98 protein-coding genes and 7 pseudogenes (2 of these 105 only partly in view) are annotated in these 115343 nt (G+C 62.8%); 40 read left to right on the plus strand and 65 right to left on the minus strand.

Going from position 1 to position 115343, the window contains the following annotated elements; translation table 11 throughout:
• Both V1273_RS19090 and V1273_RS19095 read right to left on the minus strand, forming a co-directional pair.
• A protein-coding gene (locus V1273_RS19090; RefSeq protein ID WP_334410553.1) for an efflux RND transporter permease subunit crosses the window boundary here: on the minus strand, positions 1-2524 show its 5' portion. 605 nt of this gene lie to the left of the window's left edge; 2524 of the gene's 3129 nt are visible here — the first part of the coding sequence; its start codon is at positions 2522-2524; its stop codon lies off the left edge, out of view.
• A gap of 3 nt (positions 2525-2527) precedes the next feature.
• Positions 2528-3658, minus strand: coding sequence for an efflux RND transporter periplasmic adaptor subunit (locus V1273_RS19095; RefSeq protein WP_334410554.1), 1131 nt, complete (start codon positions 3656-3658; stop codon positions 2528-2530).
• A 157-nt stretch (positions 3659-3815) separates the two neighbouring features.
• Here V1273_RS19095 and xth point away from each other — a divergent pair, with 157 nt between their 5' ends.
• Positions 3816-4607: an exodeoxyribonuclease III gene (gene xth, locus V1273_RS19100; RefSeq protein ID WP_334362861.1), complete on the plus strand. Its 792-nt coding sequence runs from the start codon at positions 3816-3818 to the stop codon at positions 4605-4607.
• Positions 4608-4750: 143 nt separating this feature from the next.
• Here xth and V1273_RS19105 read toward each other — a convergent pair whose 3' ends face one another.
• Together V1273_RS19105 and ilvD are read right to left on the minus strand one after the other, a co-directional pair.
• A complete protein-coding gene (locus V1273_RS19105) occupies positions 4751-5602 on the minus strand; it encodes a tetratricopeptide repeat protein (RefSeq protein WP_334362862.1) in 852 nt (283 codons plus the stop codon).
• A complete protein-coding gene (gene ilvD, locus V1273_RS19110) occupies positions 5589-7313 on the minus strand; it encodes a dihydroxy-acid dehydratase (RefSeq protein WP_334410556.1) in 1725 nt (574 codons plus the stop codon). The genes V1273_RS19105 and ilvD overlap by 14 nt, the downstream gene beginning before the upstream one ends.
• Before the next feature lie 819 nt (positions 7314-8132).
• Here ilvD and V1273_RS19115 point away from each other — a divergent pair.
• Positions 8133-9089, plus strand: a complete 957-nt coding sequence (locus tag V1273_RS19115; protein WP_334410557.1) for a calcium-binding protein — start codon at positions 8133-8135, stop codon at positions 9087-9089.
• 163 nt (positions 9090-9252) lie between these two features.
• On the opposite strand, the gene V1273_RS19120 is transcribed toward V1273_RS19115, so the two are convergent.
• The 14 genes and pseudogenes from V1273_RS19120 to eno form a co-directional block, all read right to left on the minus strand.
• Positions 9253-9417 carry a hypothetical protein gene (locus V1273_RS19120; RefSeq protein WP_334382113.1) on the minus strand — a complete coding sequence of 55 codons (165 nt, stop codon included), beginning with the start codon at positions 9415-9417 and terminating at the stop codon, positions 9253-9255.
• Between the two features lie 59 nt (positions 9418-9476).
• Positions 9477-10445: a tripartite tricarboxylate transporter substrate binding protein BugD gene (locus V1273_RS19125; protein WP_334410558.1), complete on the minus strand. Its 969-nt coding sequence runs from the start codon at positions 10443-10445 to the stop codon at positions 9477-9479.
• 33 nt (positions 10446-10478) lie between these two features.
• Entirely contained in the window at positions 10479-11720 is a 1242-nt protein-coding gene (locus tag V1273_RS19130; protein WP_334410560.1) for a threonine synthase, read from the minus strand.
• Positions 11721-11846: 126 nt separating this feature from the next.
• On the minus strand, positions 11847-13265 hold the full coding sequence (lpdA, locus tag V1273_RS19135) for a dihydrolipoyl dehydrogenase (RefSeq protein ID WP_334410561.1): 1419 nt from the start codon (positions 13263-13265) through the stop codon (positions 11847-11849).
• 76 nt (positions 13266-13341) lie between these two features.
• On the minus strand, positions 13342-13659 hold the full coding sequence (locus V1273_RS19140; protein WP_334412240.1) for a PH domain-containing protein: 318 nt from the start codon (positions 13657-13659) through the stop codon (positions 13342-13344).
• Complete coding sequence (locus V1273_RS19145) at positions 13640-13888, minus strand: hypothetical protein (RefSeq protein WP_334410562.1); 249 nt, start codon at positions 13886-13888, stop codon at positions 13640-13642. Before V1273_RS19145 ends, V1273_RS19140 begins: the two co-directional genes overlap by 20 nt.
• Before the next feature lie 67 nt (positions 13889-13955).
• Positions 13956-15330: pseudogene (locus tag V1273_RS19150) on the minus strand (pyruvate dehydrogenase complex dihydrolipoamide acetyltransferase).
• Between the two features lie 2 nt (positions 15331-15332).
• Entirely contained in the window at positions 15333-15638 is a 306-nt protein-coding gene (locus tag V1273_RS19155) for a DUF5076 domain-containing protein (protein ID WP_028345892.1), read from the minus strand.
• Positions 15639-15642: 4 nt separating this feature from the next.
• Complete coding sequence (locus V1273_RS19160; protein WP_334410563.1) at positions 15643-17043, minus strand: pyruvate dehydrogenase complex E1 component subunit beta; 1401 nt, start codon at positions 17041-17043, stop codon at positions 15643-15645.
• Positions 17044-17148: 105 nt separating this feature from the next.
• Positions 17149-18171 (minus strand): pyruvate dehydrogenase (acetyl-transferring) E1 component subunit alpha, encoded by a 1023-nt coding sequence (gene pdhA, locus V1273_RS19165; protein ID WP_334362874.1) that lies wholly within the window; start codon positions 18169-18171, stop codon positions 17149-17151.
• 214 nt (positions 18172-18385) lie between these two features.
• Complete coding sequence (locus tag V1273_RS19170; protein WP_057843085.1) at positions 18386-18703, minus strand: FtsB family cell division protein; 318 nt, start codon at positions 18701-18703, stop codon at positions 18386-18388.
• Positions 18704-18863: 160 nt separating this feature from the next.
• The gene (locus V1273_RS19175; RefSeq protein ID WP_334362875.1) at positions 18864-19421 is read right to left on the minus strand and encodes an NADPH-dependent FMN reductase; all 558 of its coding nucleotides are present in this window, start codon (positions 19419-19421) and stop codon (positions 18864-18866) included.
• Between the two features lie 151 nt (positions 19422-19572).
• Positions 19573-20709, minus strand: coding sequence for a zinc-binding dehydrogenase (locus V1273_RS19180; RefSeq protein WP_334410564.1), 1137 nt, complete (start codon positions 20707-20709; stop codon positions 19573-19575).
• Positions 20710-20757: 48 nt separating this feature from the next.
• A complete protein-coding gene (eno, locus tag V1273_RS19185) occupies positions 20758-22041 on the minus strand; it encodes a phosphopyruvate hydratase (protein ID WP_334362877.1) in 1284 nt (427 codons plus the stop codon).
• Between the two features lie 178 nt (positions 22042-22219).
• Here eno and V1273_RS19190 point away from each other — a divergent pair, with 178 nt between their 5' ends.
• From V1273_RS19190 to V1273_RS19220, 7 genes and pseudogenes are all read left to right on the plus strand, one after another.
• Positions 22220-23206: a Vgb family protein gene (locus V1273_RS19190; protein ID WP_334410565.1), complete on the plus strand. Its 987-nt coding sequence runs from the start codon at positions 22220-22222 to the stop codon at positions 23204-23206.
• On the plus strand, positions 23203-23574 hold the full coding sequence (locus V1273_RS19195; RefSeq protein ID WP_334362879.1) for a c-type cytochrome: 372 nt from the start codon (positions 23203-23205) through the stop codon (positions 23572-23574). Before V1273_RS19190 ends, V1273_RS19195 begins: the two co-directional genes overlap by 4 nt.
• Positions 23575-23630: 56 nt before the next feature.
• Positions 23631-24095 carry a preQ(1) synthase gene (gene queF / locus V1273_RS19200; RefSeq protein WP_334362880.1) on the plus strand — a complete coding sequence of 155 codons (465 nt, stop codon included), beginning with the start codon at positions 23631-23633 and terminating at the stop codon, positions 24093-24095.
• Between the two features lie 241 nt (positions 24096-24336).
• Positions 24337-25218: an FkbM family methyltransferase gene (locus V1273_RS19205; protein WP_334362881.1), complete on the plus strand. Its 882-nt coding sequence runs from the start codon at positions 24337-24339 to the stop codon at positions 25216-25218.
• A 47-nt stretch (positions 25219-25265) separates the two neighbouring features.
• Positions 25266-25484 (plus strand): annotated as a pseudogene (locus V1273_RS19210) (preQ(1) synthase); the annotation flags it as partial.
• Between the two features lie 162 nt (positions 25485-25646).
• Positions 25647-27233: a tetratricopeptide repeat protein gene (locus V1273_RS19215; protein WP_334410566.1), complete on the plus strand. Its 1587-nt coding sequence runs from the start codon at positions 25647-25649 to the stop codon at positions 27231-27233.
• A 19-nt stretch (positions 27234-27252) separates the two neighbouring features.
• Positions 27253-27813: a hypothetical protein gene (locus V1273_RS19220; RefSeq protein ID WP_334410567.1), complete on the plus strand. Its 561-nt coding sequence runs from the start codon at positions 27253-27255 to the stop codon at positions 27811-27813.
• A gap of 27 nt (positions 27814-27840) precedes the next feature.
• Here V1273_RS19220 and V1273_RS19225 read toward each other — a convergent pair whose 3' ends face one another.
• From V1273_RS19225 to secG, 7 genes are all read right to left on the minus strand, one after another.
• The gene (locus V1273_RS19225) at positions 27841-28791 is read right to left on the minus strand and encodes an ABC transporter substrate-binding protein (protein ID WP_334412241.1); all 951 of its coding nucleotides are present in this window, start codon (positions 28789-28791) and stop codon (positions 27841-27843) included.
• Between the two features lie 134 nt (positions 28792-28925).
• On the minus strand, positions 28926-30692 hold the full coding sequence (locus V1273_RS19230) for an adenylate/guanylate cyclase domain-containing protein (RefSeq protein ID WP_334410568.1): 1767 nt from the start codon (positions 30690-30692) through the stop codon (positions 28926-28928).
• Between the two features lie 255 nt (positions 30693-30947).
• Complete coding sequence (locus V1273_RS19235; protein WP_334384226.1) at positions 30948-32123, minus strand: MFS transporter; 1176 nt, start codon at positions 32121-32123, stop codon at positions 30948-30950.
• A 14-nt stretch (positions 32124-32137) separates the two neighbouring features.
• Positions 32138-33004, minus strand: a complete 867-nt coding sequence (gene kdsA, locus V1273_RS19240) for a 3-deoxy-8-phosphooctulonate synthase (RefSeq protein WP_442893750.1) — start codon at positions 33002-33004, stop codon at positions 32138-32140.
• A 78-nt stretch (positions 33005-33082) separates the two neighbouring features.
• Entirely contained in the window at positions 33083-33409 is a 327-nt protein-coding gene (locus tag V1273_RS19245; protein ID WP_334362888.1) for an NIPSNAP family protein, read from the minus strand.
• Positions 33410-33608: 199 nt separating this feature from the next.
• Positions 33609-35240 (minus strand): CTP synthase, encoded by a 1632-nt coding sequence (locus V1273_RS19250; protein WP_065747222.1) that lies wholly within the window; start codon positions 35238-35240, stop codon positions 33609-33611.
• 167 nt (positions 35241-35407) lie between these two features.
• Entirely contained in the window at positions 35408-35785 is a 378-nt protein-coding gene (secG, locus tag V1273_RS19255) for a preprotein translocase subunit SecG (RefSeq protein WP_334382096.1), read from the minus strand.
• Positions 35786-36012: 227 nt separating this feature from the next.
• On the opposite strand from secG, the gene V1273_RS19260 reads away from it, so the two are divergent.
• Entirely contained in the window at positions 36013-36579 is a 567-nt protein-coding gene (locus V1273_RS19260; RefSeq protein WP_334362889.1) for a helix-turn-helix domain-containing protein, read from the plus strand.
• Between the two features lie 2 nt (positions 36580-36581).
• On the plus strand, positions 36582-37115 hold the full coding sequence (locus tag V1273_RS19265) for a GNAT family N-acetyltransferase (protein WP_334410570.1): 534 nt from the start codon (positions 36582-36584) through the stop codon (positions 37113-37115).
• Between the two features lie 61 nt (positions 37116-37176).
• Here V1273_RS19265 and tpiA read toward each other — a convergent pair whose 3' ends face one another.
• The gene (tpiA, locus tag V1273_RS19270; RefSeq protein ID WP_334410572.1) at positions 37177-37929 is read right to left on the minus strand and encodes a triose-phosphate isomerase; all 753 of its coding nucleotides are present in this window, start codon (positions 37927-37929) and stop codon (positions 37177-37179) included.
• A 252-nt stretch (positions 37930-38181) separates the two neighbouring features.
• Here tpiA and V1273_RS19275 point away from each other — a divergent pair, with 252 nt between their 5' ends.
• The 5 genes from V1273_RS19275 to V1273_RS19295 all read left to right on the plus strand — a co-directional run bounded on the left by V1273_RS19275 (position 38182) and on the right by V1273_RS19295 (position 42959).
• The gene (locus V1273_RS19275; protein ID WP_334410574.1) at positions 38182-40083 is read left to right on the plus strand and encodes a peptidylprolyl isomerase; all 1902 of its coding nucleotides are present in this window, start codon (positions 38182-38184) and stop codon (positions 40081-40083) included.
• Positions 40084-40238: 155 nt separating this feature from the next.
• Positions 40239-41252 carry an anthranilate phosphoribosyltransferase gene (gene trpD / locus V1273_RS19280; RefSeq protein WP_334362894.1) on the plus strand — a complete coding sequence of 338 codons (1014 nt, stop codon included), beginning with the start codon at positions 40239-40241 and terminating at the stop codon, positions 41250-41252.
• A gap of 18 nt (positions 41253-41270) precedes the next feature.
• On the plus strand, positions 41271-42092 hold the full coding sequence (trpC, locus tag V1273_RS19285) for an indole-3-glycerol phosphate synthase TrpC (RefSeq protein ID WP_334410575.1): 822 nt from the start codon (positions 41271-41273) through the stop codon (positions 42090-42092).
• Positions 42093-42095: 3 nt separating this feature from the next.
• Positions 42096-42596 (plus strand): cyclic pyranopterin monophosphate synthase MoaC, encoded by a 501-nt coding sequence (gene moaC / locus V1273_RS19290; RefSeq protein WP_334410576.1) that lies wholly within the window; start codon positions 42096-42098, stop codon positions 42594-42596.
• Between the two features lie 108 nt (positions 42597-42704).
• A complete protein-coding gene (locus tag V1273_RS19295) occupies positions 42705-42959 on the plus strand; it encodes a hypothetical protein (RefSeq protein ID WP_334362898.1) in 255 nt (84 codons plus the stop codon).
• A 61-nt stretch (positions 42960-43020) separates the two neighbouring features.
• On the opposite strand, the gene V1273_RS19300 is transcribed toward V1273_RS19295, so the two are convergent.
• A complete protein-coding gene (locus V1273_RS19300) occupies positions 43021-43614 on the minus strand; it encodes a CGNR zinc finger domain-containing protein (protein ID WP_334410577.1) in 594 nt (197 codons plus the stop codon).
• A 113-nt stretch (positions 43615-43727) separates the two neighbouring features.
• On the opposite strand from V1273_RS19300, the gene V1273_RS19305 reads away from it, so the two are divergent.
• From V1273_RS19305 to V1273_RS19315, 3 genes are all read left to right on the plus strand, one after another.
• On the plus strand, positions 43728-45152 hold the full coding sequence (locus V1273_RS19305; RefSeq protein WP_334410578.1) for an amidase: 1425 nt from the start codon (positions 43728-43730) through the stop codon (positions 45150-45152).
• The gene (locus tag V1273_RS19310; protein ID WP_334410579.1) at positions 45149-46432 is read left to right on the plus strand and encodes an MFS transporter; all 1284 of its coding nucleotides are present in this window, start codon (positions 45149-45151) and stop codon (positions 46430-46432) included. The genes V1273_RS19305 and V1273_RS19310 overlap by 4 nt, the downstream gene beginning before the upstream one ends.
• A 118-nt stretch (positions 46433-46550) precedes the next feature.
• Positions 46551-49277: a bifunctional diguanylate cyclase/phosphodiesterase gene (locus V1273_RS19315; protein WP_334410580.1), complete on the plus strand. Its 2727-nt coding sequence runs from the start codon at positions 46551-46553 to the stop codon at positions 49275-49277.
• Positions 49278-50306: 1029 nt separating this feature from the next.
• On the opposite strand, the gene V1273_RS19320 is transcribed toward V1273_RS19315, so the two are convergent.
• From V1273_RS19320 to V1273_RS19335, 4 genes are all read right to left on the minus strand, one after another.
• A complete protein-coding gene (locus tag V1273_RS19320; RefSeq protein WP_334382093.1) occupies positions 50307-50894 on the minus strand; it encodes a GDSL-type esterase/lipase family protein in 588 nt (195 codons plus the stop codon).
• Between the two features lie 1091 nt (positions 50895-51985).
• Positions 51986-53104 (minus strand): hypothetical protein, encoded by a 1119-nt coding sequence (locus V1273_RS19325; protein ID WP_334410581.1) that lies wholly within the window; start codon positions 53102-53104, stop codon positions 51986-51988.
• A 313-nt stretch (positions 53105-53417) separates the two neighbouring features.
• Complete coding sequence (locus V1273_RS19330) at positions 53418-54752, minus strand: S41 family peptidase (protein ID WP_334362907.1); 1335 nt, start codon at positions 54750-54752, stop codon at positions 53418-53420.
• 197 nt (positions 54753-54949) lie between these two features.
• On the minus strand, positions 54950-55255 hold the full coding sequence (locus V1273_RS19335) for a hypothetical protein (protein WP_334362908.1): 306 nt from the start codon (positions 55253-55255) through the stop codon (positions 54950-54952).
• 143 nt (positions 55256-55398) lie between these two features.
• On the opposite strand from V1273_RS19335, the gene V1273_RS19340 reads away from it, so the two are divergent.
• From V1273_RS19340 to V1273_RS19360, 5 genes and pseudogenes are all read left to right on the plus strand, one after another.
• Positions 55399-56025 carry an HAD-IA family hydrolase gene (locus tag V1273_RS19340; RefSeq protein WP_334382089.1) on the plus strand — a complete coding sequence of 209 codons (627 nt, stop codon included), beginning with the start codon at positions 55399-55401 and terminating at the stop codon, positions 56023-56025.
• Positions 56026-56038: 13 nt separating this feature from the next.
• A complete protein-coding gene (locus V1273_RS19345; RefSeq protein WP_334410583.1) occupies positions 56039-57250 on the plus strand; it encodes a molybdopterin molybdotransferase MoeA in 1212 nt (403 codons plus the stop codon).
• Between the two features lie 211 nt (positions 57251-57461).
• Positions 57462-58164 (plus strand): annotated as a pseudogene (lexA, locus tag V1273_RS19350) (transcriptional repressor LexA).
• Between the two features lie 228 nt (positions 58165-58392).
• A complete protein-coding gene (locus V1273_RS19355) occupies positions 58393-58815 on the plus strand; it encodes a hypothetical protein (protein WP_334362915.1) in 423 nt (140 codons plus the stop codon).
• Positions 58816-58901: 86 nt separating this feature from the next.
• On the plus strand, positions 58902-59129 hold the full coding sequence (locus tag V1273_RS19360) for a hypothetical protein (RefSeq protein WP_028345854.1): 228 nt from the start codon (positions 58902-58904) through the stop codon (positions 59127-59129).
• A gap of 7 nt (positions 59130-59136) precedes the next feature.
• Here the strand turns inward: V1273_RS19360 and V1273_RS19365 are convergent.
• Positions 59137-61435, minus strand: a pseudogene (locus V1273_RS19365) (ComEC/Rec2 family competence protein).
• A 73-nt stretch (positions 61436-61508) separates the two neighbouring features.
• Between V1273_RS19365 and V1273_RS19370 the strand changes: the two are divergent.
• The 5 genes from V1273_RS19370 (at position 61509) to V1273_RS19390 (ending at position 66433) form a co-directional block, all read left to right on the plus strand.
• Positions 61509-61805, plus strand: a complete 297-nt coding sequence (locus tag V1273_RS19370; RefSeq protein ID WP_334410584.1) for a hypothetical protein — start codon at positions 61509-61511, stop codon at positions 61803-61805.
• A gap of 293 nt (positions 61806-62098) precedes the next feature.
• Positions 62099-62281 carry a hypothetical protein gene (locus V1273_RS19375; protein WP_065729174.1) on the plus strand — a complete coding sequence of 61 codons (183 nt, stop codon included), beginning with the start codon at positions 62099-62101 and terminating at the stop codon, positions 62279-62281.
• A gap of 115 nt (positions 62282-62396) precedes the next feature.
• Positions 62397-63827 (plus strand): type I glutamate--ammonia ligase, encoded by a 1431-nt coding sequence (glnA, locus tag V1273_RS19380; protein WP_334362917.1) that lies wholly within the window; start codon positions 62397-62399, stop codon positions 63825-63827.
• A 251-nt stretch (positions 63828-64078) separates the two neighbouring features.
• Positions 64079-65224 (plus strand): fructose-1,6-bisphosphatase, encoded by a 1146-nt coding sequence (locus V1273_RS19385; protein ID WP_334410586.1) that lies wholly within the window; start codon positions 64079-64081, stop codon positions 65222-65224.
• 21 nt (positions 65225-65245) lie between these two features.
• The gene (locus tag V1273_RS19390; protein WP_334362919.1) at positions 65246-66433 is read left to right on the plus strand and encodes a 6-phosphofructokinase; all 1188 of its coding nucleotides are present in this window, start codon (positions 65246-65248) and stop codon (positions 66431-66433) included.
• Between the two features lie 10 nt (positions 66434-66443).
• Here the strand turns inward: V1273_RS19390 and V1273_RS19395 are convergent, their stop codons facing one another.
• Together V1273_RS19395 and V1273_RS19400 are read right to left on the minus strand one after the other, a co-directional pair.
• The gene (locus V1273_RS19395) at positions 66444-66836 is read right to left on the minus strand and encodes a YybH family protein (RefSeq protein ID WP_334410587.1); all 393 of its coding nucleotides are present in this window, start codon (positions 66834-66836) and stop codon (positions 66444-66446) included.
• A gap of 7 nt (positions 66837-66843) precedes the next feature.
• On the minus strand, positions 66844-68526 hold the full coding sequence (locus V1273_RS19400; RefSeq protein ID WP_334410588.1) for a glutamine--tRNA ligase/YqeY domain fusion protein: 1683 nt from the start codon (positions 68524-68526) through the stop codon (positions 66844-66846).
• A 140-nt stretch (positions 68527-68666) separates the two neighbouring features.
• Here V1273_RS19400 and gltX point away from each other — a divergent pair, with 140 nt between their 5' ends.
• Together gltX and gltA are read left to right on the plus strand one after the other, a co-directional pair.
• Positions 68667-70091, plus strand: coding sequence for a glutamate--tRNA ligase (gene gltX / locus V1273_RS19405; protein WP_334410589.1), 1425 nt, complete (start codon positions 68667-68669; stop codon positions 70089-70091).
• 160 nt (positions 70092-70251) lie between these two features.
• On the plus strand, positions 70252-71556 hold the full coding sequence (gene gltA, locus V1273_RS19410; RefSeq protein WP_334362925.1) for a citrate synthase: 1305 nt from the start codon (positions 70252-70254) through the stop codon (positions 71554-71556).
• 154 nt (positions 71557-71710) lie between these two features.
• Here gltA and lpxB read toward each other — a convergent pair whose 3' ends face one another.
• From lpxB to V1273_RS19495, 17 genes are all read right to left on the minus strand, one after another.
• Complete coding sequence (gene lpxB / locus V1273_RS19415) at positions 71711-72874, minus strand: lipid-A-disaccharide synthase (RefSeq protein ID WP_334412242.1); 1164 nt, start codon at positions 72872-72874, stop codon at positions 71711-71713.
• Between the two features lie 23 nt (positions 72875-72897).
• Positions 72898-73755, minus strand: a complete 858-nt coding sequence (locus V1273_RS19420) for an LpxI family protein (RefSeq protein ID WP_334410590.1) — start codon at positions 73753-73755, stop codon at positions 72898-72900.
• Between the two features lie 19 nt (positions 73756-73774).
• Positions 73775-74578, minus strand: coding sequence for an acyl-ACP--UDP-N-acetylglucosamine O-acyltransferase (lpxA, locus tag V1273_RS19425; protein ID WP_334410591.1), 804 nt, complete (start codon positions 74576-74578; stop codon positions 73775-73777).
• Between the two features lie 175 nt (positions 74579-74753).
• Complete coding sequence (locus tag V1273_RS19430; RefSeq protein ID WP_334362929.1) at positions 74754-75107, minus strand: hypothetical protein; 354 nt, start codon at positions 75105-75107, stop codon at positions 74754-74756.
• A gap of 258 nt (positions 75108-75365) precedes the next feature.
• Positions 75366-76001, minus strand: a complete 636-nt coding sequence (locus V1273_RS19435) for a histidine phosphatase family protein (protein ID WP_334362931.1) — start codon at positions 75999-76001, stop codon at positions 75366-75368.
• Positions 76002-76147: 146 nt separating this feature from the next.
• Complete coding sequence (gene fabZ, locus V1273_RS19440; protein WP_028345839.1) at positions 76148-76606, minus strand: 3-hydroxyacyl-ACP dehydratase FabZ; 459 nt, start codon at positions 76604-76606, stop codon at positions 76148-76150.
• On the minus strand, positions 76606-77673 hold the full coding sequence (gene lpxD, locus V1273_RS19445) for a UDP-3-O-(3-hydroxymyristoyl)glucosamine N-acyltransferase (RefSeq protein ID WP_334410592.1): 1068 nt from the start codon (positions 77671-77673) through the stop codon (positions 76606-76608). The genes fabZ and lpxD overlap by 1 nt, the downstream gene beginning before the upstream one ends.
• Before the next feature lie 127 nt (positions 77674-77800).
• Positions 77801-80335, minus strand: a complete 2535-nt coding sequence (gene bamA / locus V1273_RS19450) for an outer membrane protein assembly factor BamA (protein WP_334368915.1) — start codon at positions 80333-80335, stop codon at positions 77801-77803.
• A 173-nt stretch (positions 80336-80508) separates the two neighbouring features.
• The gene (gene rseP, locus V1273_RS19455) at positions 80509-81684 is read right to left on the minus strand and encodes an RIP metalloprotease RseP (RefSeq protein ID WP_334410593.1); all 1176 of its coding nucleotides are present in this window, start codon (positions 81682-81684) and stop codon (positions 80509-80511) included.
• A gap of 43 nt (positions 81685-81727) precedes the next feature.
• On the minus strand, positions 81728-82951 hold the full coding sequence (gene dxr / locus V1273_RS19460) for a 1-deoxy-D-xylulose-5-phosphate reductoisomerase (RefSeq protein WP_065747375.1): 1224 nt from the start codon (positions 82949-82951) through the stop codon (positions 81728-81730).
• 4 nt (positions 82952-82955) lie between these two features.
• Positions 82956-83804, minus strand: a complete 849-nt coding sequence (locus V1273_RS19465) for a phosphatidate cytidylyltransferase (protein ID WP_334410594.1) — start codon at positions 83802-83804, stop codon at positions 82956-82958.
• Positions 83801-84556, minus strand: coding sequence for an isoprenyl transferase (locus V1273_RS19470; protein WP_334362939.1), 756 nt, complete (start codon positions 84554-84556; stop codon positions 83801-83803). The genes V1273_RS19465 and V1273_RS19470 overlap by 4 nt, the downstream gene beginning before the upstream one ends.
• A 42-nt stretch (positions 84557-84598) precedes the next feature.
• Entirely contained in the window at positions 84599-85162 is a 564-nt protein-coding gene (gene frr / locus V1273_RS19475) for a ribosome recycling factor (protein ID WP_028345832.1), read from the minus strand.
• Between the two features lie 70 nt (positions 85163-85232).
• Positions 85233-85949, minus strand: coding sequence for a UMP kinase (pyrH, locus tag V1273_RS19480; RefSeq protein WP_334410595.1), 717 nt, complete (start codon positions 85947-85949; stop codon positions 85233-85235).
• A 70-nt stretch (positions 85950-86019) separates the two neighbouring features.
• Complete coding sequence (gene tsf / locus V1273_RS19485; protein ID WP_334382072.1) at positions 86020-86946, minus strand: translation elongation factor Ts; 927 nt, start codon at positions 86944-86946, stop codon at positions 86020-86022.
• Between the two features lie 133 nt (positions 86947-87079).
• Complete coding sequence (locus V1273_RS19490) at positions 87080-88078, minus strand: 30S ribosomal protein S2 (protein WP_057843031.1); 999 nt, start codon at positions 88076-88078, stop codon at positions 87080-87082.
• Positions 88079-88300: 222 nt separating this feature from the next.
• On the minus strand, positions 88301-90727 hold the full coding sequence (locus tag V1273_RS19495) for a caspase family protein (RefSeq protein ID WP_334410596.1): 2427 nt from the start codon (positions 90725-90727) through the stop codon (positions 88301-88303).
• A 264-nt stretch (positions 90728-90991) separates the two neighbouring features.
• On the opposite strand from V1273_RS19495, the gene V1273_RS19500 reads away from it, so the two are divergent.
• Positions 90992-91459 (plus strand): aminoacyl-tRNA deacylase, encoded by a 468-nt coding sequence (locus tag V1273_RS19500; protein ID WP_028345827.1) that lies wholly within the window; start codon positions 90992-90994, stop codon positions 91457-91459.
• A gap of 74 nt (positions 91460-91533) precedes the next feature.
• On the opposite strand, the gene V1273_RS19505 is transcribed toward V1273_RS19500, so the two are convergent.
• The 5 genes and pseudogenes from V1273_RS19505 to V1273_RS19530 form a co-directional block, all read right to left on the minus strand.
• Positions 91534-91953, minus strand: coding sequence for a CBS domain-containing protein (locus V1273_RS19505; protein ID WP_334362945.1), 420 nt, complete (start codon positions 91951-91953; stop codon positions 91534-91536).
• A gap of 191 nt (positions 91954-92144) precedes the next feature.
• Positions 92145-93662 (minus strand): aldehyde dehydrogenase, encoded by a 1518-nt coding sequence (gene adh / locus V1273_RS19510; protein ID WP_334410597.1) that lies wholly within the window; start codon positions 93660-93662, stop codon positions 92145-92147.
• A gap of 137 nt (positions 93663-93799) precedes the next feature.
• A pseudogene (locus tag V1273_RS19520) lies at positions 93800-94760 on the minus strand (helix-turn-helix domain-containing protein).
• A gap of 189 nt (positions 94761-94949) precedes the next feature.
• On the minus strand, positions 94950-98459 hold the full coding sequence (gene dnaE / locus V1273_RS19525) for a DNA polymerase III subunit alpha (RefSeq protein WP_334410598.1): 3510 nt from the start codon (positions 98457-98459) through the stop codon (positions 94950-94952).
• Between the two features lie 467 nt (positions 98460-98926).
• The gene (locus tag V1273_RS19530; RefSeq protein ID WP_334362950.1) at positions 98927-99673 is read right to left on the minus strand and encodes an outer membrane protein; all 747 of its coding nucleotides are present in this window, start codon (positions 99671-99673) and stop codon (positions 98927-98929) included.
• A 300-nt stretch (positions 99674-99973) separates the two neighbouring features.
• On the opposite strand from V1273_RS19530, the gene V1273_RS19535 reads away from it, so the two are divergent.
• The 4 genes from V1273_RS19535 (at position 99974) to V1273_RS19550 (ending at position 101308) form a co-directional block, all read left to right on the plus strand.
• Positions 99974-100267 carry a DUF3551 domain-containing protein gene (locus V1273_RS19535; RefSeq protein WP_334362951.1) on the plus strand — a complete coding sequence of 98 codons (294 nt, stop codon included), beginning with the start codon at positions 99974-99976 and terminating at the stop codon, positions 100265-100267.
• Between the two features lie 135 nt (positions 100268-100402).
• Positions 100403-100663, plus strand: a complete 261-nt coding sequence (locus V1273_RS19540; RefSeq protein ID WP_334362952.1) for a DUF3551 domain-containing protein — start codon at positions 100403-100405, stop codon at positions 100661-100663.
• Positions 100663-100920: a DUF3551 domain-containing protein gene (locus V1273_RS19545; RefSeq protein ID WP_334362953.1), complete on the plus strand. Its 258-nt coding sequence runs from the start codon at positions 100663-100665 to the stop codon at positions 100918-100920. The genes V1273_RS19540 and V1273_RS19545 overlap by 1 nt, the downstream gene beginning before the upstream one ends.
• 124 nt (positions 100921-101044) lie before the next feature.
• Positions 101045-101308: a DUF3551 domain-containing protein gene (locus tag V1273_RS19550; protein WP_334362955.1), complete on the plus strand. Its 264-nt coding sequence runs from the start codon at positions 101045-101047 to the stop codon at positions 101306-101308.
• Positions 101309-101316: 8 nt separating this feature from the next.
• On the opposite strand, the gene V1273_RS19555 is transcribed toward V1273_RS19550, so the two are convergent.
• The 9 genes and pseudogenes from V1273_RS19555 to V1273_RS19595 form a co-directional block, all read right to left on the minus strand.
• Positions 101317-102015 (minus strand): ABC transporter ATP-binding protein, encoded by a 699-nt coding sequence (locus tag V1273_RS19555; protein WP_334362956.1) that lies wholly within the window; start codon positions 102013-102015, stop codon positions 101317-101319.
• A 7-nt stretch (positions 102016-102022) separates the two neighbouring features.
• The gene (locus tag V1273_RS19560) at positions 102023-103303 is read right to left on the minus strand and encodes a lipoprotein-releasing ABC transporter permease subunit (protein ID WP_334362958.1); all 1281 of its coding nucleotides are present in this window, start codon (positions 103301-103303) and stop codon (positions 102023-102025) included.
• A 69-nt stretch (positions 103304-103372) separates the two neighbouring features.
• Complete coding sequence (gene proS / locus V1273_RS19565) at positions 103373-104692, minus strand: proline--tRNA ligase (RefSeq protein WP_334362959.1); 1320 nt, start codon at positions 104690-104692, stop codon at positions 103373-103375.
• Positions 104693-104783: 91 nt separating this feature from the next.
• Positions 104784-105346 (minus strand): annotated as a pseudogene (locus tag V1273_RS19570) (IS110 family transposase); the annotation flags it as partial.
• Positions 105347-105532: 186 nt separating this feature from the next.
• A complete protein-coding gene (locus tag V1273_RS19575) occupies positions 105533-106039 on the minus strand; it encodes a copper chaperone PCu(A)C (RefSeq protein ID WP_334362960.1) in 507 nt (168 codons plus the stop codon).
• A gap of 111 nt (positions 106040-106150) precedes the next feature.
• The gene (locus V1273_RS19580) at positions 106151-106657 is read right to left on the minus strand and encodes a TlpA family protein disulfide reductase (RefSeq protein WP_334382069.1); all 507 of its coding nucleotides are present in this window, start codon (positions 106655-106657) and stop codon (positions 106151-106153) included.
• Positions 106654-107868 (minus strand): sialidase family protein, encoded by a 1215-nt coding sequence (locus tag V1273_RS19585; RefSeq protein ID WP_334410599.1) that lies wholly within the window; start codon positions 107866-107868, stop codon positions 106654-106656. Before V1273_RS19585 ends, V1273_RS19580 begins: the two co-directional genes overlap by 4 nt.
• A gap of 26 nt (positions 107869-107894) precedes the next feature.
• Positions 107895-110276: a TonB-dependent receptor family protein gene (locus V1273_RS19590; protein WP_334410600.1), complete on the minus strand. Its 2382-nt coding sequence runs from the start codon at positions 110274-110276 to the stop codon at positions 107895-107897.
• A gap of 93 nt (positions 110277-110369) precedes the next feature.
• Positions 110370-110741 (minus strand): DUF2946 domain-containing protein, encoded by a 372-nt coding sequence (locus V1273_RS19595; protein ID WP_334382066.1) that lies wholly within the window; start codon positions 110739-110741, stop codon positions 110370-110372.
• A 462-nt stretch (positions 110742-111203) separates the two neighbouring features.
• Here V1273_RS19595 and V1273_RS19600 point away from each other — a divergent pair, with 462 nt between their 5' ends.
• The 4 genes and pseudogenes from V1273_RS19600 to V1273_RS19615 all read left to right on the plus strand — a co-directional run.
• A complete protein-coding gene (locus V1273_RS19600) occupies positions 111204-111623 on the plus strand; it encodes a globin (protein ID WP_334382065.1) in 420 nt (139 codons plus the stop codon).
• Between the two features lie 158 nt (positions 111624-111781).
• Positions 111782-112801 (plus strand): sugar ABC transporter substrate-binding protein, encoded by a 1020-nt coding sequence (locus V1273_RS19605; protein WP_334362966.1) that lies wholly within the window; start codon positions 111782-111784, stop codon positions 112799-112801.
• Between the two features lie 6 nt (positions 112802-112807).
• Positions 112808-114310 (plus strand): sugar ABC transporter ATP-binding protein, encoded by a 1503-nt coding sequence (locus V1273_RS19610; RefSeq protein WP_334382064.1) that lies wholly within the window; start codon positions 112808-112810, stop codon positions 114308-114310.
• 10 nt (positions 114311-114320) lie between these two features.
• Positions 114321-115343, plus strand: a pseudogene (locus V1273_RS19615) (ABC transporter permease); it runs 16 nt beyond the window's last position.

Below are 115343 nucleotides of genomic sequence, written 5' to 3' on the forward strand. Positions count from 1 at the left end.
CGGTGGCGATCGTCGCCGGCAGATTCGAAGCCTGCTCCAGCTTGGTAATCTCGTCGACCGCGTAGCCCAGCGAATAGCCCGGCGCGAGGTTGAAGGAGATCGTCACCGCCGGCTGCTGCGCCTGGTGGTTGATCTGCAGCGGACCGACGGTCGGAACCAGTTTTGCCACCGCCGACAGCGGGATGGTCTGGTTGTTCTGGGTCTTCATGTAGAGCTTGGAGAGATCGGACGGATCGATCCTGAACTGCGGCTGCACCTCCAGGATGATCTGGTAGTCGTTCGACGGCATGTAGATGGTGCCGATCTGACGCGAGCCATAGGCGTTGTAGAGCTGGTTGCGAACCTGATCGACGGTGACGCCGTAGACGGCAGCCTTTTCGCGGTCGATATCGACCGTCATCTGCGGGTTCTTGATGTAGAGGTCGGTGGTGACGTCGAGCAGGCCCGGCAGCTTCTCGATCTTCTCGCGCATTTCCGGCGCAAGCCGGTACAGCGAGTCGGTGTCGCCGCTCTGCATCACATACTGATACTGGCTCTTCGAGATCCGGCCGCCGATGTTGAGGTTCTGGATCGGCTGGAAGAACGCCTGCATGCCCGGAACCTGCCGCGCCTTGCCGCGCAGCCGCCCGATGATCGTGTTGAGGTTGTCGCGCTCCTTTTTCGGCTTCAGGGCGATGAACAGGCGTCCATAATTCGCCGTCGGATTGGGGCCGCCCGAGCCGACGGTGGAGTTGATGTAGTCGATCGCCGGATCGGATCTCAGCACGTCGACCAGCGCCTGCTGCCGCTCCTTCATCGCATCGAAGGAAGTATCGGTGGCGGCTTCGGTCACGCCGATCAGGAAGCCGGTGTCCTCCTGCGGGAAGAAGCCCTTGGGCACGATCATGTAGAGGTAGACGGTGCCGCCAAGCGTCGCCAGCGTCACCATCAGCATCATGAATTTGCGGGCCAGCACCCAGTCGAGCGTCCATTCATAGGCGCGCAGCCAGGATTCGAACATCCTCTCGAAGATGCGAAGCACGATGTTCGGCCGCTTGGTCGCGTCATGCGCCCGCAGCACGCGCGCGCACAGCATCGGGGTCAGCGTCAGCGACACGAATCCGGACACCAGGATGGCGACCGATACCGTCACCGCAAATTCGCGGAACACGCGGCCGACGATGCCGCCCATCAGGAGCACCGGAATGAACACCGCGATCAGCGAAAAGGTGATCGAAATGATGGTAAAGCCGATCTCGCGGGCGCCCTTCAGCGCCGCCTCGAACGGCCGCATGCCGTGCTCGATGTGGCGGACGATGTTTTCCAGCATGACGATGGCGTCGTCGACCACGAAGCCGACCGACAGCGTCATCGCCAGCAGCGTCATGTTGTTGATGGAATAGTCGAGCGCGTACATCACCGCGCAGGTGCCGAACAGCGAAATCGGCACCGCCAGCGCCGGAATGAAGGTCGCGGACGCCGAGCGCAGGAACAGGAAGATCACCAGGATCACCAGCCCGATCGCGATCAAAAGCGTTTCCTCGACGTCGGCCACCGCCTGGCGGATCGAGATCGAACGGTCCATCAGCACGTTGATCGAGACCGATGGCGGAATCTGCGCCCGCAGCACCGGCAGTTTGGCCAGGATGGAGTCGACCACCGCCACCGTGTTGGCGTCCGGCTGCTTCTGGATGCCGAGCACGATGGAACGGTCGCCGTTCAGCCAGCTCGCGATCCGCTCGTTCTCGACGCTGTCGTAGATCCGCGCCACCTCGTCGAGCTTGACCGGGGAGCCGTTGCGCCAGGCCACCACGATCTGGCGATAGTCCATCGCCTTATCCATCTGGCCCGAGGCCTGCAGGGCTACGTCCTGCTTCGGTCCGTTCAGCGTACCGACCGGGGTCGAGGAATTGGCGGCCGAAACTGCATTGCGAATGTCCTCGAGCGACAGCCCGCGCGCCGCGGCGGCCTCCGGATCGGCCTGAACGCGGATGGCGAATTTCTGGGCACCGTAGACGCTGACCTGGGCGACGCCTGGAATCTGCGACAGGGTTTGGCCGATCGTGATCTCGCCATACTCGTTGACCGCCGACAGCGGCAGCGTCGACGAGCCGAGCACCACGAACAGCACCGGGAAATCGGCCGGATTCACTTTGCGGAAACTCGGCGGAATGATCATCTCGCGCGGCAACCGGCGCTGCGCGATCGTCAGCGCGGTCTGTACGTCCAGCGCGGCGGCATCAATGTTGCGGTTGAGGTCGAACTGGATGGTGATGGTGCTGGTGCCCTGCGACGAGTTCGACGACATCGACGAGATGCCGGCGATCGTCGAGAGCTGGCGCTCGATGACGCCCGCAACCGAGGACGCCATGGTGTCCGCGCTCGCGCCCGGCAGGGTTGCGGTCACGGCGATAGTCGGGAAGTCGACCCGCGGCAGCGCCGAGACCGGCAATAAGCGAAAGCCGAAGATCCCGAACGCGATGATCGACGCCGTGATCAGCGTCGTCATGACCGGCCGGCGGATGCAGAGTTCGGACAGGGTCATCGGCTACGCCCCGGCCTTTTTGGCCCGCGGCTCGACCCGCGTTCCGTCAGACAGCAATAATTGCCCGTCGACCACCACGTTCTCGTCGCCGGCGAGCCCCTCCGAAATCACCGACGAGCCCTGCGACGTCCGGTCGACCGTGACCGGTTGGACCTTGGCGACCCCGTCCTTGACCACAAAGACGAAATTGCCGCTCTGGCTGCGCTGCACGGCGACCGTCGGCACCACGATTGCGTCTTCGCTGCGAATGACGAGCTTGGTGGCGACCAGCGTGCCCGGCCACAACGTCTCATTCTCATTGGCCATAATGCCGCGCACGGTGACCATACCGGTGGTCGCGTCCACGGTGTTTTCGACCATCGCGACCTTGCCGGTCTCTGAACGCCGATGGCCCGGGATCATCGCGGTGACGGTGGAGATCCCTTTCGCCATCGATTCCCGCAGATCGACCAGCACGCGCTGCGGTACCGCGAATGTCACATAGACCGGCGCCATCTGGTTGATGACCGCAAGCGGGGTGGTATCGGCGGGACGCACGAAATTGCCGACCTTCACGTTGGCCGCGCTGATCCGGCCCGAGAAAGGCGCGCGGATCATGGTGTAGCTTTTCTGGACCTTCAGGTTGTCCAGCGCAGCCTGATTGGCCTTGATGGTACCGGTCAGGATATCGGACTGTGTCCTGGCGTTGTCGACGTTGACCTGCGTGGTCGCGCCCTTGGCGACCAGATCGTTGAAGCGGCGGAGGTCACGCTGCGCGCCCTCGAGCTGCGCCTGGTCCCTGGCGAGCACGCCCTCGGCCTGTTCGATCTGGGCGTCGATCTGGCGGCTATCGAGCGTGAACAGCAAGTCGCCCTGGTTGACCTTGGCGCCATCCTCGAAATGCACCGCGACGATGGTGGTTTCCAGCCGCGATTTCAGCGCGACGCTGGAGATCGGCGTCACCGTCCCATTGGCGTCGACATCGACCGGGACGGATTTGCGCTCCGCCTTCGCCATTTCGACCGAAACCGTCCGCGGCCGCTGCGGGGCTTGAGCGCTGCTGCTGCCGCCCATCCATGAGGAGCGGGTAATGAAGCCGGCCGCGGTAGCAATGGCAATGGCGCCGGTAACAAGTATCAAGGTACGCTTTTTCATATTTTTCACGCTCGCCGGTCCCACAACGGACGGGACGGTTTACTCCTGCCCCTTGACGGCGATGTTCGCGCCTTATTCTTAAACGGTTATCACAGCCCGGCTGCACATGGTATGCCACTGCAGCAGAAATTGTGTAGTTACGATCCGGACAGAATTCATGCGTGTTGCAACCTGGAACGTCAATTCGATCCGGCAGCGGCTCGAGCCTCTCATGACGTGGCTGAAAGACTGCTCGCCGGACGTCGTCTGCCTGCAGGAAACCAAGTGCGTTGACGATGCGTTCCCGCGGCTGGAGATCGAGTCGCTTGGCTATAACGTCGTCACCCACGGCCAGAAGACCTTCAACGGTGTCGCCCTGCTGTCGAAACTGCCGTTCGACGAGACCAAATCGGGCCTGGCCGGCGACGACGAGGACGCCCATGCCAGATTCCTCGAAGGCGTGGTGACGCTGAAGACCGGCGTGATGCGGATAGCCTGCCTCTATCTGCCCAACGGAAACCCACCGGATACGGACAAATACCCCTATAAACTCAAATGGATGTCGCGGCTTCTTGAGTACTCGAAAGAGCGGCTTAAGGCGGAAGAGCCGCTGGTGCTCGCAGGCGACTTCAACGTCATTCCGGCTGCCGCCGACGTCTATAACCCCGCCGCCTGGGGTAACGACGCGCTGTTCCGCCCGCAAACCCGCGAGGCCTTCCAGTCCCTGCTCGGCCTCGGCCTGACCGATGCGCTGCGCGCTGTGACCGACGAACCGGGCCTCTACACCTTCTGGGACTACCAGGCGGGGGCCTGGCAGAAGAACTGGGGCCTTCGAATCGACCACCTCCTGCTGTCGCCGCAGGCCAGCGACCGCCTGACCGACGTCGGCGTCGACAGCTACGTCCGCGCCTGGGAGAAACCGTCCGACCACGTGCCGGTTTGGGCGGATTTCGATCTGGAGAAGGCTTGAGCGACAGAATCGTAGGTTGGGCAAAGCGACTTGTCCGCTCGCAGAGCGAGGCGGAAGCGTGCCCACCATTTCCATCTGTGATTTCGGAGAGACGGTGGGCACGGCGCTAACGCGCCTTTTGCCCACCATACGACAGCGCGGCGTCAGTCTCGCTTGCCCTGCACCCAGTGCTCGAGCATTTGCAACGCCGTGGCGCGGTCGTCGTCGGAGGCCTTGGCGAAGGCGCGGTTGTAGCTTTCGCGGATCCAGGTCTCGTCGGGGGCAGCGTTGTCCCGCGCCAGCGTCAGCCACATCAATCCGCGGGCGGCTTGCCGCGGCAGCCGGTCGCCGTTGAACAGCATCTGGCCGAGCATGGCCTGCGCCTGATGCTGGCCCTTCTGGGCGGCCAGACCAAGCCAGCGCGCCCCATAGCGGAAATCGTCGCGCGAGGCGTCCGGGGTCTTCAGGTAAAGCCGCGCCAGATCGTATTGCGCGTCGGCATTGCCGAAATAGGACGCGGCATAGGAGAACATCTCCCGGGCGCGATCGGTGTCCGCCTTGATCTTGGAGTTCGGGATGCCGTTGAGATAGTAGCGCCCCAACGCCACGAAGGCGTTAGCCACGATCGCAGCCTGCGGCGCCGACGGGCTATCCTCGGCATGCGCGTTGGCGATGCGGCTGAAATATTCGAAGGCGCGCAGGTCGTCCTGCACCACGCCATCGCCGTCGGCATACATCCGGCCGAGCTTCCACTGCGCGACGGGATGGCCACCCTCGGCGGCGTATTGCAGCGAAGTCAACGAAGGCGCGTTAACCGCAGTCGCCGCGGCGGTAGCTGTCGCGGACGGAGCCTTCTTCAGCGCCTGCGCCGTGACGGCCTGCGCGGCCGCGGGCTGGTTCATTATGGGGAGCGCGGCGTCCGGCTTCACCGGTGCGCCATCAAATGCGAATCCAGGAGCAGCCACTGGTGCGGCCCCCAACATCAACGCAAGAATGATACGCCTAGATGTCCGCATAACACTGTTTCTCGTGCGCACCGCCAGGATGGGTCACAGCCCCATCCACCGCCGGCCCAACCTGTTGGGCATATTTCCACAGCGCACCCGACGTATGGTTAGTCTGTCGAGGCAGCCATTTGGTTTTACGTTCGGTGAGTTCGGCGTCGGTCAATTTTACGTTAAGAGTTCCGGCCTCGGCGTCGATCTCGATAATGTCACCATTCTGCAACAGGGCGATCGGGCCGCCCACGGCCGCCTCCGGTCCGACATGGCCGATGCAGAAGCCACGGGTGGCGCCAGAGAACCGGCCGTCGGTGATCAGGGCGACCTTGCCGCCCATCCCCTGCCCGGTCAGCGCCGCGGTCGTCGAGAGCATCTCCCGCATGCCGGGACCGCCGCGCGGCCCCTCGTAGCGGATCACGATGACCTCGCCCTCTTTGTAGGTCTTTTTCTGGACTGACTCGAAGGCGTCTTCCTCGCGGTCGAAGCAACGGGCAGGACCAGTAAATTTCAACTTCGACATGCCCGCGACCTTCACGATCGCACCCTCCGGCGCGAGATTACCCTTCAACCCGACAACGCCTCCCGTGACGGTGATCGGGTTGTCGGCGGACCGCACCACATCCTGGTGCGGATTCCATTTCACGCTCTTGAGGTTTTCGGCGATCGTACGGCCCGTGACGGTAATGCAATCTCCGTGCAGGTGGCCATTGTCGAGCAGCGTCTTCATCAGAAGCGGAATGCCGCCAACCTCGAACATGTCTTTGGCAACATAACGGCCCCCTGGCTTCAAATCCGCGACATAAGGAGTCTTTTTGAAGATTTCGGCGACGTCGAATAAGTCAAATTTTATCCCACACTCATGCGCGATCGCCGGCAGGTGCAGCGCAGCATTGGTCGACCCGCCGGAGGCCGCAACGACGGCGGCGGCGTTTTCCAGCGAACGGCGGGTGACGATGTCGCGCGGGCGGATGTTGGCTGCGATCAGCTCCAGAATCTTCTCGCCGGCGGCGGTGCAAAACGCGTCGCGAATCTCGTAAGGCGCCGGCGCGCCGGCCGAATAGGGCAACGCCAGGCCAATCGCCTCTGACACGGTCGCCATGGTGTTGGCAGTGAATTGCGCGCCGCACGCCCCGGCCGAGGGGCAAGCCACCCGCTCGATTTCGTCGAGATCAGCATCCGACATGTCACCGACCGAGTGTCGGCCTACCGCTTCGAACATGTCCTGCACCGTGACTTGCTGGCCGCGGAAATTGCCCGGCAGAATCGAGCCGCCATAGATGAAGATCGAGGGCACGTTGAGCCTGACCATCGCCATCATCATGCCCGGCAGCGACTTGTCGCAGCCGGCGAGCCCGACGAGGGCGTCATAGGCGTGGCCGCGGACGGTCAGCTCGACCGAGTCGGCGATGCATTCCCTGGACGGCAGGGACGAGCGCATGCCGTCGTGGCCCATGGCGATGCCATCGGTCACGGTGATGGTGCAGAATTCGCGCGGGGTGCCGCCGGCGGCCGCGACGCCCTTCTTGACCGCCTGCGCCTGGCGCATCAGCGAGATATTGCAGGGTGCGGCTTCATTCCAGCAGGACGCGACGCCGACGAAAGGCTGGTGGATCTGCTGGGTGGTCAGCCCCATCGCGTAGAGATAGGACCGATGAGGGGCACGCTCCGGCCCCTCCGTCACGTGACGGCTCGGCAACCTCTTCTTGATGTCGGTCTTGGCGTCCATCAGCGGAACCTGTTCTCCCAGCCATCTCCCTGTCGGTCTCGGGAGCAATTTCCCGTCGCCTTTGCCCGCTGTGGCCAATCAGCTATGAAAGAAATGGTTTCATGGAGGGGTGTGGCCAAAAAGCGGCGCAAGCAAGAGGCAGGCGGGACGGTTAACCAAATCTTCCCCTGATGTTGCAGTTACGCAACAATCGTGGCCCGCCGGCAACCATTATTCGGGCTTATCAAATCGCGTGCCCGTCGAAGAACCTCGTTCCGGGAGACCGCGCTTCAACCGATCACAACCTGAGGGCGACGGCGAAATGCCGCGCGACCAGCCTCGCCGCGAATCGGACAGTGCAACCCGAACGACATGCACGGCGCCAATCTTCGATTGCCGCCATTGCGCATACCGAAAGTTACATCCCGTGCCATGCCGGGCGTTCGAAAGGATCGCGTCATTTTTGTGCGGCCGGCACTCTTTGCGCCAGTTTTCGTCACGCAATGATGTGGCCCGCGACATGCGTACCGTCGGCGCTTGTCGTTCATATGCAAGAGAGAACAATGCGGTACGCGATTTGTCGCATACGCTTTGATCGCCGGCTGGAATTGAGGCGCTGGCCCAAGGATCGGCGCACGAACGCCTTTCGCGTCACCATATTGCCCCTGCACAGCGCAAATCCGCCGCGCACACGTCCAGCCACGGGCCCGTTTTGCTGTTTCTTCTTCGATGCGGGTGAAGGATCCTGCCTCACGTCCTTCCCGCGCGCATCACGCGAGGCTTTCCCAAAGTCCGTGGTCGTTTCTAGTCCGTGAGGCCTCTGAGTAAGAGGTTCGACTAATGGCACGCTTCAATCTGAACAGGTTCTTCGACGACGGCCGTCTCGATGATTTTTTAGCCCGATTTACGGGCGGCAGCGCCGACCATGATCATCTGAACGGCACAACGGGCAACAACGTCTTGTACTCCGGTGCCAAGGCGGACTCGGTCGCCGGCATGGCCGGTAACGACACGCTCAACGCCGGCTCCGGCGACGACAAGGTGTGGGGTGGCTCGGGCAACGACAATCTCTCGGGCGGCTCCGGCGGCGATCTCCTGGTCGGCGGCTTCGGTTCCGACCGGATGGATGGCGGATCGGGCAATGACACGTTGCTCAGCCGGTCGGACGCCGGCGAGATGGTCGCGGCCCAGGACGGCACCACCCAGATCTTCGCTGAGGAAACCGCGGCGTTCAAGGCGGTCAACGACACCCTCACCGGCGGCAGGGGCGGCGACACCTTCCGCTTCGAAGGCATGGTGAACGCCAAGGACGAGATCGTCGCCAAGCATGTCAACGACGACGGCACCATCGACTGGGTTGGCGTCACCGGCGAGAACGGCGCCACGCATGATCACTGGGTCGACGGCTTCGGCAACGACGTGATCCGCGACTTCAACCGCGCCCAGGGCGACAAGATCGAAATCTCGGCGCACACCGCCGAGGTCAAGTCAATCGAGCACAAGGACAGCAACGGCGACGGCAGGAACGACTATAGTGTGATCACCGTCATCAGCCAGCAAGGTAATGCCGGCGCGCATGACGAGGATCTGCTCGGCACCATCACCGTCTACGGCAACCTGGTGAAGCAGAGCGACATCAACGTTACCCAAACCGTGTATGGCGCCTACGAGAAGGTCGGCGAACTCGGCGGCGCGCACTTCGATATCGAAGACGATGGCGTGCTGGCCGGTGGCGGCACCGACGGCGGCCACCACAACGAAATGACGGCGATGGCCAACATGGCCACCTACGCGTAAGCAGCGATCAAGGAACAAGGGTCGCCTCCAGACCCTTGTTCTGCAGCGTCCGGCGCCGATTAAGTCGGAGCCGGGCGCTGGACTGCGTCGATCCATGGACGGCTTAGCCGCTGCAGTCCGAAGAGATCGGACAAATCAGCACACTTACCAACGCATTTTCGCACTATTTCTTTCCCGGCGCGACCGGCGGAAGGTCAGCATCGCTGGTCACCTCTTTGGTCCCGCCCAATTCACCGCCGGTGAGAATGAATGCCGCAGCAGCCAAAGCGATGACTCCGCCGAGAATGAGTCCGATTGTGCCCTTGGTTCGGTTGTCGTTGTCAGCCATCGTGCGCTCCGTATAAGAGCGTTAAACGTCCGCACTCCCCGTAGGTTCCCTGCCCGAAGCTAATCCACCTTGACGTTGGCAGCCTTGATCATCGGCCACCATTTTGCGATTTCGGCCTTTTGCCAGGCGCCGAGCGCTTCGGGCGTGAGCTTGTCTTTGGGCGGCATTTGCAGGCCGAGGTTTTCAAGCTGCTTGCGCACCGCCGGATCGTTCAACGCCTCCACCGCCGCCGCATTCAGCTTAGAGATGACGTCCTTCGGCGTATCCTTGGGCACCCAGAGGCCGGACCATAGCGTCATGTGGAAGCCGGGCAGCCCCGCCTCGTCCACGGTCGGGATGTCGGAGGCGGATTCCACGCGCTTGCTATCGGTGATGGCATAGGCGCGGATGTTGCCGGCCCGCACCTGCCCGATCGAGTTCGAGGTCTGGTCGACGATCATGTCGATCTGGCCGGCGACGAGATCATTCATCGCGGGGCCGGTGCCGCGATACGGCACATATTGCAGCTTGATGCCGGTAACGTTCTCGAAATAGACCCCGGCGATATGGCTGCCGGAGCCGGCGCCCGCCGTGCCCGCGGTCGCCGGCGTCGGCTGCGCCTTCAGCCACGCCACAAATTCCTTCAGTGAGGTTGCGGGCACCGCCTTCTTGCTGACGATGATCATCGGATTGCTCGGCAGTAGCGCGACCGGTTCGAGGTCGGTGACGAGGTCGTAGCCGAGCTTGTAGATCGCGCCATTGGCGACGTGGGTGCCGAGGTGGCCGAAGCTGATCGTGTAGCCATCAGGCGGCGAACGCACCGCGCGGCCGACGCCGACCGAACCGGCCGCTCCCGTCACGTTCTCGACCAGGACCTGCTCGCCGAGCGTGACCTTCATGCGCTCGGCGAGAATCCGCGCCATCGCATCCGACGGACCGCCGGCGGAGAACGGCACGATGATGGTGAGGGGACGCGAAGGAAAGTTTTGCGCTGCCGCAACACCACCGAACGCCAACACTGCAATCGCGGCCAGAATGATCTTTCGCATCTCATGCTCCCATCACATTCCGCCGCATGACGGTCAGAGATTGGCGTAGTCGATCGGCTGGTGGCGATCGAGCGTTCGCGTGACCGGCGGCAGCGGATATTTAAGCCCTGTCGCGCAATTGAACAGCATGACGCGGTCGTTCTTCGTCACGCGGCCGTCGGCAAGGCTTTGCTGATAGGCAGCATACGTCGCCGCCCCTTCCGGACACAACAGCAGGCCCTCCTCACGCGCGACTTCGTTGAGCGCAGCAGAAATCTTCTCATCCGGGACCGCGATCGCAAATCCCTTGCTCTCGCGGACCGCGCGCAGGATCAGAAAATCTCCGACCGCCTGCGGCACACGGATGCCCGAGGCAATGGTGTGGGCATCCTCCCAGCGCGGGGCGTGCTCGGTACCGTTCTCGAAGGCGCGCACCATCGGCGCGCAGCCGGACGCCTGTACCGCGACCATCCGCGGCCGCTTGGCGCCGATGAAGCCGATGGCTTCCAGTTCGGCAAACGCCTTCCACATGCCGATCAGGCCGGTGCCGCCGCCGGTCGGGTAGAAGATCACGTCGGGCATCTCCCAGCCGAGCTGTTCGGCGAGTTCGAGGCCCATCGTCTTCTTGCCTTCGATCCGGTAAGGCTCCTTCAGCGTCGAGGTATCGAACCAGCCGGCCTTTGCCTTCCCCTCACCGACGATCTTGCCGCAATCGTCGATCAGACCGTTGACGCGATAGACGGTGGCGCCCTGCAGCTCGATCTCGCTGATGTTCACCTCCGGCGTGTCGGCGGGGCAGAAGATCGTCGTCTTGATGCCGCAGGACGTCGCGTAGGCCGCGAGCGCCGCGCCCGCATTGCCGTTGGTCGGCATCGCCATGTGCTTGATACCGAGCGCCTTGCCCATCGACACCGCCATGACAAGGCCGCGGGCCTTGAACGAGCCGGTCGGCAGACGCCCTTCGTCCTTGACGATGATCTCGCCGCCGCCGAGTTTTTTCGCAAGCTTCGGCAGCCGGATCAGTGGCGTCGTCACTTCGCCGAGGCTGACGATGTCCGTGACCTTACGCACCGGCAGCAGCTCGCGATAGCGCCACATGTCGGCCGGGCGCTGCGCGAGGGCTTCCTTGGTCAGCGCCTTCTTCACGCCAGCGAGGTCGTAGCGCACCAGTAGCGGCTTGCCGGCCTTGGAGAGGTTGTGGATCTGGTCGGCCTCGTACCGATCGCCTTCCATCGCGCATTCGAGATGGGTCACAAACGTCGGGCGTTCAATGGTCAGGTTGTCGTTGTCTTTCACGCTTCGTTTCTTTCTTATTGAGCAATCTCGTTGTCCGTCATTGCGAGGAGCTCTTGCGACGAAGCAATCCATAGCGCCGCAAGCGGATAGATGGATTGCTTCGCTTCGCTCGCAATGACGGCGGCATCAGATATTCAGCACGCGGCCGTAGGCATCCAGCACGGCCTCCTTCATCATCTCGGACAGCGTCGGATGCGGGAATATGGTGTGCATCAACTCCTCCTCCGTAGTCTCCAGGTTCATGGCGACCACGTAACCCTGGATCAACTCGGTCACCTCCGCGCCGATCATGTGGGCGCCGAGCAATTGCCCCGTTCTCTTGTCGAAGATCACCTTGACCAGACCCTGATCCTCACCGAGCGCAATCGCCTTGCCGTTGCCGACGAACGGGAAACGGCCGACGCGGATTTCGCGGCCGCCCTCTTTCGCCTTCGCCTCGGTCAGCCCCACGGAAGCAATCTGCGGGTGACAATAGGTGCAGCCGGGAATGAGGTTCTTGTCCATAGCGTGCGGGTGCAGGCCCTTGATGGCCTCGATGCAGACGACGCCTTCGTGCTCGGCCTTGTGGGCGAGCATCGGCGGACCTGCGACGTCGCCAATGGCATAGATGCCGGGGACATTGGTCTTGCCGTAGCCGTCGATCACGACGACGCCGCGGTCGGTCTTGACGCCGAGTTTTTCGAGGCCGAGCCCTTCGACATTGCCGACCACGCCGACCGCCGAGATCACCCGCTCGAACTCGACCGTCTGCGGCTTCTTGCCGTCGTCGATGGTGGCGACCACGCTGTCGGCCTTCTTCTCGAGCTTCGTGACTTTGGTGTTTGAGAGAATCTTGATGCCCTGCTTCTCGAACCGCTTGCGCGCAAGACCGGCGATCTCGGCGTCCTCGACCGGGAGGATCTGCGGCAACACCTCGACCACGGTGACGTCAGCACCCATGGTGTGGAAGAACGAGGCGAACTCGATGCCGATCGCGCCGGAGCCGACCACCAGCAGCGATTTCGGCATCCGATCCGGGACCATCGCCTCGAAATAGGTCCAGACCAGTTTCTTGTCGGGCTCGAGCCCCGGCAGCACGCGCGGCCGCGCGCCAGTGGCGATGATGATGTGCTTGGCCTGATAAGCCCCCTCGCCCAACGCGCCCTTTGGCGCCTCGACCTGCGACTTCTTCACCGTGACCTTGCCGGGCGCGTCGATCGACGCATCGCCCCAGATCACCGTCACCTTGTTCTTCTTCATCAGGAAGCCGACGCCGTCATTCAGCCGCTTCGAGACGCCGCGCGAGCGCTGCACCACCGCCTTCGGATCGAACGATATTTTCTCCGCGGAGAGGCCGTAATCCTTGGCGTGCTGCATGTAGTGAAAGATCTCGGCTGATCGCAGAAGCGCCTTGGTCGGGATGCAGCCCCAGTTCAGGCAGATGCCCCCGAGATAGGACTTTTCGACGATCGCGGTCTTGAAGCCGAGCTGGGCTGCGCGGATCGCGGTGACGTAGCCGCCGGGACCGGAGCCGATGATGATGACGTCGAAGGATGTGTCGGCCATGTTGGTCGGTCTCTGCCTGGATCGTTAGAAAACATCGTTTGGTGGGAGGTCTGGCGCAGGGGGTCTCGGCTTTGTTCTAATCGCTCTTCGCGTCAACCAGCTTCCGGATTGTCTCAAAGGCTTGGTCGGGATCGGAGATATCGCGCACAATGACGCCGCTCGCCGAAACATTACCGAAACCCAGCGACACGAACGGATTCGAATTTCGTGTCGACCCGGTCGCAAGGGTTGCGAGGTAAATTGACCCGAGATCGTAGCTGCGCTGAAGGACGCCCTTGCGCAAGGTGGTCTCCTTTACGTCGCGAAACTTGATCACCTTCTTGTTGATGGTGAGAAAACCTTCATCGAATTCGAGCCGGTCGGAATAGAAGCGGTTATTCAGCCCGACTGTAATTCAGCTTCTTGCCGAAATAGGCAACGATCGGAATAACAAAGAATGCAATCGCGCCTATGGCGTAGGACGCATCCCTCGTATTCGGAAAAATGCCGATCGCCGCGCCCATGCCACCGAAGAAGACGCCGCACCACACCGTGAAAAATAGCTGCAACGGAAGCTGGGTCAACAGCGTAATCCAGCCGATGAACACCGGCTTGGCCGACAGCTTGACTTCGCCTGGCGACATCGGCTTTCCCTTGGTCCTGAAGTCGGCGGATTTCGCTCGATGCAAAAGATTGGTGTCTGCAGCTCCCTTACACCATCATCATGACGGGGTTTTCGATCAACTGCTTGAAGGCACCGATCAGCTCAGCGCCGAGCGCGCCGTCGATCGCGCGGTGATCGCAGGAGAGCGTCACGCTCATCATCTGCGCGATCTCGATCTTGCCGGCGCGCACCACGGGACGCTCCTCGCTGGTGCCGACCGCGAGGATCGTTGCATGCGGCGGATTGATCACGGCGGTGAAGTGGTTGATGCCGTACATGCCGAGGTTGGATACCGCCGTGGTGCCGCCCTGGTATTCTTCCGGCTTCAGCTTGCGCGCCCGCGCACGCGCGGCAAAGTCTTTCATTTCGGACGAAATCGTGGAGAGTGTCTTGGTCTCGGCTTTGCGGATGATCGGCGTGATCAGGCCGCCGGGCATGGCCACGGCCACGCCGATGTCGGAGTGCTTGTGCTTGAGCATGCCGCTTTCGGTCCAGCTCACGTTGCAATTCGGGATCCGCTGCAGCGCAATCGCCATCGCCTTGATGACGAAGTCGTTGACCGAGAGCTTGTAGAGCGGCTTCTTTTCCTTGTCCTTGGGGGCTGCGGCGTTGATCTCCTCGCGCGCGACCAGAAGCTTGCCGATGTCGCAGTCCATCGTCAGATAGAAATGCGGCACGGTCTGCACCGAAGCGGTGAGCCGTTGCGCGATGGTGCGGCGCATGCCGTCATGCGGCACGATCTCGTAGGAGCCTTCCTCGAACAGCGCCAAAATCTGCTTGTCGGACATCCCGGGCGCAAACGCGCCCATAGGCGCGATGCTCGGACCCGCCGCAGGCGCGGCGGCCGGGGCTTTCAGGCCCTTGCCGGATTTCGCATCCTCGACGTCGCGGGCGACGACGCGGCCATGCGGGCCCGAGCCGTTGATGCGCGAAAGATCAATGCCCGCATCCTTGGCAAGACGGCGCGCGAGCGGCGACGAGAAGATGCGGCCTTGGCCGTTACCCTTGGCAGGCACCGCCGCCTGAGGGGCAGGCGCGGGAGCGGCTGCGGGAGCAGGTGTTGGCGCCGGTGCCGCGGCAGCAGGCTTCGGAGCTTCCTTGGGCGCTTCTTTGGGTGCCTCCTTGGGCGCTTCAGCAGCCTTCGGCGCGGGTGTGGCGCCTGCCGCCTTCACATCCTCGCCGTCGCCGGCCAACACCGCGATCACATCGTTGACGGGGACGTCCTGCGTACCCCTCCGGCACCAGAATCTTGGCAATCGTGCCCTCGTCGACCGCCTCGACTTCCATCGTCGCCTTGTCGGTCTCGATCTCGGCGATCACGTCGCCGGACTTGACCTTGTCGCCCTCTTTCTTGAGCCACTTGGCAAGGTTGCCCTTTTCCATCGTGGGCGACAGCGCGGGCATCAAAATGTTGATCGGCATCGTCAGTGACCCTGTTGCGACCGGGGCGTGGTGGAGCCCATGTCGGTCGGCCGGTTGATTTCGGCTTCGAACATCTCGACGATGCGCGCAAGCGCCTCGTCCTCGGTGTAGCCGCTCTCGCGCGCATAGGCGCGAGCGGCGTGGCGGGCGATATCGACCAGCAAGAGGCCCCACATGTCAGGCTCCTCGAAGGCGCGCTGGAACGCGATCGAGAGCCCACCATCGACGACGAAGGCGCGCAGGACTTCAACGGCATCCTCGCGGCCGATCACGTCGGGCGGCAGCGGCTGTTCGTTAGGACCGGCCATGAGCTTACCGATAAGAAACGGCTTTGGCGGCCGCGACCACCTCGGCCACGGAAGGCAATGCGAGCTTTTCGAGGTTCGCGGCATAAGGCATCGGCACGTCCTTGCCGGATACGCGCGCGACCGGCGCATCGAGATAGTCGAAGGCTTGTTCCATGATGCGGGCGGCAACCTCGGCGCCGACGCCGGACTGCTGCCAGCCCTCTTCCACCGTCACCGCACGGCCGGTCTTCTTTACCGAGTTGACGATCGTCTCGGTGTCCATCGGGCGCAGCGTGCGCAGGTCGATCACCTCGGCCTCGATGCCTTCCTTCGCGAGCTCGTCGGCGGCTTTCAGCGCGTAGGTCATGCCATTCGACCACGAGATCAGCGTTACGTCCTTGCCCGAGCGAACAATACGCGCCTTGCCGATCGGGATCACGTAGTCGTCGAGTTTTGGCACTTCGCCGGTGTGGCCGTACAAGACTTCGTTTTCGAGGAAGATGACGGGGTTGGGATCGCGGATCGCGGCCTTGAGCAGCCCCTTGTAGTCGGCCGCCGAGAACGGCGCGATCACCTTCAGCCCGGGAATTTGCGAGTACCAGGCCGAGTAGTCCTGGCTATGCTGGGCGGCGACGCGGGCGGCGGCGCCGTTCGGGCCGCGGAAGACGATCGAGCAGCCCATCTGGCCCCCCGACATGTACAGCGTCTTGGCCGCGGAGTTGATGATCTGGTCGATCGCCTGCATGGCGAAATTGAACGTCATGAATTCGACGACCGGCTTCAGCCCCGACATCGCAGCACCCACGCCGACGCCGGCAAAGCCATGCTCGGTGATCGGGGTATCGATCACGCGCCGCGCGCCAAACTCTTGCAGCAGGCCCTGGGTCACCTTGTAGGCGCCCTGATATTCCGCGACCTCTTCGCCCATGATGAACACGTCGGGGTCGCGCCGCATCTCTTCCGCCATCGCATCTCGCAGCGCCTCACGAATGGTCTGGGTGATCATCTCGGTGCCGGCGGGGACTTCCGGATCGGGCTCGGCGACCGCGGCCGGCGGCGCGGCAGGTGCCTTCTCGGCCTTGGGCTGCGGCGCTTCCGCTTTGGCTTCAGCGGGGGGCGCGGACTCCGCAGCCTTCGCCGCAGGCGCCGGCGCGCTGGCCTTGCCGAGATCGGCGGCGCTCTCGCCGTCGGCCAGAATGGTCGCGATCGGCGTGTTGACGGCGACGTCGGCGGTGCCTTCCGGGATCAATATCTTGCCGAGCGTGCCCTCATCGGTCGCCTCGACTTCCATCGTCGCCTTGTCGGTCTCGATCTCGGCGATGACATCGCCCGACTTGATCGTCTCGCCTTCCTTCTTCAGCCACTTCGCCAAGTTGCCCTTCTCCATGGTGGGCGACAGCGCAGGCATCAGCACTTGAATGGGCATAGCGGCTCCCGAAAAATCACTCTTTAGATCGTTTGAGCATAATCGTTTCGGAAAACCGGTTTCCACTTTTCCGGATCATGCTCTAGTTCTGCGCGTGGTTTGAATTCAGCGGTAGACGTCGGTCCAGAGCTCGGACGGATCGGGCTCGGGATCGCGCTGGGCGAAATCGGCGGATGCGTTGACGATCTCGCGAACCTCGGCGTCGATCGCCTTCAACTCCTGCTCGCTGACCTTGGCGGCCAGCAGGCGGTTGCGCACCTGCTCGATCGGGTCCTGGTCGGTGCGGATTTTTTCGACCTCTTCGCGGGTCCGGTATTTCGCAGGGTCGGACATCGAGTGGCCGCGGTAGCGGTAGGTCTGCATTTCCAGGATGAACGGCCCCTTGCCAGCGCGGCACCAGGCCACCGCCTCGTCGCCGGCGGCCTTCACGGCGCGGACGTCCATGCCGTCGACCTGCTGGCCCGGAATGTTGAAGGAGGCGCCGCGCTTGGAAAAATCGGTCAGGGCGGAGGAGCGCGTCACCGACGTGCCCATGGCGTAGCGGTTGTTCTCGATCACATAGATCACCGGGAGCTTCCACAGCTCCGCCATATTAAAACTCTCGTAGACCTGGCCCTGGTTGGACGCGCCGTCGCCGAAATAGGCGACGCTGACGAAATCATTGCCGCGATAACGATTGGCGAAAGCAAGGCCGGTCCCGAGCGAAACCTGGGCGCCGACGATGCCGTGGCCGCCGTAGAAATTCTTCTCCATGCTGAACATGTGCATGGAGCCGCCTTTGCCCTTGGAGTAGCCGCCGCGGCGGCCGGTGAGTTCGGCCATGACGCCGTTGGCGTCCATCCCGCAGGCCAGCATGTGGCCGTGGTCACGGTATCCGGTTATGACCTGATCGCCCTTCTTCAGGGCCATCTGCATTCCGACTACCACAGCTTCCTGGCCGATATAGAGATGGCAGAAGCCGCCGATCGCACCCATGCCGTAGAGCTGGCCGGCCTTTTCCTCGAAGCGGCGGATCAAGAGCATGTCCCGCAGCGCGGCCAGTTCCTGCGCCTTGGTGAATTCCGGTGGGGACCCGTTTGCCTTCTCCTGCCCTGATTCTTTCGCGACGCTTTTCTTGGGTGCAGCCATGGCAATTCCGGGTGAAAGAGAGACGGATCAGCCCTCTCTATCCCAACTCAAACCGCCGTGAAAGGATTGCGTGCGCTGGAGAAAATATTGCTATACCGCAGTGCAATGTGGCCTGCGACATTTTCGAAATTGATTTCGCGATTTTTTGAAATTTGCGGACTGACACGCCGGCATCGTCCCCATGACGGCCGTGTTCGTCACATCGGTTTGAAAATCAGTTCGGCTTGACGATCCGGATCAGATCGCGCGGATTGGCGTAGTCGAGCTGGAAGCGCGCGCGCTCATCCAGCATGTCGGGATCGACCCGGTCGGACCGCAGCAGCGATACTCGCTGCTCGCCCTCTGCCCGCTCCCGCTTCAGCCGCGCCAATTCCGAAGTCAGGGCAATGATTTCCTGATCGAGCTCCTGGCGCGCGTTCAAGCCGTATTTGCCGGTGTAAGCGTTGACGCCGAAATAGCCGACCATCATCGCCGCCACCGTATAGAGGGCGAGCCCGGTCAGGATGGATTTCAATCGGGTGCGGGAGACCATGCCGTGAAGATGCGACGGCTGGGTTAATGGAATGCTAAGGCGGCGAGCACGAATGTCACCGCCGTCATTGCGAGGAGCGAAAGCGACGAAGCAATCCACCTATCCGCTATGCTGCACTATGGATTGCTTCGCTGCGCTCGCAATGACGGGGAAGGAGCTGTTACCCGTTCTGCTTCTCGACGAATGCCGCAAACGCGTTGATGTATTGCTGCAACACCTTCTGCACCGCTTCCTTCACGAGCTCGCCCTTCTCGTTAAAAGCGTCGCCGATGCCGTTGAGGTAGATTTCGGGCTGGCCGAGGATCGGGCCGGAAATGCCGGGCAGGATGTTCTGTAAATGCTTGGCGGCGCTGACGCCGCCGAGCGCGCCGGGCGAGTTGCTGACGATGCCGGTCGGCTTGCCGAGGAACGAGCTCTTGCCATAGGGGCGCGACCCGACGTCGATCGCGTTCTTCAACACGCCCGGGATCGAGCGGTTATATTCGGGCGTCACGAACAGCACGCCGTTCGACTTCTGCAGCTTTTCGCGAAACGCCAGCCAGTCAGCCGGCGGTGCTGCTTCCAGATCCTGGTTGAAGAAGGAAATTTCATGCAGCGTGGTGACGTCCAGCTTGAGCGAAGCCGGCGCCAGCTTGGCGAGCGCATTGGCGACCTTGAGCGAAAAGCTCTCCTTGCGGAGAGAACCGACGATCGTGACGATGGTGTAATAGGTGGCCATTGAATTCCCCTTTTGAAGCGAAAGCGCCAGCGCTCCCTTACGCCAGATCAGCGGAAAGATGCAAGTGCATCAACTTATCTTTACGGCTGCCTCGGCATGCAAAAACAGGCCGCCTGAAAGGCAGCCTGTTCGCGGCGATAGAAGCGCGCGCTCATCCCTTGTTCGGATTGATCAGGAATTTCTCGCCGGTGGAGCGCTTGTTGTAGATGGCGATGTTGGAAAGCTGCAGCGTCTCCTGCAGCGACACTACCTGCGTGTAGTGGCTGGCAAAGGTGGTCTTGAGCTCGGACGCGACACGCTGGCGCAGCCGGCCGATTTCGGCGGGGCCGATCTTTTGCAGGAACGGCGTCAAGAGCCAGCCGCCGACGCCCCAGGTCAGGCCGAATGTACGGCTGAGCTCGGTCGGACGGTTATCGAGGCTGCCGTAGATATAGACCTGCTTGTACACGTTCGAGCCGTAGCGGCTGTATTCCTTGGCGGTCTTGTTGGCCGCGATTTCCATGCAGGTGAGAATCTGGCTTGCCAGCTTCCCGCCGCCGATCGCATCGAACGCAATGGTGGCGCCGGTTTCCGCCAGCGCGTTGGTCAGGTCGTCCATGAACGTGTCTGCGGTGGAATCGACGACATATTTGGCGCCGATGTTGTGCAGGATGTCGGCCTGCTCCTTGCTGCGGACGATATTGACGAGGCCGATGCCGTCCTTGATGCAGATCTTGTTGAGCATCTGCCCGAGATTGGAGGCAGCCGCGGTGTGCACCAGCGCCTTGTGGTTCTCGCGCCGCATCGTCTCGGTCATCCCGAGCGCGGTCAAGGGATTGACGAACCATGATGCACCGTCGGCCGGCGTTGTGCCTGACGGCAGCTCCATGACGTCCCTGACCTTGATGGTGCGATACTGCGTGTACATCGCGCCGCCGATCATCGAGACCGCCTTGCCCATCAGCGCTTTCGCGGCGTCCGAAGACCCGGTCCTGATCACCACGCCGGCACCTTCATTGCCGACGGGGAGCGACTGGTCGAGCCGCGCCGCCATCATCCGCATCGCGGCTTCCGGCATCTTCGCGGTGATGACAGGCGCGTCCGCGCTGCCGGATTCCTCGGCGGTCGACATGTCGGCCGGACCGATCAAGAGCCCGAGATCGGAGGGATTGATCGGGGTCGCCTCGACACGGACCACGACTTCGTCGTCGGCCGGCTCGGGCGTCGGGACATCGACCAGCGACAGTTCGAGTTCGCCACTCTTCTTGAGCAGCGAACGCAGTTGAAGCCCGCTCTTGCCGTCGCTCATCGCCATCCCTCCCCCTGGTGTTCCGTCCTATCTGGTTGCGCCGATGCGTTATGCCAAGGCCTTCAGCGCCGATTTGCCGGCATATTTTGCCTGATTGCCGAGTTGCTGCTCGATGCGCAGGAGCTGGTTGTACTTGGCGGTGCGATCGGAGCGCGCCAATGATCCGGTTTTGATCTGGCCGCAATTGGTGGCGACCGCGAGATCGGCGATGGTGGAATCTTCCGTCTCGCCGGAACGGTGCGACATCACGGAAGTGTAGCCGTATTTGTGCGCCAGCTCGACGGCGGCGAGCGTCTCCGTCAGTGTGCCGATCTGGTTGACCTTGATCAGGATCGAATTGGCGCGGCCGTTCTTGATGCCGTCGGCAAGGCGGGTGACGTTGGTGACGAACAGGTCGTCGCCGACGAGCTGGCACTTCTTGCCGATCAGGTCGGTCAATTCCTTCCAGCCGTCCATGTCATCCTCTGACATGCCGTCCTCGATCGTGACGATCGGATAACGCGAGACGAGATCGGCGAGATATTTTGCCTGCTCGGAACGCGAGCGGGTCTTGTTCTCGCCGCCGTAGACGTAACTGCCGTCCTTGAAGAACTCGGTGGCCGCGCAGTCGAGGCCGAGCATCACATCGCTGCCCGCCTTGTAGCCGGCCTTGCCGATCGCGCTCACCACGAACTCGAGGGCTGCGTCCGCCGACGGCAGGTTCGGCGCAAAGCCGCCCTCGTCACCGACATTGGTGTTATGGCCGGCCTTCTTCAGTTCGCTGCGCAGCGTATGGAAGATTTCCGAGCCGCAGCGCAGTGCCTCGGCGAAGCTCGCGGCGCCCACGGGAAGGATCATGAATTCCTGGAAATCGATTGGGTTGTCGGCGTGCGCGCCGCCATTGATGATGTTCATCATCGGCACCGGCAGCGTCCGCGCCGAGGTGCCGCCGACGTAACGATAGAGCGGCATGTCGAAGGATTCGGCCGCTGCCTTGGCGCAGGCCAGCGAGACGCCGAGGATGGCATTGGCGCCGAGCCGGCTCTTGTTCGGCGTGCCGTCGAGATCGATCATGATCTGATCGATGTGGACCTGGTCCTCGACGGCCTGATCGCTCAGCGCCTCGAAGATTTCGCCGTTAACGGCTTCCACCGCCTTTTGCACGCCCTTGCCGAGATAGCGCTGCTTGTCGCCGTCTCGCAGTTCGACCGCCTCATGGGCTCCGGTGGACGCACCGGAGGGAACAGCCGCGCGGCCGATCGAGCCGTCTTCCAGCACCACATCGACTTCAACGGTGGGATTGCCACGGCTATCGAGAATTTCACGGCCAATGATGTCGACGATGGCGGTCATGTCTTAAACTTTCCTGGGAATGGGTGGTCCGGTTTCGGGGGCGGTCTTACACGGGGAGCAAGCAAATGTGAACGCTTGAGGAATGGCCTTTTCCGGACGGCACCGCCTGGTCAGGATAAACTGCTCCAGAGTTGATATCGGCGTCCAAACCTTCACGTTCACAAGCAGGGGTAACGCAATGAACCGCCGTCAGTTTCTTAAAAGCACCACTGCTGGAATTTTCGCTGCCCCCGCCCTTCTGCGCGCGGCTGCCGCGCAGGAAGGCCCGTTCCCGGTCAAATATTATCCGATCGACGCCGGCGTCGGCCTGCACGACGTCACGCCCGCGCGCGATGGCGCGATCTGGTTCACCGGTCAGCGCAATGGAACGTTGGGGCGATTAGACCCACGGGACGGCGCCTTCAAATTAATCAATCTCGGCAAGGGCGCATCGCCGCATGGCGTCGTGATCGGCCCCGACGGCGCGCCGTGGGTGACCGAGGGCGGACAGAACGCGATTGCGCGCGTCGACCCGGACGACCACAAGGTGACGCTGTTCCGTCTGCCCGAAAAGGAGGCCTACGCCAACCTCAACACCGGTGTGTTCGACAAGAGCGGCATCTACTGGTTCACCGGCCAGTCCGGCATCTATGGCCGGCTCGATCCGAAATCGGGCGAAATGACCGTGTTCAAGGCGCCGCGCGGCGTCGGTCCTTACGGGATCACGGTCACCCCGAAGGGCGAGATCTGGTACGCCTCACTCGCCGGCAATCACATTGCAAAGATCGATCTGGCGAGCGGCCAGGCGACCATCGTCGAACCGTCAACGCCAAAGCAGGGCGCGCGGCGGGTGTGGTCGGACTCCAAGAGCCGGATCTGGGTCAGCGAATGGAACAGCGGCCAAGTGTCGGTGCACGATCCCGCCGACGGCTCCTGGAAGGCCTGGAAGCTGCCCGGGAGCAATCCGCGGGCGTATGCCGTCTATGTCGACGACAAGGACAAGGTCTGGCTCACCGATTTCGGCGCCAATGCCATCGTGCGCTTCGATCCCGTAACGGAAAAATTCAACGCCTTCCCGAGCGACAAATCGGGTGCGAATGTGCGCCAGCTCGACGGCCGGCCCGGCGAGACCTGGGGCGCTGAATCCGGCAATGGCCGGGTGGTCGTGATACAGACGGCCCCGTGAGGCGCTTCGTCGTCCTGTCGCTGTTACCCCTTCTCCTGCCCGCTCCCGCCACCGCGGAAGACGGCGCGCGGGCGTTCGCGCCCTGCCGCGCCTGCCATAGCCTCGATCCCGCGGAGCGCGGCCTGCCCGGTCCCAACCTGTCGGGTGTGATCAGACGCCCTGTCGGCAGCGACGCCGGATTCGACTATTCGCCGGTGCTGCGCAAGGCGCGCGACGATGGATTGCGCTGGGACGTGAAGCGGCTGGAAGCCTTCCTCGCCGATCCCGCCGCAATGTTTCCGGGATTGTGGATGTCGATGCGCGGGATCGAGGACGCCGCCGAACGGCAGGCGCTGGTGCGGTTTCTTGGCGACCCAGCCTCGCGCTGACGGTTGACGATCACCCCTGCAGCGTTCATGTCAGCGCTCGCAACAGGACGATCATGATGGCCAAGAAATCATTGCCCACATCATTGCAGCTCGGCCGCGCCGTGGAATGGCCTGATAGCCCGGAAAAGGCGCAGCTCGACCGCGTGCCCAATCCGCAAGCCGGCACCAATTATCTGGTTCGCTTCACCGCACCGGAGTTCACTTCGATCTGCCCGGTGACGGGTCAGCCGGATTTCGCGCATCTTGTGATCGACTATGTGCCGGGACAATGGCTGCTGGAATCCAAATCGCTAAAGCTCTATGTCGCGAGCTTTCGCAATCACGGCGCCTTCCACGAGGATTGCACGGTCATGATCGGCAAGCGGATCACGGCCGAGATCAAGCCGAGATGGCTGCGCATTGGCGGCTACTGGTATCCGCGCGGCGGCATCCCAATCGACGTGTTCTGGCAGACGGGCAAGCTGCCCAAGGATGTGTGGGTGCCCGATCAGGGCGTCGCGCCCTATCGCGGGCGGGGGTAGGCACGCCAAGCGTCCGGGCATGGCTTGAACGCCTTCCGCTGCGCGCGCGGAATTTTCAGAAGACGCTTCTAGTGAGGCTCAATTGAGAAATAAACGGCCGCGACAATGATGATTGCATACATCGCAGGCGCAGAAAATTCACGGCTGAGAAAAAAACTCTCGAACGATTGACGCCACAGATTAGTCAACTGCCAGCCACAGATCGTCCGCATGTTCGCGACATCACGTTCGCGAGGCCGCCATGATTGCTCGGAAGACCGCCCGCTTCCTCCTGAAATATGCATCGAGCGATCCGCTCAGGCTTGCCGATATCGTACAGCGCCGCGCGATCGAGCAGTTCAGAACGCCGCCGACGGGCCTCGTGACCACGCGCTTCAATGGCGTGCATTACGAGATCGACATGTCATTGCATCGGCTGATGAAGAAGTACTTTTTCCATACCCACGAAATGTTTCTCGAACGCATCTTCAAGCGCTACCTGGCTCCTGGCAATATCTTCGTCGATATCGGCGCCAATTGCGGCTACTGGTCGGCCTATAGCTTGTCGCTCGTGGGCCAGAGCGGCGAGGTGCACGCCTTCGAGCCGGTGCCGCAATATTTCACCTTTGTCCGACGGCTCGCGGAGCTCAATCCCGGTTATCGGATCGTCGCCAATCAGGTTGCCTGCGGCGCGCGGCTTGGCGCCCTCACGATGGCCGTCGTCGCGCCACGCGTGGAGAATTTCGACAATTACGATATCAACATCGGGTCGAGTTCACTTGCTACCGGCTTCCTCGAACACGCCAGCGAGCTCACGGAAAATATGACCGTTGAGGTTATCGCCCTCGATAGTTATGTACGCGAGTGGAAAATCGATCTCGATCGCGTCAGCCTTATCAAGATCGACGTCGAAGGTTTCGAGGCTGAGGTCTTCGACGGCATGCAAGGCGTGCTGGCAAAGAGCGGTCGCAAAGTGCCGATCCTGTGCGAAGTCCTCACCGATCTGAATCGCCCCGAGCCGCTGGACGGCAGACGGATCATTGAACGCCTTGAGGATTGTGGCTACCGCTGCCTCGATGCCACGAATTTGCGACCGATCGATCGTAATGCGCTTGGTTTTGAAGAGAACATTCTCTGCCTCTGACACTCAACTATCTTTCATCAAACTTGCATCAATCCGAATTTGGCTGCGTCGCGAGCTTTCGCAATCACGGCGCCTTCCACGAGGATTGCACGGTTATGATCGGCAAGCGGATCACGGCCGAGATCAAGCCGAAATGGCTTCGCATCGGCGGCTACTGGTATCCGCGCGGCGGCATCCCGATCGACGTGTTCTGGCAGACGGGCAAACTGCCGAAGGACGTGTGGGTGCCCGACCAGGGCGTCGCGCCCTATCGCGGGCGCGGCTAAGCGCCAACCAGAAGGTGGATGCGCAGCTGACCTCCGAGAACGTTTGAGCTCAAGGGGCCGAAAGGTCAGTTGCGCTGCCACGATCCACATATCCATTCAAGCGCAGGCGCAAAAGTCGTATAGTGCATCTATTCTCTATTCTTTTTCAAAGGGAGGAAGGCCATGCGGAAGTCTCTCCTCGGGTTTACGGTCGCAGCTCTCACCCTATCGACATCCCAGCCATCTTTCGCGCAACAAGATGTCGATCAGCAGCTCGGCCAAGTGCACTTTAAAATCTCTTGCAATGAAGTGGCGCAGCGACGCTTCGATCGCGCGATGCGCTATCAGCACTCCTTTTGGTACGTCAACGCCAAAGAGATCTTTGACGAAGTGATCGAGGCCGACCCCAAATGTGCCATGGCATATTGGGGCATCGCGCTCACGCTGATGGATAACCCGCACAACGCAATCCCGCGGCCGAATCTCGCGCCCGGCCTTGCCGCCATCACCAAGGCCAAGGAAATCGGGGCCAACACCGAGCGCGAACGCGACTACATCGATGCGCTTATGGTGATGTACGCGGATTACGACAAAGTGCCTCATGCCCAGCGCATGCGCGCCTTCCGGGATGCCCAGGCGAAACTCGCAGCGAAATACCCAGACGACGACGAGGCTCAGATCGCCTATGCGATCACGCTCAACACGTCGGCGGACATGAACGACAAGACTTACACACAGCAGAGCAAGGGCGCCTCAATTCTCGAGCCGATCTCCGTTCGGCTGCCGCAGCATCCGGGAGTGACGCACTACCTGATCCATCTCTACGATTATCCGGCGACCGCGCACAAAGGTCTCGATGCCGCCAACCGCTACGCCAAGATCGCGCCGGCCGCGCCGCACGCCCAGCACATGCCGTCGCACATTTACACCCGCGTCGGCTACTGGAAGGAATCGATTGCTTCCAACATCGCGTCCGTACAGGCAGCCAAGGCCGAGAAGTCGGTCGGCAACTATCTGCACGCCCAGGATTACATGGTTTACGCACACCTTCAACTTGCCCAAGACCAGCAGGCGCGCGTTGTCATGGACGACATGGCAAGAGAGACCAACTTCAAGGCCACGGTCGCGGCAGCCGACTACGCGCTGGCGGCTTCACCGGCCCGTTATGCGATCGAGCGCGGTGACTGGGAAGCCGCCTCACAACTAACTGTCAGGCCGAGCGGCTCACACTTCGCGACAGCGACCTCGCACTTCGCCCGCGCTCTCGGCGCCGCCCGCTCTGGCAAGCCTGAGGCTGCCAAGGCCGACGTCGAAAAACTTGCTGAATTGCGCGACAAGTTGCGCGACGCCAAGGATATCTATTGGCCGGAAATCGTCGACATTCAGCGTCAGGTCGCGGTTGCCTGGGTGCTTCACGCGGAGGGCAAATACGATGAGGCGTTTAAGGCCATGAGCGCTGCAGCGGACGCCGAGGACAAGACCGAGAAGCACGCGATCACGCCGGGCCCGCTGGCACCGGCGCGCGAGCTCTACGGCTTCATGCTGCTCGATCGCGGCATGGCCAAGGAGGCGCTTGCGGCGTTCGAGGCCACCAAGGCCAAGGAGCCGAACCGTCTCCAAGGCTATGCAGGCGCCGCCAAGGCCGCCGACACGCTCGGTGACAAGGCCGCGGCACGAGACAACTATCAGCAACTCGTGACGCTGACGGCGAATGCCGACACGGAACGGCCGGAAGTCGCGGCGGCGAAGAAACATCTCGCCAGCAACTAGTCCAACCAACGGTGGTGCGATGAGGCGGGTAGGTCGTGTCGCCATTATAGCAGCGTCGCTGGGAGTTGTGCTGGCGGCGCTGCTGGCATGGTCTGGTCTGCCACAGAACGCGGCCGCAACTGCGACCGCGCCGGTATGGACCGAGATGGCCTGGCCCTTCCCAAGCGATCCCTTCGGGAAGGGAAAGGCGTTCCGCTGTAAGGCGGCGGATTGCGGCGCAGAGGTGAACATCTATCTGCGTGCCAAGATCGGCTTTTGCAATTGCACGACCGGGATAGCCGATGACGACGACGTTGATCGCATGGGAGATCTTACGCTCGTCGGCGAAGCCTCGCCGCTCGGCACCAGCCGTCCGATCAGAATTGCGTGGATGGACGGCCGCAGCCGCGCTTACACGCTCAACGCTCGCAATCCGCTTGGCAAGACGGCGATCTCGGTCGTTTTCAGGGAACGCTGCGACATGATCGCCGCGACTGCCGTGCTCGGCCACGACCGGCCAGCAGCTATCGAGCCGAGCGTGATCGAATTTCTCAATGGTAGCACTGTGATGCGCTGGGCCGAGATCACGCTGGGCCTCTGATCTGACCTCGCAGTGGGAACGGATCTCTCACTCAATCACCTCATCAGCACCGCTGACGAATGAAGGCGAGAACTCCCGCCCCAATAGCTTCGCCGCCTTCATGTTGATGATGAACTCCACCTTGGTGACAAGCTGTACCGGAAGGTCGGAGGGCTTCTCGCCTTTCAGGATCCGCCCGGCATACATGCCCGCGCGTCGATGCGATTGCGCAAAGTCTCCCCCATAGCTCATCAAGCCGCCTGCCATGGGGAAGTCCCGGGACTGAGTAATTGCCGGCACGCGATATTTCATTGCGAGTTCGGCCAACTGTCTGCTGCGGAATGCAAAATAGGGGTCCGATGTAAAGACGAGCCCGCCCGCTTCCTCGGCCGCGCCAGAGAAAATCGGTTCGAATTCCTTCTCGGTACTTGCGTTCACCACCTGCAGAAGGATCCCCAAGGTTTCGGCGGCCGAACGCAGCTTCCGCAATTGTGAATTGGCGGTTGGGCTCGTAGGATTGGCGACCACCGTCAGTTTTGCCGCGACTGGCAGCACTTCATGCATCAGCTCAAGCCGTTTCGGCGACACGTCGACGCTCAGGCTCGAAACCCCCGTGATATTGCCGCCCGGCCGCGACAGGCTGTCCACGACACCCAACTGAACGGGGTCGCCACCCATCTCAAAGACGATTGCATTGTTGGAGGCAGCAGCTTTCACAGCGAGTGCCACCTGCGCGCCGCCGGGCGCGACGACAATGTCGACATTGCGCGCAACGAGGTTGGCAGCCAGGGCAGGCAATCGGGTGTACTGCCCTTGGGCCCACTGATAGTCGATGGCGACATTGCGGCCTTCGACAAAGCCAGCTTCACGAAGTCCTTCATGGAAAGCTTTCAGCCGGCTGGCAAACAGCTCGGGAGATTCCGCGCAGAGATAGCCGATGACCGGCATCGTTGCCTTCTGCGCATGTAGCGGGGTCGTCCAAGCGGCGGCGCCCGCCATCAACGCAAGCAAGTCTCGTCGCCTGACGCATCTGCCGGACGTCATTGCGTTGAACTTGGCGCTCGTCATGCTTTCACCGATTGGCCGTGTTTCGGACGCCGCCCCCAGCATATCCCGTGAAGTTGACCTAGTCCCTAACGGATTACGCCAGACCCCTGCGGCTTGATGTCGGCCACGGTGTCGAAGGAAATTCCGAATACCGGAATAGCTTCGTCAAATCCCTTGATTTGGCGGTCGCCAAGTCGCTCCAGGGGACGCTTGCCCCTAACGCGTTCGGCGACTTCAGCGTCTATCAGGATTTCCCGGTCTGCCGCCGATGCGCATAGACGTGCCGCCAGGTTCACCACACTGCCGATGGCGGTGTAATCGAACCGGTCCGCGTATCCGATCCGTCCAACGGTCGCTGCCCCGCTGGCAAGACCGATCCCGAAGCCAACCTGGTAGCCTCGGGATCGCCAGCCGGCGATGAGTCGCTGCACGCTCTTCTGCATCTCTACGGCCAGATCGACAGCCCTTAGTGCCGGTTCTTCAACGGGCACGGGAGCGTTCACGAGAACCATAAGGCCGTCTCCCGAGAAACTGATGAGTGTCGCCGCAAATTGCGTAATGGCTTTGCCAAGGACCTCATAGTACTCCGACAGCACGTTCATGACTTCCTCTGGTGCAAGTGCTGCGGAAAATGCGGTGAAGCCTCGCAAGTCGCAAAATATGACGACGACTTCAGCGCGGCGCCCGTCCAATACACTGTCGTCGCCCGCTCGATCGACGAGGTCGGCCACCTGCGGTGCGAGGAATCGCTTGAGCTTCGCTATCCGCTCCTGGTGCTCCTGCCCCAGCGCCAACTCGGCAGCCATCTTGTTAAAACTGTTTGCAAGACGCTGAAACTCGTCGCCGGTCTCGATGGAAATGCGGTGGTCGAAAGAGCCGGCCCCGATCCTCTCAGTCCCTTCCTCGAGAACCCTTATTGGTTCGGTCATCCGGTGCGCCAGTGCGTAGGCAAGCAACGCGGCAAATATCGTACCCGCGGCGAGAAGCGTCGCGGTCCGCCATAAGGCTGCATAGATGGGCGCGTAGGCTTCAGACAGCGGCTGTTCGACTATTACTGTCCAATCGGGGCCCGCAACGGGAGCAGCGACGGCGGCAATCTCACGGCCTTCCGCATCTCGGCTCGTCGCAAAGCCTGCCCCCGCCGGGCCGATTGCGTCGCGTATGATACGGAACGGCCTGGAGGTCGCTTCCTCCGCCCCACGGAGGACAAGACTGATGTCGGGATGCGCAATGAGCCGACCCGGTCGGTCCAGGACGAAGGCAAAGCCACTCTTTCCCACTTTTATCGCTGAAATCACATCCCAGATCAGCTTGAGATTGACTTCCGCGACAACCGCGCCGACCGATGGGCGGTTGCCAACCACCGCAACCGTCAGGTGCGGTTCAGAGCCTCGATGGTAGCTTACATCGCTGAACCAGACTTGTGCCGAGCGGGCGCCAACTACCGCAGGATCAGCGGATCGGTCCGCGCGGCTTTCAATTCGATTGAGCCCGATCCGTGAGACATAGAGGCGTTCGAGGCCCTTGTGATCGATGAGCGCCAGATCGACGATGGCAGGAGCTTGCCGAAGCAAGCGCAACGCCTCGGTCCGCCGACGTTCGTCTGGCTCGTCGCTCCAGGGAACCTGGACAAACCAGCCGAGCTGGTTTGTGATGCCGAAGATGAAGTCATGGATTTCGGCCGCGGCAGACGTTGCTTGAACGCCGAGCAACTGATCAAGCCTCGCTCGCTGGTCGCGATAGCCAAACCAGGCTTCGATAATACCGTTAACCGCGAGCGGAATCGCGACGGCCATAAACAGCACAAGCAAGTACTTCTGGAAAAGGCCGCGAAAACGTTCTCGGACAATCATCGCTGGTACCAATACAAAAGAAAGTCAAAAACTGCATTGCTTCGGCGGTCCACCGGCAATCTTTATCACAGACTCCCAAGCATACAGCCGCTCCGAAGGATATGGCGGCGAGCGAGTCCCGTTTTCTTACATTTTAAGGTCGTCCCGAGGTCGAAATCCCGGCCCTGCGTCGACATCCGGACCGGTTACGACAAGAAGGCTATGTCACGGCGGTCTATCTTATCGAGCGCATCGTCGGATTGTTTTAGACCGGCGCTACTTCGCCGCCGCATCCGCCGGCCGCGTCTGGCGCAGCAGTTTGGCACAGACAAAGCCGAGCGCGATCATCACGGCCGCCGCCGCGAGCAAGGCTGGGACCTTCCCGGCATGCTGGATGCCGAAACCGTAAGCGATCGGGCCGACGGTCTGCCCCATGAAGAAAAAGAACGCGTGCAACGACAGTGCAGTCGCGCGCGCCTCCGCCGACAATTCGCTGGCAAATACCTGCAGACTGCCGTGGATCATGTAGAAACCCCAGCCCATGAAGATCAGGCTGAGCGTTTGCAACTTCCATTCCGGACCCATCGCCACTGCTATGAGCTGGACACCGACCAGCGTGCCTCCTCCGATCATCATCCCGTTGACACCGATCTTCGGCAGAAGCCGCGACACTGTCATGGTGTAGAACAGGCCGCCGACCGCAAAGCCCGCGATAACGATGCCCGCGATCGACAACGAGGTTTGTCCGAGGTCGAACAAGAAAGAGGCAATGAACGGAAACAAGCCGAGCACGCAGCAGCCTTCGATAAAGACGGCCGCGTAGCAGATGCGCGCGTTCGGGTTGGTGAAAATCGTGCGATAGCCCTGTTTGAGGGCTGACAGGCTGGTCCGGGGCGGATGTGTCAGCGCCGCGCCGCGGAATCCGATCGCAACCACGATCGAGGCCAGCACGACGATCCCACCGAGCACAGCCAGCACGCCGCGCCAGCCGAGGAAATCGCCGATCAGGCCGGACACCGTAGCGCCCAGAAGATTGCCGGTCATGGCGCCAGCCAGCGTACGCCCAATCGCGACCTGACGCTTCTCGGCACCAACGAGATCGCTGGTCAGCCCCAGCGCGATCGGAAACACGCCGCCCGAACCGATGCCGGCCAGAATTCGGCTCGCAAACAATAGCGGGAACGAGGTCGCCATCGCGCCGAGAATGTTGGCGAAGCCGAGCAATGCCAGGCAGACGATCATCAGCCTCGCCTTGCCGAAAATGTCGGCAAAGGCGCCAAGCACCGGCTGGATCACGGCAAAGGTGAAGGCGAAGGCGGCGGCGAAACTCGCGGCTGTGGCGATGCTGACCGAAAAATCCTCGGCCACATGCGGCAACACCGGATCGAGCGCGCGGGCAGACAGGGCTGCCGAAAAGGTCGCGAGCGCAATGATGTTGAGCGCCGGCGGCATGGCGCTGGCGGCGGTCACGACGGGGCGTTCTTGGCCAGCGCGTCAAAACCCATCAGCGTCTTCACCAAGGATTCGAACTCGCGCAGCGGCACCATGTTGGGTCCATCCGACGGCGCGCGGTCCGGATCAGGATGGGTCTCGATGAACACACCGGCGACGCCGACGGCGACCGCGGCGCGCGCCAGCACCGGAACGAATTCGCGCTGGCCGCCAGACGAGGTGCCCTTCCCGCCCGGTTGCTGCACCGAATGGGTGGCGTCGAAAATGACGGGCGCACCCGTCGTCTGCGCCATGATCGGCAGCGCACGCATGTCGGAGACCAGCGTGTTGTAGCCGAACGACGCGCCGCGTTCGGTAACCAGCACGTTCGGATTGCCGCCGCCGGTGATCTTGGTGACGACGTTGGTCATCTCCCACGGCGCGAGGAACTGGCCTTTCTTGACGTTGACGACCTTGCCGGTCGCGGCCGCCGCAAGCAGCAGATCGGTCTGCCGGCACAGGAAGGCCGGGATCTGCAGCACATCGACTGCCTCTGCCGCCTCGGCGCATTGGGCGGTCTCGTGCACGTCGGTCAGCACGGGTAAACCGAGCGAGGAGCGTATCTCGGCGAAGATCGGCAAGGCCTGCGCCAAGCCAATTCCGCGCGCGGCCGAGCCCGACGTTCGATTGGCCTTATCGAAGGAGGTCTTGTAGACGAGGCCTATGCCGAGCCGGCCTGCGATCTCCTTCAGCGCAGTCGCCACTTCGAGGGCGTGCGCACGGCTTTCGAGCTGGCATGGTCCGGCAATGATCGAAATCGGCAGATCATTGCCGAATCTGACCGGACCGACCGAGACGACCGGGGCTGCGTTGGGTTTCGCGTTCAAGGGATTTTCCTTCATAACTGGCGCGGACCATGCCGGTCCGCGCTTTCAGGATCAACCCCGTTTAACCCCCGAATATAAGGGTTGCGCCCGCGACTATTTTACCGCGGAGAACGCCGTCGGCACCAAGAGCTGGCTGACGATGTTGTCGATGATCTGGCCGTCCTCCTCGCTTCTAGCGCGGCCGGCGATCCAGTCGGGATCAGACTGGAATGCGGTCCATTTCTTCTCGCGTTCGGCGAGCGAGTCCCAGGCGATGAAATAGGTCAGCTCCTGATTGGAGGTGCCGATCAGCGTGGTGTAGAAGCCGGCCTGCTTGATGCCGTGCTTGTCCCACAGCTTCAGCGTCAGCGTATCAAAACGCTTCATCAGCGCCGGCAGGCGGCCCGGCAGACAGCGATAGACGCGCATTTCCATGATCATCGGCTTTGCTCCCAAGGTTATTGTTCTTGCGGTAACGGGAGCGGTTTGTCGCAATAATTGACGCATTCGTCAAAGGCGGGGGCATAGCCGTAGGGTGGGCAAAGCGCAGCGTGCCCACCATTCACGGGGGATTATTGCGGATAGATGGTGGGCACGGCGCAATTGCGCCTTTGCCAACCCTACGATTCCGCAAGCAGGTCTAGACCAGCCGGCTCTGCACCACCGCGGCCTGAATGAACGATGCAAATAGCGGATGGGGCTCAAAAGGCCGCGACTTCAGCTCGGGGTGGAATTGCACGCCGATGAACCAGGGATGGTCCTCGTATTCGACGATCTCCGGCAGCACGCCGTCGGGCGAAAGGCCTGAGAAGCGCAGGCCGTGCTGTTCGAGTCGGTCCTTGTACGCGGTGTTGACCTCGTAGCGGTGGCGGTGGCGTTCGGAAATCTCGGTGGCGCCTCCATAGACGGCCGAGACGCGGCTGCCGCGCTTGAGCGTCGCGGGGTAAGCGCCGAGCCGCATGGTGCCGCCGAGATCGCCGGACTGCGAGCGCTTCTCCAACTCGTTGCCACGCAGCCATTCCGTCATCAGTCCGACCAGCGGCTCCTTGGTCGGGCCGAACTCGGTGGAGTTGGCTTCCTCGATGCCGACGAGATTGCGGGCGGCTTCGATCACCGCCATCTGCATGCCGAAGCAGATGCCGAAATACGGAACGTCGCGAACACGGGCGAACTGCGCCGCGCGGATCTTGCCCTCGGCGCCGCGCTGGCCGAAGCCGCCGGGCACCAGAATGCCGTTGACATGTTCGAGGAACGGCGCGGGATCTTCGTTCTCGAACACCTCGCTCTCGATCCAGTCGAGATTGACCTTCACCTTGTTGGCGATGCCGCCATGGGAGAGCGCCTCGATCAGCGATTTGTAAGCGTCCTTCATGCCGGTGTACTTGCCGACAATGGCAATCGTCACAGCGCCTTCCGGGTTACGGACGCGCTCGTTGATGACGTTCCAGCTTTGCAGCGCCGGCGGAATTTTTGGCGTGATGCCGAAGGCGGCCAGCACCTCGTCGTCGAGACCTGCGGCGTGATAGGCCTCGGGGACGGCATAGATGTTGTCGACGTCCCTCGCCTCGATGACGGCGCTTTCGCGCACGTTACAGAACAGGCCGAGCTTGCGTCGCTCTTCCTTCGGGATTTCACGGTCGGTGCGGCACAACAGGATATCGGGCTGGATGCCGATCGAGCGCAGCTCCTTCACGGAGTGCTGCGTCGGTTTTGTCTTCAGCTCGCCGGCGCTCGGAATGTAGGGCAGCAACGTCAAATGAATGTAGACGGCGTGATCGCGCGGCAGCTCGTTCTTGAGCTGACGGATCGCCTCGAAGAACGGCAAGCCCTCGATGTCGCCGACGGTGCCGCCGATCTCGACCAGCACGAAGTCGTACTCATCATTGCCGGAGAGAACGAATTCCTTGATCGCGTTGGTGACGTGCGGGACGACCTGGATGGTCGCGCCGAGATAATCGCCGCGGCGTTCCTTGGTGATGATGTCCTGGTAGATGCGCCCGGTGGTGATGTTGTCGGCCTTGGTCGCCGGACGCCCGGTGAAGCGCTCGTAATGGCCGAGATCGAGATCGGTCTCGGCGCCGTCATCGGTCACGAACACTTCGCCGTGCTGATACGGCGACATCGTTCCGGGATCGAGGTTGAGATAAGGGTCGAGTTTGCGGAGACGGACCTTGTACCCGCGAGCCTGCAGCAGGGCACCGAGTGCCGCCGAAGCCAGACCCTTTCCGAGCGAAGAAACCACGCCGCCGGTGATGAATATGTACCGCGCCATGGGATTCTACCTTTAAGGCCACAGCCCCGATTCTCCAAAACGAATCGCATGCACGGGCAAACATTTTGCCGGCCTGTGGGTGACGTGAATTTTAAAGCGATTTCAGAGCATTGATGGGAAATTCTGATGCAGGCCGGTAGAGGGCCGCCCTGCATGGCCACCCTGCTTTATTGCGAACGCGGCGCCTGCGGACCCGACTGGCCCTGCTGCTCATCCACCTTCTTAAGCGTATCGAGCACGCCGCCGGAGGTCGGCGGAGCGACCGGCGTCGCGCCACCCGGCTGGGACTGCGTCGTCGGTGTACCGAGGATCGACGCGGGCTTGCGATCAACGCCCGCGAGCCAGGCCAGCGTCATGCTGGTCACGAAGAAAAGGCCCGCCAGGACTGCCGTGGTGCGAGTCAGCAGGTTGGCGGTGCCACGACTCGACATGAAGCCGGCGCCGCCGCCCATGCCGAGGCCGCCGCCTTCGGATTTCTGCAGCAGCACCGCGCCGATCAGCACGGCGACGATCATGAGGTGAACGACGATAATGACGGTCTGCATCTCAAAACCTTCCGTCACAAGCGAAGAGCGCCGGGCTTCGGCTGCACCAAGAGCTTGCGGGTTTTCCTGAAGTTGCGCGGTGTTACACGATCGGACGGGGCATTGTCACCCCCAACCGCCGCCGTGGAGATAATTGCCGCAGGCGCCACGGCAAGGCTGCCCACGCCTCCCGCCCGATGATCGCATCCGGCACTTGAGATCGCGACAATTTCTCTTATAATAGACAAATGGATACTTTAGCAGACGATCTCAGCGCCCGGCTCGCCCACCGCCTGCGGCTCGAACGCGACAGCCGCGGCTGGTCGCTGGCAGATCTCGCCGAACGCTCCGGCGTATCAAAAGCCACCATCAGCAAGATCGAGCGCGCCGAAGTCAGCCCGACCGCGGTGGTGCTGGTTCGGCTCGCCAGCGCCTTCGATCTCACCCTCGCCGGCCTGATGCTGCGCGCCGAAGGCCAGGGCGGGCGTCTTTCGCGCGCCGCCGAGCAACCGGTGTGGCGCGATCCCGAGACCGGCTATTTGCGCCGGCAGGTGTTCAACCGGCCCGATCACCCCATCGAGGTCGTCAAGGTCGAGATGCCGCCGAAGCAGCGCGTGACGCTGCCCGCGTCGTCCTACGCCCACATCCGCCAGGTCCTCTGGGTGTTGTCGGGCGCGCTCGTGCTCATCGATGGCGGTGAACGCCACGAACTCGGGCCCGGCGACTGCCTCGGATTCGGTCCGCCGGCGGAAGTGACGTTCGCCAACGAAACGACATCTCCTTGCGTCTATGTCGTAGCGCTAGCCCGGAGCTGAGGATGTCGCCGATCAGGATCGAAGCGCTGACGTCCTCGCCCGTCGTCTGGACCGCGTTGAGCGAAATGCTGATGGAGACCGTCGCGCATGGTGGCTCGGTCAGCTTCATGCACCCTCTGCCCTTGGCGGCAGCAGAAGCGTTCTGGCGCGACTCGCTTGCATCTGCCGGCCGCGGCGAGCGCATCGTGCTCGGCGCGTTTGATGGCGATGACCTGATCGGCACTGTTACGCTGCTGCTCAATCTGCCGCCGAACCAGCCGCATCGCGCCGAGATCGCAAAGATGATGACGCGTGTCAGTCACCGCCACCGCGGGATCGCCACAGCGCTGCTGCGCGAGGCCGAGCGGTTGGCGATCGCGCGCGGGCGCTGGTTGCTGGTGCTCGACACCGCCGAGGACGAAGGCGCGGCCGGACTATATGAGCGGATGGGATTCAAGCTAACCGGGGTCATTCCGGACTACGCGCTCAAACCCTATGGCGGGCTGACGGGCACGCTGATCTACTGGAAGCGGTTGCAGGAAGGCGTGCCCGCCTGAGACTTTTTGAATAGACGCATTTTCTTGACGCGAACCGGTCCCCACTTCGCTTGAAAACGCTCTAACACGCCTCCGCAATCGCCAGAAAGTCCACAGCTTTCAGGCTGGCGCCACCAACCAATGCGCCGTTCACATCGGCGACCGCCATCAGTTCCGCTGCATTGGAAGGTTTGACCGATCCGCCATAGAGAATCCGGATCTTGCTGCCTTCGGCCTCAAATCGGCTGATGAGAACATCGCGGATAAAGCGATGAACTTGTTCGACATCTTTTGGTGTCGGCGTCAGACCGGTGCCGATCGCCCAGACCGGCTCATAGGCCACCACCAGATTGGCTGATGTCGCGCCGTCCGGCAGCGAACCGGCGAGTTGCCCGCCGCAGACATCCAGCGTCTGGCCGGCATCGCGTTGCTTCTGGGTCTCGCCGATGCAGACGATCGCCACCAGGCCCGCCCGCCATGCTGCTTCAGCCTTCTGCCGCACCAACGCGTCGGTCTCGCCATGATCGGCACGCCGCTCCGAATGCCCGACGATGATGGCACTGGCGCCGGCATCCGCCAGCATCTCCGCCGAGAGATCGCCGGTATGGGCGCCCGAGGCCTTGGCGTGGCAATCCTGCGCCCCGACGGCGAGTTTTGAACCGAGCGCCCTGTCGGCAAAGCCGCCGATCAGGGTGGCCGGAGGGCAGACCAGCAGGTCGGCCTTGCCGGCCAACGCTCCTGCACCGGCGATCATGGCTTCGAATTCACCCAAGGAAGATTTCAGGCCGTTCATTTTCCAGTTGCCGGCGATCAGCGGCCGGATGGCATCGGTCATGTCGATTGTCCCGCAAATGTCAGCGTTCTAGATGCGCTAGCAGAGCCACGCCGCCAGTTCCAGATACCGGTCGGGCGATCCCCGGGCCATTAACCGCTTCAAATAGCCCGCATGGGCGAGGTTGCGAGGGGGGCGCGGCCACTTTATGATGCGTTTTCAACTCGGTGACGCCTTGTTGCGGAATTCGGTCCCGGATCGAATTCCCTTGGGCACGACCCGGTTCCCCCTCTCCTTTAAAAACAAGTTGGACCCATGCTTCGAGGAATTCGGAAAGCCTCATCAAACTGGCTCGGCAAGGTTGTCATGGCCGTCGTGATGGGCGTTTTGATTGTCAGTTTCGCAGTTTGGGGTATTGCCGACATCTTCAAGGGATTTGGCCAGTCGTCGCTCGCCACGATTGGCAAGACCGAGATTTCGACGGAGCAATTCCGCCAGATCTACACGGAAAAGCTGCAGCAGCTCGGCCGCAATTTCGGCCGTCCGCTGACCCCTGAACAGGCCCGCGCCTTCGGGCTCGATCGGCAGGTGTTGCAACAGACCATCGCCGAAGCCGCGCTGGATGAGGAAGCCCGGCGCATGGGGCTTGCCCAGTCGCAGGACGAAGCCATGCGGCAGATCTACAGCGATCCGAATTTTGCGGGATTGGGCGGCAAATTCGATCCCGCTCGCTTCCAGGCCACGATCCGGCAGTTCGGCTATACCGAGCAACGCTATCTGGCGGAACGCCGGCGGATCGGGCTGCGGCGCCAGATCGTCGGCGCCGTCTCGGCCGGGGCGGAGCCGCCGAAGGTCCTGATCGAGGCGCTCGCCCGCTTCCAGAACGAGCAGCGCTCGATGGAATACGTCAAGCTCGACGCGGCGCAGGCCGGCACGATCGATCCGCCTTCGCCCGAAGCGCTGGCAGCCTATTTCGAGGAACGCAAAACCCAATTCCGCGCACCCGAGTACCGCAAACTGTCCTTTGTCATGATCAGCCCCGAAGAGATCGGCAAGTGGACCGAGGTCTCCGACGAGGATGCGAAGAAGGCCTTCGAGCAGCGCCGCGACCAGCTCGGGACGCCGGAAAAGCGCGAAGTGTCGCAGATGTTTTTTCCGAACGAAGGCGAAGCGCAGGCCGCGCGCAGCCGCATCACGTCCGGAACATCGTTCGACGAGGTCGCCAAGGAGCGCAACCTCAATCTGGCCGACGTCGATCTCGGCATGATCGCAAAGAACGCGATCATCGATCCGGCTATTGCGGATACCGCGTTCTCGCTGCAGTCAGGCGAAGTCAGCCAGCCGGTGCAGGGCCGGTTCGGCGTGGCGCTGGTCAAGGTCGGCAAGATCGAGCCGGGTGTGACGCCGACCTATGAAAGCGTCGCTGCGCAGGTGAAGAAGGAAATCGCGACCGAACGCGCGCGCGCCAAGGTCAACGAAATCCAGAACAAGATGGAAGACGAACGCAGCGGCGGCGCCAATGTGGTCGAGGCTTCGCAGAAGCTCGGCCTCACCCCCGTCACGATCGAGGCCGTCGATCGCTCCGTCCGCACGCCCGACGGCCAGCCGGTGGCGAATATTCCGCGCGGCCTCGACGTGGTTTCGCAGGCCTTCAACAGCGATATCGGCGTCGACAACGAACCGATCCAGTTTGCCGGCGGCTATGTCTGGTACGACGTGCTCGGCATTACGCCCTCGCGTGAGCGGTCGCTCGACGAGGTGCGGAGCCAGGTCGAGGCAAAATGGCGCGAAGACCAGATTTCGAGCAAGTTGCGCGCGAAGGCAACCGAGATGGTGCAGAAGGTCGAGCAAGGCAGCACGCTCGCCGCCGAAGCGGCTGCCGCCGGAGTGGGGGTCGAGACTGCCACCGGTTTCCGCCGCGACGCCTCGCTTTCAGGCGTGGCGTCCGCCGCCATCACGGCCGCATTCCGGACGCCCAAGGACGGCGTCACGCAGACGCCGGGCACCGGTGGCAGCGAGTGGATCGTGTTGCGCGTGACCGACGTGACGGTGCCGCCGGTCGACATGGCCTCCGATGAGCTGAAGAAGTTGAAGGAGACGTTGCAGCGCGGCCTGACCGACGAGCAGATCGCGCAGTACGTGACCAAGATCGAATCCCAGATTGGCACCTCCATCAACGCGGCCGCCTTCGCGCAGGTGACGGGCGCGAACAATTGAGCATAATAACTCACCTCATCCTGAGGAGCGGCCACCTGGCCGCGTCTCGAAGGATGAGAGCCGGCCTCATGGTTCTCCGAGCGATGCGAAGCATCGTCCGGAGACGGCGCAAGAACGCCGCCTCACCATGAGGTCTCGATTTTGAAAGCCAAACGATGGACGACCTCAAATCTATCATCGGAAAAGTAGCCACCGGCGCGACGCTGTCGCGTGACGAGGCAGCCTCCGCCTTCGATGCCATGATGTCCGGCGAGGCCACGCCCTCGCAGATGGGCGGGCTATTGATGGCGCTCAGGGTTCGCGGCGAAACCGTCGACGAGATCACCGGCGCGGTGGCGGCGATGCGTAGCAAGATGCTGCGAGTGAAGGCGCCTGCGGACGCGGTCGACGTGGTCGGCACCGGCGGCGACGGCTCCGGTTCGGTCAACGTCTCGACCTGCGCGGCCTTCATCGTCGCAGGCGCCGGCGTGCCCGTCGCCAAGCATGGCAACCGCGCGCTGTCGTCGCGTTCGGGGGCTGCCGACGTGCTGGCCTCCCTCGGCGTCAAGATCGACCTCACGCCCGACCAGGTCGGCCGCTGTGTGCAGGAGGCCGGCATCGGCTTCATGTTCGCGCCCGCGCATCACCCCGCGATGAAGAATGTCGGCCCAACCCGCGTCGAGCTCGCCACCCGCACGATCTTCAATCTGCTCGGGCCGCTCTCCAATCCGGCCGGCGTCAAGCGCCAGATGGTCGGCGTGTTCTCCAGGCACTGGGTGCAGCCACTGGCGCAAGTCCTGAAAAATCTCGGCTCTGAATCCGTCTGGGTCGTCCACGGTTCCGACGGGCTCGATGAAATCACCCTCACCGGCCCGAGCTTTGTCGCCAGCCTCGACAACGGAAAGGTCACCACCTTCGAGGTGACGCCGGAGGACGCGGGCCTCACCTGCTGCAATGTCGACGCGCTTAGGGGCGGCGATGCGGACGCCAATGCGCTGGCGCTGCAAGGCGTGCTCAACGGCAAGCCCAGCCCCTATCGCGACGTCGCGCTCCTCAACGCTGCAGCGGCGCTGATCGTGGCCGGCCGTGCCAGGGACCTGAAGGAAGGCGTCGCGATCGGCGCGAAATCGCTCGATAGCGGCGCGGCGGCGGCACGGCTGAAGCACCTGATCGCGGTCTCACGCGGCTGATCTGAGGGGCGGTAAGAGATGTCCGATATCCTGACGAAGATCGAGGCCTACAAGCGCGAAGAGATCGCTGCGGCCAAGCGCGCGCATCCGCTCGCCGAAGTCGAGGCTCGGGCGAAAGCGGCCCAGCCACCACGCGGCTTCGTCCGCGTCATTCGGGAAAAACTCGCCCGTGGCGACTACGCGCTGATCGCCGAGGTAAAGAAGGCCTCGCCGTCGAAGGGGCTCATTCGCGCCGATTTCGATCCGCCGGCGCTGGCCAGGGCTTACGAGGCCGGCGGCGCGGCGTGCCTATCGGTACTGACGGACGCGCCCTCGTTCCAGGGCCATCTCGATTTCATGGTCGCGGCGCGCGCGGCAACCAATCTGCCGGTGCTGCGCAAGGACTTCCTGTTCGACACCTATCAGGTGGTGGAAGCCCGCGCCCATGGCGCAGATTGCATCCTGATCATCATGGCTGCACTCGACGATAGCGCCGCGAGGGATATCGAGGACGCGGCGATTGCGCTCGGCATCGACGTGCTGATCGAAATCCACGACCGCACCGAGCTCGACCGCGCGCTAAAACTTCGTTCTCCGATGATCGGCGTCAACAACCGTAACTTACGGACCTTCGAGACCACGCTTGCGACCAGCGAGGCGCTGGCGCCGCTGATCCCGCGTGACCGCCTGATGGTCGGCGAAAGCGGTATCTTTACGCCTGATGATCTCGCCCGCCTCGAGCGCGTCGGCATGTCGACCTTCCTGGTCGGCGAAAGCCTGATGCGACAGGCCGACGTGACCGCGGCAACCCGCGCATTGCTGACGCGTTCCGATACGGCCCGCGCGACCGGGACCGGCTAGCAGATGGCGCGGAAGGCTTCCAAGGGCGGCGCCCTCACCCATATCGATGCCGCCGGCGAAGCGCGGATGGTCGACGTCTCCGCGAAGGCAGCGACCGAGCGCACCGCCATCGCCGAGGGGCGTGTCGTCATGGCCAAGGCGACGCTCGATCTGATCGTCTCCGGCAATGCCAAGAAGGGCGACGTGCTGGGCACGGCCCGCATCGCCGGCATCATGGCGGCAAAGCGCACATCGGAATTGATCCCGCTGTGCCATCCGCTGGCGCTGTCCAAGGTGACGCTCGACATCACGCCTGACAAAAAACTTCCGGGCTGCATCGTCCGCGCCACCGTCAAGGTCACCGGCCCGACGGGCGTCGAGATGGAGGCGCTGACGGCGGTGTCGGTCGCGTGCCTGACGATCTACGACATGATCAAGGCGGTCGAGCGCGGCGTTCGCATCGAAGGCCTCCATCTCGTCGAGAAGAGCGGCGGCAAGTCCGGCCATTATCGCGCGGAGCGGTGAGCCCCGACACGGCGTAGCCCTCGTCACGCGCGTGTGACTGGCGCGGCGAGGAATGCGCTCCGATCGCGCGGGGTTGTCTTCATCGGGACCGTTACAAGGAGGAATCCGATGTCGATCTACAGGCTTGTTGGCGCGGCGACCGCGTTGGCCGTGATCTCGGCACCTGCGATGGCTCAGCAGGTGATCTACGAACCCGGCTATTGCGCGTTCTACTATCCGAACGCCAATTGTCAGAACAACGGTCCGGGTAATCCTTCCGATCCGCGACGATTCAGCCAGGGACATGTCGTGCCGGATGGCTCCGCCACGGCTGGCACTGTAGTGAAGAAGCGCGCGAAGCGACCCCCGACATCCATGCGGTAACGGCTTCGCCACCTTTCGCGAGATCGTGCAATTCTGCGGAGCCAGCGCGTCGATCGACGGCCTATTCAGCGTTGCGCTGGCGCTCGCGATAATTCCTTGTCTTCATGCGGTTCCCGCACAATGACGACATGCACCATCGCCGGGTGGCGGGCTTCGAACGATCGAAGAACACGCGGCGGCATTCGTCGGAAGCGCACATTTTCAGCCGATCAAGCGTTCCATTTCTGGAGCCGTCGTAGAGTTCCGCAACGACCGATGAGAGCCCCGCCAGCGCATCGTCACGCGCTGCCTCAAGCACCATGCCGCCGTCATCCCTTGCCGTCGCGAGCAGCGGAAACAGTTTGAGCACTTTATTCAGTGCGCGGACCGAATCCCTATTCTTGCCTCGCTCAGGCGGATCACGCTGCAGATAGTCGCGGATCAAGTGCCTCAGCTCAAGCGCGGTTGCGTGCATCGTCGGCGAAACCCTCGCGTCGACGAGCAACAGTCCACGTTGCCGCATCCACACTGCGAATTCCCTAGCGTTTGCCAGTTCATCACCTTGCGGATGCCGCACGCCATGATGCGTGAAATGCCGTAGGTCGAGCGTATTGGCGAAATCGTAGAGATTGGCCAACTCGTCGGGAACCTTGAACTGTCTGGACAGTTTCGACATTGCAGCACCAGTAAATCATCTTTACTGGTTGACATCAATAGACACCAGTATAATATTTATACTGGTGTTGTCCCTCGCGAGAAGATTCCAGCCGCATCGCTGACGGAGACAGAATGGATATTGGCACCGACGATCTGCACTACCTTGAACTCACGGAGCTTGCGGCATGCATCAGGGCCCGCAAGATTTCTCCGCTGGAAGCAACGCGCGCGCAACTCGATCGCATCGCCGCTCTGGATGGCGAACTCGGCAGTTATGTCCGGGTGATGGCCGATGCTGCGATGGCGCAAGCCGAAGCAGCCCACGCCGAAATCGCAGCAGGCCGGTATCGCGGACCGCTCCACGGTATTCCGATTGCGGTGAAGGATCTATTTTGGACAAGGAATGTTCCAACCGCTGCCGGTACCGTCGTCCACAGCGATTTTCGGCCCGATGAAGACGCAACCGTCGTGCACCGCCTGAATGAAGCCGGCGCAGTCGTGCTGGGGAAGCTGCAACTCACGGAAGGCGCCTATTCCGACCACCATCCATCTGTAACGCCGCCGAAGAATCCGTGGAATTCGGAGTATTGGCCGGGCATTTCATCAAGTGGCTCGGCAGCCGCTACTGCAGCGGGGCTCTGCTATGGCTCGCTCGCGTCCGATACCGGCGGTTCGATCCGCTGGCCATGTGCCGCCAATGGTCTTACCGGCTTGAAGCCAAGTTGGGGACGCGTCAGCCGCCACGGCGTGTTTGAACTGGCAGCGACATTGGACCATGTCGGGGTCATTGCGCGGAGCGCGATGGATGCCGGCGCCATGCTTGGCGTCATCGCCGGGCGCGATCATGCCGATCCGACAGCCGTCCTCGATCCTGTGCCCAACTATCTGGCTGCGGCGGAGCAGGACGTAAGAGGCCTGCGGATTGGCTTCGACCCGAAGTGGAGCAGCGACGGCGTAGACGTTGCGACCCAACAGGTGCTGGGCGAAGCAATCAAGGCGTTACGTGCGCTTGGCGCTGACATCGTCGATGTGCGGTTTCCCGACGTGAAGCAGGCCGTCGCCGACTGGGTTCCGAATTGCGCGGTGGAGGCCGCGGTCGCGCACGATGCAACTTATCCCGCGCGCAAAGATGAATATGGTCCGATCCTCGCCACCGTTATCGAGGCAGGCCGCGCGTTGTCCGCTTCCGACTACCAGAGGATCCTGCTGCGGCGGCTGGAATTGCGCGGCCGGATCGCATCGCTGTTCGAGACAATCGATCTGCTGCTCATTCCGGTTCACCCATTCCCACCCTTGACGCTCGCCATGATACGAACGCTCGGCGACCGGCCGGACCTGATCGCCAGATTGCAGGAATACACCTGCCCGTTCAACATGACCGGTCACCCCACGATCACGCTGCCCGGCGGTTTTTCCGCAACCGGAATGCCGATCGCGTTTCAGCTTGTAGCCGCCGATCTGGACGAAGCCACGCTGATACGCGCTGGCGCAGCATTCCAGAGGGACACATCCTGGCATCGCCGCCATCCGTCGCTGAGCCCATGGAGGCAACATTGAGTGCCCAGTCGGCGTTGCCCAATTCCCGCATCTTCTATGGATGGTTTGTGGTGGCTGCCGCTTTTGCCGTGACCTTTGTCGGCTTCGGCTCCGCCTATACGTTCGGCGCGTTTCTCGACTCGTTGCAGCGTGATTTCGGCGCCTCGCGTGGTTCGGTGTCGCTGATATTTTCGTTGGCCGGCTTTCTCTATTTCGGCCTCGGCATCGTCAGCGGTCCCCTCGCCGACCGCTATGGCTCGCGCCGTCTCGCGCTGGCGGGCATGCTGCTGATCGGCCTCGGGCTTGCCGCGGCAAGTGCCGCGCGCAACCTGGTCGAGGTGTACGCAGCCTACGGCCTTGGCGTCGGACTCGGCGTCGGCTGCGCCTATGTCCCGGCGGTCGGCGCGGTACAGCGCTGGTTCGTGCGGCGGCGGGGCTTTGCCTCTGGTCTCGCCGTGAGCGGGATCGGGGTTGGCACACTGGTGATGCCGGCGCAGGCAACGTTCCTGATCGAGACGCTCGGATGGCGCGGCGCCTATCTTGCGCTCGGCGCATTCGCCGCGATTGTCGGCGGGGGGATGGCGCTCCTTCTCGAGAACGATCCGCGCGGCCGGGGCCTCAATCCCGACGGCGATCCACTCCAGCAGGGAGCCATGTTGACACGGGCCGAAGGTGCGTCGGTGCGCGAGGCGATCCGGTCGCGACGCTTCATCTCGCTATACGCCGCCTGCCTGATCTGCTCGTTCGGCTTGTTCGTGCCGTTCGTGCATCTCGTTCCCTATGCCGGGGACCACGGCGTCCCGGCCACATCCGCCGTGCTGCTGCTCGGCATCATCGGCATCGGCAGCACGGCCGGCCGGTTTTTCCTCGGCGGTGTCGCCGACCGGATCGGCCGCCAGTCCGCCCTGCTGCTGCTCTTCGCAGGCATGGCGATCGCGTTAGCGATCTGGACGATCTCGACGACATTCTGGCCGCTTGCCATTTTTGCGTTCGTCTACGGCATGATTTACGGCGCCTGGGTCGCCGTGCTTCCGGCCGTGGTGATGGATTGTTTCGGCGGCCGCAACGTCAGCGGCATCATCGGCATTCTCTACACGAGCGTCGCCTTCGGAACCCTGATCGGTCCCAGCGCTGCCGGCTTCGCGTTCGATCTCACCCACGACTATACGCTGCCGATCCTGGCCGGCGTTGCCGCCAACATCCTTGCAGCGATCATCGTCGTCACGACCCGAATGCCTGGGGATGGCCGGAACCCGACCCTCCCCTGTGGTTGTCACAGCCCACACTCGCCACCGAGCTAACCATTCATTAACCAGACTTCCTAACGTCAATTCCATCTCGGCGCGGTATCGAATCTATTGGCCGGGTTTCGGAGAACGCCGCTTCCGGCAGTTCATTTCCCGGCCGCGATCGCGTTCCATGGCTTCGACCGGCACCAGATCATTGAGGATCGCGTCCGTCTTTCGCGGCGGCCCGATCCGCTGGTTGATCCTGGGCGGCACGCTTTTGATCGCCACCATCGCGATCGGCGCGACCATCATGGCCGGCAATTTCCGCGAGCGCGCGCTGCGCAACAGCGAACGTGAGCTGGAAAACACCGTGCTGCTGCTCGCCCGCCATTTCGACCAGCAGCTCGAAGATTTTCAGGTCGTTCAGAAGGACCTGATCGCGTTCATGCGCTCCAGCGGGATCGCCACGCTCGAAAACTACAAGCGCCGGATGTCCGGCCATGACATCCATCTCATCCTGAAATCCAAGATCGACGCGCTGTCCTATGTCGGTGGCATCAACATCTTCGACGCCGATGGCAATCTGATCAATGCGTCGGCCGCCTGGCCGCCGCCGCCGGTCAATTCGGCGGACCGCGCTTACTTCAGAACATTCAAGTCCGGCCCGCAATCGCCGGAGATGCTGGTCCAGGCGGTCTACAGCCGCATCACCGGCGCCTGGACCACCGTGATCGCGCGCAAGATCACCGGGCCGAACGGCGAACTCCTCGGCGTCATCGGCCGCGGCATCGAACCCGTCCATTTCGAAAAGTTCTTCGCAACCGTAGCCCTCGGCCCCGGCGCCTCCATCGCCATGCACCACAGCGACGGCACGCTGCTGGCCCGTTACCCGCACGTGCCGGAGCTGATCGGCAAGAACTTCAGGACCGGTCCGGCCGCCCAGCGGCAGGTCTTCGAGCTGCCCCGCAGCACCTCGCGCCTCACCAGCCCGATCGACGGCGAGGACCGGTTGATCGCGTCCCGCGCGCTGACCAATTTTCCGCTTCTGATCGTCGCCTCGATCACGACATCGGCCGCGCTGGCCGACTGGCGCGAGCAGATCGGAATCCTGATCGCCGTCACCGGGTTTTCCGTGCTGGCGATCGCCGCCCTGCTGTTCCTCGTCGTCCGCAAGCTTTCCTATCAGCACCGCGCATCCAAGCAGCGGCTGACGCTGGAAAAGCAGCGTCTCGACACCGCCGTCAACAACATGACGCAGGGCCTGTTGCTGTTCGATGCCAGGCGGCAGCTCATCATCTGCAACAGGCGATACCTCGAAATGTATGGCCTGTCGGCCGATGTCGTGAAGCCGGGTTGCAGCTTCCGCGAGGTGATCGCCCATCGCAAGGAGACCGGCTCGTTCGTCGGCGACATCGATCACTACGTCGAGATGGTGCTGCGCGACATCGCGCACCGCAACGCCATGGTGATATCCACGCCCGACGGGCGCTCGATCCAGGTCGTCAACGAACCGGTGGCGGACGGCGGATGGCTGGCGACCCATGAAGACATCACCGAGCGGCGGCGCGCCGAGGAGCGCATCACCCACCTCGCCCATTACGACTCGCTGACCGATTTGCCGAACCGCACCCTGTTCCACGAGCGGCTCAAGCGCGAATTGTCTTACGTCGCGCCGAACCGGCCAGTGCTCTATATCGATATCGACGAATTCAAGAGCGTCAACGATTCGCTCGGCCACATGATCGGCGACGAACTCCTGAAATCGGTCGCGGCCAGCCTCGCCGCCTGCACGCGGAGATCCGATTTCGTCGCCCGGCTCGGCGGCGACGAATTCGCCATCGTGCAGACCGGGATCGATGATATCGACGACGTGATGAAGCTCGTCAGCCGCATCTTCGAGGCGATCCGCTCGCCCTATCAATGCCTCGGCCACCAGGTCACCACTGACGCCAGCATCGGCATTGCGCTCGCGCCGCAAGACGGATCCGATATCGACCAGATCCTGAAGAACGCGGATCTGGCGATGTACGCCGCCAAGGCCGCCGGCCGCCGCACCTATCGCTTCTTCGAACCGGACATGGAAGCCGAGGTCCGCGCCCGCCGCAGCTTGGAAATGGACCTGCGCCAGGCGCTCGTCGATGGCGGCTTCGAGGTCTATTACCAACCATGTCTGAGCCTGCAGACCAACGCGATCACCGGCTGCGAGGCGCTGGTGCGCTGGCGCCATCCGCAGCGCGGCATGATCTCGCCCGGCGAATTCGTGCCGCTCGCAGAGGACACCGGCCTGATCAACCAGCTCGGCGAATGGGTGCTCACCACCGCCTGCAAGGAGGCAGCGACCTGGCCCGGCGATGTCAGGCTCGCGGTCAACGTCTCGCCGATTCAATTCAGGAGCGGCACGCTGGCGCTGAAGGTGATGGCGGCGCTCGCCGCATCGGGCCTCGCGGCGAGCCGGCTGGAGCTTGAGATCACCGAGGCCGTCCTGATCCGCGATGACGAGGCGGCGCTCGCCGTGCTGCACGACCTTCGCGCCATCGGGGTTCGCATCGCGCTCGACGATTTCGGCACCGGCTATTCCTCGCTGAGCTATCTGCAGCGTTTCCCGTTCGACAAGATCAAGATCGACCGCTGCTTCATCACCGATATCGCCGAGCCGGAAGGTTCGTCCTGTATCGTGGAGGCGGTGGTGAACATCGCCGCCGAACGCCACATGACGACGACTGCCGAAGGCGTCGAGACCGAACAGCAGCGCGACTTGCTGCGCGAGCTCGGTTGCTCGGAAATGCAGGGCTACCTGTTCAGCGCACCGAAGCCGACGGCAGAGATCAGGCCGCTGTTGCTGGCGGACCGGCAGAAGCCCGAGGCGGCACCGACGAACCGGCCGCGCCGGCGCAAACCGGTTGTGCGGACGGCGTAGTTTTACAACACTGCTTACCACCGTCATTGCGAGCGGAGCGAAGCAATCCATCGTTCCGCACGCGGGGTGACAATGGATTGCTTCGCTCCGCTCGCAATGACGCTGAGATACACGTTCGCATTCTCGCAACATGATTTGCCCGAGTTGTACTGTATCGCTTCGCCCTAAAATTGAGAGGGCGCAGGGAATGCCGGGTGCTTGCTGCACCCGCGGTCTCGTGTGCAAACGCACTTAAGAAATGCGCACACGAGCATACAGGTACAGCCGGAGCAGCCCGGCATTCCCTGCGCGATGGTTTGATGGCTTATGCCGCGCTCTCCCTGGAGACGAATTCCTTTTGCCTCCATCGCCGACAGATTGGCGATTCATCGAACCCGGTCGGGTTTCGAAGAACCTCCGCCGGCTTAACACCAGCCACGGGTGCCAGGACCACACGGTTTTGCCGTACGCAGCTTCCTCTGCCAGAGACTTCAACCAGCCAAGTGCTTGCCGGCCAAAGACCTAACGGAGGCGTTTAAGCGCCGTACGTCCTGCGCGCTGTGTTCGCTCACGGATAGCCGCCCTGCGATCACATCCACGCGCCCGACGCTGCCGCGTCCACCGCAACCCGTCCCAACGTTCGTGACGATGGCCAACGCCCCTCTTCTTCGGGACGGGATGGCCGGAGTTTTACCGGTGATTTGGGTCTGGCGCGAAGCGGAATATTTTTGATTCCAGGGCTTGACGCGATTTCTGAAAATCCGAAGTGATTTACCCCGGATGATCTGCCGGGCCTTCAACGAAAGGTGCTTCCCGCAAATCAGCCATTGGCCCGCATTAGCGCGTAGAGTCGAGGAGAGGCGCGGTGACTTGAGCCATGCGGCAACGTTCCGTTTCCTCCCCCGCTCATCAAACCGGACGTGCCGGTTTCCGGCATCCGGCTTTCCGACTGGATTCATTGCCGAGCACGGCAGCGGGCCAAGGTGCACGCGTCGTAGCTGCACCACGCCGAGAGGAATTACGGAATTACGGTGACAGTGTCACCGTAATTCAGCGCCCTTGAGAGACCTTTTGCTTCATCGCTTTGACTACCAAAGCTTGTATCGGGCCAATAGTCTTTGCCACCATCCGGCTATAGCCCACGCCGTTGAAATGATTGTCTCCCGAGAGGATGAGCGCGGGATTTTTGTGGTCCTCAACATTGTAAACTGGTGGGCGAATGAAATAGCTCTCAATACCCTTCGCTCGAAGGCGACCGACAATGCCGGCTACATTTGCATACACTTCCGCACGACTCTTGCCGTGCCTGACCACATCATTGACGCCGACCCAAATAACAGCAACGCGTGTACCTGCCGGCACCGCGGAGTCTAGCCGCGCTGCGAGACCAGCGCTTGTATCGCCATTCATACCCCCATTGCTGACGCGAACATCCAACCCGCGCGCTCGGAGAGCCGCCTCAAGCTTGCTCGGATAATTCTCCGAAGGTGAGACGCCCTTGCCATAAACATTGCTGTCACCGATTACGGCGACCTGAACCTGCGCGTAGGCGCCATTCCCATATGCGGTCGCAAAAACGAAAAAAGCTGCGGTAGTCAGTGAAGCAAAGAAAGCTCGCGGTCGTATCGGCAAAATCATCATATGTCCCTAATGGATTGGTTGGATAAAACTGCTGAAGTCGGCAGATGCGCGTACTGCAAAAAGGCAACAAAGCAAGGCCGGGAAAAGGACCGAAAGCGTACCCATCTAGAAAAATCAGTTCAACAATCTGGACTTACTTAATCCTGGTCAATACCCCAAACGGGTGACGCCGCCCGCAGCCCGCCGCGATCGGCGAGCAACACAGCGAAGCCGATTTCCAATCAAACCGTCAGCGGGTTGCGGCAAAATTCACCTGCCGTGCGGCCGAATTGGATAAGCTCCGTTATCGGCGGGAGTCTCTTGCGGCCTGGGCTCTCTTGTTCGCCTGTGACACCCGCCCAATTGTTGACCGCGGGAGTTTGATACTTCGTCGGCGACTCGGAATCGCCTTCATGCCTTCATGTGAAGTGGGCTCATTTGTCGGGCGGGAGAATTGCTGTGCTCTACGAAGAGAAAGCGCTCGCCGGGCCGCTTCTCCCAGCTCCCTCCGCGCCTCAAATTTTTGGAGGCGTGCGAGCTCCTTGTTAACCCGCTTCAGGGCAGCGACGAAAACCTGCTTGCGATGGAGAGAATGCTCGGCAGTCCCCGAAACGCTTTGGCCCCGCGGTTGGGCGGTGCCTTTGCTGATCCGACGCCGCTGAAAGGCGAGCGTACGCTCCTTGTCCCGGAGTTTTCTGAGCGATGATTTCAGGTTTTCAAGCGTCGCGCGATCCGCGTCACCAATTTCGGGGTGATGAGAGGTCTGTATGAGCGCTTTCTCATCGTGATTCAGGATACGTAGCTCGAACTTGCAGGGTGCAGACATATGACACCTCATACGTGCAACTTGTTGCCTCGCCGTCGCGGCGCCAGCCAACGTTGCCAATCATATCCACGGTGCGTTTCCGGGGCTCTCACGATAGCTTGAAGAACTACGATGACGGTCCTGGACTGGACTGCCCCCGGAATGAGACACGATAATTTCTGTGACAGGCTCATTTCGAGGATGACCTGTGGCAGCATGTAACCTGCGTGAGCGCTGCGATATGCAGGGATGAACCAAACCCGGACGGCGGCTTCGCTCATCCGGGCTTCGATTGCCACGACGACTAGAGCCGCGCCTTCAGCGACAGCGGTACCCGAAACGTTCTGAAGCCTTCGATATCGGGAAACCCCTCTGCTGCTTCGCGCGAAGCCAGCGTCAGCACCGCTGCGGGGACTTCGCCGCTGATCAGCCGGTCGATCGCCCCTCGCTGTCCTTCGCTGAACTGGACTTCCGCGGCGCCCGCCGCCATGAGCGCGGCGCTGACACGTCCGCTCGATGCGGATTGCTTCTCCTCGATCGCAATGCTCTTGTTGTTCAGGTCGGATAGCGAATTGATCTCCGGACGTGCCAGCACAAGCGCCACCAGATCCGAGTCGTCTGGCGCTACGGATGCCGCTTTGTCGGTATCGCTCACGTCGGCGGGCGCTGTTTCCGGATTGTCGGATTTGTTGGCCGCTTCCCGCCCTGTCCCGATCGCCGTGACGAGATCGGCCAATCCCGTCGCTTCCACAAGCTGCTGCTGGATGGTTCGAGAGGCCGGAGCGGGAGCAACGCCGGCCGAGGAAGGCAGCGCAGTCGCCTCGGGCGCGGCAGGCGTCGCGGCGATCTCAAGCGTGGCCGGCGGCGGCAGGGCGACCTCGGATTTGACCTCCGACTTCACGTCCGACTTGGGAGTCTCCGCAGGCTGCGACGCAGCGACGGCGGCTGCCTGACTGGGCTCGGGGCTACCAGGGATTTCCAATTTGCGCTCCGGCGGCTGCCCACCCGCGACGGCCTTTTCGCGAGCCACTGGCGCCGTGGCCGCCGGAATGTTCGTCCTGGCTGCTGCGAGCGCGGGAGCGGCGGCCTTCTTGGCGGTTGGCGGCCTCGTATTGGAGGCCGCCTTGCTGCCGCGCGGCGCGGCGTGGGAAACGGGTGCGCCCTGCCTCGCTACGCGTGCGGGACTGGCGTGTTCTGGTCTTGCGGTTTCGGCCTCAGCCGGCAACCCGACATCAGTCTCGCGAACCGCGCGATGCCGGGCAGATAATGCCTGATCAGACCAGGCCATGTAGGACTGGCACGCGCGATTGCACGGCAGCCCGTCGATATAAACGATGTCGGGAGAATCCAGCGGATTGGCCTGCAGGGCTCCACTCGAACCAAGGGACAAGATCAGGGCCGGCAAAATCCATCTTCTCGACATGACTGCTCCGTTCGAACGCGCGTGGTGTTCGACGCGAGCTACGAATGGATGGAGATGAGGTTTCAAAACGATCTTGTTTTGTGGATCGCTACGCGCGCCTTGACGATGCGTTTTCGCTACCCGCCGTGGGCAGCAGCAAGTAGCCCGCATGAGCGGAGCGACATGCGGGAAACAACCCCGGATATCGCGGAGCCTGTCATCACTCCGCGAGCGCCCTTGCGCTCGTCGCTGGCCGCGCATTCGCGCGACCCGTTGGCTCATCCGGGCTACAAGGCTCGCAAGCGGAAGCCGGCTTCGCGACCGGCGTGAGGGCTCAGTTCGGCACCGCACGCTTCGCGGCCGTGACCGCATTTGCATTCACGGTGCCGCCGCGCAGCAGGCTGAACGCGGCGTTGAGCGCCTTGTCGTCCTTGTCGTTCGGCGGGACGTAGGCTTGCGAGCCGGTCTGCTCGGCGCCGTCGGCGGAGAGGTGGCCGCGCATCGAGGCTTCGCCCTTGAGTTCGGCGCGGCCCTTCATTTCATCCGGCACGTCCTGCAGCACCTCGACATCGGGCGCGATGCCCTGGGCCTGGATCGAGCGGCCCGACGGCGTGAAGTAGCGCGCCGTGGTCAGCGCCAGCGCGCCGTTGCCCTGCCCGAGCGGAATGATGGTCTGCACCGAGCCCTTGCCGAAGGTGCGCGTGCCGATCAGCGTGGCGCGCTTGTGGTCGCGCAAGGCTCCCGCCACGATCTCGGACGCCGAAGCCGAGCCGCCGTTGATCAGCACGACCAGCGGCTTGCCCTTGGTGATGTCGCCGCCGCGCGCGGTGAAGCGCTGGGTTTCCTCCGAAGTGCGGCCGCGCGTCGAGACCACCTCGCCCCGGTTCATGAAGGTGCTCGACACCGACACGGCCTGGTCGAGCAAGCCGCCGGGATTGTTGCGGAGGTCGACGATATAGCCCGCGAGTTTTTCCGACGGAATTTCCTTCGAGATGCTGGCGATCGCCTTCTTCAAGCCGTCGGTGGTCTGCTCGTTGAAACGGGTGATCCTGATGTAACCGATGTCGCCGCCGTCGGTCTTGAAACGGACCGGCCGCACCCGGATGATCTCGCGCACGATGGCAACGTCGATCGGCGCGGCGGCCCCCTTGCGCACGACCTTGAGGCGGATCTTGCTGTTGGCGGGGCCCTTCATCCGGCCCACCGCCTGTTCGAGGGTCATGCCCTGGATGACCTCGTCGTCGATTTGGGTGATCACGTCGCCTGACAGCATGCCGGCCTTGGCCGCGGGCGTATCGTCGATTGGCGTGACCACCTTGACGAGGCCGTCTTCCATCGTCACCTCGATGCCGAGCCCACCGAATTCGCCATGGGTGGTCTCCTGCATGTCGCTCCAGCCCTTCTCATTCATGTAGCGCGAATGAGGATCGAGCGCGGAGATCATGCCGTTGATGGCGCCTTCCATCAGCTTGGAATCGTCCGGCTTCTCGACGTAGCTGGTCTTGATGCGCTCGAACACGTTGCCGAACAGATTGAGCTGGGCGTAGGCGTCGGAACGGGCCGCGGCCTTTGCCGCCGCCACCAAATGCGCGCCTTGAGGTCCGATCACGAGGGCGGTCAGACACGCGCCCGTCACCGTGCCGAGAAGAAAGGCAAAATTCCTGCGCATCGTGGGGCGTCCCTCTATCTCTACGGACGCCCACCATCCCTGTGAATCGGCGCCCCTGTCCCGGCCCCGCCAACTCACAATGGCTTTTTGGTCGGATCAAGGCACGCCGACCGGGGGCAATACTGTCGCTTTCAGATTTTGAATGAAATCATCACGTTAGATGGAGAGTTCGTCATGCCCGGGCTTGCCGGCGTCTGCTACTTTGCGGCGCCTTCGGCGGATTTGGCCTTTGACTTTGCTGCCGGCGCCTTGGCCGCCGCTTTCGGCGGTGCGCTGTCGCCGCGCATCGTCCCCCAAGGGTCCGAATTCTTCTGCTGCTCGGGGATGTTGCCGAGCGACCTCCGGTAGGCCCGCTCGGCCTCCTTTTCCGCCGCTTTTTCCGAGGGCGTCTTGTCCTTCTCGGTCTCGCCGTATGCGGGAGGACGGGCTTGTTGGCCCCAGGCGGGGCCGGCCAATAATGCGATCACGGCGACAGCGCCCAGGATTCTGCCAACGGTTTGCATGCGACTACTCCCTGAAAATTGGCCCCAAGAAATTGGCCCCAAGCCTTAGCACAGCCAGCGCACGGGCTTAAGCGCCGGATTGGGCTGCGACGCAAATCGCGGCGACCGTTGCCGAGGCCGGTCCGGTTTTGTAAACGACTGCCATGAATTCGCCGCCAGCGCCCCATTCCGTCGATGCCTTGCTGTTCGACCTCGGCCGTGTCGTGCTCGACATCAGTTTCGATCAGGTAATGACGTGCTGGGCAGGGCATGCCGGCTGCGCGCCTGCCGACCTCGCCGGACGCTTTGTGATGGACGACAGTTTCAAGCACCACGAGACCGGTCGGATCGACGATGCGGCGTTCTTTGCGAGCCTGCGCCGGTCGCTCGGCATCGGCATCACCGACGCGCAGTTCCTGGAAGGCTGGAACGCGATCTTCACCGGCGAAATGCCCGGAATCTCGCCGCTCCTGGCGCGTGCCGCAGAACGCCTGCCGCTCTATGCTTTTTCCAACACCAATCCGGCCCATGTCACGCATTTTTCGCAGGCCTATGCGGATGTGCTCGGCCATTTCCGCCAGATATACCTGTCCTCCAGCATCGGTTTGCGCAAACCCGACGCCGAAGCCTATGATCATGTGGTAAAAGCGATCGGCGTGCCGGCGTCGCGGATCCTGTTCTTCGACGACTCGGCTGCCAATATCGAAGGTGCGCGGGCGCGCGGCCTTTCTGCCATCCACGTGACATCGACGGATGACGTGGCGAGGGCACTGACCGCACTTGGAATTTGAGGGAGGTCTGCCCGTGGCGTTGATGCCGGTTGCCGATGCATTGTCTGCCATCCTCGCGGGCGCCGATCCCCTGCCCGAAGAAATGGTGGCGCTCGATGAGGCGTATCACCGCATTCTCGCACGCGACGTCGCCGCGCGGCGGACGCAACCGCCGCAAGCGATGTCGGCGATGGACGGCTATGCGGTGCGCGCAGCTGACGCCGCCGATGTCAGCGCGCGGCTGAAGGTGATCGGCGAGGTCGCCGCCGGCCGCCCGTTCGAGCGGAAGGTCGGCCCGGGGGAAGCGGTGCGGATCTTTACCGGCGGCGTGATTCCTGGTGGCGCCGACGCTGTCATCATCCAGGAAGACACTGGCGTCGAGGGCGATCATATCACCATCACGAAAGCTGCCGTTCCGGGGCGGCATATCCGCGCCGCGGGCGTTGATTTCCGCGAAGGCGACATCCTCCTCAAACGCGGGCGCCGCCTCACCGACCGCGACCTCTCGCTCGCCGCCGGCATGAACTACCCGGAGCTTGCGGTGCACCGCCGCCCGAAAGTAGCGATGCTGGCGACCGGCGACGAGCTGGTGATGCCGGGCGCAAGCCCCAGCCCCGGCCAGATCGTCTATTCCAACGGCTACGGCTTGCGGGCACTGGCGCGGGCCGAAGGGGCAGAAATCATCGACCTGGGGATCGCCGCCGATACCGTCGCCGCGACCACGGCCGGCATCCGCCGTGCCCGCAAGGCCGACGCGGACATCCTGATCACCCTGGGCGGCGCGTCGGTCGGCGACCACGACCTCGTCAAGCGGTCGCTGGAAGCCGAGGGCGTCGCCATCGCATTCTGGCGGATCGCGATGCGGCCGGGCAAGCCGATGATGCATGGCAGGCTGGGCGCGATGCGGGTGATCGGCCTGCCCGGCAATCCCGTCTCCTCCTATGTCTGCGGCTTCCTGTTCCTGGTGCCGCTGATTCGCGCTCTATCGGGCCGCGATACCATCCATCACCTGCGCGAAAGCGCGCTGCTCGGCCGCGATCTCGCCGCCAATGATCAGCGCGAAGACTATCTTCGCGCCCGCCTCGAAGCCCGCGACGACGGCACGCTGGTTGCCGTGCCGGTGAACCATCAGGACTCGTCGCTATCAGGGAATCTCGCTGCGGCACGTGCACTTGTGATACGTCCGCCGTTCGCGCCGGCTGCCGCAAAGGGATCGCGTTGCGAGCTGCTCCGGCTGCCGGAATGACGCCCGGAACGGCGCTCCCCACAGCACCTTGGTACCGGAACCGCAATGCGTTCACCTGGAATTAAGTGGTTGCGGAACACATATCGAACATATAGTGTCCGTTCATGATTTGTTTCGACTGCTAGTGTCTTAGATCGGGAGTTTGGGGACTCCACGATCCGGGCCCTGAAGATTCGGAACGAGACGACGCCAACCCGGGGGATTGCTCGCGATGCTTACGCGCAAACAGTATGAACTTCTGCGTTTTATCAATGAACGGCTGAAAGAGGCCGGCGTGCCGCCCTCCTTCGATGAGATGAAGGACGCGCTCGATCTGCGCTCGAAATCCGGAATCCACCGCCTCATCACCGCACTGGAGGAGCGTGGCTTCATCCGTCGCCTGCCCAACCGCCGCGCGCGCCATCGAAGTCATCAAGCTGCCCGAGCTCGCAGCCGCCGCCAACAGCCGCCGCGGCTTCACGCCGAGCGTGATCGAGGGTACGCTCGGCAAACGCACAGTGAGCGCGCCGGCCGCCGAGGACGACGGCAATCGCCCGGTGGCCGTGCCAGTCATGGGCCGGATTGCCGCCGGTACGCCGATCGAGGCGCTGCAGACCCGCAGCCACACCATCAGCGTACCGCCGGACATGCTCGGCTCCGGCGAACATTACGCGCTCGAAGTGCGCGGCGATTCCATGGTGGACGCGGGCATTCTCGACGGCGACATGGCGCTGATCCAACGCAACGAGACCGCCGACACCGGCGACATCGTCGTGGCGCTGATCGACGAGGAGGAAGCCACGCTGAAGCGCTTCCGCCGCCGCGGCGCCTCGATCGCGCTCGAGCCCGCCAACACCGCCTATGAAGTCCGCATCCTGCCGCCGAACCGGGTCCGGATTCAGGGCAAGCTGATCGGGCTCTACCGCAAATACTGACCCGTTATGCCGTCCGGGCCGTGACGGAAAAGAGCCTCGGCCCGCGGCCGGGGTTTTTTGTTGCGCGTTTGGAACCAACGCCCGTTAGCGCGTTTGTGAATGTGGCGCAGTGCGCCAGTCGCAGAATTGCCCAGAAACGAGAAAAGGCTCTGCGCCATGTCCACTCTGATAGAGGCCTGTGCCTCCTTCTAGACACGGGTCAGCTATCTCAAACGAGGGAGCCATCCGATGTGTGACTATAGCCTGCATGCTGTGGCTACGCGGCCTGCCGAGGTCGGCGAGACGCTGATCACCACGACATTCCGCGGTACATCGACCCGCGGCTTTGCGTCGGAACGCGAGCCTGCAGTGGCGGTCTGCATGCTTCCCGGCACCGAACTGGCGTTCGCTGAGGACGTCAAATACGACAACCGGTGGATCTGGACTCGAACCACCGACTGGCGGGTCGGCAAGTTCAATCAAATCGACCCCCATATCTCCGACCGTCACCATGACGCGATCGAATTTCCCGACGGAAGCCATGTGCTGGTGACGCAGCTTTGCGAAGGCCAGCGCGCGACCGTGCTGCAATTGCCGGTGGTCCAGACCGGTGGCGAACGCGCGCCGAAGGTGACGGAAGCGCGTCCGGCCGAATCGATCGTGACCGGGTAAACGCCCACGCGCATATGATCCGCCGGCCCAGGCCGGCGGATCGTGGTGGTACATTTTTCAGAACTCGGCACCGCAGGGGGCAGCCGGTGGTCAACAAGGTAACGTGGCAAAAAGCCGGGCGCGTCACTGAGCCCGGGCGGTACATGTTCAGGTACGGCTGGCTCACCATCACGGCCGAGGATCTCGCAATCTGGCAGCAATTTCCCGACGCATCGTTCACGCTGGTCGCTCTGCCGTCGGCGCCCGACGCGCCCGAGGAATTCCATCTCGGCGCGTTCGAAATTCCAGCCAAACCCACGGTCGACGAGCACTGACGCCCGTCTACTCCTCCGCCTGAAGGTCTGCCTCGGCCGGCGTGGCATCGACGCTGCGCGGTGGCACGACGCGCGGCGCCAACACGGTGGTGTCGGCCTCACTCTCGTCGGCTATGGCGGGCGACCAAGGCCGGTCGATCCCCCTCGGCTTGACCGCCTCGACGGCAAATCCCTCGCGGCCACGCCGCAACGCCATCGCGCCCTGGCGCCGCAGCCGTTCGGCGCCGATGACGGAAGCACCGCATGCCGCCGGGGCCTGCCGCAGCGTCACAATGATTGCCGCGCGCTCGCAATCGTCCGAAAACGCCTCGGGCCTGAGCGCCTGCGCGATCAGGCCGCCGCCGACGGCTTGCACCACGCAGCCAAGATCGTCGCATGAGACGCCTGACGTGAGCGAGGCGTCAGCCGCCGTTCGTGCGTCCGCATCCGCCGCGAGCCACTCCTTCAAGAGGAAGACGTCTCGAGACCCCTTGGCCGCGTGCATCAAATGCAGCCGGCCATCCTGGCCGCGCACCCCGACATTGCGCCCGTCGGCGGAAATCAGGATATCCGGCTGCGGCGCCCTCGCCGCCCACAGCGCCGCTGATAGTACCAGCGCCGCTCCCGACCAGCGCAGCGGCGTGCGCAACAGGCCGAGCAGGATGATGCCGAGGCTCGCCGCAATCAGCGGTCCGATGCCGAAGGCCGGCACCCGGCCGACCGCGCCGGGTAACGCCGCGACCCATTGCGTCACCGCAATCATCCAGTCGATGCCGAGGCCCATGGCCGCCCAGAACAGTCGATCGAAGCCGAACGGCATCGCGACGAGGCCAAGCAGGCCCGCCGGCATCACCAGCGCGGAGACCACCGGCATCGCCGCGAGGTTGGCCAGCACGCCGTAAGGCGTGACCCGGTGAAAGTGAAAGGCGGCGTAAGGCATGGTCGCAAGCCCCGCCACCAACGAGGCCAGCAACAGCATGGTGACTTCGCGGCCGCCCCACAGCGCCACGCGCGCCGTTGCGGTATGATCCGCCGTCGCGAACAGGCGCGGTATGCCGATCTGCACCAGCGCCACCAGCCCCAGGGTCGCCGCAAACGACATCTGGAAACTCGGATGTACCAGCGCTTCCGGCGCGACCGAGAGCACGATCAGGGCGGCGACCGCGAGCGTGCGAAACGTAATCGCGCGGCGATCGACCATGACCGCGATCAGCACCACGGCCGTCATGAAGAACGATCTTTGCGTCGCGACCTCGGCGCCCGACAGCAGCAGATAGAACGCGGCGGCAACGAGGGCTGCTGCCGCCGACCACTTCTTGATGGGCTGGCCGACCGTGAGCACAGGGAACACCGCCAACAGCGCCCGCACCGCAAAGAACACGACGCCGGCGACGACGGCCATGTGATAGCCGGAGATCGACAGCACATGGCCGAGACCGGAGATGAACATCGCATCGTTCACCGGCGGTGAGATCGCATCGCGCCGCCCGGTCAACAGAGCGGTCGCTATCGCGCGCTTGTCGCCTTTCCAGCGTGGTCCTGATCCGCGCATCGATCGTATCGCGCAGGCCTTGCATCACAGCCGAATAGCGCAGGCGGAGCCCGCCGCCCGCGGCTGGCGGCTCGGTGGTCTTGATCGCGCCCATCACGAAGCCGGAGGCCCCGATGCCGGCGAAAAACATGTCGCGGCTGAAATCGTAGCTGCCCGGCCGCACCGGCGAAAGCGGCGGCAACAGCCGCGCCTTCAGCTCGACGAAGCTCCCAACCGGCGGCGCCGTGCCCTTCCTTACCGACAGCCGCACCCGCTCCAGCTTCGTCGTTCCGCGCGCGCTTTCCATGGTGACGACGCGAAGGACAAAACGGTCGGTGCGCTCGCGGATGTCGCGAGTCTCGACAAAACCCGTCAGCGACACCGAAAACATCGGCCGCGCCAGCACGCCATGCGCGATCCGCGCGGTCTTCCAGGTCGCGACCGCAAAGCCCGCGGCGACCGCCGCGATCATCACCGCGGCGGGAAAGAATTTCTGCCGCCGCAACAGCACCGCCACCGCGCACAGCGCGATTGCCACAATGGCAGCCACTGACAGCGCCGGCTCATGATCGGCGGCGAAGTAAAAGGCAATGCCGGTGCCGAATGCAACGGGTACCCCCGGCAGCAGGCGGCCGGCACCGGCTTCGGCGCGTGCCCATGTACGCAAGGTCTCGATCAGTGGCGGCCAGAGCGCGGGACGTGATGGCAAAATGCCGCCGACCGGCGCCGCAGCGCGCGGCGGCCAGGTGCCGGCATAGCCCCGTTTTCGGCCCGACGTGTCGCCCTGCTCCGCCACCGAGCCTACACCTTACGATCTCGTGAAGACCGCAAGACTACCGGACGCTGTATTTAGGCCGCTAGCGGAACGAATGCAGAAACTTGAGGAAATGCGCGCCGGCCGGCGTTACAATCAGGTCATGAGACTTGCGGCCTGCCTCCTATTTGCTTTGGCGACGTCGGCATCCGCTGTCGCAGCGGCTGAACAATGCCGCTTCATCGAAGCAAAAGCAGAGCGCGAAGCGTGCTATCAGCGCCAGGACGTTGCGCGGGCCGCCCGGCAAAAGGCTAATGAGGACCGGCAGGTACAGCAAAAGCCGTATGAGCCGATGGCCCAGGAGGATGCTCAGCTCGCCAAATCCCTGCGCAGCATTTGCCGGGGCTGCTAGGCCGATCCTGAGGCGCCGCGGGTGCGAGGCCATCACGCTTAACGCAGCGCCCGTCGCGACCGACCGCTACTCAAAACGTAACCGTCCGGCCTGCGTTGTGTTGCCGCTGCTCTTCCCCCGGAGCCACCATCCAATCCGGGCAGCTCACCGGCAGGAACGCGCTCTTGAAAGCACTCTTGCAAGTGCGCCGCGGCAGGATGCAGACTGTGTGCGCGGGATCAGGTGTCAACGTCTACGGTTCTCAGCTCGACTGGAATTCCCGGTCGCGCTCAGAATGAGAGGAGCATGACGCCATGCGAGAAACCGAAATCCACGACTATGCGCGGCAGTTACTGGAAGCTCATGGCGCCAAGGCCATTGCGGAAGCTGCCCAGAATGCCATCGAACTCGAGGCAAAAGGCGAGGTCGAACTGGCCAGAACCTGGCGGCATATCGAAGACGCGATGAAGATGATGCGTGGTCCCCACCAAAGCTGAGATTGCCGGCGCGGCAACGCAGAACGTGGGCCAGGAGCCGTCGCAAGTCGCTTCGCCACGGCTGAATGGCATCGCAACGTCCAAGATGCGGCTCTCCGTTACAGGAGTTGAAGCCATGTTTCCGAAGTGTGCGACAGCCGAAGATCTCGTGAAGGCGATCAAAGACGAGAAGGTGCAGATGATCGATCTGCGCTTTACCGACTTGCCCGGGGTGTGGCAGCATTTTTCCGTCCCACCGGGTGCAGCGAGTATCGATGCTCTCAGCGAAGGCATTGGGTTCGACGGCTCGTCCATCCGCGGCTTTCAGGAAATTCAGGAAAGCGACATGCTGGTCGTGCCGGACCCGGCCACGGCCTTTCTCGACCCGTATTCCCCTGTGTCCACCCTGGTCCTGATCTGCAACATCAGGGACCCCGTGACCGGTCAACCCTATAGCCGTGACGCCCGTTACATCGCCCAGAAGGCCGAAACGAACCTGAAAGGTACCGGCCTCGCCGATACGAGTTACTTCGGCCCGGAGGCGGAGTTCTTTGTGTTCGACGAGGTGCGCTACGGGCAGGGCATCAATCATGCCTTCCACGAAATCGATTCCAGTGAAGGCAGCTGGAATACCGGCGCGGAGGAAGAGCCGAATCTGGGCCACAAGCCGCGCCCCAAGGAAGGATATTTTCCCGTTCCGCCGACCGATAGCATGCAGGCTCTCCGCACCGAAATGGTGCTGACAATGGAGCAGCTGGGCATCCAGATCGAGGCCCATCACCATGAAGTCGCGACCGGCGGCCAGAACGAGATCGACATGCGTTTCACTACGCTCACCCGCATGGCGGACAATCTGATGATCTACAAATACGTGGTGAAGAACACCGCCCGCGAGCACGGCAAGACCGCGACGTTCATGCCGAAGCCGCTGTTCGAGGACAACGCCTCGGGAATGCACGTTCACCAGTCCCTGTGGAAGGGCGAGACCAATCTGTTCTACGACAAGGGCGACTATGCCGAATTGAGCCAGCTCGGCCGCTACTACATCGGCGGCCTGTTGACCCACGCCTGGGCGTTGTGTGCGCTTTGCGCCCCCACAACGAATTCTTATCGGCGTCTGGTGCCCGGCTATGAGGCTCCGATCAATCTGGTCTATTCCCAGCGCAATCGCTCAGCCTGCTGCCGGATTCCGATGTATTCGCCGAACCCGCGGGCAAAGCGGGTTGAATTTCGCTCGCCGGATCCCTCCTGCAATCCCTATCTGGCCTTTGCCGCGATGCTGATGGCCGGTCTCGACGGCATCATCAGCCGGATCGATCCAGGCAGCCCGATCGACAAGAACCTTTATGACCTGCCGCCCGCCGAGGCGAAGAACGTGAGGTCGACACCAGGGTCGCTGGATCAGGCGCTTGACGCGCTCGATCGCGATCACGCCTTCCTGCTCCGTAACGACGTGTTCACCGAGGACGTGATCGAGACTTGGCTCGACTACAAGCGGAAGAAAGAGGTCGATCCAATCCGGCTGCGCCCTCATCCATATGAGTTCCATTTGTATTACGACATCTAAGATGTGAACTCATCCGCAGGCATGCGCGGATTTCGGCTTCAGTGGGTCTGGAAAACCGCCAAAATGGACTCGTGCCGCGCAACAATTGCCATTGCTACTCGCTCAGCTCGCGGCGAGCCGAGGCGCCGTGACTTCGGGTGGAACCTATTGCAACATGACACGTTCTCTCCGCCCAATGCGCAGCGCCGTTGCCCCGGCGCAGCGAGCGCCGAGGCGGAGGCGTTGCGTTGCACCGGTCGGAGGGAACGCTCATGAGACTTACCCTTTCCGTCATCAAGGCTGACATAGGCTCCGTCGGCGGCCACACGAAACCGTCCACACGCATGATGGCGGCTGTCGAGGGCGAGGTCGCGAAGGCGATCTGCGATGGCCTGCTGATCGACGGTTTCGTCTGCCACACCGGCGACGACATTGCGATCATCATGACGCACACACGAGGCGAAGGGAGCTCCGAGGTCCATCAACTTGCCTGGAAGGCGTTCCTCGCGGCCACCTCGGTCGCGAAAACCTCCGGGCTTTATGGTGCCGGCCAGGATCTTCTCGTCGACGCACCGTCCGGAAACGTCCGCGGCGCCGGCCCGGGCGTCGCCGAGCTCAGCTTCGACCACAGCCTCTCGGGCACGAGACCTGCGGAGTCCTTCATGGTGTTCGCCGCCGACAAATGCGGCCCCGGCGCCTACAACCTGCCGCTCTACCTCGCCTTTGCCGATCCCATGTATTGCGCCGGGCTGATGCTGCCCCCAATGATTAAGGGATTCCGTTTCCATGTCATCGACATGGACAACACGGCCGGCGACAGCGTGATCGAACTCGACGCGCCCGCGGACGGCTACCACATTGCCGCCCTGCTCCGCGACAACGAGCGCTTTGGCATTGATCGCATCGTTTCCCGGACCCATGGCGAGGTCGCCGTCGCCGTTTCGGCGCAGCGTCTTCACGCGATCGCAGGCAAGTACACCGGCAAGGACGATCCGGTCGCGATCGTCAGGAACCAGGGGATTTTCCCGGCGCCTGAAGAAATCGTCTCGCCGTTCGCGAAGGCGCACTTCGTAGGCGGCGATGCGCGCGGTTCGCACGTGATGCCGCTCATGCCGGTGCCAATTAACACACCGGTGACAGGCATGTACTGCCTCCCGATCGTTTCCTGCGCCGGCTTTTCGATCGACAAGGATGGCCGCTTCTCCGAGTCCTATACCGATTTCTTCGACAATCCGGCGTGGGACGAGGTCCGCCGGCGCGCCCAGCGCAAGGCAATCGAGATGCGCAACCAGGGCTGGTCCGGTGCCGCAATGCTGCCCTATTCCGAGCTGGAGTATGGTGGCTTCCGCGACACCGTGTCCTCACTGCTGAAGCGCTTTCAGTTGCGCAAGGAGCGAAAGCCGGAAGCGGCCGAGTAAGGGATCGCCTGCGAGGTGGGTATGGCAAAAAGGCGTATCGGCATTCTCACGGGCGGCGGCGACGTTCCCGGCCTCAACGCTGTTATCAAGAGCGTGACCTATCGCGGCAGCGAGAACGACATCGAGGTCGTCGGCCTCCGCCGTGGTTGGGAGGCCCTCACGCACGTAAACCTCGAGGACCCGGCCAGCAGGTCCCACTACATCATCCCGCTGAACCGTGACAACACGCGCACCATAGACCGGAGCGGCGGCACCATGCTGCACTCGAGCCGCACCAATCCGTCCAAGATGAAGAAGCTGCCGGATCATCTCGTCGGCAAGGACTTTCCAGCCTCGCTCAGCACGAAGGGCGGCATCGCAACCAAGACGTGGGACGTTACTACCCAGGTGCTGGCTAACCTCTCTGGGCTCGGCATCGAGCACCTGATCGCCATCGGCGGCGACGACACGCTGAGTTACGCAGCCAAGCTCAACGAACTCGGTGTCAAGATCATCGCCATTCCGAAGACCATGGACAACGACGTCCGCAACACCGAGTATTGCATCGGCTTCTCGACCGCGATCACCCGCGCCAGCGACGCCATCCAGCGGCAGCGCACCACGGTCGGTTCGCACGAGCGAATCGGCATCTTCCGCGTCTTTGGCCGCGATGCCGGATTTACAGCGCTCTATACCGCGTACGCCACCTCGATCCGGTGCGTCATACCGGAGTACAAGTTCGATCTCGACAAGCTGATCCGGTTGCTCGTCGAGGAGAAGCGCGCCAACCCGAGCAACTACGCGCTGGTCGTGCTCAGCGAGGGCGCCGCGTGGGAGGGCTACGAGGTGCAGGAATACGGCGAGCCGGATGCCTACGGCCATCGCAAGAAGGCGAGTGTGGCGGAATCGTTCGCCGACGAGATCAAGCGGCGCGTCGGCGAGGAGACGATCACGTCTGACCTCACCTACGACCTGCGATCTGGCAATCCGGACTTCATCGACAAGCTCGTGGCCCTGACTTTCGGTAACATGGCCTACGATGCCATCCTGGAAGGCAAGACCGGCCGCATGTCGGCGCTGGTGGAGGGGCGCTACGACCTCGTGCCCATCCCTGACGCCAAGCTCGGGCCGCGCAAATTGGACGTCGCCAGCACGTACAACACGGAGCGCTACCGCCCCATCTACGGCAATAAGCGAGGGCTGCCGATCTTTCTCACCCGCGCGTCATAGGGTGGCAGGCCTACGGCTCGATCAGCGGGGTCTTGGACGAGACATGATGGCTGACGATCTTCCAGTCGTCGTCCTCGCGAAGGATCACCCAGGTGATTTTGACCGACAGCGGCGAGACCTCTTCGCCGAGATCGAAATTCGCGATTCCGGCGAAATTGATCAGATCGGAGCTGACCTGCGCGATCATCACATCCGTGAACTGCACCGTTGGCGCACGCCAGCGTGGAAGCGCATTGAAATAGGCTACAACGCCTTCACTGCCGCGATAGAGCGTGGGGTTCGATCCGTAAAAGAGCGCGTGTCGCGAATAAAGCGCAGCAAGCGCGTCTGCGTCGAGCTTGCGGAACGCCGCCGACCATGTCTCGATGATGGTGGATACCGCGTCGTCGGCCGCGCTTTGCACCGTCGCCTCACCCCTTCCCGCCAACTTCCTTGGCAAAGGTGTCGCGCAGCCCAATGGTGCGGTTGAACACCGGCTTGCCCGGCGCGGAATCCTTGTCGCGCACGAAATAGCCCTGCCGTTCGAACTGCATCACCTCGCCGGAGTTGTCTGATGCGACCAACGGCTCGACCCGCGCCCCAGGCATCACTTCCAGCGATTCCGGACTGAGGTCGGCGGCGAAATTCGCGGCACTCGGGCTCGGATTCGAGAAGAGCTGATTGTAGACGCGCACTTCCGCCGGCACCGAATCCTTGGCCGATAGCCAGTGCATGGTGGCCTTTACCTTGCGGCCGTCAGGGGCGTTGCCGCCCTTGGTCGCGGGATCGTAGGTGCAGCGCAGTTCGATCACTTCGCCCGCGTCGTTCTTGATGACGCCGGTGCATTTCACAAAGTAGGCGTAGCGCAGCCGCACCTCGTTGCCCGGCGACAGGCGGAAGAATTTTTTGGGCGGGTTCTCCATGAAATCGTCGTGCTCGATATAGAGCTCGCGCCCGAACGAGATTTTGCGCGTGCCCGCGGCCGGATCGTCGGGATGGTTGACAGCCTCGAGCTCCTCGGTCTGCCCTTCCGGATAATTCTCGATGACGACTTTCAGCGGCCGCAGTACCGCCATCCGCCGCTGCGCCGTCTTGTTGAGGTGCTCGCGAATGCAGAATTCCAGCATGCCGACATCGACCACGCTGTTGGCTTTCGCCACCCCGATGCGCTTGACGAATTCGCGCACCGCGGCCGGCGGCACGCCGCGCCGTTTCAATCCCGCGATCGTCGGCATGCGCGGATCGTCCCAGCCGGAGACATGGCCGTCGCGCACGAGCTGCGTCAGCACGCGCTTCGACAAGAGCGTGTAAGTCAGATTGAGGCGGGCGAATTCGTACTGCCGCGGCTTTGACGGCACCGGCAGCTTGTCCAGCAGCCACTCATAGAGCGGCCGGTGGTCCTCGAATTCCAGCGTGCAGATCGAATGCGTGATGCCTTCGATGGCGTCCGACTGGCCGTGAGCGTAGTCGTAGCTCGGATAGATCGACCATTTGGTGCCGGTGCGCGGATGCTCGGCATGGAGGATGCGGTAGAGCACGGGGTCGCGCAGGTTGATGTTGCCGGCCGCCATGTCGATCTTGGCCCGCAGCACGCGGCTGCCGTTCGGAAACTCGCCGGCCTTCATGCGTCGGAAGAGGTCGAGGTTTTCCTCCATCGTGCGACCACGGAACGGCGAGTTCTTGCCGGGTTCCGTCAGCGTGCCGCGGTTGGTACGGATTTCCTCCTGCGACTGGTCATCGACATAGGCGTCGCCCGCTTTGATCAGGCCCTCCGCCCAGTCATACAGACGATCGAAATAGTCGGAGGCGTAATAGAGGTCGGTTCCCCAGTCGTAGCCGAGCCAATGCACGTCGGCCTGGATGGAATCGATGTATTCCTGCTCTTCCTTGGTCGGGTTGGTGTCGTCGAAGCGCAGATGACACTTGCCTCCGAACTCCTGCGCGATGCCAAAATTGAGGGCAATCGACTTGGCATGGCCGATATGCAGATAGCCGTTCGGCTCCGGCGGAAATCGGGTCACGATCCGGCTGTGCTTTTTGGAAGAGAGATCGGCCTGGACGATGTCGCGGATGAAATCGCGCCCCGCCTCTGCCGTTACCGGTTCTGTGGTCATCCTGAGTTCCTGTTAGGGATTGGCGAACCTTCTGCCAAATTCGCCCCTGTGAGCCAAGCCCACTTTGCCACCGGCCCGGGCTTTAGTTATGAACCGTTCCTGCTATACACCACCGCCGTTCACCGCTCACGTGCTTGGTAATGACCGATTCCGTCGTCACACGCTTCGCCCCTTCGCCCACCGGCTTCCTCCATATCGGAGGCGCCCGGACCGCGCTGTTCAACTGGCTCTATGCCAAGAAGCGCGGCGGCAAGATGCTGCTGCGGATCGAGGACACCGACCGCGAGCGCTCCACGGAAGCCGCCATCGCCGCGATCCTTGACGGGCTGAAATGGCTCGAGCTTGATTGGGACGACGACGTCATCTACCAGTACAGCCGCGCCGCAAGGCATCGCGAGGTCGCCGAGTCCCTGCTCGCCAGCGGCAATGCCTATCGTTGCTATGCCACTGCGGAGGAGCTGACCGCGATGCGCGAGAAGGCGCGCGCGGAGGGCCGCACCCGCCTCTATGACGGGATGTGGCGGGATCGTGATCCGGGAGAAGCGCCCGCCGGCATGAAGCCGACCATTCGCCTGAAGGCCCCGCAGACCGGCGAGACCGTGATCGAGGATCAGGTGCAGGGCCGCGTGGTCTGGCAGAACGAAAACCTCGACGACCTCGTGCTGCTGCGTGGCGACGGCAATCCGACCTACATGTTGGCTGTCGTGGTCGACGACCACGACATGGGCGTGACCCATGTCATCCGCGGCGATGATCATCTGATCAACGCCGCGCGCCAGAAACAGATCTATGATGCGCTTGGATGGGACATCCCGAACATGTCCCATATCCCGCTGATCCACGGGCCCGATGGTTCAAAACTGTCGAAGCGCCATGGCGCGCTTGGTGTCGATGCCTACCGCGCCATGGGATATCTGCCGGCGGCGCTGCGCAATTACCTGGTCCGGCTCGGCTGGAGCCATGGCGACCAGGAGATTTTCTCGACGCAGGAAATGATCGACGCGTTCGACCTGCCCGCGATCGGGCGCTCTGCTGCACGCTTCGATTTCGCCAAGCTGGAAAACCTCAACGGCCACTACATCCGCCACGCCGATGACGGCGCGCTGGTGGCCCAGTTCGAGAGCGTCTTGGACTATGTCCCCGACGGCGCCGAGCTGAAGGCAAAACTCAACGACACCACCCGCGCACAATTGCTGCGGGCGATGCCGAGCTTGAAAGAACGCGCCAAGACCTTGATCGAGCTGATCTCGGGCGCCTACTTCATCTTTGCCGACCGTCCGCTCCAGATCGAGCCGAAGGCCCTGGCTCTGCTGACGCCGGAAACCCGGGCGCTGATCGGCCAACTCCGCATCGCGCTGGAAACCGTGACCGACTGGCGCGCCGAGACCACCGAATCCGCCATGCGGAATTTCGCGGAGCAGAACAACCTCAAGCTCGGCGCCGTCGCCCAGCCACTTCGGGTGGCGCTGACCGGACGGACGACTTCGCCCGGCATTTTCGACGTTTTGGCGGTCCTGGAGCGGGAGGAATGCCTGGCCCGTCTGGGCGATCAAGCGGCCGGCTGAGCCCCTACCATATGGGGGGCTGCGGCCATCTTGCAGTGCACAGGGCAATAAGCTACGCCTTTGGCGCCGCTTCTAGACAGTCCGGCCTCTCTTGCTACTGCCTTACGAATGGCACCAAGGTCGGCCCGGTTTTTCGTAACGATTTCATCGGGGATTCACGATGGACGCAAAATCCAGCAACAAGACTGCAACGCTCACCGTAGGTAATAAGACCTACGATTTCCCGATCCTCAGCGGCACGGTGGGGCCAGATGTCATCGACATCGCCAAGCTCTACGCCCAGGCCGGGATGTTCACCTACGACCCCGGCTTCACCTCCACCGGAAGCTGCCAGTCGAAGATCACCTATATCGACGGCGACGCCGGCGTGCTGGAATACCGCGGCTACCCAATCGAGCAACTCGCCGAACAGGGCGACTTCCTCGAGACCTGCTATCTGCTGCTCTACGGGGAACTTCCGACCAAGTCTCAGAAGCAGGATTTCGACTACCGCGTAATCCATCACACCATGGTTCACGAGCAGATGGCCCGCTTCTTCCAGGGTTTTCGCCGTGACGCCCATCCCATGGCGATCATGGTCGCCGCCGTCGGCGCGCTGGCCGCATTCTATCATGATAGCACCGACATCAACGATCCGCGGCAGCGCATGATCGCTTCGATGCGCATGATCGCGAAGGTCCCGACGCTGGCCGCGATGGCCTACAAATACACCGTCGGCCAGCCCTTCATGTATCCGAAGAACTCGCTCTCCTTTGCCGAAAACTTCCTGCACATGTGCTTCGCGGTGCCCTGCGAGGAATACAAGATCAATCCGGTGCTGGCTGACGCGCTCGACAAGATCTTCATTCTGCACGCCGACCACGAGCAGAACGCCTCGACCTCGACGGTGCGTATCGCCGGCTCCTCCGGCGCCAATCCGTTCGCCTGCATCGCCGCCGGCATCGCCTGCCTGTGGGGTCCGGCGCATGGCGGCGCCAACGAGGCCGCGCTCGCGATGCTCGCGGAGATCGGCACGGTCGACAAGATTCCGGAATTCATCGCGAAGGTGAAGGACAAGAACAGCGAAGTCCGCCTGATGGGCTTTGGCCACCGTGTCTACAAGAACTACGACCCGCGCGCCAAGATCATGCAGAAGATGTGTCACGCCGTGCTGGCCGAGACCGGCCATGGCGACGATCCGATGCTGAACGTCGCGATGGAATTGGAAAGGATCGCGTTGAGCGATCAGTACTTCATCGACCGCAAGCTCTATCCGAACGTCGACTTCTATTCAGGCATCACGCTGAAGGCCATGGGCTTCCCGACCTCGATGTTCACCGTGCTGTTCGCGGTCGCCCGCACCGTCGGCTGGATCAGCCAGTGGAGCGAGATGATCGAGGATCCGCAGCAGAAGATCGGCCGTCCGCGCCAGCTCTATACCGGCGTCGCCCGCCGCGACTACGTGGCGATGGACAAGCGGAAGTAAGCGACGTCGCTTACAAGACAGCTCGGAAAGCCGGATGCGATCGCCGCGTCCGGCTTTTTTGCTTTTTCGTAGGATGAGTGGAGCGGAAGCGATACCCATCGCCGGTGTATGCCGCGATTGATGGGTATCGCTTCGCTCCACCCATCCTACATTCCTACCCCCGCCGCGCCTGCCACATCGTCGCCAACACGACGTCGGCGGCGCGCACGCTGGGCGGCTGGTTGCCGGTCGACATGATGCCGTCGATTTTGCCGAAGGCCTCGAGTTGCTTTCGACGCAGCTCGCTGTTGCCCAACGCCTCGCGCAGCGCGGCTGCGAGCTTTTCCGGCGTGCAGTTCTCCTGCAGGAATTCCGGCACGACATTCTCGCCGATCACGAGATTGGCCAAGATCACCGAGTTCACCTTGATCGCGCGCCGCAAGATCCAGGCTTCCATGGCGCCGACCCGGTAGCCCGTCACCATCGGCACACCGGCCAGTGCCAGTTCGAGCGTCACCGTACCGGATTTGGCCAGCGCCGCATGGGCGATCCGAAAGGCCGCCCGTTTGTCCTGCTCGCCGATCACGACCTGGGGCTGGACCGGCCAGCCCTTCACCGCATCGACGACCGCTTCCTGCAGATGCGGCATGGTGGGCAGCACCAGTTCGAACGGCGTGCCCTGCTCCTGCAGCAGTCCCACCGCCTGGCCGAACACCGCCATGTGGTGGCGGATTTCGTTGCGCCGGCTTCCCGGCAGCACCAGCAGCACCGGCGGCGATTCCGCCCGCCGTCTAGCCTCATCAGCGTTCGGGCGCAGCGATGACAACTGCTCGGTCAGGGGATGGCCGACATAAGTGCAAGGCGGCCCGTGCAGCCTGCGATAGGCCTCCGGCTCGAACGGCAACAGCGCCAGCACGTGATCGACGTATTTGCGCATCGCGCGCGCCCGGCCTGGCCGCCACGCCCATACCGAGGGCGACACATAATCGACGATCGGAATCTTGGGATCCTTGGCGCGCACGCGCCTGGCGACGCGATGGGTAAAGTCGGGGCTGTCGATGATGATGAGAATATCGGGCGATGCCTCCGTCACCACGATGGCCGTTTCCTTGATCAGCCCGAGGATCTTCGGCAATTCCTTGACGACTGCGGCCAGCCCGATGATCGAGAGTTCTTCAATCGGAAACAGCGACTCCAGGCCTTCGCGCGCCATTGCGCGGCCGCCGACGCCCTCGAACTGTACCGCATCACCAAGGCGCTGGCGCAGCACCTTCATCAAGCTGGCGCCGAGGCGATCGCCGGATTCTTCCGTCGCGATCAGAAATATCCTCCGCTCCATCCCGGCGGTCGCGCGAGGCGGCGTCACGCGGGCAAGCCCTGGATGAACAAGCCGGCACTATCAGCAATCTCGATCATGGCTTGCGAGTCCGCGGCAATGGTGTGGCCGGCGATCACGGCAATGCCGGCGAGCCCAGCTTTTGCCACGCCTTCGATGGTTTTTGCGCCCACGGCCGGCAGGTCGAACCGCAAATCCTGCCCGCTCTTCGGCGCCTTCACCAGCACGCCGCGGCCGGATTTGGCGCGAATGCGCCCCGCCTCGCGCAGCCTCGCCACGCGCGCCAGCAGCCCGTCGGTACCCTCGATATCCTCCACCGCGACCACGTGCCCGTCGATCACGACCACGGCCTGGCCGATGTCGAACGGACCGAGCGCGCCGAGCACTTCCCGCCCCTTGGCAATATCGGCGGTGGCGGCAGCATCCGGCATGGCACGGGCAATTTGCCCCTCTGGCATCAGCACGTCGGGGGCGACATCCCTGATACCGACCATCCGGAAACCGTCCTGTTCGAGGATGCGGCCGATCCCCGACAACAGGTGATCGTCGCCGCCGCGAAACGCCGCCCAGACGCGGCCGATCACGCGGATCGTTCCCCAGTCCAGCCTGATTTCCGACAGCGCAGGCCGCAGCAGCGTGCCGATGAAGATCAGGTCGCGGCAGCCCTCACTACGGAACAGCCTTGTCGCGCGGCCGAGTTGTCCGACCGAGATCCAGTGATGGCGGAAGCGGCCGACGCGATCTGGATCGCAGGCGCCGCGCAGTGCGAACAGCACTGGCGCCAATCCCCGCGCGGCAAGCGAATCCGCCACCGCGAATGGCATTGCGCCGCCGCCTGCGATGACGCCGACGGGCGATGAAATGTCGGAAGCCGCTGAGATCATGGCTGCGGCGATCCCGTCATCAAGGCTTGTTGCCGTCGCCGGCGGGAAGGCAGAGCGGACGAAGTTTACCGTCGCCGATGAAGGCAAGGATTTCGGCGATCGCCGGATCCTCTCCAGCCATCGGCTGAACTGCATTCAGCCGCTCGGCAAAAATACCGGGTCCGTGAAACAGCTTTTGGTAGAACGAGCGCACCTTCGCCAGCCGCTCCCTGGTGAACTTGCGGCGCTTCATGCCGATGATGTTCAGCCCTTCGAGACTGGCATACTGTCCATTGGCGAGCCCGAACGGAATGATGTCGCCGCGGACGCCGCAGACGCCACCGACCATCACCTGCGGCCCGATCCGCGTGAACTGATGCACGGCAGACAGCCCGCCGATGTAGACGAAATCGCCGATCTCGCAATGACCGCCCAGCGTCGCAGACGTCGCGAAGATAACATCGCTCCCCACGACGCAATCGTGGCCGACGTGGCTGTTGTTCATGAAGTAACCGCGTGCGCCCACCCGCGTGAGGCCGCCGCCCTTCTTCGTTCCGACATTCATCGTTACGCCTTCGCGGATGGTGCACCCTTCGCCGATCTCGAGCCGGGTCGGTTCACCGCGATAGCTGAGGTCCTGCGGCGGGCCTCCCAATGCAGCAAATGGGTAAATGACACAGCCATCGGCGACGGTCGTATGCCCCGCCACGTTCACATGCGCGGTCAACTTGCAGTTCGCGCCGATGGTGACGTTCGGCCCGATGATGCAATAGGGGCCGATTTTCGTCCCCTCTCCGATCACAGCGCCATCCTCAACCCGCGCGGTTGGATCGATCGTACCCATCAAGCAGCCCAGCCCATCGATTGCGCGCGAATATCTCGCGTTTTCCGGTGGTTAGCGCGGCATTTCAATGCTGTCTAGTGACGTATGATTACGTCATGTGTCGGGCGCGCAGCGCCCGCAAGATTCCCATCCGCTGCCGCCCGTCTCCGCAGCCGAAGGCCGAGACAAGCCGTCACTATGTCATGCTGCCGGGCAGGAAGCAGCGGATCGAAATCCCGAGCGAATCCTTGAGCGGCCACACCATGGTCCGGCCCGCGCGATTTGGTTCGGTAATCACCGCATCGTCAGGGACGTCGATCCATTGGCCCTCGAGCCGCACACGGTAATGACCGTCCTTGGATTCCCAATCGACATCGGCGACAGCAGAGCCATCAGCGTCGGAGCAACATGGCCCCTTTCCGCTCCTGAGGCTGTCGAACCACGACTTCAGCGGGGATTTGGCGTAGCGACCGTCATCGCGGGCTACGGCATGTCCGCCGAGAACAATAGCTGCGCCTAGCAGTGCAACACCGACCCAGAGAGACTTCATGCGGCCATCCGCCAACAGATTCCCCACGGTATCTATAAAGCTGCTGGGCCGGCTGAAGTTCCCTCAACACGTCACAATTAGGCTGGACCGATCACCCAAGGTTGATGCACGGTCGAACGGTGTCCTGCTGGAGTGTTTTCCAGCGAAAGCCTGCCCCGGACTTGGTCCGGGGGTGGACAGCGGTTCTCGCGTCAAGAAAACGCGGAAAAGCAGGAAATCTAAAGCCCGGTTCTGATTCAATCAGAACCGAAAACGGCTCTAGCTGCCGGTCTGAGCAATCCATTCGCCAGGTTGCACGCGCGTGACCAGGACGGCCGGGCCTGAGCCACCGGTCTTGTAGACGAGCGCCTCGCCCTCGCGGATATCGCCAAATTCCTTTCCGAAGGCATCGGCGACGTTGGTCTTGTGTGTCACGACCACATTATTGACGCCGGCTTTCAGAGGCGCATTGACGAGATCGCGGACGGCGCGCCCAATTTTGGCGTTCTTGCCGTCGGGGTTCGCCATCGCCGACGCACTGCCGGCGCCGCTGTCGGTCAGGGCGTCGACGGGAGAGACGTCCTTACCGCTGAGCAGCTTGCCGGTCTCGACCGCGCGGTTTAGCTGGCTCGTGTAGACTTCGCCGATTGGTATGCCAAGTTTCGCGAGCGCAGCCCCAAGTTCGCGCGCAAGCGTGCGGCCCTTCTCGCTCAGTTGGCGCTGTGCACTCATATCGTCGAATTTGAAGGGGTAAATGTCCTTCTGGCTATCGTCAGTGGCGCCGTGTCGAAACACGATGACGTAGCCGCCACCCTTGAGAGAGGCGACAAGACCATTGAGGTCTGCCGCGTAACCTTGCGGCGGCATCAGCAGAAAAATGACCAAACACGAAATGATGGACGCAAACTTGTTCAAGGACGCCTCCGTTAAAAAAACGTGGACCCAAGCCAGGTCTAATCCGCAAATTTCGTCAAACGACCTCGAAAACGGGTCCCACTACCAAGGATTGAACAAAGACATCAGGAAGACGTCAGTTGTGTGACGGGTAAATTCAATCCGGCTCAATCCGTCAGCATCGCGCCGACGTCGGCTTCCGCGACCACGGCACCATTTACCTTGGCGTCGCCGTGAAACCACCACATCGCCTTGCGGCGGCCGATCGAGCGCATGTGGTACTCGATGGTGTCGCCGGGCATCACCGGCTTGCGGAATTTGCACTTGTCGATGGTGAGGAAATAAACCGCGCGTGGCTTCTCGGTGCCTTCGACCGACTTGATGCCGATCACGCCGGCGGTCTGCGCCATGGCCTCGATCATCATCACGCCGGGATAGACCGGACGTTCGGGGAAATGGCCGAGAAACGGCGGCTCGTTGAAGGTAACGTTCTTGATGCCGATGCCGCTGTAATCGGTCCGGATCTTGATCACCCGATCGATCAGCAGCATTGGATAACGGTGCGGGAGCGTCTTGAGGATCTCGTTGATATCCACGAGCTCAAACCTGACCGGTGCCTCCTCCATCACTCGCGCCCCTCGCCTTTCGGATCGACGGCGCCACCCTGCACCAGCCGCTCCACTGCAACAATCTCCCTGAACCACTGCTTGGTCGGTTTGGCAAAATGTCCGCCCCAGCGGCCATTGGGTGGGATATCGTCCTTGACCGCGCTCATCGCCGTCACCTGCGCGCCATCGCCGATCTTGAGGTGGTTGTTGATGCCCACCTTGGCGCCCAGCGCGACGTTGTCACCGATCGTCAGACTGCCCGCGAGCCCGATCTGGGCCGCGAGCAGGCAGTGCCTGCCGATGGTCACATTGTGGCCGATCTGAACCTGATTGTCGATTTTGGTGCCCTCGCCGATCACGGTATCCCGCAGGCTGCCGCGGTCGATGCAGGTGCCGGCGCCGATCTCGACATCGTTCTGGATCAGGACGCGGCCGGTCTGGGGCACCTTCAGATGGCCCTCGGGGCCGAAGAAAATGAAGCCATAACCGTCCTGGCCGATGCTGCAGGCGGGGTGGATCAGCACGTTGTTGCCGATCAGGGCGAACTGGATCGCGGTGCGCGCACCTACATTGCAGTCGCGGCCGATTTTGACGTCGGCGCCGATTACCGCGCCGGCACCGATTACGGTGCCAGTGCCGATCTCGACCCGTGGGCCGATCACCGCGAGCGGATCGACGATGACGCCGTCCTCGAGATGGGCGGACGGGTCGATGATCGCCGATGGCGCGATGCCGTCATTGTCGAACCAGGATTGTGGGCGGAGCGCATCGGCGTGCCACTCGCGCGCCAGCTTCACGAAGGCGCGGAACGGCTGGGCCGCCCGCAGCACCGCCACATGGGCGGGCACCTGGGCCTCGAAACGCGGGCTGACCAGGCAAGCGCCGGCTTTGGTCGCCTTGAGCTGATCGGCGTATTTGAGATTGTCGAAGAACGCCAGATGCATCGGACCGGCTTCGTCGAGCGAAGCGAGGCCCCTAATCACGTCACCGTCCCGCGCAGGGTCGACCAATACCGCTCCTGTCAACGCGGCCAGCTCGGCCAGCGTTGAGGAAGGAGGTTGCTTGAAGAATATCGGCTGCGCCATTTCACCCGTCGCAGTCCGGCCGCTATTCACACCAGAGAGCCGGCTTCGAAGACGCGAAGCCGAACCCTCCTCCTATTCCTTGGTGTTCTCGTCACGTGGACCTTAGTCCATTTCGCTTCAAGACACCTTAGAACGATGTGCCACCGCCAAACTTGAATTCCTGCACGCGGTCAAACTGGCCCTTCGTAAGCGGAACCGCATAGTCGAAGCGGAGCGGACCGAAGGGCGAGGCCCAGATCAGGCCGACACCCACCGAGGTGCGAACCACATTGCCGTTGTCGAACTGCAATCCCGTACAAGTTCCGGCACTGGCCGGAGTGGTCGCCGTCGCCTGCGTCGGCGGGATGCAACCAGGCAGGTTGACCTCGCCCGTTGCCGCCCACGACGTCGGTCCCTTGTAGTCGAACAGTCCACCGGCGTCGGCATAGACCGAGCCCTTGAGCCCGACTTCCTTCGGCAGGAACCAGAACGGCATCTGCAATTCGAACGAAGCGCCCCAGTACTTGGTGCCGCCGAGCGCATCACGTGTACCGAACGGATTCAAATCGCGCGGACCGATACCGTTCGGCGCAAAACCGCGCACCAGGTTCGGACCCATCTGGAAGTGATCGAGCATGCGCAGTTCGCTGCCGCCGAACTGGTTGAGAATGCCGCCCTGGAGATGGATCAGGCCGACGATATCGGCGACCAGCGGGGTGTAGTACTTCGCGTCGATCGCCGACTTGATGTACTTCACGTCGCCGCCGACGCCGGCGAAGTCCTGCTTCCAGTCGATCAGCAAGCCGTCGGTCGGGTTCTTGTTGTTGTCCAGCGTGTTGTAGTTCAGCGAATAGCCGACCGACGAGGTCAGCGCCTTGCCGCTCTGCAGTTCCCTGCGGATCGGCAGCGAAGCTTCGCCGTCGAAGTAACATCCGAGACCGTTTGTGGATGTCAGGTCGATGGGGGGAGTCTGACTCGCCGCAAAGGCCGGGCTTGGATTGAAGGCGAGCAACGAGTTCGCCGGGTTGTTGTTACAGTTGGCGAGCGTGCTCGGCAGCGAGATTTCCTGCTGATAGATCGAGTAGCGCAACTGAAGCGCGAGATCTTCGCGCAAGGTGAAGCCGAGCCGCGGGCTGAAGCCCAACGTCTTGGTGCCGTACGCGATGTAGCTGTTGGCGAGCTGTTCACGATAGAACAGGTCGAGGCCAAGCGCGACGCGATAGTCGAACAAATAGGGGTCGACGAACGACAGCGAACCGCCGCGCGCGTACTGACCGTAGGTCACAGCAGCCTTCGCATACAGGCCGCGGCCGAGGAAGTTGCGCTCGGAGATGCTGACTTCGGCCAGTGCGCCGTCCGTGGTCGAATAGCCGCCCGACACCGAGAAGTCGCCGGTCGATTTTTCTTCGAGATCGACGATCAGGATCACGCGATCGGTCGACGAGCCGGGCTCGGTCAGGATCTTCACGCTCTTGAAGAAGTCGAGGTTCTTCAGCCGGCGCTCGGCGCGATCGACCAGGGCACGGTTGTAGGCGTCGCCTTCGGACAGGTCGAACTCGCGGCGGATCACGTAGTCGCGGGTACGGGTGTTACCGCGGACGTTGATGCGCTCGATATAGGTTCGCGGGCCTTCGTCGACGGCGAACACGATCGAAACGGTGTGCTGCTCGAAATTGCGATCGCCGCGCGGACGCACCACGGCGAAGGCGTAGCCGCGCCGTGAAGCCTCGATCTGCATTTCCTCGACGGATTTCTCCAGCGCCTCGGCATTGTAAACCGAGCCGACGCTGACGCGCGAGAAGCTGCGCATCGAGGCGGCATCGAGGGTCGGGATGGAGGTCTGGAAATCGACGGAGGCAACGCGATATTGCTGCCCCTCATCGATCTTGAAGGTGACGAGGAAGCCCTTCTTCTCGGGGTCATACTCGGTCAGTGCGGCGACCACCTGCACGTCGGCGTAACCGTTCTTGAGGTAGAAGCGGCGAATCAGATCGCGGTCCGCCTCGACCCGGTCGGGATCATAGACGTCGGCGCCGCCGAGGAAGCTCAGAAGGTTCGATTCGCGCGTCTTGATGACGTCCTTGAGGCGATAGGACGAATAGGCGACGTTGCCGATGAATTCGATCGACTTGACGCCGGTCTTGCCGCCTTCGGTGATCGTGAAGATCAGATCGACGCGGTTGTTCGGCTGCTCGATGATTTCCGGAGTGACGCGCACGTCATAGCGGCCGGAGCGCCGGTAGATTTCGGCGATGCGCTGGGCGTCCGACTGAACCATCGGACGCGAGAAAGTACCGCGCGGCTTGGACTGGATTTCAGCCGAAAGCTGTTCGTCCTTGACCTTCTTGTTGCCTTCGAAGGCGATGCGCCCGATCACGGCGTTTTCGACGACCGTCACGACCAGCCGACCGCCGACCTGGTTGATTCGCACGTCCTGGAACAGGCCGGTCTCGATCAGCGCTTTCAGGCCATCGTCGATCTGGGCCTGCCCGAGGCGGCCGCCGGGGCCTGGCTTGAAATAGGAGCGGATGGTCTCGACCTCGACACGCCGGTTCCCTTCAACGACGATCGACGCCGCGGTCTGGGCCGCAGCCGGCACAGACACCAACACGCCCCCCATCGGCGCGGCCACCATGATCAGAGCGGCCAGCAGACCCCCCCGCACTCGCATTCCCAACATCATGCGCAACGCGCCCTCGTCATTGCACTGCCGGCTCGTACCCCTACGAACCGGCAGAATCCCAAAGTTGCATTGCTTGTAGCCAATTTCGACAGGGGGGCAAACCAGACATCGCGATGCGATTCCAATTTCATTCCAAGACGTTGCCAAAGGGCAACGTCATAAAAAAGCCGCTTCTACGACCTCCCGAACAGCCCCCTCAGCCACGGCACCTGATGGAAGTCGTTATAGAAGGCGAACACCATCAGCATCAGGACCAGAACCAGCCCGACTCGGAACCCGTATTCCTGGGATTTTTCCGACAATGGACGCCCGCGGAGCACCTCGGCCGTGTAGAACATAAGGTGACCGCCATCGAGCAAGGGCACCGGGAACAAATTCAATAGCCCGATCGAGATGGACAGCACCGCCGCCAGATGCAGCAGCGGAATGATTCCCAAGGTAGCCACCTGCCCCGAAATCTGCGCGATCCGAATCGGCCCGCCGATCTGGTCCGCGCTCGCCCGGCCGGTAAAGATGTTACCGATATAGGCGAGCGTCTGCTCGATGACGAACCAGGTTTCCTTGATTCCGAGCCAGAATGCGGTCGCCGGATCGACCTTCTCGGTGGTCACCTCGCCCGGCGAGGTCGCACGGGTGATGCCGAGAATTCCGAGCCTTTGGGTATTTCCGAACGGATCCTTCACTTCGCGCAGTTCCGGCGTGCCCTTCAATTCAAGCGTGGAATCACCCCGCTTGACGGTGAAGGTCATGGTTTCGCCGGCGCGAACGCTCACGAAGCGCTGCATGTCGGAGAAGCTGCCGATCTTTTTGCCGTCGATGGCGGTGACGACGTCGCCGACCTGAAAGCCCGCCCGCTCGGCGGCGCTGCTGGCTTCGATCTTGTCGACGCGTGCCGTCGTGCTCGGCTTGCCGAAGAAAGTGAAGAGACAGGTGAAAATGACGATCGCCAGAATGAAATTCGCGATCGGACCGGCGGCCACGATGGCTGCGCGCGCGCCGACTTTCTTGTGATGGAAACTGCCGGCGCGCTCTTCCTCGCTCATGCGGGCGAGCGATTCGGCCGATGCGGGCGTCGAAGCTTCCGATTCGTCGCCGAAGAACTTCACGTAACCGCCGAGCGGGATCGCGGAAATCTTCCAGCGCGTGCCGTGACGGTCGTTGAAGCCGGCAAGTTCCGGCCCGAACCCGAGCGAGAACGTCAACACCTTCACGCCCGCCCAGCGGGCGACCAGGAAGTGGCCGAGTTCATGGAAGAACACGACGATGGTCAGAACGAACAAAAAGGGAATGATGTAGCCGATGAGCCCGTGGCCCAACGTACTGAAACTGCTTAGAAAAAACTCTGACATCAGGTTCCCCTCGACAAGAGCCGATGGCTCCGTCCCCAACCCTCTAGGATGCCTTTAAGGCAATTTGAGGCAATAGGGAGGCGGCTCGATTTCGCGCGTTATGGTCAACGGAGATCGCGTCGTCCGCCGAGCTCAAAGGCGCAAGGTTCCCGGCACGAATCCAATCGTTGATGGTGGCTTCGACGAGGCGCGCGATCGACCCGAATTTGATCTTTCCGGCGATGAACGCCGCCACCGCCACCTCATTGGCGGCGTTGAATACCGTGGTCGCGCCACGCCCTGTACGTAACGCCTCGTAGGCCAGCCGCAAGCCCGGGAACCGCTCGAAGTCCGGCGCCTCGAACGTGAGCTGGCCGATTTTTGCGAGGTCCAGCCTGGCCGACGGGCCAACGATTCGATCGGGCCATCCAAGGCAGTGCGCGATCGGGATGCGCATGTCGGGCGCGCCGAGCTGCGCAACCACAGAGCGATCGGAGAATTCGACCATGCCGTGGATGATCGACTGCGGATGCACGAGGACGTCGATCTCGTCGGCCGAGAGCGCGAACAGATAGGAGGCTTCGATGACTTCGAGGCCCTTGTTCATCATCGAGGCCGAATCAATGGTGATCTTCTGACCCATGCTCCAGTTCGGATGCTTCAAGGCCTGCTCAAGCGTCGCCTGCTCGATGTCGGCCGGCGCCCAGGTGCGAAACGGGCCACCGGATGCGGTGATGATCACGCGCACCAATTCCTCGCGATTGCCGGAAGAGAGCGCCTGAAACAGCGCGTTGTGTTCGGAATCTGCCGGGAGGATGCAGGCGCCGGCCTTCGCCGCGCGCTGCATGAAGAAATCGCCGGCACACACCAGGCATTCCTTGTTCGCCAATGCGACGGCGGCGCCGCGGTCGACCGCAGCAAGCGCAGGCTTCAGCCCAGCCGCGCCGCTCACCGCCGCCATCACCCAGTCGGCGGGACGCGCGGCGGCCTCGATGATCGCGCTTTCGCCGGCGCCGCATTCGATGTTCGTGCCTGCCAGCGCATCCTTCAGTTCGCCAAGGCGCGCGGGATCGGCGATCGCAGCGAATCGTACGCCGAATTCCTTCGCGAGCCTGGCCAGCGCTTCGACGTTGGAATTCGCGGTCAGCGCCTCGACCTGGTAGCGGTCGCGCGCGCCGCGCAGCAGATCCATGGTGCTGTCGCCGATGGAACCGGTGGCGCCCAATACCGTGACGGTGCGCGCATCCGACCAAGCGGCCTTGTTGTTACGCAATGGAACTGCGCTCATCGTTTCACCAAACCATAAGACCGCGACCGACGCCATCGGCGCCGCCCCGCAGAAAGCCGAAAAGTGCCGCCACGACAACGGCTGCGACAAACCCGTCCAGGCGGTCCATTAGTCCGCCATGGCCGGGAATGATGTGACTTGAGTCCTTTACGCCAAAACGGCGCTTCACGGCGGATTCGAAGAGGTCGCCGAGCTGGGAAACCACCGAAAGGGCCGCCGAAAGCAGCAACAACGGTCCCATCTTACCGAGACCGAAGGCGGCAAACCCGCCTGCCACGGCCAGACTGGCGGCAAAACCGCCGACGGCGCCGGCCCAGGTCTTTTTCGGGCTGACGCGCGGCCACAGTTTTGGTCCGCCAATACCGCGGCCCGCGAAATAGCCTCCACTGTCGGTCACCCACACAATCAGCAGCACGAACATCAGGGCGGCAAAACCCTTTACGGAATCCAGACGCACCAGGACCGAGGCAATTTCGGCCGCTGCCGCGTACAGAAATCCGGCTGCCGCCCAGTTTCGCCGCTCCGGCGCGATCGATACCACCGCGACAAGGCCGATGCCGAGCGCGATCAGGGCGGCATCGAGCCGGCCGATCGCAAAGCAAACTCCGCCGAGCGCAAGCGCGGCCACGCCTGGGACGATCACACGCGTTGCCCCGGCGAGGCCCACGATCGCGAGCCATTCGACGAACAGGCCGACGGCCGCCAGCGTCACCAGCGCGGCCCACAGCCAGCCGCCCGCATAGGCGATGGCGACCGCAAGCGGAATCAGCACTGCGGCGGCGGCGATACGCATCACGAGATTGCGCGAATCGGGCGCGCTTGCTGCCGCCGGCGCGGGCTCGGGGTCGGTCACGATCCGGTTTTCGCAACCAGACCGCCGAAGCGGCGTTCCCGTCTGGCATATTCGGCAATGGCGCTTTCGAGCGCGGCCTTGTCGAAATCGGGCCAGTGGATCGGCACGAATACAAGTTCGCTATAGGCCGCCTGCCACATCAGGAAGTTCGACAGCCGCTGTTCGCCGCTGGTGCGGATGATCAGGTCGGGATCGGGAATGTCAGGTGCATCGAGATAGCGGCCGAGCGTATCGGCATCGATCGAGGCGGGATCGCGCTTGCCCTCCGCGACTTCACGCGCCAGCCGTTGGGCAGCGCCGGCAATTTCCTGGCGCGATCCGTAGTTGAACGCGACTACGAGATTGAGCTTGGTGTTACCTCTCGTCAGTTCCTCGGCCTCGTTCAAGAGCGTGCAGATATCGGGCTCCAGCCCCTCTCGTTCACCGATTACGCGCACGCGCACGCCGTCGCGGTGCAGCGTCGCCAGATCGTTGCGGATAAAGCGGCGGAGCAATCCAAAGAGATCGCCGATTTCGGTCGCCGGCCGCGACCAGTTTTCGGAGCTGAACGAAAAGATCGTCAGATAGAGCACGCCGAGTTCATGGGCGGCGCGAACGACGCGGCGCAGCGCCTCGACGCCGCGGCGGTGGCCTTCGGCGCGCGGCAAGCCGCGCGCTGCCGCCCAGCGCCCATTTCCGTCCATGATGATCGCCACATGCAACGGGACGGAGCGATCCGGTCCTTCCGTGGCGGGGGCGGCGGCGTTCGGCATTATCTGAATTCCAGGGCCAGTCTCAACTCGTGAACCTTGTCATCAAACGGTGAGGATTTCCTTTTCCTTCGCCGCCAGCAACTGATCGATTTCCGCAATTGTACTATCGGTCGCCTTCTGCACGTCATGGGCCAAGCGCTCCTGATCGTCTTCGGAAATCTCGTGATTCTTCTCGAGCTTCTTGACGATATCCAGGCCGTCGCGACGGACGTGGCGAACGGCAACCTTGGCGGCCTCGGCGTATTTGTGCGCGACCTTCACCAGTTCCTTGCGCCGTTCCTCGTTAAGCTCGGGAATCCGCAGGCGCAGCACCTGCCCTTCGGTCGCGGGCGAGAGGCCGAGATTGGAATCGACGATCGCCTTCTCCACGGCTTTCACCATCGACTTATCCCACACCTGGACGGAAAGCAGGCGCGGCTCGGGCACGCTGACCGTGGCGAGCTGGTTGAGCGGCATGTGCGAGCCGTAGGCCTCGACCTGCACCGGCTCCAGCATGGACGCTGCCGCGCGGCCGGTTCGCAGGCCACCGAGCTCGTGCTTGAGCGCGTGAGTGGCGCCTTGCATGCGGCGCTTCAATTCGTTGATGTCAAAACCGGGCGTGGGCATAACGCTCTCCCCTCCTTGGAAACCAGCCGCTGGCGTCTTCAAGCCGCGGTTCGAAACTGCAACCGGCATATCAGCCGGCAACCACCGTGCCGTGGCCGGTGCCGCGCAGGATCGCGCCGATCGAACCCGGCTCGGCGATCGAGAATACGATGATAGGCAGTGACGTCTCGCGGGCAAGCGCGAATGCAGTCGCGTCCATCACCTTGTAGTCGCCGGCGATCGCCTGCGAATGCGTCAGCCGATCAAAACGCTTGGCGGACGGGTCCTTTTTGGGGTCGGCGCTGTAAACGCCGTCGACATTGGTGGCCTTGAGCACCGCCTCAGCGCCGATTTCGGCCGCCCGCAGCACTGCCGTGGTATCGGTGGTGAAGAACGGATTGCCGGTTCCGCCACCCAGCAGCACGATACGCCCCTCGGCGAGGTATTTGTGCGCTGCACCGCGGGTGAAGACCTCGGAAATCTCAGGCATTACGAACGCCGACAGGGTCCGCGCCGGCGCCCCCTTGCGCTCGATGGCAGCCTCCAGCGCCAGGCAGTTCATCACGGTGGCTAGCATGCCCATGGTGTCACCGGTCGGGCGCGAAACGCCGCGCGAGGACACTTCCACGCCGCGAACGATGTTGCCGCCGCCGATCACGACGGCCACCTCGACGCCGAGCTTGTGGGCCGCGATCAGGTCGTCGGCGATGCGGTCAACGGTTGGCTGGTCGATGCCGAAGAAATGGCTACCTGCGAGATACTCGCCCGAGAGCTTGATCACGACGCGACGATAGACCGGCTCAGCCATGGCTTACGCTTCCCTCTCCCGCGCAGGCGACTTCCGGCGCATTTGCGCCGGAAGACTGTGACCGCAGCGGTTACTTCTTGCCGCTGGCCGCCGCGACTTCGGCTGCGAAATCGGATTCCTGCTTTTCGATTCCCTCGCCGAGAGCATAGCGCACAAATCCGGCAATCTTCACCGGCGCGCCGATCTTGCCTTCGGCTTCCTTCAGAGCTTGCGCGACCGACTTGCCCTTTTCGTCGTGGATGAACGCCTGCTCCAACAGGCAGACTTCCTTGTAATAGGTCTTCAGGCCGGACTCGACGATCTTCTCGATCACGTTTTCCGGCTTGCCCTGCTGGCGATACTTGTCGGCCAGCACGTCCTTTTCGCGCTTCACGATCTCGGGGTCGAGGCCGGACGGATCCAGCGCCTGCGGATTGGTCGCAGCCACATGCATCGCAAGCTGCCGGCCGAGATGCGCGAGTTCATCGGACTTGCCGGTGGATTCAAGCGCGACCAGCACGCCCATCTTGCCGGCGCCATCGATCACGGCGCCATGGATGTAGCTCGACACCACGCCCTTGCCGACTTCGAGGGAAGCCGCGCGGCGCAGCGTCATGTTCTCGCCGATGGTGGCGATCGCGTCCGAAATCGCGGTTTCGACGGTGACGCTGCCGACCTTCGCCGCCTTGATCTTCTCGACGTCGGCGCCGACGTCGAGCGCGACCTGCGCGATCATCTTGACGAGGCCCTGGAACTGCTCGTTGCGGGCGACGAAATCGGTCTCGGAATTGACTTCGACCACGACGCCCTTGGTGCCCGACGTCACCGCTCCGATCAGGCCTTCCGCCGCGACGCGGCCGGCCTTCTTGGCGGCCTTCGAGAGGCCCTTCTTGCGCAGCCAATCCTGGGCGCCCTGCATGTCGCCCGAAGTTTCGGTGAGCGCTGCCTTGCAGTCCATCATGCCCGCGCCAGTCGACTCGCGCAGTTCCTTGACCATTGCCGCAGTGATCGTTGCCATCGTCGAATATCCTTCTTGCCTGTGAGCTGCGGGCGCGGCGCGCGCTTTGCGCCGTGCCGTCGTCAGCTACAGGGAATGCCGTATCTGGGGAGCAGGACCGGTGGCCGGAAGACCCGGCCACGCGGCGAACCAATTATTCAGCTTCCGCGGTCAGCGTCTTGGCCTGGGCGACCCAGGCATCGGCGCGGCTCGGAAGACCAACCTCTTCACCGATCTTGTGCGCGGTGTCGTGGTCGAGTTCGGCAAGCTGCCAGTAATGGAAGATGCCGAGGTCGTTGAGCTTCTTCTCGATCGTACCCGACACGCCGGTGAGCTTCTTGAGGTTGTCGGCAGTGCCGCGCGGACCGGCCAGTCCCTGGAAGCCGGTCGGCTGGGGCGCTGCCGGAACTTCCTCGCGGACCGGCTGAACGGCGGCGCCGATATCGATGCCGGAGTCGCCCTGCGCGCGCGAAATGCCGTCGATGGCGGCGCGGGCAATCAGGTCGCAATACAGCGAAATGGCGCGGCCGGCATCGTCATTGCCCGGCACCACGAAGGTGATGCCCTTCGGGTCGGAGTTGGTGTCGACGATCGCGGCAACGGGAATGTTGAGCCGCTGCGCTTCCTGGATCGCGATGTCTTCCTTGTTGGTGTCGATCACGAAGATCATGTCGGGAAGACCGCCCATGTCCTTGATACCGCCGAGCGAGCGGTCGAGCTTGTCGCGCTCGCGCTGCAGCGTCAGCCGCTCCTTCTTGGTGTAGGAGTTGGCCTCGCCCGACGACAGCACCTCATCGAGGTGACGCAGGCGCTTGATCGATCCTGAAATCGTCTTCCAGTTGGTCAGCGTGCCGCCGAGCCAGCGCGAATTGACGAAATACTGCGCCGAGCGCTTGGCCGCCTCGGCAACGCCGTCCTGCGCCTGGCGCTTGGTGCCGACGAACAGGATGCGGCCGCCCTTGGCAACCGTGTCGGAAACCGCCTGCAGCGCGCGATGCAGCATCGGCACGGTCTGGGCGAGATCGATGATGTGGATGTTGTTGCGGGCACCGAAAATGTAATCCGCCATCTTCGGATTCCAGCGGTGCGATTGGTGGCCAAAGTGGACGCCAGCTTCCAAGAGCTGACGCATGGAAAAATCGGGTAGCGCCATAGTAATAGTTCTCCGGTTGGTTCCTCCGGAAACGTGTGAGCAAACGAGCCTGACTGGCCCGGTTGCCACCGGACGGCCTTTGAGAGCCATGTTTCCGTGTGAGATGGCGCGCTATATAGCCGGATTCCAGCCGGAAGCAAGGAAATACGGCCGGTTTTTCGGTCTTCCAGATCAGCGATTTAGGGCCGCTCCGGCCAGACCCGGGATCTGGCCGGCTAACAATCAGCATCGGCCCGGCAGGCACCCCCTGGCCGCGGCCGCCGGAGCCGGCGCCGCACGCGGTGCAGCCATCGGCGGTGGTGCGGCCACACGCGCGGGTGCCGGGGGTGGTGCGGCCATCCTTGGTGGAGGCGGTGGCGGCGCAGCCATCCTCGGCGGAGGCGGTGGCGGCGCGGCCATCCTCGGTGGAGGCGGTGGCGGCGCGGCCATCCTCGGTGGAGGCGGTGGGGGTGCAGCCATCCGCGGCGGCGGGGCCGGCGGCGCAGCCATCCTCGGTGGAGGCGACGGTGCGGCCATCCTCGCCGGTGGAGGCGGCGCGGCCATCCTGGGCGGGGGCGATGCCGGGGCTACTCGCGCTGCCGGCGGTGGCGGGGGCCTTGCCACATGCGCCGCAGACGGTGGCGTGCCACGCCTCAGCTCAGGTTGTAGTTGAGGTTTTGGCGCAACCGCAGCAGCCGGCCTTGATGGCGCGGCGGCGCTGGGTGGCGGCGCAACCGCGGGCTGCCGGCCTGCCGGAGCCGCAGGAGCCGTCGCGCCAACGGCCGGCCGCGCACCGACCGCGCCGGGTGCAGTGGGCGCCGCTGTTCCTCCCGGGCGCAACGCACCCGGCGCCGGCCTTGCGTTCGGATTGACGGCGGCGCTCGGGGGCGCGGCTGGCGCGCCCCTGGCGCCCGGAACCGGCAGGGCGTTGGTCCTCGGCGGGGTCTGTGTCGACGGCAGCGCGGCTGGTGCGTTCGCCGGCTGCACCGCGCCCGGCCGTCCGGTCTGCCCGGAGGGAGCGGCGGGCAAACCGGTCCTCACGGCAGGATTGATCGCTGCGCTTGACGGCACCGGCGCTCTGCCCTGCTGGATCAAGGTGGCCCGTTGCGCCACGGCAGGCGGCAGCGTCGGTGTGGCGCCACCAACCTGGCCCGGCGCAACCACCCTCGCCGCCGGGGAGCCGGGACGTCCCCTGTCGCCAAGTCCCGCCGCAGGCAAAGTGGGCTGCGGCCTGTTGATGACGTTGTTGATCACGGCCCGGTTGTGGATGTTGGCAAAGATGATGTTGTTCGGCGGCGGCGCGACATAGCGCGGCGGCCTCACATAGACCGGTATCGGCACAAAGATCGGCTGCGGCAGGATGAACAGCCCGATCGGCGGCGCTGGCGGCTCCAGTACCACGAAATCATCCGGCGGCGGCGGCAGGTAGTAGACCGGCGCCGGCGGCGGCGGGACAAAATCGAATTCGGGATCGCTGAACACCAGCACGGGACGATCGACATAGATGATCTCGTCCGGCGGCGGCGGCGGCACGTCGTAATCGATCACATCGAATGTCGGCGGCGGCTCGACCGGCGCAGTGAGAATGACCAGCCGGCGGCGCGCGTCGGCCGCATGAGGCCCGCGCGGGTAGCGTTGCAGATACGACCAATAGGCGTTCGGGGTGTCGGCGCGGTAGGTGCGGCGCCAGGTGATCGCTTCGCGCCGTGCCGCAGCGATCGCCCTCACCCGCTTCGCCATGGGATCGTCGGGATAGGCGGCGAGAAAATCCTCATAGGCCGGCAGCGTGTCGCGCTCCAGCGCCGCGGTGTAAGCGTCCTGCGCGCCGAGATCACGGATCGGTTTGCTGCGGATGGCGGCGACCTGATCCGGCGGCGCCGGGGCGGGCGCATCCGGTGAGCGCTCAAAGAACGTGAAGCTAGCGTCGACCTTCTGGCTGTCCCAGGGCACCTGCGCGCCCTTGCTGGCTTCGTTGACGCGAAGCCGGACGCGATTGAAAACCTCCGGCAGCGGCAATCCACCGGTCCGGATCATCTCGGCCAGCGATTGGGCGTAGATGCCGTACGGTCCTTGCTCGGCAGGCGCTACCGTCCCGGGCGCCGCGTTGAACGCGATCAGCATATGCGGGTCGGCCTCGACCAGAGCGAGACCGCTTGCGATCTGTCCCTCGACGAACGGCTGCTGCCGCGCCGCGTCCAGCACGACGATTCCGGCCTTCAACGGGAGCGAGGCGAGTTGGCGGATGTAGTCGCCGGTCCGCAACGCCTCGGTCGGAACATCGGTATCCCGGTTGATCGCGGAATCGACCGGCACGAAATAGTTCTCGCCGGCCAATTGCAGCCCGTAACCGGCCAAATAGACCATCGCGACCGTGTCCGGCCCCGAGCTTTCGGCCTTCTGGATGAAGTCGCGGAAACTCTTGCGCAGCGTGTCGCCATCGAGGTCGCGGGCGCCGATCACGTCGAATCCCGCCGCCTGCAAGGTTTGGGCGATCAGGCCGGCATCGTTGGCCGCGGTTGCCAGCGGCGATTTCGCATAAGCGGCATTGCCGACCACCAGCGCGATGCGCTTTTCCTGCTGTTGCGCAGCGGCGGAGGTCAAATGACCGGCCAGACCGGACATCGCGACGAGACACACCGAGAGGATCGACAAACTTCTTACTACCCGCATGGGATCCCACCCTGTCTCCGCCCGCGCTGTATGAGACGCGCGTTAAGCTGAACCTTTCTTGAACAAATGCGCTCTCAGCAAGGCATGCTGCAAGTCAAATCGAGCCCGAACGCCCTCGCCGCCCGGTTCCGGCACGGAGATTCGCATTGTCGCGGCCGCCCGGCGGGCGTATCCTTCCATCCTAATCGTGTTCGCCCGCATCGTGAGGCGACTGCGCGAGTTCCTCCCGGTGTGCGGAATGCCCATGCAATGGAGGAAATCGTCATGACCGTCGCCCCAACCCTGCAAAAATACCTGGATCAAAGCGTCACCTACGACGTGATCCCTCATGCCCCCACGAAGTCATCGACGCGCACAGCAGAAGCCTGCCACGTGCCGGGCGATGCGCTGGCCAAGGCCGTCGTGCTGCGCCGCGACGGCGGCTACATGATGGCCGTTCTTCCGGCCTCCCATCACCTGCATCTGTCGACCCTGAAAAGTCAGCTCGGCCACAAGGTCGACCTGGCGAGCGAAAAAGAGATCGCGGAGCTGTTTGTCGACTGCGACATTGGAGCGATCCCGCCGGTTGGCGAGTGCTATGGGCTCGACGTCATCGTCGACGACAGCATCGACCCGCGACGGGATATCTACATGGAGGCCGGCGATCATGCGACGCTGATCCGCATGGACGGCGAGCAATTCGCGCGACTTAACGCCAAGGCCTGGCGCGGCCACTTCAGCACGCACGATTGAGGCCGCTCGATCATGCCGACGCCCGCGTCGATCTCGACGCGGGCTGTACCCGTTAGCGCGAGGGCTGCCGCGCGTCAGTGATGGGCGGCAACGCTCTTCACGCATCCGGCCAGCAAATCATTGGGCGCCGAACGGCTGACGTCGCCCAGGCTGATCATGCCGACCATTCGCTTGCTCTTGTTGATCACCGGCAACCTGCGAACCTGCAGCGTCTCCATGTGATGGACGGCCTTGGCAAGGTCATCGTCCTCGCGGCAGCAATGGATGCCTTCGGTCATCACGTCGCGCGCCTTCGCACGGCTGGGGTCGAACTTGCCGTCCGCAAGCCCTTTGCAGACGATGTCGCGATCGGTGACCATCCCGACCAGGTGGTCGTCCTCTCCGATCGGAATGCAGCCGATGTCATGTTCTCGCATCAGTTTCGCGACTTCGGTGATAGGCGTATCGGGGTTGACCCAGTCGACCCCCTTGTGCATCGCGTCTTTGACTTTCATGGCGGACCTCCGTAACTGCGATTTCAGGTAATACTCCCGTGATGCAGCACAGTTCCCCCTCGACTCGATTAAATGACGGCTTCGGGTAGGTCGGCATCGAAAAAGGCAATGACAACTTCTTGAATTCGCGAAACGTCGTTGCGCGGGTTTGAAGTGCCCCGCGCAACGCCGTCGCCCAAGTCAGAAGGATGTCAGAAGAAGCCGAGCTTCTTCGGGCTGTAGCTGACCAAGAGGTTCTTGGTCTGCTGGTAGTGGTCCAGCATCATCTTGTGGGTCTCGCGGCCGACACCCGATTGCTTGTAACCGCCGAATGCGGCATGTGCCGGATAGGCGTGATAGCAATTGGTCCAGACGCGGCCCGCCTGGATGGCGCGGCCGAAGCGGTAGAGCCGGCTCCCATCGCGGCTCCAGATGCCGGCGCCGAGACCATAGAGCGTGTCGTTGGCGATCGCGAGCGCTTCGTCGTCATCCTTGAAGGTCGTGACCGAAACGACCGGTCCGAAGATCTCTTCCTGGAAGATGCGCATCTTGTTGTTGCCCTTGAACACCGTCGGCTTGACGTAGAAGCCGCCGGCGAGGTCGCCCGGCAGTTCGTTGCGCGCCCCGCCGGTTAGCACCTGCGCCCCCTCCCCGCGGCCGATATCGATATAGGACAGGATCTTGTGCAGTTGCTCGGAAGATGCCTGCGCGCCGATCATGGTCGCTGGATCGAGCGGGTCGCCCTGCACGATCGCCTCGACCCGCTTCAACGCCCGCTCCATGAAGCGGTCGAAGATCGATTCATGGATCAGCGCGCGGCTCGGACAGGTGCAGACTTCGCCCTGGTTGAACGCGAACATGACGAAGCCTTCGATCGCCTTGTCGAAGAACTCGTCATCCTCGGCAGTGACGTCCTTGAAGAAGATGTTGGGCGACTTGCCGCCGAGTTCGAGCGTCACCGGAATGAGGTTCTGGCTGGCATATTGCATGATCAGCCGGCCCGTCGATGTTTCCCCGGTGAAGGCAATCTTGGAAATGCGCGGCGATGAGGCCAGTGGCTTGCCGGCCTCTAGGCCGAAGCCGTTGACGATATTGAGCACGCCGGGCGGCAAGAGGTCGCCGATCAAGCCTGCCCACACCATGATCGCCGCCGGGGTCTGTTCGGCCGGCTTCAGCACGACGCAGTTTCCGGCAGCCAACGCCGGCGCGAGTTTCCAGCACGCCATCAGCAGCGGGAAGTTCCAGGGAATGATCTGGCCGACGACGCCGAGCGGCTCGTGGAAATGATAGGCGACGGTATCGTGATCGATTTCGGATAGGCTGCCTTCCTGGGCGCGGATGGCGCCGGCGAAGTAGCGGAAATGGTCGATGGCGAGCGGAATGTCGGCAGCGGTGGTCTCGCGGATCGGCTTGCCGTTGTCCCAGGTTTCGGCGAGCGCAAGCAGATCGAGGTTTTCCTCCATGCGATCGGCGATACAGTTCAGGATCAGCGCGCGTTCCGCGACGCTGGTGCGGCCCCAGGCTTCCTTGGCAGCGTGCGCCGCGTCGAGCGCATCTTCGATGTCCTTGTCGTCAGAGCGCGCGACCTCGCAAAGCAGCCGGCCGTTGACCGGCGAGAAATTCTCGAAATAGCGGCCCGAGCGCGGCTCGGCCCATTTTCCGTTGAAGTAGTTCCCGTATCGCCTTTCGAACGGGGCCTTCGCAGTTCGTGAAAATTCGACCTTGTTCATGGCTGTTCCTCGCTATGGCGTCGCTGAATGCGGCGCTCGGAAAAAACCATGGCGAAGGCCGGTTTTGCTGTCTGCCCACCGAAACCGGATCGCGGGGGCGTGTGTCGCAGAACTGCGACAGTCGAACGGGAGAATCTTTAGTGAGCGCGATGGAGGTCGAGGCGCCGCAGCTTCCGGTGCAGGGTCGCGCGGCTGATGCCGAGCGCCTCGGCGGCGGCCGAAACGTTGCCGCCGCTGCGCGCCAGCGCCCGCTGCACGGCCGCCCGCTCGGCCTGGTCGAGATCGCGAGCCGGACTGGACGCGCCGCCGAGCAGGTCCGCCGCCGGCAACGGCTTCTTCAGAAAATCCCGCGTCGCCGAGCGCCAGCCGCGCCGAACGCGTTGCACCGATGACGAGGTCATCGGCATCGACCGCGATCAGCCCGCCGCCGCGATTGATGTCGGGCGCAAACAGGAAGCGGGCGCTCGGAAACGCCAGCCGGAAATTCTCCGTCTCGATCCGGCGGGCGGCATCGCTGACCGCCACCGCAATCAGATTGACGAACCCTTCCGTGAGGTCGGCGCGGCAGGAAGACACGTCGAGCGCGGCGGCCAGCCTGCCCTCGTGGTCGTAGATCGGCGCCGACGTGCAGCTCAAAAGCGTGTTGCGCGCGTAAAAGTGCTGGTCGCGATGGACGGTGAGCGCGCGCTGCTCGGCCAGACACGTTCCGATGCCGTTGGTGCCCTCACACTCCTCGCTCCAGACCGTCCCGGTCCACAAACCCCACGCCCTGAACGTCTCGTCGTCGGACGCGGCGCCGCGCCGGTCGACAGGCACGCCGTTGCGATCAGCCAGCAGCACGCAACAGCCGACGCCGCCGACGGCAAGAAACAGCCGGTCGAGATTGGATTGCGCGGCGCGAACCAGCGGCTCGATCTGCCGGCGCGCCAATTCGAATTCGGCCTGGCTCAATCGGCGCGGCAGATTGCATTCGGCGGGGTCGAGGCGATGAAAATTCGACGACCGGCGCCAGGAAGCAACCACAGCTGACGTGGCAGCCGAGCCATGCGCGACTGTCGCCTGCACCTGATCGGCATGGTGTTTGGTGGTCTGCGCCACGCTCCATCCTCCCGGAATGCAACCCTACCCGGCGGGCGTGACATAGCGAATTGATCTGGATCAAACGAGGGCGACCTTGGTCTATCTCGCGTCAAGCTGCAGGGGGCCGCGGCCATCACGGCGATGATGCTGACACAAATTGGCAGTATATCGTCTCAGCCAAGCGCTATCCGCGCCGCTCCGGCCCGCCTACAGCGTCTGCACATCCACCACGCCGGCAACCGCCTTGATCGCGCCCGCGATCTGCGGCGAGACCTTGAAGCGGCCCGGCAGCTTCATCTCCACCTCGGTCTGCAGATCAAGCATGATGACGAGCGAGACGTCGCCATCAGCGCCCCCCGACGGCGCGGGCGCAGGCTTCGCCGGCAGGCCCTTGGCCGAACCGTTTTGCGCCGATGCTTCAGGCATGTTGAGCCGCCGCGCAATCGAATCCAGCGGTTTGGTGTCGCGAACGAAAATCCGCAGGCCCTTCTGGGTTTTGGCCGCGGCGTCATCCAGCGGCTCGGCATGCAGCACCCGCGCGCGCACGTCTTCGCCCTGCAACTCGGCGCCGAGCTGCAGCAATACGGCCGCCCCCGGCTCCAGCACATCGCGGTATTGCGCCAGGCCTTCGGAAAACAGCACGGCCTCGAAATGTCCGGTCGGATCCGACAGGCCCATGATGCCCATCTTGTTGCCGGTCTTGGTGCGGCGCTCCATGCGCGACACCACGGTGGCCGCAACCCTGCCCGCCGTCGCACCGGTCTTCACGGCACGCGAGAATTCCGCCCAGGACTGCACCCGCAGCCGCTTCAACACGGTGGCGTAGTCGTCGAGCGGATGGCCAGACAGGAAGAAGCCGACGGCATCGTATTCGCGGCGGAGTTTTTCGGCCGGCAACCAGGGCTCGATCTGCGGCAGCATGATGGTCGGCGCGTCGGCAGCATTGCCGAACATGTCGTTCTGACCGATCGTTGCGGCTTCGTGGCTGCGCTGACAGGCGGCGAGAATCGCGTCCGCCCCGGCAAAGACACGGGCACGGTTCGACTCCAGCGTATCGAATGCGCCGGCCGCGGCGAGGCTTTCGATGATGCGCTTGTTGATCGCGCGCGGATTGACGCGGGCGGCGAAATCCGCAAGCGAGGTGAAGGCGCCCTTCTTGCGCTCCTCCACGATCTGCTCGACCGCCTGCAGGCCGACGCCCTTCAGCGCCGCGAGCGCGTAGTAGATGGTTTTTTCGCCGACCTCGAAGGTGGCGCCCGAACGGTTGATGTTCGGTGCCTCGACCTTGATGCCGAGCCGCTGCGCCTCGGCGCGAAACTCCGAGAGCTTATCGGTGTTGTTGAGTTCGAGCGTCATCGACGCCGCCAGAAACTCCACCGGGTAATGCGCCTTCATGTAGGCGGTGTGGTAGGACACCAGCGCGTAAGCCGCGGCGTGGCTCTTGTTGAAGCCGTAGTCGGCGAATTTGGCGAGCAGTTCGAAGATCGTGTCCGCCTGCCCTTTCGGCACGCCGTTCTTGACGGCGCCGGCAACGAAGATCGCTCGCTGCTTCTCCATCTCGGCGCGGATCTTCTTGCCCATCGCGCGGCGCAGCAGGTCGGCGTCGCCGAGCGAATAGCCGGCCATCACCTGCGCGATCTGCATCACCTGTTCCTGGTAGATGATGACGCCGAACGTCTCTTTCAGGATCGGCTCCAGGATCGGATGCAGATATTCCGGCTCCTCGTCGCCGTGCTTGCGCGCGCAATAGGTCGGGATGTTGGCCATCGGACCCGGGCGATAGAGCGCCACCAGCGCGATGATGTCCTCGAACCGGTCGGGGCGCATGTCGATCAGCGCGCGCCGCATGCCCTGGCTTTCCACCTGGAACACGCCGACCACATCGCCCCGCGCCAGCATCTGGTAACTCGGCGCATCATCGATCGGCAGCGTCGCCAGGTCGACATGGATGTTGCGCTGTTTGAGCAGTTTCACCGCGACGTCAAGCACGGTCAGCGTCTTCAGGCCGAGGAAGTCGAACTTCACGAGCCCGGCCGGCTCGACCCATTTCATGTTGAACTGGGTCACCGGCATGTCGGACTTGGGATCGCGATAGAGCGGCACCAGTTCGCTTAAAGGTCGGTCGCCGATCACGATGCCGGCAGCGTGGGTCGAGGCGTGGCGCGTCAGTCCTTCGAGGCGCTGGGCGATGTCAAAGGCGCGCGCGACCACCGGGTCCTCGTCGCGGAACGCCTGCAGCTTCGGTTCACCCTCGATCGCCTGCGCCAACGTCACCGGCGCGGCAGGATTTTGCGGCACAAGTTTTGTCAGCTTATCGACTTGGCCGTAGGGCATCTGCAGCACGCGGCCGACGTCGCGCAGCACGCCGCGCGCCTGCAGCGTTCCGAAGGTGATGATCTGCGCCACCTGATCGCGGCCATAGCGCTGCTGCACGTAGTCGATCACCTCGCCGCGGCGGTCCTGGCAGAAGTCGATGTCGAAGTCCGGCATCGAGACGCGTTCGGGGTTGAGGAAGCGCTCGAACAGCAGCCCAAAGCGAATGGGATCGAGGTCGGTGATGGTGAGCGCGTACGCGACCAGCGAGCCGGCGCCGGAGCCGCGGCCCGGACCGACCGGAATGTCGTGGGCCTTGGCCCATTTGATGAAGTCCGAGACGATCAGAAAGTAGCCCGCATAGTTCATGCGGTTGATGACGTCGATTTCGAAGGCGAGACGCTTCTGGTATTCCTCTTCCGTCGCGCCGGGCGACAGGCCATGAACCTGGAGACGCCGTGCGAGCCCCGCCTCGGCCTGACGCTTCAGCTCCACGGCTTCTTCGGTTGCCGCGTCGGAGCCCGAATCGGCGCCGACGGTGAAACGCGGCAGGATCGGTTTTCTTGTCTTCGGCCGAAACGAGCAGCGTTCGGCGATCTCGATCGTGGAGGCCAGCGCTTCCGGAATGTCGGCAAACAGCACCGCCATTTCGGCGCGGGTCTTGAAGCGGTGATCAGGGGTGAGCTGCTCGCGGTCGGTCTCGGCGATCAGCTTGCCGCCAGCGATGCACAACAACGCATCATGGGCCTCGTAATCGTCGTTCGATGCGAAATATGGCTCGTTGGTCGCGACCAGCGGCAGGCCCTTGGCGTAAGCGAGATCGATCAGGCCGGCCTCGACGCGACGCTCCTTGTCGATGCCATGGCGCTGCAATTCGACATAGAGGCGATCGCCGAACAGGCCCGCCAGCCGGTCGATACGCGCGGCTGCAAGCGCTGTGTGATCGGCGTTGAGCGCCAGCGAAATCGGACCGTCGGGGCCGCCGGTCAGCGCGATCAAATCCTCGGCATCGCCCTTCAGCCATTCGAGCTTGATGTGCGGGGATTGATGGACCGGTGTTTCCAGAAACGCCCGCGAGTTCAGCCGCATCAGGCTGCGGTAACCGCGCTCGCGCGCCGCCAGCAGTACGATTCGCGACGGCGTGGCAGCCAGCGAATTGCGGGCGTTGGGATCTTGGTCGCCGAAATCGACGGCGAGCTCGCAGCCGACGATCGGCTGGATGCCGTAGCCAGCCATCTTGTCGGAGAATTCCAGCGCTCCGAACATGTTGTCGGTGTCGGTCAGCGCCAGCGCCGGCTGGCGATCGGCTTTCGCCAGTTCGCCGAGTTTGGCGATCTTGATGGAGCCCTTCAGCAGCGAATAGGCCGAATGAACGTGGAGATGAACGAATCCGGCACTGGACATGGTCGCTTAACAGGCTCTCGCATATGGTTAGGAGCGATCATCGGCCGCTGGGTGCGCGCCGACTCGCCGCCGCAATGGTGATGCCTTGGCCGGACGGAGTCCACGCGGAACGCCGCTTGCGCACCCGCCATCCGGCTTTTCCCCAGCCCGTCGCAAGCCGAATCGGGCCGGTTCTCCGCCCCGCCTCAAAGCTGCGGGATCACCTGCGCCCACACCGCGATCATCCCGACAAACAGCGTAATCGACGCCAGCGCCGCCGCCTCTTCCACGAACATCCGCAACATGATCCGACTCCCACGGTCAAAGAACATATGAGGAACATTGTTCCTTTTTTGTTCTTGGAGTCAAGTCCGTCTCACGGCGCGTCTTACGACAATTCCGGCTTGGTTAACCGGCGCGCCACACCAATAAAAAAAGCCCCGGGAAGGTCCCGGGGCTTCGATGTTGGTCGCAGGTCGCGCGCGAGATCAGTACCTCGTGACGGCCGGGCCGCCGAAGCGATAGTTGATGCGGGCGGTGACGAGATCGACGTCCTGGTCGATGCGAACATTGCCGGCGAACGCGCCACCCGGCGTGGTGAAGGCGTAGGTACGGTCCTGCATGAACAGGTGATTGTACTCGACGCCGACCGACCAGTTCGGGGCGAAGCCGTATTCGAGGCCTGCGCCGACCACGCCGCCCCAGCGGGTGTCGTCATTGGTCGTAGCCAGCAGTGCGCCGGTAGGAACGTCGAACCTGCGATACTCGTTCGAGGTCACAGCCGCACCGCCCTTGACGTAGAGCAGGACGTTGTTGACGGCATAACCAACCTGACCAGTGAACAGGCCGAACGCATTCACCCGCGATTCGTTGCGAACCGTGGGATCGAGCAGGCTGAGGTTGCTGCCCTGGAAGTCGGCCCAGTTGCCCTGCGCTTCAACGCCGAACACCCAGGTGCCAGCCTGCCAGCGATAGCCGATCTGGCCACCGATCGTGCCGCCGTCCGCGTCATGGGAGCCTTCGCCGAAAGTGCCAACGCCCGGCAGGAGATTCCAGCTATTGCGGCTCGTGCCATAGCCGCCGTTCGCACCGATGTAGAATCCGGTCCAATCATACACAGCAGCGACCATCGGGGGCGCCTTGGTGTAAGGGCGCGCAGCGAGATCAGCAGCAACAGCCGGCGCAGCCGCGCCGAGCGCGATCAGACTGGCCGTAACAAGCAAAACCTTCTTCATTCTTATTCCCGTTCCTTTTTTGACAGCCCCCAAGGCCGTGGCATGCTCATAGCATCGTCAGCTCGAATTGCTGTAACCTCACTGCAACAACGCACATCAAACGGCCTCAGTGTGAACGTAAGTTAATGTTGTCCTGCAGGCATCTTTTGAAACATTGCGCCGAGCCTCGCCGCAAAAAATTCACATTTTAGTTTTGCGGCGGTATTGCAAGGCGGATTGGCTTGACGGGATTGCAGAGCTGCGGCTTGTGTCGATCAGAATGGAACGCGAAGTGCCGATGCGCCGTGAGGGAGATTCGAAATGCGTAGAGCGATTCTGGCTGTGCTGACCGCGATCGGATTGACAGCTATCGGCGCTGCGCCTGCCGAAGCGGTCGGCACTCGATATCCGTTCTGCCTTCAGGGAGACGAGTATCCGGCGCTGAGCTACTGCACGTTCACGAGCTACGAGCAGTGCCAGGCGACTGCATCGGGACGCTTTCTCACCTGCATCGCCAATCCTTATTATGTCGGCGAGAGCGAACCGCCGCCCTCCAACTATCGCCCGCTGCCCGGCCGCGCGCTGCCGCCCGCCCCCGGCTACGGCAGGTACTGACCACCACCGAGGGCTCGTTGCGCCCTGTTTGCGCCCCGCCGACGGCCATTCCAACGCGCGAACGTGATTTGACGCGGACGTTGGCGAGTCGTCTGCTTAGCGACTGAAGATTGCAAACGCTGCGGCGGAGGATGCATGCGAAGGGCATTGCCGGCGCTCATGGTCGCCGGTGCTGTGTCGGCAGCGGTTGCGATGCCGGCGGCGGCGCGCGAGTTTCCCTACTGCGTCAAGGGCTGCGATTTCGGCGCCGGTGCCGGCGATTGCAGTTTTTCGTCGCTCGCGCAATGTCAGGCAACCGCCTCCGGGCGAGATGCGGGTTGCGCTGCGAATCCCTATTTCAACGCCAAGGCGGAAATGCAGACCGATCGCAGCCGCCAATCCCGAAGGAGATTCTGATGCGTATTTTGGCTTTGGCAATTTTGGCAGTCGGAGCGGCACCGGCGCAGGCACAGACTTACGATCCCCGCTATCCGGTTTGCCTGCATGTTTATAACAGGGGGATCAACTACTACGAATGTGCCTATACCTCCCTGCCTCAATGCAACATGTCGGCGTCGGGCCGCTCGGCGCAATGCGAGATCAATCCGTATTTCGCACATGCATCGCAAGAACCGTCGGCACGACGCAACAAGCGCTACCGCAACGGCTACTGACCGCGAGCCCTTGCAACGCGCGAACGTGATTTGACGCGGCCGTTGGTGGGTCGTCTGCTTAGCGACTGAAGGTTGCATGGGCTGCGGCAGACCGCCCGCGGCCGCCAACCCAAGGAGCTTCCAAATGCGCATTCTGGCTTTGGCAATTCTGGCAATCGGCGCAGCTTCGGCCGCTGCACCGGCGCAAGCGCAGACGTACGATCCCAGCTATCCGGTTTGCCTGCATGTGTACGGCAAGATCAGCTATTACGAATGCAGATATACTTCGCTGGCCCAGTGCAACATGTCGGCGTCGGGCCGCTCGGCGCAATGCGTCGTCAATCCCTATTACGCACAGGCTCAGGGACCGTCGGGACCTCGCAACAGGCGGTACCGCAACGTCTACTGACGTCGCCGTTATTCGAGTTCGACGACCCGGCCGTCGACCAGCGACACCCGCCGGTCCATGCGGCCGGCCAGCTCCATGTTGTGGGTGGCGATCAGCATCGCGACCTGCGTCGCCTTCACGAGCTGCATCAGCGCCTTGAAGACGTGATCGGCGGTATGCGGATCGAGATTTCCGGTCGGCTCGTCGGCGAGTAACGCCCGGGGCGCATTGGCGACCGCGCGCGCGATGGCGACGCGCTGCTGTTCGCCGCCGGACAGTTCCGCCGGACGGTGCGAGATGCGATCGCCGAGGCCGAGATAGGCCAAAATCTCCTGCGAGCGCTTGATCGTCTCGGAGCGTTTGAGGCCGCGGATCATCTGCGGCAGCATGACGTTTTCGAGCGCGGTGAATTCCGGCAACAGCCGATGCGATTGATAGACGAAGCCGATGTCGGAGCGCCGGATCTGGGTGCGGTCGATATCTGATAGTTGCGAGGTCGGCGTGCCCGCTACATAGACCTCACCATCGTCGGGGCTTTCGAGCAGGCCCGCGATGTGCAGCAGCGTCGACTTGCCCGATCCCGACGGCGCCACCAGCGCCACCGACTGTCCCGCCCACAGCGCAAGCTTGGCGCCGTTGAGGATGGTCAGCGTCGCCTCGCCCTGTCGGTACTCGCGTTTTATCTCGTGGAGATAGATAACGGGTACATCTTCCGCCTCCTCGGCCATCGCGCCCTCACTCATAACGGAGCGCGTCGACGGGATCGAGGCGCGCTGCGCGCCAGGACGGATAGAGTGTCGCTAGGAACGACAGCGTCAGCGCCATGATCACCACCGCAGTGGTCTCGCCGAAATCGATCTCGGCCGGCAGCCGGGAGAGGAAATAGAGTTCCGGCGAGAACAATTCGGTGTTGGTCATCCAGGACAGGAACTGCCGGATCGATTCGATATTCAGGCAGATCAGCATGCCGACGAAAAATCCGGTCAGCGTGCCGACCACACCGATCGCAGCGCCCGTGATCAGGAATATCCGCATGATCGAGCCCTGCGACGCACCCATGGTGCGCAGGATGGCGATGTCCTGGCCCTTGTCCTTGACCAGCATGATCAGGCCCGAAACGATGTTGAGCGCGGCAACCAGCACGATCATGGTCAGGATCAAAAACATCACGTTGCGCTCGACCTGAAGCGCGTTGAAGAAGGTCGAGTTGCGCTGCCGCCAGTCGACCAGGAACACCGGCCGCCCGGCTGCCTCCGTCACGCTCTTGCGGAACGCGTCGATTCGATCGGGATTGCTGGTGAATACCTCGATCGCGGTGACGTCGTCCTTGCGGTTGAAATAGGCCTGCGACTCCGGCAGCGGCATGAACACGAAGCTTGCGTCATATTCCGACATGCCGATCTCGAACACGGCCGCGACCTTGTAAGGCTTGATGCGCGGCGTCGTGCCCATTGGGGTCACCGCGCCCTTGGGCGCAACCAGCGTGATGGTGTCGCCGGCATGCAGCGACAATTGATCGGCGAGCCGGCGTCCGATGATGACGCCCTGCCCCTCGTCAAATCCCTCCATCGTGCCTTGCTTGATGTTCTTGGCGATCGAAGTGAGGTTGTTCAGGTCCGCAGCGCGCATGCCGCGTACCAGCACACCGGCGGCGTTGAAGGCCGAGGACGCCAGCGCCTGGCCGTCCACGACCGGCGCGGCAAGGCGGATGCCATCGACCTGGCTGATGCGCTCGGCGACGTCCTTCCAGTCGGTTAGCGGCGATTCCAAGGGCTGCACCAAGATGTGGCCGTTCAGCCCGAGGATCTTGTCCAAGAGTTCCTTGCGAAATCCGTTCATCACGGCCATCACGATGATCAGCGTGGCGACGCCGAGCATGATGCCGAGGAACGAAAAGCCGGCGATGACGGAAATGAAGCCTTCCTTGCGACGTGCCCGCAGGTAACGCCCAGACAGCAGCCATTCGAAGGGCGCAAAAGGCGGAGTTCGGGCCGTCTCGTTCATGGTCTCATCCATTACTCGATAATCCCATGATTCGGGCCAAATGTGGCCGTATTGGCCAACATATCGGCCGCAGTGGATATCTTATCCCGCGATCTTCGCCACCACTTCCGCCGGACTGAGATTCTCACGCGAGCCGTCGCTGCGCCGCTTGATCTCGAGCTTGCCCTCGGCGAGGCCCTTCGGCCCGACCAGAATCTGCCAGGGGATGCCGATCAGGTCGGCGGCCGCGAATTTCGCGCCGGCGCGCTGGTCGGTATCGTCATAGAGCACGTCGACACCCTTGGCCTGAAGCTCGCGATAAAGCTTCTCGCAAGCGCCATCGACGGCTGCGTCCCCCTGCTTCAGGTTCAAAATCACGGCCGTGAACGGCGCCACCGCCTCCGGCCATTTGATGCCGGCATCGTCGTGGCAGGCCTCGATGATGGCGCCGACCAGCCGCGACACGCCGACGCCGTAGGAACCGCCATGGATCGGCACGTCGACGCCGTCAGGGCCGGCCACCAGTGCCTTCATCGCATCGGAATATTTGGTGCCGAAGTAGAAGATCTGGCCGACCTCGATGCCGCGCGTGTTGACGCGCTTGTCGGCCGGCACTTCGCGCTCGTAACGAGCGGCGTCGTGGACGTCCTCGGTCGCAGCATAGACCGACGTCCATTGCTTGATGATCGGGGTCAGATCGCCGTCGTAATCGACATCGTCGGGCGGAATCGGCAGGTTCAGCACATCGCTGTTGCAGAACACGCCGGACTCACCGGTTTCCGCCAGCACAATGAATTCGTGGCTGAGGTCGCCACCGATCGGCCCGGTCTCGGCGCGCATCGGGATCGCCTTCAATCCCATCCGCGCGAAGGTGCGCAGGTAAGCGACGAACATCCGGTTGTAGGACCGGCGCGCCGCTGCCTCGTCGATATCGAAGGAGTACGCATCCTTCATCAGGAACTCGCGGCCGCGCATCACGCCGAAACGCGGGCGCTGCTCGTCGCGGAACTTCCACTGGATGTGATAGAGATTGAGCGGCAGGTTTCTGTAGGATTTGACGTAGGCGCGAAAGATCTCGGTGATCATTTCCTCATTGGTCGGCCCATACAGCAACTCGCGCTTGTGGCGGTCGCTGATGCGCAGCATCTCCGGGCCGTAGGCGTCGTAGCGTCCGCTCTCGCGCCAGAGGTCGGCGAGCTGCAGCGTCGGCATCAACAGTTCCAGGGCGCCGGCGCGGTCCTGTTCCTCGCGGACGATCTGCTCGATCTTCTTCAGCACCCGGAAGCCGAGCGGCAGCCAGGCGTAAATGCCTGCCGCCTCCTGCCGCATCATGCCCGCGCGCAGCATCAGCCGATGCGAGACGATCTCCGCCTCTTTCGGATTCTCTTTCAGGATGGGTAGAAAAAACCGCGACAACCGCATGGGACAACTCGAGGAATCAGTGGGCTACCGGAAGAGGTGCAGTGAAACCGGATCGGCTGCGAAAACACAAGGCCGGAAGCCGCGAAAAATGCCGAACCGCGAGCAGCGCCTTGGCGATCATCTGCAGGTGCGGGTGGCCCGCCACGAGTTCCTCGATCCGTCCCGCGAACTCCTGCCTGCTCGTTTTGCCAACCTTTAAGCCAAAACCGCGCAGGATCCCGCGCAGACTGTTCTCCACGTCGAGAAGCTTCAATTGCACCAGCTTGCGTGCCGTCAGCAACGATCGAGTCTCTTGCGCACTCATCGATTTGCAATGCACCGGCCGGAACCAGCCCAGCCGCATCAGTTGCGCGATGCCGCGTGCATCGTTGCGGTCCGACTTGACCGGCATCGCCTCGAACGCCTTCCGCACGTGCCGCGTCTCCAGCAGTTCCACGGCAAGGCCGGCTGCCTTCATTGCTGCAAACAGCCATTGCGACAAGGGTCCGGCCTCCAGGCCGATCGTTCCAGGCCGAAGCCCAGCGAACCGAACCAGGCGATCAGGGTTTGCGGCTCGCTCGCCACTTTGGCCTCGCGCACGATCTTGCCACTAGCGTCGACAACGCACACGCTCGAGCATTCCAATGACGCGTCGATTCCTGCATAATACTCCATGGTCGTCTCTCCCTGATGCTTGGAGCGAGGCTCATCCCTCTGACTCCGTAACACCATCAATGTGAGGGACGACCGCCCGCCTTCCAGGCACGCCGCGCGAAGCGCGCTACCCAACAGCGCCGTAGCAAGCGCGGCTTGCCTGGAAGGCGGACCGGGGCCCGTTACCCCATCTACACAAGCCGCTCGCTATTTCTTCATCCCGGAATGATCGTGCTTCATTTCACCGCCGGATGGCCCCTGCGCACCGACGCCCTGCACGTCGAGCGACAACGTCACCTTTCCCGCCTTCTCGAATTCGAGGGTGACCGGCACCTTGTCGCCCTGCTTGAAGGGCTGCTTGAGATCCATCAGCATCAGATGATAGCCGCCCGGCGCGAGCTTGACGGTCTTGCCCGGCTCGATCGGCAGGCCCTTGTCGAGCGGCCGCATCGTCATGACGCCGTTGTTCATCGCCATCTCGTGAATTTCGACCTTGCCGATGTCATCGCCCGAGCCGCCGACGAGCTTGTCCGGCGCGCTGCCCTTGTTTTCGACCGTGAGATAGCCGCCGGCGATTTTTGCACCGCTCGGCGTAGCGCGGCTCCAGGCTTGCTTGATGACGAGGTCTCCGGCCTTGACCTCCTGGGCGTGTGCGGGCGTGCCCAGGAGAGCAAACAGGGTGGCGAAGGCGAACAATGGCAAGACAGGTTTCATCGGATGTCTTTCGATTTCTGAAGTATGGCCGCCAAACAACGGACGGCCGAGGCCGCCGTTGCATTAACGTGAGAATGCAACGTTCATGTTCACAATAGCGGGATTGCGTCCTTATTTCTTCGCGGCCTTTTGCTGAACCAACCATTTTTCGAGGTCCGGTATTTCTGCCGAACCTTCGATCGTGGTCACGGTTCCATCCCGCCCAATCAGGAGCGTGCGCGGGATATCACCCTGCCAGGCTGGATCAATCTCAAACCGAAGGCGTTCGACGAAGCCGTCGCTGAAAATCCAGTTCTCCGCCGATCCCAGCCCGGCCTTCTCCAGCATCGCGCGCGTTGCGCGGTCCAGATTCGGAACAAGGTCGGCACTGACCATCACAACGTCGATCTCGGAATGGTCCTTCATGAATTGTCCGAGCAGCGGCAATTCGACCTTGCAAGGACCGCAGGTGACGCCCCAGAAATGCACCAGCGTCGGACGTCCGGCGTGCGCACGCAGCACGTTCTGCCAGCTTCCCCGCACGAACGGCTTGAGCGTGAGCTCGGACGGCATCTCGGCGCCGGGCGCGGCGCCCAGACAGGCAACGAGGAATATGACGGCGAGCAGGAGGCGTTTCATGAACCGTCTCCGATCGGTAGAAGGCGATAGCCGTCGGCCTTGGTCATCCACGAAAGGTAGACCTTCTGCCCGTCACTGACCAGCAATGGGTGGTCAGACGTATCAGTCGTCGTGGCGATCACGACCGGCTTTGACCAGCTCTTGCCCTCATCATGCGACGTCATTGCGTTGACCGCGGTTTTCTCGCCATTGAACTCTTTCCAGACCATGGTGGCGCCGCGCGGGCCGGCAAGCACATAGGGCCGCGTGGGATTGCGGTCGGAACGGCCGAGCGGAAGCGGATCGGAAAACGTGCGCCCCTGGTCTTGCGAGCGGGCATAGAACAGCCCCTTGCGCATCTTGCCGTTGGTGTACCACGTCACGTGGTGAGTGCCGGCGGGCGAGATCGAAAGACTTGGCCCGTGATGCGGGCACGCGGCAATCTGCCAATCGTCGTTGCTGACGCGGCGAGCCTCGCCCGGCGTCGCAGGATCGGCGAACGTCATGATCGCGTGATCCCGCACACCGCCTTCGAAGATATTCCTGAACACCACCACGGGACGGCCCGGGCCCGCGAACGCCAGGCCGAGCCGGCAGCATTCGCAGGTGTTGTCGGCTGCGAGGTGCGTCTCGGAATAGGTCGCGCCGCCATCCTTCGATGATGCGAAGAACAGCCCTGCCCCTTCATATTTCCTGCCCTCCTCACGCGCAGGCACCCGGTTGCGCTTGTCGATCCAGGCCGCAAACACCGAACCGTCAGCATCGAGGCCGAGCGCGACAAAGCGCTGGCTCTCGTTGCTTGAGGTAATCGGCCGCAACTCGGAAAAGCTCTGGCCGCCATCGGTCGACCTCGTGGTCAGCACCTGACCATTGAACGCCTTGTCCCTGAAGCGCGAAAACGCCAGCGCGATGCCGCCGTTCTTGTCGATGACGATCTGCGGACGCGCATCCGGACCCCAATCGAGGTTGAGCTTTTCTTTTGTCACCTGAACCGGCGTCGAAAAGCTGCGCCCCTGATCCTTCGAACTCGCGACCGATATCTGGCCTCCCGCCATCCAGGCGAGCCACAACGATCCATCCGGCGCGAAAGCCGGCATGACCTTCGAGGCGCAGCGCAAGGCTGTCTCCTCGCACGCCGCTTCCGAGGCGTGCTGATGATGGCTCATTTGCGCGTTCGCTGCGGTTTGGCAAAGCGAGAAAGCAAACATCGCGAGCAGGCTCATTCGCAGCATGGCTTTACTCCTCCTGTGCTGTCCGATCATTTGAACGCCAGCTTCATGCCGGCGATGAACGCACGCGGGGAACCCGCGTAGATCGAGCCGGTCGTATTCGCCAATACGCTGGCGGGATTCTGGATACCGCCTGCCGTCACCGAATTTGCGATGTTGTTCGCGGAAGCCACATAGGTCCGGTCGAACACGTTCCTGACTTCGACATACATGCTCAATGACTTGAAGTAGTCGGACTTGAGGTCCGTATTGTAGTGCACGTTGAGATTGACCAGTTCGTAACCGGGCGCCTTCAAGAGATTGGCGTTGTCCATGTAGAACGAATCCTTCCACTGGACTTCTACGAATGCTCCAAGGCCGGCAAGCGGCCCCCACATCTGCTCATAGCCAAGACGCGCCGTCAGTTCGTGCGGCGAGATGCCGGGAATTTTGTTACCTGCACGGTTGAAGCTGAACGTCGCGCCGTTGACGATATTCTCAGTGTATTCTGTATAGACCTCGTCGAGATAGGTGTAGGCGGCCGTGAAACGCCAGCCGGGGTAGAACTTCCAGTCGGCGGCCAGCTCTACGCCGCGATGTTCGGATTTCGGGGCGTTGAACGTGAAGCTTGCATTGGGCGCGCCGACCTGGGTGGCTTGCGAGACCAGCTCGTTTTTGAAGAATTCGTAGAAGCCGGTCGCGCTGAATTTGAGCGCGTTATTCGGCGTCCAATCGAATCCGATGTCGTAACCGACGTTCTGCTGCGTCTTTAGCTGTGTATTGTTGCCGTTCTGGCCGTTCGGGAGGACGAAGAGATTTCCGACCTGCGGGGTGCCGTAGCCGGTGGCGACGCGCGCGCGGAACAGCCATTCGGGATTCAGCTTGTAGAGCAACGCGAGCTCGGGCGCGGTGTTCTGAAATTGCCGATCGGCGGTCGTCGTGGTGATCGTCGGCATCGGAATCGGCGAGTTTCCGTAATTGTACGCGGAATTGATCCCCTTCAGATGCGTGGTTTCCCATCCGATGCCGGCAATAGCGGTTAATTGCGGCGTCAGCTTCAATTCCTCGCGAGCGCGAACGCCATAGTTCGTGGTGTCGCTCCAGGTATTGCTTTGCAGAAGGCCGAGCTTCGCATTGCCTCCCGGCATGACGTGGCGTGAGTCGCTTGACGCGGTCAGCGTGTTGTAGAACGCGCCGAAATATGTCGTCGATTCCATGCCGAGGATTTCGCCGCGCTTGGTGACGTCGCTCATGTAGTTATACGACGGGAAATCGCCGATCGCGCTGGTCGCTCCCGTCGGCTGGCTGATATTGCGATCGTCGAACACGAACTGGTTGCGCCAGGTGGTCGTGTTGTCGAAGTCGTGCTCCCATCTACCGCCGACGATGGTGCGGCGATCTTCGCGGCCGAGCCCGGCCTGGATGGCCGTGATCGCAGTCCTTGTGCCGTTGAAGCCGTTGTTGAGGAGGTTAACTGAGGCGCAGCCGGCGACGCTCGCCATGTCGCATCCCTCCTGGAACGGGTTCTGATAATACTGGTTGAGCGACAGCCGGAGCGGCAGCCTTGTATCGAGATTGTTGTTGATGAACTTGACGGTGAAGCGGTCATCGGGCGTGGCCTGCAACGTGCCTAAAAAATTCACCGTCTGGGTATTGAACCAGCTATTCTGGATAAAGCCGTCGCCGCGCGCGTCGCTGGCGAACAACGAATACTCGAAATTGCCGACCTTCTTGCCCGCGGCGAGATAGTTATTGAGATAGCCGAAGCTGCCGCCATCGACGCCGTATTCGACCCCGTCGATGGTACGCCCCGGGCGGGTGCGGAAGTTGAGCGCGCCGCCGGTGGCAAAATTGCCAAAGAGCGCTGACGACGGTCCTCGAATGACATCGATCGCGCCATAGGCCTTGGGATCGATCAGGTCGCTGCGGGAAAGCCCGTCCGGCTGCGTGACCGGAAAGCCGTCGTCAAAGATCACGAGGTTGCGGATGGCAAAGCCGTTTCGGGCGTTGGAACCGCGGATCGAGATGCCGATATCGCGCGGCCCGTTGCCCTGTTTCACCGAGATACCCGGGCTCTCGCGCAGCACGTCGGCCACGGAGAACGACGGCCGGTTGTCGAACTGGCTACGATCGATGGTCGTCTCGGTCTGGCCATTCGGCGCCTGGTAAAGCAGCGCGCGCGCCACGCTCGGGGTAATGCCCGCGGTTAGCGACGCTGAAGGCGCTGGGTTGGCCGCAGGTGGCCTTACCTGCGTCCGGGCAGACGCGCGAACGGCCGGCTTTCGGGCCGCAGGTCTGGCGGTCGCCGCGCGCGGCGCGTCGACGGTCACCGCCGGCAACGCCGTCTGGGCGGTCGCGTTCGACGGCGTGAGGGATAGCGCACTACCAAGCACAAGCAGGCTCGCGCTTCCCAAAACACTATGGGGGTACATAAGACATTCCTGACGCCAGCGCTTTGACTGGCTTGCTCAATTGAACGAACTGGCACGGCCGCGGCCGCACCATTTGACGAAGGTCAAGTGAGGTCAGGAAATGGAAGGAGGCGCGCGCGCCTGCGCGTGGCTGCCGGCGCGAGCGTTTGTCAACCGGAAAGCAAAGTCGAACCAAGCCACCTGCTCGGCAACCCGATCGACGTCGATCGCCGCAGTCTGCGGCACGTGGACCGGCGCACCTGTCTGCAGCACGCTGCAAACCGAACAGCATCCGTCATGGGCGCGATGGTTGGCTTGGTCAGCCTGCCCGGCATCGGGGGCGCCATTGCCATGGCAAATGATGGCGCCAGCGAGCGGATCGGAGGCCGCGATGCTCGCCGCCCAGCATGCGCCGATCGGTGCAAAAATCTGCACCACCAGAGCAATCAGGACAATTGGCAGAAAATTCTTCAGCCGTCGGCGCATCGCAAACCCATCCGCTTCAGACCTTAATCACCCTTGGAGTCCGAAGTCGAGATCAGGTTCCTGGAACTATGTTGCAGCTTCAAGGAGAGATGCTGGCGAAAAGCGACGCGTTTTGCATCATTTGGAGGGCGCCTTACCCCGATACCAAGCCCCGGGCGAATTGGAGCTAAATCCACAACCTTCAGTCGTAAATTCCCAATCATTTCGCAGAGTGCTGGAATTTTGAACAAACGTTGCCGAAATTGGTGACAAGACGAAAAAGATGGTCTACCAATTCGGGCTCAGGCTTGCCGACAGGCAAAGCTTGGTGGTCCAAGTCTCGGGAGGAGCCCTGACGCGCACAAGCAGCGTCGCCTCGACAATCAAGAGCAAATCTCACTTTTCGAGGAAATTAAGGGTCGACACAATTTTTGAGCAGGGCTTGGTGCCCTGCTCTTTTTTTCGCTACGATCGCAAACGACAATGACGGCATCGTCAAATCCGATCGAGCGAAGTTTTGAACTGGCCGCCGAGCGCTGCGAAGATCTGACGCCGGTGGTCTATCACCGCCTGTTCGAGGCGCATCCCGAAGCGCGGACCATGTTTCGGACTGAGGGCAGCGAACTCGTCAAGGGCTCGATGCTGGCCTTCACGATCGATGCCATCTTGGACTTTGCCGGCGAGCGTAGCGGGCATTTCCGCCTGATCGCATCGGAAGTTTCATCACACGATGCTTACGGCACGCCGCGGGAATTGTTCGTCGCGTTCTTCGGCATCATTGCGCAGACGCTCCGCGACATCGTCGGAGCGGACTGGTCCGACGAGATCGACTCGGCATGGCGGAAATTGCTCGGCGAGATCGATGGCCTCGTTGCAGCGCAGTGTGAAAATAGCCAGCCCTGACCACGGCCGATTGGCCGAAACGATTCCCTGGACGTCCTAGTGCCGGCGATCAAGTCATTCGGTGGCGCAAACGCGCCGAGTGTGAAAGACTGCCTCGATCCGCGGTGCGTGCAATCGACGCCGACGGCCATAACAAACGACAAGCGAGGGAGCAAACGATGTCCGGAACTGACAAAACGGCAACGACCAGGCGCGACCTTCTTCAGGCCGCGGGCGCGGCTGGCGCAGCCACCGCCCTGCTCGGGGGACTGGGTATTAATCCAGCGCTGGCGGCAGCCGCCCGTTCAGAGAAACCGTTGAAGGCTGCGTTCTCCAATGCTGGCCTGCAGGCGACCTGGTGCGCCCAGGGCAAGCAGGCGGCGGAATGGTGGGGCAAGCTGTTCAACGTCGAAGTCACCTGGTTCGACGGCCAGCTCGACGCGGTCAAGCAGCGCGCGGCGATCGATAACATGGCGTCGCAAAAATGGGATTTCGTCGCCATCCAGGCATTCGGCATCGGCACGCTGACCCAGCCCGTGCAGAAGATGATCGATGCCGGCATTCCCGTGATCGACATGGACACGCTGATCGCGCCGCTCGATCAGATCAAGGTTCATTCGTTCCTGGCGCCCGACAATGAATTCATGGGCGCTTCGGTGACCCAGGCGCTGTGCAATGCCATGGGCGGCAAGGGCAAGATCATCATGACGCAGGGCGCGCTCGGCCATACCGGCGCGCAGGGCCGCGCCAAGGGCTTTAACACGGTGGTGAAGCAATTCCCGAACATCGAGGTGCTGGACACTCAGCCCGCGGATTGGGACGTCTCGAAGACGGCGCGGCTGTGGGAGACCTATCTGACAAAGCACCCGCAGATCGACGCGGCCTTCTTCCACAATGACGACATGGCGCTGGCCGCCTACAACATCATGAAGGCGCGCAACCGCACCAACATCCTGATCGGCGGCGTCGACGCCATGCCGCCGGCGATCCAGGCGGTGAGCGAAGGCCGCATGTTCGCGACCGTCCGCAATCCCTCCTGCCGCATCCACGGCGGCGCCATCATTGCCGGCGTCGCCGCGGTAACCGCGGGCGAGAAGAGCGGACAGGGTATTCCAAAGCACGTCATCACCGACGGCCCGGTCGTAACAAAGGCCAATGCCGCCGGCATGCAATGGATGGAGGACCATTTCCTGATCTGAGTCAGCATGCCCGTGGGACTTAAGCCCATCCTCGAACTGCAAGAGATCACGAAGGCCTTCGGCGGCGTCGAAGCCCTTCGTGGTGTCGATTTTGCGCTTTCTCCCGGCGAGATCCATGGTCTCGTCGGCGAGAACGGCGCGGGCAAAAGCACGCTGATGAAGATCATCGCCGGCGTGCATGCCGATTTTTCCGGCCGCTTTATCCTGGACGGCGGGGAAACCCGATTTCGATCGGTGCGCGACGCGCATGCGGCGGGTATCGCGATGGTGCATCAGGAACTGAGCGTGGCGCCAGATCTGTCGGTGGCCGAGAACGTGTTTCTCGGCAACCAGCCGACCAACCGTTTTGGTTTCGTACAGTGGCGGCGCATGGCACGCGAGGCCGGCGAGCAACTCAAACGTTTCGGCATCGCCGTCGATCCGATGTCGCGGCTCGGCGACCTGCCGATCGGCCTGCAGCAACTGATCGAGATCGCCCGCGTGCTGTTCTCCGGCGCCCGCATCATCATCCTCGACGAGCCGACCTCGGCGCTGTCCCCGCCGGAAGTGGAGCGCCTGTTCGCGACCCTGAAGCGGCTGCGCGACGAAGGCACCAGCATTGTCTTCATTTCGCATTTCATCGAGGATATCCTGCGCGTCTCCGACGTCGTAACGGTGTTCCGCAACGGCAGGAAGGTCGCCGAGGCGAGGGCCGCCGATACCAACAAGCCCGCGTTGATCGAGGCCATGATCGGCCATGGCCGCGAGGCGCTGGAGGAGACCTACACGCATGACATCATGCTGCCGCCGCCCGCCGAGAAGCCGGTGGTGCTGAACGCGAGCGGGCTGTCGCTCGCCCGCAGCCTGCGCGACGTTTCGTTCGACGTCCGCGCCGGCGAAGTGCTGGGCATCTACGGTTTTATGGGGTGCGGGCAGCTCGAACTGGCGCGGATCCTGTTCGGCAAGCTCAAACCCGACCAGGGCTCGCTGGCGATCGCCGGAGAACAAAAAGCCTTCCGCAGCACGGCCGGCGCGCGCCGCGCCGGCATCGCCTTTGTGCCCGAGAGCCGGCGCGACATGCTGTTCCACCAGGAGCCGGTCTACAAGAACATCTCGATCAGCGTCCTCGACCGCATTTCATCCCTGCTGCTGAAGCCCTCGCGCGAACGCGAGATCGCCGCGCGCCAGGTCGACCAGTTGCGGATCCGGCCCGCCGCGGTCGAACTCGATCTCGGCATGCTCTCGGGCGGCAATCAGCAGAAGGTCGCGCTGGCGAAGTGGTTGAGCTATCCGCCGCGGCTATTGGTGCTGTGCGAACCGACCCGCGGCATGGATGTCGGCGCCAAGGACGACGTCATCCATATCGTCAGGGATTTGCGCGCCAAGGGGCTCGCCGTCATCGTGCTCTCCACCGAGCCGGAGACGGTGCTGTCGCTTGCCGACCGCATCATCGTGCTCAAGCGCGGCGCAGTGGTGCGCGAATTTTCCAACGAACGGATCAGCAAGGACCGCCTGCTCGAAGCGGCGTGAGGAGACCGACATGACTTCAGGTGAAAGCGTGAGAGTCCCCGCTTCCGATCGCAAACGCCCGCACCGGCTCGCTGTGATGCTGCGCTCCCAGATGCGCAACATCGCGCCGTTCCTGACGCTGATCTGCCTGTTCGGCTTCTTCGCCGCCGCCAGCCCCTCGTTTGCAACGCTCGACAATCTCGGCAACATCCTCACCCAGATATCGGTCACCGGCATCATCGCCGTCGGCCTCACCTTCGTGATTCTCTGCGCTGAAATCGACCTCTCGATTGCCGCCATCGCCAACGTCACCGGCATTGCAGTCGCCTATTTCACGCTGCAGGAATCCTACGTCAACATCGCCAACGTGCCGATGCCCGGATGGGCCGCCATCCTCTTGGCGCTGGCGCTCTGCGCCCTGCTCGGCCTCGTCAACGCGTTCGGCCTGACGGTGATCGGCATCCCCTCCTTCATCATGACGCTGGCGATGATGCAGATCGCGGCCGGCATCTCGGCGCTCCTGGTGCGCGGGCAGATCGCCTACAAGGTCCCTCCGCTGGTCACGACGCTCGGGTCGACATCGATCGGCGGGATTCCCTGGATCGTGATCGTGGCGGCCTTGATGCTGCTCGGCGGCCATCTGGTGCTGACCTATACCCGCTTCGGCCGCTACGTTTACATGGTCGGGGGGAAATCGCGAGGCCGCCGAATATTCCGGCCTCAACGTCAAGCTCATCCTCGGCAGCGTCATGGTGATATCAGCCGTCTGCGCCGGCATCGGCGGCATGCTCGGCGTCGCCCATTTCGGCAGCGCGCAGCAGAACGAGTTCGACACCTATCTTCTGGATTCAATCGCCGCCGTCGTGGTCGGCGGCACTAGTCTCTTTGGCGGCCGCGGCGGCATCGGCAACACCATCGTCGGCCTGTTCGTGCTCGGCGTCCTCAACAACGGGCTCGATCACGTCAACATCGACAGTTTCCTGAAGATTCTAATCCGCGGCCTGATCCTGCTGGCCGCGCTGGTGATCAACGTCTATGCGCAACGATTGCGGGA

It is taken from the genome of Bradyrhizobium sp. AZCC 1721 (assembly GCF_036924715.1).
Classification (GTDB): Bacteria; Pseudomonadota; Alphaproteobacteria; order Rhizobiales; family Xanthobacteraceae; genus Bradyrhizobium.

What these genes read in the sequence shown, in the direction of transcription:
- V1273_RS19120 (WP_334382113.1), bottom strand. Translation starts at nt 9,417, where the DNA reads ATGGCTGACAACGACAACCGAACCAAGGGCACAATCGGACTCATTCTC.
- V1273_RS19275 (WP_334410574.1), top strand. Translation starts at nt 38,182, where the DNA reads ATGCTTCGAGGAATTCGGAAAGCCTCATCAAACTGGCTCGGCAAGGTT.
- pyrH (WP_334410595.1), bottom strand. Translation starts at nt 85,949, where the DNA reads ATGGCTGAGCCGGTCTATCGTCGCGTCGTGATCAAGCTCTCGGGCGAG.
- V1273_RS19105 (WP_334362862.1), bottom strand. Translation starts at nt 5,602, where the DNA reads ATGCGGACATCTAGGCGTATCATTCTTGCGTTGATGTTGGGGGCCGCA.
- V1273_RS19230 (WP_334410568.1), bottom strand. Translation starts at nt 30,692, where the DNA reads ATGATTGTCCGAGAACGTTTTCGCGGCCTTTTCCAGAAGTACTTGCTT.
- dxr (WP_065747375.1), bottom strand. Translation starts at nt 82,951, where the DNA reads ATGAGCGCAGTTCCATTGCGTAACAACAAGGCCGCTTGGTCGGATGCG.
- xth (WP_334362861.1), top strand. Translation starts at nt 3,816, where the DNA reads ATGCGTGTTGCAACCTGGAACGTCAATTCGATCCGGCAGCGGCTCGAG.
- V1273_RS19115 (WP_334410557.1), top strand. Translation starts at nt 8,133, where the DNA reads ATGGCACGCTTCAATCTGAACAGGTTCTTCGACGACGGCCGTCTCGAT.
- V1273_RS19550 (WP_334362955.1), top strand. Translation starts at nt 101,045, where the DNA reads ATGCGCATTCTGGCTTTGGCAATTCTGGCAATCGGCGCAGCTTCGGCC.
- V1273_RS19320 (WP_334382093.1), bottom strand. Translation starts at nt 50,894, where the DNA reads ATGATTTTGCCGATACGACCGCGAGCTTTCTTTGCTTCACTGACTACC.
- V1273_RS19470 (WP_334362939.1), bottom strand. Translation starts at nt 84,556, where the DNA reads ATGCCGAACGCCGCCGCCCCCGCCACGGAAGGACCGGATCGCTCCGTC.
- V1273_RS19590 (WP_334410600.1), bottom strand. Translation starts at nt 110,276, where the DNA reads ATGTACCCCCATAGTGTTTTGGGAAGCGCGAGCCTGCTTGTGCTTGGT.
- V1273_RS19505 (WP_334362945.1), bottom strand. Translation starts at nt 91,953, where the DNA reads ATGAAAGTCAAAGACGCGATGCACAAGGGGGTCGACTGGGTCAACCCC.
- fabZ (WP_028345839.1), bottom strand. Translation starts at nt 76,606, where the DNA reads ATGGAGGAGGCACCGGTCAGGTTTGAGCTCGTGGATATCAACGAGATC.
- tsf (WP_334382072.1), bottom strand. Translation starts at nt 86,946, where the DNA reads ATGGCAACGATCACTGCGGCAATGGTCAAGGAACTGCGCGAGTCGACT.
- V1273_RS19500 (WP_028345827.1), top strand. Translation starts at nt 90,992, where the DNA reads ATGACCGTCGCCCCAACCCTGCAAAAATACCTGGATCAAAGCGTCACC.
- bamA (WP_334368915.1), bottom strand. Translation starts at nt 80,335, where the DNA reads ATGATGTTGGGAATGCGAGTGCGGGGGGGTCTGCTGGCCGCTCTGATC.
- V1273_RS19340 (WP_334382089.1), top strand. Translation starts at nt 55,399, where the DNA reads ATGAATTCGCCGCCAGCGCCCCATTCCGTCGATGCCTTGCTGTTCGAC.
- V1273_RS19215 (WP_334410566.1), top strand. Translation starts at nt 25,647, where the DNA reads ATGCGGAAGTCTCTCCTCGGGTTTACGGTCGCAGCTCTCACCCTATCG.
- V1273_RS19235 (WP_334384226.1), bottom strand. Translation starts at nt 32,123, where the DNA reads ATGCCGCCGGCGCTCAACATCATTGCGCTCGCGACCTTTTCGGCAGCC.
- V1273_RS19495 (WP_334410596.1), bottom strand. Translation starts at nt 90,727, where the DNA reads ATGCGGGTAGTAAGAAGTTTGTCGATCCTCTCGGTGTGTCTCGTCGCG.
- V1273_RS19170 (WP_057843085.1), bottom strand. Translation starts at nt 18,703, where the DNA reads ATGGTCTCCCGCACCCGATTGAAATCCATCCTGACCGGGCTCGCCCTC.
- V1273_RS19315 (WP_334410580.1), top strand. Translation starts at nt 46,551, where the DNA reads ATGGCTTCGACCGGCACCAGATCATTGAGGATCGCGTCCGTCTTTCGC.
- V1273_RS19545 (WP_334362953.1), top strand. Translation starts at nt 100,663, where the DNA reads ATGCGTATTTTGGCTTTGGCAATTTTGGCAGTCGGAGCGGCACCGGCG.
- queF (WP_334362880.1), top strand. Translation starts at nt 23,631, where the DNA reads ATGGCCAAGAAATCATTGCCCACATCATTGCAGCTCGGCCGCGCCGTG.
- V1273_RS19540 (WP_334362952.1), top strand. Translation starts at nt 100,403, where the DNA reads ATGCGAAGGGCATTGCCGGCGCTCATGGTCGCCGGTGCTGTGTCGGCA.
- dnaE (WP_334410598.1), bottom strand. Translation starts at nt 98,459, where the DNA reads ATGTCCAGTGCCGGATTCGTTCATCTCCACGTTCATTCGGCCTATTCG.
- ilvD (WP_334410556.1), bottom strand. Translation starts at nt 7,313, where the DNA reads ATGGACGCCAAGACCGACATCAAGAAGAGGTTGCCGAGCCGTCACGTG.
- V1273_RS19600 (WP_334382065.1), top strand. Translation starts at nt 111,204, where the DNA reads ATGACGGCATCGTCAAATCCGATCGAGCGAAGTTTTGAACTGGCCGCC.
- V1273_RS19560 (WP_334362958.1), bottom strand. Translation starts at nt 103,303, where the DNA reads ATGGATGAGACCATGAACGAGACGGCCCGAACTCCGCCTTTTGCGCCC.
- V1273_RS19490 (WP_057843031.1), bottom strand. Translation starts at nt 88,078, where the DNA reads ATGGCGCTACCCGATTTTTCCATGCGTCAGCTCTTGGAAGCTGGCGTC.
- V1273_RS19295 (WP_334362898.1), top strand. Translation starts at nt 42,705, where the DNA reads ATGTCGATCTACAGGCTTGTTGGCGCGGCGACCGCGTTGGCCGTGATC.
- V1273_RS19125 (WP_334410558.1), bottom strand. Translation starts at nt 10,445, where the DNA reads ATGCGAAAGATCATTCTGGCCGCGATTGCAGTGTTGGCGTTCGGTGGT.
- frr (WP_028345832.1), bottom strand. Translation starts at nt 85,162, where the DNA reads ATGCCCACGCCCGGTTTTGACATCAACGAATTGAAGCGCCGCATGCAA.
- V1273_RS19260 (WP_334362889.1), top strand. Translation starts at nt 36,013, where the DNA reads ATGGATACTTTAGCAGACGATCTCAGCGCCCGGCTCGCCCACCGCCTG.
- moaC (WP_334410576.1), top strand. Translation starts at nt 42,096, where the DNA reads ATGGCGCGGAAGGCTTCCAAGGGCGGCGCCCTCACCCATATCGATGCC.
- V1273_RS19555 (WP_334362956.1), bottom strand. Translation starts at nt 102,015, where the DNA reads ATGGCCGAGGAGGCGGAAGATGTACCCGTTATCTATCTCCACGAGATA.
- V1273_RS19390 (WP_334362919.1), top strand. Translation starts at nt 65,246, where the DNA reads ATGGCAAAAAGGCGTATCGGCATTCTCACGGGCGGCGGCGACGTTCCC.
- tpiA (WP_334410572.1), bottom strand. Translation starts at nt 37,929, where the DNA reads ATGACCGATGCCATCCGGCCGCTGATCGCCGGCAACTGGAAAATGAAC.
- V1273_RS19430 (WP_334362929.1), bottom strand. Translation starts at nt 75,107, where the DNA reads ATGAAGTCTCTCTGGGTCGGTGTTGCACTGCTAGGCGCAGCTATTGTT.
- lpxD (WP_334410592.1), bottom strand. Translation starts at nt 77,673, where the DNA reads ATGGCGCAGCCGATATTCTTCAAGCAACCTCCTTCCTCAACGCTGGCC.
- V1273_RS19355 (WP_334362915.1), top strand. Translation starts at nt 58,393, where the DNA reads ATGTGTGACTATAGCCTGCATGCTGTGGCTACGCGGCCTGCCGAGGTC.
- V1273_RS19245 (WP_334362888.1), bottom strand. Translation starts at nt 33,409, where the DNA reads ATGATCATGGAAATGCGCGTCTATCGCTGTCTGCCGGGCCGCCTGCCG.
- V1273_RS19190 (WP_334410565.1), top strand. Translation starts at nt 22,220, where the DNA reads ATGAACCGCCGTCAGTTTCTTAAAAGCACCACTGCTGGAATTTTCGCT.
- V1273_RS19225 (WP_334412241.1), bottom strand. Translation starts at nt 28,791, where the DNA reads ATGGCGGGCGCCGCCGCTTGGACGACCCCGCTACATGCGCAGAAGGCA.
- V1273_RS19305 (WP_334410578.1), top strand. Translation starts at nt 43,728, where the DNA reads ATGGATATTGGCACCGACGATCTGCACTACCTTGAACTCACGGAGCTT.
- V1273_RS19370 (WP_334410584.1), top strand. Translation starts at nt 61,509, where the DNA reads ATGCAGAAACTTGAGGAAATGCGCGCCGGCCGGCGTTACAATCAGGTC.
- glnA (WP_334362917.1), top strand. Translation starts at nt 62,397, where the DNA reads ATGTTTCCGAAGTGTGCGACAGCCGAAGATCTCGTGAAGGCGATCAAA.
- V1273_RS19535 (WP_334362951.1), top strand. Translation starts at nt 99,974, where the DNA reads ATGCGTAGAGCGATTCTGGCTGTGCTGACCGCGATCGGATTGACAGCT.
- V1273_RS19335 (WP_334362908.1), bottom strand. Translation starts at nt 55,255, where the DNA reads ATGCAAACCGTTGGCAGAATCCTGGGCGCTGTCGCCGTGATCGCATTA.
- gltA (WP_334362925.1), top strand. Translation starts at nt 70,252, where the DNA reads ATGGACGCAAAATCCAGCAACAAGACTGCAACGCTCACCGTAGGTAAT.
- V1273_RS19375 (WP_065729174.1), top strand. Translation starts at nt 62,099, where the DNA reads ATGCGAGAAACCGAAATCCACGACTATGCGCGGCAGTTACTGGAAGCT.
- V1273_RS19205 (WP_334362881.1), top strand. Translation starts at nt 24,337, where the DNA reads ATGATTGCTCGGAAGACCGCCCGCTTCCTCCTGAAATATGCATCGAGC.
- proS (WP_334362959.1), bottom strand. Translation starts at nt 104,692, where the DNA reads ATGCGGTTGTCGCGGTTTTTTCTACCCATCCTGAAAGAGAATCCGAAA.
- V1273_RS19530 (WP_334362950.1), bottom strand. Translation starts at nt 99,673, where the DNA reads ATGAAGAAGGTTTTGCTTGTTACGGCCAGTCTGATCGCGCTCGGCGCG.
- V1273_RS19420 (WP_334410590.1), bottom strand. Translation starts at nt 73,755, where the DNA reads ATGATCTCAGCGGCTTCCGACATTTCATCGCCCGTCGGCGTCATCGCA.
- pdhA (WP_334362874.1), bottom strand. Translation starts at nt 18,171, where the DNA reads ATGGCTGCACCCAAGAAAAGCGTCGCGAAAGAATCAGGGCAGGAGAAG.
- V1273_RS19220 (WP_334410567.1), top strand. Translation starts at nt 27,253, where the DNA reads ATGAGGCGGGTAGGTCGTGTCGCCATTATAGCAGCGTCGCTGGGAGTT.
- V1273_RS19610 (WP_334382064.1), top strand. Translation starts at nt 112,808, where the DNA reads ATGCCCGTGGGACTTAAGCCCATCCTCGAACTGCAAGAGATCACGAAG.
- V1273_RS19585 (WP_334410599.1), bottom strand. Translation starts at nt 107,868, where the DNA reads ATGCTGCGAATGAGCCTGCTCGCGATGTTTGCTTTCTCGCTTTGCCAA.
- trpD (WP_334362894.1), top strand. Translation starts at nt 40,239, where the DNA reads ATGGACGACCTCAAATCTATCATCGGAAAAGTAGCCACCGGCGCGACG.
- V1273_RS19595 (WP_334382066.1), bottom strand. Translation starts at nt 110,741, where the DNA reads ATGCGCCGACGGCTGAAGAATTTTCTGCCAATTGTCCTGATTGCTCTG.
- V1273_RS19580 (WP_334382069.1), bottom strand. Translation starts at nt 106,657, where the DNA reads ATGAAACGCCTCCTGCTCGCCGTCATATTCCTCGTTGCCTGTCTGGGC.
- V1273_RS19145 (WP_334410562.1), bottom strand. Translation starts at nt 13,888, where the DNA reads ATGTCGCCAGGCGAAGTCAAGCTGTCGGCCAAGCCGGTGTTCATCGGC.
- eno (WP_334362877.1), bottom strand. Translation starts at nt 22,041, where the DNA reads ATGACCGCCATCGTCGACATCATTGGCCGTGAAATTCTCGATAGCCGT.
- V1273_RS19330 (WP_334362907.1), bottom strand. Translation starts at nt 54,752, where the DNA reads ATGCGCAGGAATTTTGCCTTTCTTCTCGGCACGGTGACGGGCGCGTGT.
- adh (WP_334410597.1), bottom strand. Translation starts at nt 93,662, where the DNA reads ATGAACAAGGTCGAATTTTCACGAACTGCGAAGGCCCCGTTCGAAAGG.
- secG (WP_334382096.1), bottom strand. Translation starts at nt 35,785, where the DNA reads ATGCAGACCGTCATTATCGTCGTTCACCTCATGATCGTCGCCGTGCTG.
- V1273_RS19265 (WP_334410570.1), top strand. Translation starts at nt 36,582, where the DNA reads ATGTCGCCGATCAGGATCGAAGCGCTGACGTCCTCGCCCGTCGTCTGG.
- lpdA (WP_334410561.1), bottom strand. Translation starts at nt 13,265, where the DNA reads ATGGCCGACACATCCTTCGACGTCATCATCATCGGCTCCGGTCCCGGC.
- V1273_RS19160 (WP_334410563.1), bottom strand. Translation starts at nt 17,043, where the DNA reads ATGCCCATTCAAGTGCTGATGCCTGCGCTGTCGCCCACCATGGAGAAG.
- V1273_RS19300 (WP_334410577.1), bottom strand. Translation starts at nt 43,614, where the DNA reads ATGTCGAAACTGTCCAGACAGTTCAAGGTTCCCGACGAGTTGGCCAAT.
- V1273_RS19180 (WP_334410564.1), bottom strand. Translation starts at nt 20,709, where the DNA reads ATGAGCGACGGCAAGAGCGGGCTTCAACTGCGTTCGCTGCTCAAGAAG.
- V1273_RS19605 (WP_334362966.1), top strand. Translation starts at nt 111,782, where the DNA reads ATGTCCGGAACTGACAAAACGGCAACGACCAGGCGCGACCTTCTTCAG.
- V1273_RS19575 (WP_334362960.1), bottom strand. Translation starts at nt 106,039, where the DNA reads ATGAAACCTGTCTTGCCATTGTTCGCCTTCGCCACCCTGTTTGCTCTC.
- V1273_RS19385 (WP_334410586.1), top strand. Translation starts at nt 64,079, where the DNA reads ATGAGACTTACCCTTTCCGTCATCAAGGCTGACATAGGCTCCGTCGGC.
- V1273_RS19155 (WP_028345892.1), bottom strand. Translation starts at nt 15,638, where the DNA reads ATGGCCGGTCCTAACGAACAGCCGCTGCCGCCCGACGTGATCGGCCGC.
- V1273_RS19095 (WP_334410554.1), bottom strand. Translation starts at nt 3,658, where the DNA reads ATGAAAAAGCGTACCTTGATACTTGTTACCGGCGCCATTGCCATTGCT.
- V1273_RS19250 (WP_065747222.1), bottom strand. Translation starts at nt 35,240, where the DNA reads ATGGCGCGGTACATATTCATCACCGGCGGCGTGGTTTCTTCGCTCGGA.
- lpxA (WP_334410591.1), bottom strand. Translation starts at nt 74,578, where the DNA reads ATGGGTACGATCGATCCAACCGCGCGGGTTGAGGATGGCGCTGTGATC.
- kdsA (WP_442893750.1), bottom strand. Translation starts at nt 33,004, where the DNA reads ATGAAGGAAAATCCCTTGAACGCGAAACCCAACGCAGCCCCGGTCGTC.
- V1273_RS19400 (WP_334410588.1), bottom strand. Translation starts at nt 68,526, where the DNA reads ATGACCACAGAACCGGTAACGGCAGAGGCGGGGCGCGATTTCATCCGC.
- gltX (WP_334410589.1), top strand. Translation starts at nt 68,667, where the DNA reads ATGACCGATTCCGTCGTCACACGCTTCGCCCCTTCGCCCACCGGCTTC.
- V1273_RS19175 (WP_334362875.1), bottom strand. Translation starts at nt 19,421, where the DNA reads ATGGCCACCTATTACACCATCGTCACGATCGTCGGTTCTCTCCGCAAG.
- lpxB (WP_334412242.1), bottom strand. Translation starts at nt 72,874, where the DNA reads ATGGAGCGGAGGATATTTCTGATCGCGACGGAAGAATCCGGCGATCGC.
- rseP (WP_334410593.1), bottom strand. Translation starts at nt 81,684, where the DNA reads ATGTCAGAGTTTTTTCTAAGCAGTTTCAGTACGTTGGGCCACGGGCTC.
- V1273_RS19325 (WP_334410581.1), bottom strand. Translation starts at nt 53,104, where the DNA reads ATGTCGAGAAGATGGATTTTGCCGGCCCTGATCTTGTCCCTTGGTTCG.
- trpC (WP_334410575.1), top strand. Translation starts at nt 41,271, where the DNA reads ATGTCCGATATCCTGACGAAGATCGAGGCCTACAAGCGCGAAGAGATC.